Genomic DNA, 113,796 nt, shown 5'->3' on the forward strand with positions numbered 1-113,796 from the left:
TCGCAGTTGCGCTTCGCTTCGCTCGCTGTGATCAACTTACGGTGGGACTTGCACCCACAAGAGTGCGCCCATGCTGGGCGCACAAGCAAAAAGGGCGTCCTGGTGTGGACGCCCTTTTTGCATGCGCGTCACGCACCCCGCCTTGGGGCACGCGCCGGCTCAACGTACGGGCAGCGCTGTTGTTTCCTTGATCTTCTCGAGCGAGAAACTCGTCTTCACGTCGATCACCGATGGATGGTGCAGCAACTGGTCCTGCACGAACCGTGAGAAATGGGCCATGTCCTCAACCTGCACGCGCAGCAGGTAGTCCATCTCGCCGGTCATCGCATGACATGCGACCACTTCCGGCCACGTCTGCACCGCCGCGCGGAACAGGTCGGCGTGCGTGGCGCCAGGCCGCACCGTCGCCATTCCCTCGCCACGCGCGCCCACAATCGGGCTGCTGCGCTTTTCCAGCCGTACGTTGACGTACGCCAGCAAATCGAGCCCCAACTGCTGCGCATCGAGCAGCGCCACGTACCCGCGAATCACGCCGCTTTCCTCGAGCCGACGGATTCGCCGCAAACACGGACTCGGCGACAAATTTACCCGCTCCGCTATCTCGAGGTTCGACAACCGCCCGTTCTCCTGCAGGATCATCAGGATTCGCCGGTCGATTGCATCTATCTCAAATCCAGCCATCTTCTGCCGCCTTTTCCGCCTGATGAGGCAGTAAATAGCGCCAGCGTAGCCATACACGATTAAGTTCGCAAGTTTTCGCCGGCTTCCGGCCGATACACTGGTTCTCATTCATGGAAACACGCGCTTCCCCGCGATTCAGGAGACAGACATGCAGGTTTCAACCTGGGAGAACCCCGTCGGCACCGACGGCTTCGAGTTCATCGAATACACCGCGCCGGATCCGAGAGCGCTCGGCAAGTTGTTCGAACAGATGGGCTTCACCGCCGTCGCGCGACATCGTCACAAGGACGTGACGCTGTACCGTCAGGGCGATATCAACTTCATCGTCAACGCCGAGCCGGATTCGTTCGCCCAGCGCTTCGCGCGCCTGCACGGCCCGTCGATCTGCGCGATCGCGTTTCGCGTACAGGACGCGGCGAAGGCTTATCAGCATGCACTCGAGCGCGGCGCATGGGGCTTCGACAACAAGACCGGCCCAATGGAGTTGAACATTCCGGCGATCAAGGGCATCGGCGATTCACTGATCTATTTCGTCGATCGCTGGCGCGGCAAGAATGGCGCCGCGCCGAACAGTATCGGCGACATCAGCATCTACGACGTCGATTTCGTGCCGATCGAAGATGCGAACCCGAACCCGGCCGGCCACGGCCTGACGTACATCGATCACCTGACGCACAACGTCCATCGCGGCCGCATGCAGGAATGGGCGGAGTTCTACGAGCGGCTCTTCAATTTCCGCGAAGTGCGTTACTTCGACATCGAAGGCAAGGTGACGGGCGTGAAATCGAAAGCAATGACGTCCCCGTGCGGCAAGATCCGTATTCCGATCAACGAGGAAGGGTCGGAGACGGCCGGCCAGATCCAGGAATACCTCGACGCCTATCACGGCGAAGGCATTCAGCACATCGCGCTCGGCAGCGCGGACATCTACGCGACAGTCGACGGTCTGCGCGCCGCGCATATCGCGCTGCTCGACACGATCGACACGTATTACGAACTGGTCAATCGCCGTGTACCCAATCATGGCGAACCGCTCGATGAATTGCGCAAGCGCAAGATCCTGATCGACGGCGCGCCGGACGACCTGCTGCTGCAGATCTTCACCGAAAACCAGATCGGACCGATCTTCTTCGAGATCATCCAGCGCAAGGGCAATCAGGGCTTTGGCGAAGGCAACTTCAAGGCGCTGTTCGAATCGATCGAGCTCGACCAGATTCGTCGCGGTGTGGTGCAGGACAGGACGTAGCCACACGCCCTTTCTGCATCGCGATGCAGAAAGGGCGAGGATCCCGTGATGGATCCTCGCCCTTCCGTGTTGATGCGGCCGCCGTATGGAGGCAACCGCGCGAGTTCAATGTCAGCCGGCCAGTGGGCCGGCAGCGATCTGACCGGTCAGGAACGCCGGTTGGGTTGCGTGGCTTGCGAGGCCTGCGGCCGATCCGCGTCACGCGATGCGAACGCGACATGGATAGTGCGGCCGGCGGCGGTCGCGAGGGTGCTCGCGCTGTTCGGGTGAGCCGGCGCGCTCACGGCAAAGAATGCTGCCGAGACCATCATAAAGGTCTGAATATTACGTGTAATCATGCGTACTCCTTTTTCTGACTGCCTGTCCGTCCTGAAGCTCAACCGTATGCAGAGCGCTGCCAGACTTTGAACAGGTGGGCTATTAGACACGTATCGGCTGCCCGGTTCCAGTTAATCGGGCCGCTTTTACAGCCTGTTACAGCACGAGATCAAACGTTACGATCGAGCTCACATAACCGTCACATTTGTGCCGCACGCATCCGCTTCCATAGCCATCTGGACGGACTGCGGCGGGTTTGTACCAGTGCTACCATCACAAAAAAGCCGTCAATATGGCGACCCTGGCCGATGCATCCACAAGATGCGGACGCGCAGAAGTTTTGGTGATCCCAAACTGGGTGGAGGAGTACACATAATGAATGCCCCGCTAGACGCCGGACAGCGAGCCTCGCTCGAAGCCGCACTATCTTCCGTCACGCTCGACGACAAATACACGCTTGAACGCGGCCGCGCGTACATGAGCGGCATCCAGGCGCTGGTGCGTCTGCCGATGCTGCAGCAGGAACGCGACAAGGCCGCCGGGCTCAACACGGCCGGCTTCATCTCCGGTTATCGCGGCTCTCCTCTGGGCGGACTCGACCTGTCGTTGTGGAAGGCGAAGCAGCATCTCGCCGGGCACCGGATCGTGTTCCAGCCGGGCGTCAACGAAGACCTCGCCGCCACCGCCGTCTGGGGTTCGCAGCAGGTCAACCTGTACCCGAGCGCGAAATACGACGGCGTGTTTTCGATGTGGTACGGCAAGGGCCCGGGCGTCGACCGTACCGGCGACGTCTTCAAGCACGCGAACTCGGCTGGATCGGCGAAACACGGCGGCGTTCTCGTTCTCGCCGGCGACGACCACGCGGCGAAATCCTCCACGCTGGCTCATCAGTCTGAACACATCTTCAAGGCGTGCGGCATTCCGGTGCTGTTTCCGTCGAACGTTCAGGAATATCTCGACTTCGGTCTGCACGGCTGGGCCATGAGCCGTTATTCCGGCCTGTGGGTTGCGCTCAAGTGCGTGACCGACGTGGTCGAATCGTCGGCTTCCGTCGACATCGATCCGCACCGCACGCAGGTCGTGCTGCCGACCGATTTCACGATGCCCGATGGCGGCCTCAACATCCGCTGGCCCGATCCGCCGCTCGTGCAGGAAGCGCGTCTGCTCGACTACAAGTGGTACGCCGCGCTGGCTTATGTGCGTGCCAACAAACTGGATCGCATCGAGATCGATTCGCCGCAGGCGCGCTTCGGCATCATGACCGGCGGCAAGGCGTATCTCGACGTGCGTCAGGCGCTCACCGACCTCGGCCTCGACGACGAAACCTGCTCGCGCATCGGTATTCGTCTGTACAAGGTCGGCTGCGTGTGGCCGCTCGAGGCGCAGGGCGCGCATGCGTTCGCGCGCGGGCTGGAAGAAATTCTCGTGGTCGAGGAAAAGCGGCAGATTCTCGAATACGCGATCAAGGAAGAGCTGTACAACTGGCCGGACGCACAGCGTCCCCGCGTGTACGGCAAGTTCGACGAGAAAGACGGCGCCGGCGGCGAATGGTCGGTGCCGATGGGCAACTGGCTGCTGCCCGCGCACTACGAGCTGTCGCCCGCCATCATCGCGAAAGCCATCGCCACGCGACTCGACAAGTTCGACCTGCCGCCGGACGTGCGCGCGCGAATCGCCGCGCGCATCACCGTGATCGAAGCGAAGGAACGCGCGCTGGCGAAGCCGCGCGTCGAGGCGGAACGCAAGCCGTGGTTCTGCTCGGGTTGTCCGCACAACACGTCGACGAACGTGCCGGAAGGCTCGCGCGCGATGGCCGGCATTGGCTGCCATTACATGACCGTGTGGATGGACCGCAGTACCAGCACGTTCAGCCAGATGGGTGGCGAAGGCGTCGCGTGGGTCGGCCAGGCGCCTTTCACGAACGACAAGCACGTGTTCGCCAATCTCGGCGACGGCACGTACTTTCACTCCGGGCTGCTCGCCATTCGCGCGGCGATCGCGTCGAAGGCGAACATCACCTACAAGATTCTCTATAACGACGCAGTCGCGATGACCGGCGGCCAGCCGGTCGACGGCGTGCTGACCGTGCCGCAGATCACGCATCAGCTCGCCGCCGAAGGCGCGACGAAGATCGTCATCGTTACCGACGAGCCGGAGAAATACGACAACGCAAAACAGAAGCTCGCGCCCGGCATCACGATTCATCATCGCGACCAGCTCGACGCCGTGCAGCGCGAACTGCGCGAAATCAGCGGCACGTCGATCCTGATCTACGACCAGACCTGCGCGACGGAAAAGCGTCGTCGCCGCAAACGCGGCACGTACCCCGATCCGGCGAAACGCATCGTGATCAACGAAGCCGTGTGCGAAGGCTGCGGCGACTGCTCGGTGAAGTCGAACTGTCTGTCGGTCGAACCGCTGGAAACCGAATACGGCACGAAGCGCCAGATCAACCAGTCGACGTGCAACAAGGACTTTTCGTGCGTGAACGGCTTCTGCCCGAGCTTCGTCTCGGTCGAAGGCGGACAGTTGCGCAAGCCGAAAGCGGTCTCCGGCGTCGGCAGCGATGCCATGCCGCCGGTGCCGGAGCCGGACCTGCCGTCCATCGAAAAGCCGTACGGCGTGCTGGTGACGGGCGTCGGCGGCACGGGCGTCGTCACGATCGGCGCGCTGCTCGGCATGGCCGCGCATCTGGAGAACAAGGGCGTCACGGTGCTCGACGTCACGGGGCTCGCGCAGAAAGGTGGCGCGGTGATGAGCCACGTGCAGATCGCGAACCGTCCGGCCGACATTCACGCAACGCGCATCGCAATGGGCGAAGCGAGCCTCGTGATCGGTTGCGATGCGATCGTCACGGCCAGCGACGAATGCCTGTCGCGGATGCAGGCTGGCCAGACGCGGGTCGTGCTGAACAGCGCGGCGACGCCGACCGCCGAGTTCATCAAGAACCCGAACTGGCGTTTCCCGGGTTCGAACACGGAAGCCGACGTGCGCGCGGCAGCGGGCGATGACGGCGTCGACGCGGTCGATGCGAATCACTTCGCGCTCGCGCTGCTGGGCGACGCGATCTACACGAACCCGTTCGTGCTGGGTTACGCATGGCAGCGCGGCTGGGTGCCGCTGACGTATCAGTCGCTCAAGCGCGCAATCGAGCTGAACGCGGTGCAGGTCGAAAAGAATCTGTCGGCGTTCGAATGGGGTCGCCGCGCGGCGCACGATCTGGCTGGCGTGCGCAAACTCGTGAAGTCGCAGGCGCGCGGTGAAGCGGGCACGAGCGCGGGTGCCGCTGATGAACCGGCGACAGGTGGCAAGATCATCACGCTGCATACGCCGAAGGCGCTCGACACGCTGATCGACAAACGCGCGGCGTACCTCGCGGCGTATCAGAACGATGCGTATGCGACGCGCTATCGCAGCCGCGTGGCCGAGGTTCGCGCGAAAGAGGCATCGCTCGATACCGGCGACGGTCAATTCCCGCTGACTGAAGCGGTCGCGAAAAACCTGCACAAGCTGATGGCGTACAAGGACGAATACGAAGTCGCGCGGCTGTATGCCGACCCGGCGTTCGTCGAGAAACTGAAGGCAAGCTTCGAAGGCGACTGGAAGCTCAACCTGTATCTCGCGCCGCCCGCGTTCTCGAAGAAAGACGCGCAGGGACACCTGATCAAGAAAAAGTACGGCCCGTGGGTGTTCACGGCGATGAACGTGCTCGCGAAGCTGAAGTTCCTGCGTGGCACGGCGCTCGATCCGTTTGGAAAAACGGATGAACGTCGCACGGAACGTGAGCTGATCGGTGAATACGAGGCGCTCGTACAGGAACTTTGCGCGGGGCTGACCGCCGGGAATCGCGCGCTGGCTGTCGAACTGGCGAGCCTGCCGGACGGCATCCGGGGCTACGGTCACGTGAAGGAGAACAACCTGAAAGGCGTGCGCGTGAAGTGGAACGATCTGCTGGCCCGCTGGCGCGCGCCAGAACCGGGTAGCGTGCAGCACGTGGCCTGAGCATGCCGCCCGTCACGGCGGGTTACACGAAACGCATGGCGTAGTAAGGTGAAGTAAAACGAAAGGCGGTTGTCCTTCACGGGCAACCGCCTTTTTTTACCGGACGACAGAGGTTGAATCGACCGGACCCGCGAAACGCCATCACAGGCGTCCTGCGCTCCATCGGTCAATCAACATCGCCCCACATCAAGCTCACATCAGCCCGCCGAACGCACCCGCGCATTCGCCGAAGCCACCGCCGTCATATTGATGATCCGGCGCACCGTCGCGGCCGGGGTCAGGATATGCACCGGTTTTTCCGCACCGAGCAGGAACGGACCGACCGTCACGCCTTCGCCGCCGATCATCTTCAGCAGGTTGTATGTGATGTTCGCCGCTTCGACGTTCGGCATGATCAGCAGGTTCGCCTCGCCGGTCAGCGTGGTGCCCGGGAACGCGGCCTTGCGCACCGCTTCTGACAACGCCGCGTCGCCGTGCATTTCACCGTCGATTTCGAGCGTCGGTGCGCGTTGTGCGATCAGCTTGCGGGCCGCCGCCATCCGCGCCGACGACGAGGACGGCGCACTGCCGAAGTTCGAGTTCGACAGTAGCGCGACCTTCGGCGCGATGCCGAATTTCTCGATCTCGCGGGCCGCCAGCATCGTCATGTCGGCGAGTTGCTCCGGCGTCGGCGTTTCGTTCACGTACGTGTCGCAGATGAACAGATTGCGGCCCGGCAGCATCAGCAGGTTCATCGCGGCGAAGTTCTGCACGTTCTCGGCTTTACCCAGCACCTGTTCGATGAAATTCAGGTGCGTGTGATACTGCCCGATCATCCCGCAGATCATGCCGTCCGCCTCGCCAAGGCGCACGAGAATCGCGCCGATCAGCGTGTTGAACTTGCGCATCGCCGCCTTCGCGACGTCCGGCGTGATGCCTTCGCGCGCACCGATTTCGTGATACGCCTGCCAGCACTGCTGATAGCGCGGATCGTCTTCCGGATCGACGATCTCGACGTCTTCGTTGCACTTCAGCTTCGAGCCCATCTTCTTCAGACGCATCTCGATCACCGACGGCCGCCCGACGAGAATCGGCTTCGCGATCTTCTCCAGCAGCACGAACTGCGCGGCGCGCAGCACGCGCTCGTCCTCGCCTTCCGCGAACACGATGCGCGCCGGCGCCGACTTCGCCGCCGCGAACACCGGACGCATCACCATGCCCGTGCGATAGACGGTGGTGCCGAGTTCTTCGCGATACGCATCCATGTCCTTGATCGGACGGGTCGCGACGCCCGAATCCATCGCCGCCTGCGCCACCGCCGGCGCGATCTTGATGATGAGACGCGGATCGAACGGCTTCGGAATCAGATACTCGGGACCGAATTCGAGCGAGTGGCCTTCGTACGCTTTCGCGACTTCATCGCCCTGGTCGGTTTCCTCGGCCAGCTCGGCGATCGCGCGCACGCACGCGAGCTTCATTTCCTCGGTGATCGTGGTCGCGCCGACGTCCAGCGCGCCGCGGAAGATGAACGGGAAGCACAACACGTTGTTCACCTGGTTCGGATAGTCCGAACGGCCCGTCGCGATGATGCAGTCCGGGCGAACCTTCTTCGCGTCTTCCGGACGGATTTCCGGGTCCGGGTTCGCAAGCGCGAGAATCAGCGGCTGCGTACCCATTTCCATCACCATTTCCGGCTTCAGCACGCCCGCGCTCGAACAGCCGAGGAACACGTCGGCGCCGCGAATCGCATCGGCGAGCGTGCGGTCTTCGGTATGCGCCGCGTAACGCTCCTTCGAAGGATCCAGATTGCCGCGACCTTCGTAGATCACGCCTTTCGAGTCCACGACCAGAATGTTCTTCTTCGACAGCCCGAGGTTCACGAGCAGATCCAGACACGCAATCGCCGCCGCGCCCGCGCCGGAACACACGAACTTCACTTCGGCGAGCTGCTTGCCGACCACTTTCAGGCCGTTCAGGATCGCCGCCGAAGCGATGATCGCCGTGCCGTGCTGGTCGTCGTGGAAGACCGGAATCTTCATGCGCTCGCGCAGCTTCTTCTCGATGTAGAAGCACTCTGGCGCCTTGATGTCTTCGAGGTTGATGCCGCCGAGCGTGGGCTCGAGCATGGCGATCGCTTCGACGAGCTTGTCCGGATCGGACTCGTTCAACTCGATGTCGAACACGTCGATGCCGGCGAATTTCTTGAAGAGACAGCCCTTGCCTTCCATCACCGGCTTCGCGGCGAGCGGGCCGATGTTGCCCAGACCGAGCACGGCCGTGCCGTTCGTGATCACGCCGACAAGATTGCCGCGCGACGTGTACTTCTGCGCGTCGAGCGGCTCATCGAAGATCGCCATGCAGGCTGCGGCGACGCCCGGCGAATACGCGAGCGAAAGATCGAGCTGGTTCGACAGCGGTTTGGTCGGCGTGACCGAAATCTTGCCGGGCTTCGGAAACTGGTGGTATGCGAGAGCGCTTTGCTTAAGTTGTTCGTCCATTTTCTGACCTGCGAGACGTTAGTGATGGGCCCGGCACGTTGCATCGCGGACGGCGCCTGCGCGTATCGAATGGGTGATCGACAGCGACGGTTTTCGCCTGCACCGGTTAGGCGCGGCGTCAAACCTGGACGTCGGACAAAACAATACGGAACGTTTGGCGGGTCGATCAGTGTACACCCCGCACTCACCGTTACGCCTCGGGTTTACGGCGGCAGACAGGACGAGAGGCGGGATGGACACATGTTGCGGCGCGTCATGATGGACGGTCACGACATACGTGAACACACGGCTTATTCGAGCAATGCGCCGCGTCGCTCCGGAATGAGGAATAACGTCGCGAGAATGTCGAGCAGATAGATCGACGCGAGCAGCGCAAGCGCGGCAGCGAACGAAAACCGCGCCGCCAGCGCGCCGACCACGACGGGCCCGAAGCCGCCCACCGCGCGCCCGATGTTGAAGAGAACGTTCTGCGCCGTGGCGCGCGCTTCGGTCGGATACAGCTCCGAAATCAGCGCGCCATAGCCACCGATCATGCCGTTCACGAACACACCCATCACCGCGCCGCCGATGAGCAACGCAAACGGTGTGGACAGATGCGCATACACAAACACCATCACCACGGCGCCCGCCTGGTAGAACAGAAACGTCGGCTTGCGGCCGAAGCGGTCGGCGGCCATGCCGAACAGCCAGATGCCCGCGCCCATGCCGATCACCGTCGCCGCTGTCCATAACCCGATTTCGTGAGTGAGTAGCCGAATGTCTTCGAGAGATAGCTGGGCAGCCAGATCATGAGCCCGTAGTAACCGAAGTTCTGCACGGAACAGAGAATCGTGACGCCGATGCTGATGCGCAGCGTGCGCGCATCAGCGACGAGCAGCTTGAGCGGCAACCTGCGACGCTCGCCGCGTGCCGCACGTTCAGCGCGAAGGGTGAAAAGCGCCGGCTCCTCGACGCGCCTGCGCACGGCAAACGACACGACTGCCGGCAGAAGACCGATCGCGAACATGCCGCGCCAGCCGATCACCGGCAGCAGAAGCGGCGTGACCAGCGCCGCGGCCAGCACGCCCAGTTGCCAGCCGAGCCCGACGTACGACGAAACACGCGCCCGCTGCGAAGCCGGCCACGCTTCAGCCACCAGCGTCATGCCGATGCCGAACTCACCGCCCAGACCGATGCCAGCGATCGTCCGGTACGCGAGCAGATCGGCATAGCCCCGCGCGAGCGCGCACAGGCCGGTGAAAACGGCAAAGATCAGGATCGTCCACGTCAGCATGCGCACGCGGCCGAACCAGTCGCTGAGCACGCCGAACACGATACCGCCCAGGACCGCACCGATCAGCGTCCATGTAACGAGCGACCCGGCTTGCGCCGACGACAGATGAAGATCGAGCGCGATCACCGGCAGCATGAAGCCGAGGATCAGCAGATCGAAGCCGTCCATCGCGTAGCCAAGCATTGACGCAACCAGCGCGCGGCCGGCATAGCCACGGCGCCCATGCCTGCCAGATGTGGGGGAAGCGGATGAAGAGGGAGCGGTGTTCATGGAGCCATTGGAGATGCACTGGAAAGTCGCGTGAGTGTAAAGGCACGACTGGGCGCTCACAACCTGGCCAAAAAGTCAGCGATCAGAGCCGCTGGGCGCCGCGCAGCCGGCCGTTACGGCAAATCCGGCGTGCCAGGGCTCCTCGGAACGGCCCCGATCGGGTAAAATAACGGGCTACGCGCGTAGCAAACCGGCCGGTCAACTGCCCGGCCGCGCGTTTTACCTGCACTGGGCCATGGGCTGTCCCTGACGCCTCACCCACTGCGCAGTAAAACGCCGCACTCGCTACGCCACCGGGCTTCGCGCCCGCCTTCCCCGCTGACACCCAAGGATCCGCCCATGACAGGCTTCGATCGCCAGACGATCTCCGACACGACCGCCAAGATGCTGCTCGAAGTGCAGGCCGTACACTTCAACGCGGAAAAACCGTACATTTTCACGTCCGGCTGGGCGAGCCCGGTCTATATCGACTGCCGCAAGCTGATCTCGTATCCGCGCGTGCGCCGCGGCCTGATGGAAATGGCTGAAGCCACAATCCTGCGCGATGTCGGCTACGAGCAGATCGACGCGGTCGCCGGCGGCGAAACCGCCGGCATCCCGTTCGCGGCATGGCTGTCCGACCGCCTGATGGTGCCGATGCAATACGTGCGCAAGAAGCCGAAGGGTTTCGGCCGCAACGCGCAGATCGAAGGCCTGCTGACCGAAGGTCAACGCGTGCTGCTGGTCGAAGACCTGACCACCGACAGCCGCAGCAAGATCAACTTCATCAACGCGCTGCGCACGGCCGGCGCGCAGGTGAACCACTGCTTCGTGCTGTTCCACTACAACATCTTCAAGGAAAGCGTGTCGGTGCTGAAAGACATCGACGTCGATCTGCACGCACTCGCCACCTGGTGGGACGTGTTGCGCGTCGCCAAGCAGTCGGGCTACTTCGAAACGAAGACGCTCGACGAAGTCGAGAAATTCCTGCACGCACCGGCTGAATGGTCGGCAGCGCACGGCGGCGCGACGGCTTCGCCGCAGTAAGCTATGGTGCCTGGCCGGAGCGGCTTCCGGCCGATACAAAAAACCGCCTGATCTTTCTGGATCAGGCGGTTTTTTTATGCACAACAGATACTGCGTTCATTCACGCGTGGCGGTTCAACCGCTCTCGCCCGGTGTGTACGACGACAGGTTCAGCAAGCCGTTGCTCTGTGCGTACTGAAACAGTTCCGAATCGCGTTCGAGGCCGAGCTTGCGCATCGCCGTGTTCTTCTGTGTGCTGATGGTCTTGATGCTGCGGTTCAACTGCTCGGAGATTTCCTTGATCGTCATGCCGGACACGAACAGACGCACCACCTCGAGTTCACGCCGCGACAGGATCACTTCGCTCGTCTTGCCGCCCGCATTCATGCGCAATGTATCAAGCGATGCACGCACCGAAGGGCTCATGTATTCCATCTTGCGGCTCACGTGCTGCACCGCGAGCCCGATGTGGCTCAGATCGTCGGACTTGTTGACGACCGATTCGACGCCCAGGTCGCTCAGGCGCTTGAGCAGTGCGGCGTTCTCGAGCATCGTCAACACGACGATGCCGAGCGTCGGAAAGTTGCGCCGCAGATAGCTGATCAGCGGCAGGCCGTCGCCGTACTGGCCGCCCGGCATGGCGAGATCGGTCACCAGCACGTCGCAGGGAATGGTCTGGAGAATGTGGATGAGTTCGGTGGACTGCTTCGCTCGCGCGACGACCTCGATGCCGGCGAACTTCAGCAACGCGTTCTCGGCACCGAACAGAATGACCGGATGGTCGTCGGCCACCACGACTCTGATGTTCTCCTGCATGCACGCCCTCGACGAAAGCTAAACGACGGTCTGCCTGTCATCTAACGTATTCTGGATTTATTAGTCTTGCTTGCGGTTTTGGCCACATCGCGATTCATCCGAATATAGCCGATTTCCCTGCAGGCCGGCCTGTTCGGGGAAGGGAATCGCCTCAAACCTACACCTCGATGAACCGGAATCGACGCGTGAGCGCAAAATAGGGACAATAATCTTCGTGACGATAGCCACGTCATGGCCCTGACAGTAACCATCTCGCATGGGATCGGAGTAGCGCGCATGGGGCCGGCGTAAGCGCTGAAGCGCCAACTCCGGTCGACAGCTAAAGCGCTAACTCTGGTCGACCGCAACAACTTGCATGGGACCTGAGTAAGCGCTAAAGCGCTAACTCAGGTCGACCGCAACAACTTGCATGGGACCTGAGTAAGCGCTAAAGCGCTAACTCAGGTCGACCGCAACAACTTGCATGGGACCTGAGTAAGCGCTAAAGCGCTAACTCAGGTCGACAGGAGAACCGGAACATGCGTTCGCGTTGCCTCGTGGTTTCGCCTGCTTCGCTCCGCTTTCATCTGCCTTCCCTCGTGCTGGCGATATCCAGTCTGGCACTCGCCGCCGCCCAGGGTCCGCACGCGCTGGCGCAGGGCACGTTCGGGCTCTCGAGCACGAGTTTTCATGCTGGCGGTCCTGTAGGCATCGCCCAGGTCTTCGACCAGGAAGACTGCAAGGGCGGCAACCGTTCGCCACAGTTGTCGTGGCACGACGCGCCGGCCGGTACGCGCGGCTTCGCGGTCAGCATCGTCGACCCGGATGCGCCCGGCCGCGGCTGGTGGCACTGGGCGGTGGCCGGTATTCCGCCGGGCGTCGACCAGCTGCCGGAAAATGCCAGCGCCTCCGGTTATATCCAGAAGCTCGGGGCCGTCGAGGCGCGCAACGACTTCGACACCGACGGCTACGGCGGCCCATGTCCGCCCGCCGGCAAGCCGCATCACTACGTGGTCACCGTGTACGCGCTCAACACGTCGAACCTGCGGGTGGCGCAGGGCCGGCCCGCACTGATGTTCGAGCACGAGATCGACACCGCGACGCTCGGCTTCGCGCGGATGATCGTAACCTACGGCCGTTAATGCCCGGCCGGCGGCGTCCCCTGGCAGCACGCCGCCTCCAGACATGATGCCGGCGTGCGCGCACCGTCGATCGTCCACGCTTTGCTCAACCTGCTCAGGAGATTGCTCATGTCGAAGATCGTCATCGTGTATCACAGCGGTTATGGCCATACGAAGAAGGTTGCCGAAGCCGTCCTCGCCGGCACGCTCGACGCCGGTGCCGAGGCGAAACTGGTTGCGGTGGGCGAGCTCGACGAAGCGGCGTGGGCCGAACTCGATGCCGCCGACGGCATCATCTTCGGCGCGCCGACCTACATGGGCGGCGCATCCGCCGACTTCAAGAAATTCGCCGACGCCAGCTCGAAGCCATGGCTCACGCAAAGCTGGAAGGACAAGATTGCAGCCGGCTTCACGAATTCCGCGACGATGAACGGCGACAAGTTCTCGACGATCCAGTACTTCATCTCGCTCGCGATGCAGCACGGCATGATCTGGGCGGGCATGGGCATCATGCCGTCGAACACGAAGGCGGCGACGCGCAACGATCTGAACTACGTCGGCGGTTACGCAGGGCTGCTGACGCAGTCGCCAGCGGATGCGTCCGCCGAGGAAGCGCCGCCGCAAGGCGATCTCGATACCGCGAAAGCGTTCGGTGCGCGGGTCGCGGCCGTCACGGCGCGCTGGAGCGGCAACCGGCAAGGCTAGGCGCCAGGCGCGCGGCGGCAACACGGCGAGGCAAGGACGCGCGGCGAAGGCCTTGTGTCGTAACGCTACCCATTTGCCGCATTCTGTCGCCAATCTCCCGGCGATCCGCCCGCAACGCACTGCATCTACCGTTTAACATCGTCATTTCGATGTCATTTTCGTGGCGCACCGTCTTTTTTCGCCGACGCTTTCGTACGCGCGCCGCCATACGGTCTTAAAATGGCGTTCCGGCGCCGCACGGCGTCCACGCATTCCAGCACCCGCAAGCCAGTGAGATCGAGATGAGCACGAAAGTTTTTGTCGACGGACAGGAAGGCACGACCGGCCTGAAGATTTTTGAATACCTGTCGCAGCGCGCCGACGTGGAAATCCTGCGTATCGAGGAAGCAAAGCGCAAAGACCTCGACGAGCGCCGCCGTCTCATCAACGCATCGGACGTGACATTCCTGTGCCTGCCGGATGTGGCGTCGCGCGAATCCGCCTCGCTGGTTGAAAACGATCGCACTGTGCTGATCGACGCGAGCACCGCGTTTCGCACCAGTGCCGACTGGGCGTACGGCCTGCCGGAACTGGCCCGCTCGCAGCGCGAGCGCCTGCGCTCGGCGAAGCGGATCGCCGTGCCCGGCTGCCACGCGTCGGCGTTCGTGCTGGCCATGCGCCCGCTCGTCGAAGCCGGCCTTGTCACGCCGGATTTCGCGGCGCACAGCTATTCGATCACCGGCTATAGCGGCGGCGGCAAGAAAATGATCGCGGATTACGAAGCCGGCGGCGACGCGAAACTGGCGAGCCCACGCCCGTACGCGCTGGGCCTCACGCACAAGCACCTGCCGGAAATGGCGGCGCACACGGGGCTGAAGTCGGTGCCGGTGTTTACGCCGATCGTCGGCAACTTCTATAAGGGTCTGGCAGTGACGACGTACTTCTCGCCATCGCAGCTCGCGCGCAAGGCCGCGCCGCAAGACGTGCAGGCGCTCTTCGCCGAATACTATGCAGGCGAAGCGTTCGTGCGCGTCGCGCCGTTCAATGCGGACGAGAATCTGGACGGCGGCTTTCTCGACGTACAGGCGAACAACGACACCAACCGGGTCGACCTGTTCGTGTTCGGCAACGAAGAACGTTTCGTGACGGTGGCACGGCTCGATAACCTCGGCAAAGGCGCATCGGGCGCCGCGATCCAGTGCATGAATCTCGCGATCGGCGCCGGCGAAGAAACCGGCCTTAAACGCTGATTTCTCAAATCGTGGGCAGAATTGCCTGATTCATACAGGCAGATTAAAGCCGGCTTTCGATAAAGCCGGCTTTTTATTTAGCACATGCGATCCCTGATTTTAAAAAAATTCATTAATCAGTAATCGCCCGAATTACCGCAGAATTCATTTTTATGGTTGCCAGATCTGATCGGTAATTAATTCTGCATAACGATTATGTGGCACACCTTACCGTATAGGGAATTTCCCGATTTTTCTTCGAACGCCCGTTCGATGAAGATGGGCGCATTTTGCTCAAATGCTTGTCCCGCAAGGACGAGCGCGAAAACAACGACGACGCTCTGGCAGTAAAAAAATCTGTTTTGTTTAAAAGTCTCGCGAACCGCACTACGGTCGTCGCCGGGCCATCTGCGTGCTGTTTGAATCGCCTTTTTTAGACGGTTCTTTCAATTGACAGCGTATAAATGCGCGGCGAAATTACAACGCAAATTAAACAGAAGGGAGACGCAGCATGTCACATGCCATTATTAGAGGCATGGCTCTGGCCATGGCCACTGCTCCATTGCTCGTCGCATGTGGCGGCGGAAAAGCCGACGATCCCGGTCCAATCAATTCACCGCAATGTTCTGGCACAAGCTGCGGCGTGCAAGGTCCGCCGAACCAGGGTGCGGGTGCGGCACCGCTGTGTCCGGCGGATGCGGATATCGTCAAAAGCACGTATCTGGGTGGCGCGGGTAGCGGCGAGGTCGTGCGTCTGAACATCGATGCGACGGCGATGACTTACACGCTGAGCTGACTGGAGTCGCCGATTCCGCTGGTCACCGGCGGCGATCCCTCGGTGACGCGTGCCGGCGTGACCATCACCGGCCACGTCATCCATCCGCCCACCGGCACGCTGCCGACCGCCGGGCAGACGCGCTGTGCGTTCATCCTCGCGCCGGGCAGCGGCACCGCGCCCAACGGCACGACCTACACCACGCCCGATTTCACGCAGGACGCGACGCCGAATCCGCCGATGGTGTTCGTCGGGCAAGGCGTGGCGGGCGGCGGCATTCCCGGCGCCACCGTGGAGTACGACGGCTACCTCGGACTTATCGGGCCTGTGCCCAATCGTCACTTCGATTTCTACCCGTTCCTCGGCTTCGCCAGCACGACGACCAGTCTGTCCGCACTTCCGGGCACCTACAACAGCCTGCTTTATCACCTGTCGCCGACCGCGAAATACCTGACGGTCGCGACGAACTCCGTCGAGACGTTCGATGCGAACGGTGCGTGCACGTCGAGCTCCGGCTGCCTGACGACCGGCGACGCCCTGACCGTCAACAGCAACGGCTATCTGGACAGCACGCATCCGCCCGTCATCGTCAACGGCTCGGGAAGCCAGACACCGCTTCGAATCGGCAACGACGCCGTCGCTCACATGATCATCGGTCAGCTGAACGGCGCGACCGTGCCGCTCGTCGTGCGCACCGGCCACGTGAGCCCGCCGCTGTCGGTCGACGACGAATCCGGCATCGCGCTGCTCGCGAAATCGACAACGGTCTCATCGGGCGACATCGACGGCGGTTACGTCGGCGCGGACTCGAACTTCCGGTACACCGCGACGCTGCTGAAAGGACCGATCGGCACCTTCATCAATCCGACCACCGCCGCCGCCGAAAGCGGGTTCGGTCTCAGCTACGGATTGCCCTCGCCGGGTCTGGTCGGCGTCGGTGACACGCAGCACAACACGGGCTTCGCGATCGCTTCCGGCGGCCTGTTCGCGATCTTCATCAACGGCACGGAAAACGGTGGCGTCGTCGCGAGTTCGTCCAACGCCGACACCACGGGCGCGCCCTACTTCGGCATCGGCGCGCAGATCAGCAAGTAATGCGGCGAACCGCAGCATCACCGCGGGCAGCAGGACCGCGCATCACCGTATCGAACGAGACAGGAGATGGCTGGACCGGGAGCCGGCCATCCACGACTGGAACATCAAGGAGGCGCTGCATGAACTGGAAATTCCTCACGACGCTGGCACTCGTCGCGCCGATGCTCGGCGCATGCGGCGGCGGCGGCGGTGACGACCCGCCGGCCCCGGCCCCGGTGAGACTCTGCCCGGCATCGCTCGACTACAACACGGTTTTCACCGGCGGCGGCGGCGACGGCGAACTCGTCAAGCTGCAACTCGACACCACGAAAATGACGTGGCAAATCAGCTATCTCGAATCGCCGATCCCGCTGACGAAGGGCACGGTTTCGCCAACCCGCAAAGGCCAGTCGGCGAACGGCACGCTCACGATGGAAACGCTGCTGCCGACGCAGAAGCTCAACCAGTGCGCGTTCCGCCTGAACGGCGCGAGCCTCGATCCGAACCGGCCGGCGCGGATCTTCGTGGGTGAAGGTGTGGCCGGCGGCACGATTCCGGGCGCGGAAATCCAGTTCGACGGCATTCTCGGCCAGGGCGCGGTGCCCGACACGACGTTCCCGTACTACCCGTTCATCGGTTTTTCGACGATTGAAACGGACATTGCCAACGTGGCCGGCACGTACAACCAGCTCGGCTACCACCAGATTCCGTCGCAAAGTTTCGCGCCGGTCACCGTCGACTCGAAGATCACGATCAACGCCGACGGCAGCTGGACCGAATGCGACAACGTGGGCATCAACGCCGGCAAATGCCAGCAGCCGGGCACGAACCTCGTGCAGTCGGCGGACGGCAGCGGCGCGTTCGAAACGGACAACTTCCCCGGTCAGGCTAAACCGACGCTCGCGCCCACGCCGGTCGCGAAGGGCTACATGATCGTCGGCAAGCTGCGCGGCCAGAACGTGCCGATTCTCGTGCGCACGGGGGCGGCGAGCGCACAGCCGGGTCTCGATCCACAGACCGGGCTCACCGGCCCCGTCGCCGACGACGAATCCGGCATCTCGATTCTCTCGCCGCAATCGGCGATCACGCAGGGCTCGCAGGACGGCGAATACATCGGCGTCGACAGTCAGTTCGACTATCGCACGACCGCGCTGGCCGGCGCGCAGGCAACGCTGCTTGACCCGTTCCAGCCTTCGCAGGCGTCGCTCGCCACCGCACTCGACCTCGACTTCACGCAAGGCACACCGGGTGTCGTGACGTCGATTCACACGGGCGCGGCGGCAGGAAGCGCGTCGACCGGCAAGTTCGTCTTCACGGGCGGCGTGTTTGGTTTCCTCGACCTGACGACGCCTCAATCGCCGTACTTCACGATCGGCGCTTTCGTCCAGTAACGACGAAAGCGTCCCAGGCAAAACGAAACGAGGCGACCGCTTGCCGGTTGCGGTCCACGCCAGTGGCGCCGCAGCCGGCGTCCGGCAGGAACGCCCGCATCAGGAGGAACAGAATGAAAAAAATCATTATCGCGGCACTGGCCGCGGGCATATCGCTGAGCGCTCACGCGCAGCATGCGGGCGACAACGTCGTTTCGCTCGGCTGGTTTCACGTGATGCCGCAGGACTCGAGCACGCCGCTCACCACGACCGTCGCGCCGACTCCGATCAACACGCCGCTGCGTCTGCCGAATTCGTTCACGTCGGAGGGCACGAGCCTGTCGACCAACAACGCCGACACGGCGGGCCTCGTCATCAGCCACTTCTTCACCACTCATTTTGCGGTGACGTCGGTGGCGGGCATTCCGCCGACCTTCAAGATTTACGGCCACGGCACGATCAAGCCGCCGGGCCCGGCCGGCGCGCTCGGCACCCAGGATCTGGGCGATCCAGCGGCGAACCCGATCGTGAAGAGCGTGCGCCAGTGGAGTCCGGCGGTGATTTTCCAGTATTACTTCGGTGCACCGGAGGCGAAGTTCAGGCCGTTCCTCGGGATCGGCGTGTCGTACAACTGGTTCTCGGACATCCAGCTGAACAACAACTTCGTCACCTCGACGCAGGAGAACCTCGGCGCCGTACTCGCTGCGGGCGCGGGCAAGCCCGGCAAGACGACGGTCGAAGGGAAGGCCTCTTCATCGTGGCAGCCGGTGTTCAACGCGGGCGCGATGTACAGCATCACCGACCACTGGGGCCTGACGTTCTCGGTCACCTACATTCCGTTGAAGACGACGTCATCGGTCATCATCAAGGCAGCTGACGGCACGGAGCTGGGGGTATCGAAGGCTGAGCTGAAGGCCGATCCGATCATCACCTACCTCGCGGTGGCATACAAATTCTGAGCGGATTGCACATCGCATGAGAATGGCAACGAAATGCCGGAAGATTGGGGCCGGCCGGATTTCAGGTAAAAAAAAGCCCGCCAACTGGGGCGGGCTGAATCCATATCGAGGAGACATGGAGGAGACAGGAGTAACTATAGCAAACCATTTGGTGCATTGCAACATAAGTACTAGAGCGCGCGCTCTGGATTGCGGGCAGGCGACACGCACCACGTCGCTCAGGCATCGATCATCGAGAGAATCAAGCGGAGCTGGTCGACGTCGACAGGCTTGACCAGATGGACGTCATAACCCGCGACGAATAGCGCGTCGCCCTGCTGCGGGCAGCGCCATCCAGTGAGCGCGACCAGCAGCGTGGTGTGGCAGGGATTGCGGGCACGCAGCACGCCGGTCACACCGTGCCGGTCCATACCAGGCATCCCGCAGTCGACGATCACCACATTGGGTTGAAAATCCCGCACCGCCTGCAGCAGTTCGTCACGGGAGCGGGCCGACGCCGTCTCGTAGCCCATGCCTTCGAGCAGAGTGGCGAGACACAACAGCGCGTCGTTATCGTGATCGGCAAGCAGGATACGGCCACACATGGCTGTCTCCGGACGGACTTTATTTTATCGACGTATCGCAGTTACTACGGCGTGTGCGACCACACATGGCGGCGGGGTGCTGCATCCTGCCTCGCGCCCACTATGTGGTACGTAAAGGCAAGATTCCCACAGTAACGCCTACGTCTATGTGCTTTGATCCGCATAGCCATACGTAAATTTCATTTATTTGCGGGTCCACCGGCTAATTGCGCGTCGCACAAAACGATCCTTCGCATAACTAGCCAAGCCCAACGTACGTTGGGCTCGGATGGTTAGCGCCCCGCCGCCCATACAATCACCCTGTATTCGGACAAAATCACTCACGAATCACATGGATTCTGGACAAAACGTGCGTCAGGAGCGATCGAATCAAGTAATTTCCGGCAAACATCGAAGGGCCACATTCAAATCAAATAATCTATATTTCGGACAATATATTTCAGTGTTTTCCGGACAAACCGGCTGCCATAGAGAGCACAATGACGCAAAATTCGGACAGGGATACTGCAGAAGTCCTCTTTTCCGTGGAAGACGATGCACATGCGCGCGCGTTGCGCCGCCTCGTCGGAACGGGTGCGCTTCGACGCATTTATGGGGGCGTCTACACGCGCAACCTGGACAGTCCTGTCGAAGCAGTCGTTCTTCGCAACTGGGCAGCGATTGTCAGCCACCTGCTCCCGGGTGCGGTGCTGGCTTATCGGTCCGCACTGGAGCACCGACCTGTCGATGGAGTCCTTCATGTTCGCCGCGGCCGAACGCGCCGCAAACTCGAGTTGCCCGGGCTCACCATCGAGGTGTTTTCTGGAGCCAGTGCGAAGCCATTGCTCGAACCGCCGACGCCCGATTTGCCACACAGGAACATCTATATGCCGAGCGAGGCCCGCGGCTTTCTTGAGAACATGGGGACCGCTCGCGGCGCAGCTGCACGGGTGCTTCCGCAGGAAGATATCGAGGCTCGTCTCGACAAGATTCTGACCATCCGGGGAGACCTCAAGCTCAACGACCTGCGGGACCAGGCGAGAGCCATCGCTGACAAGCTCGACATGGCTTCCGGGAGCAGGCGCCTCGACGGACTCATCGGCGCACTGCTCGGCACGCACGAAGAAAAAAAGCTTCGCAGCAAGCTGGCGCTCGCGCGCGCCGCAGGCAAACCATACGACCCTGACCGGCTGGAACTGTTTGACGTATTGCACGCCGCGCTCGCCGACGCAGTGTTCGCGCATCCAGCCGACCCTGCAACCCGGGGCACAGCGCTAGAGAATTTTGCTTTCTTCGAAGGCTACTTTTCGAATTTCATCGAGGGCACTACGTTCGAGGTTGAAGAAGCGGAGCAGATTGTCTTCGACGGGACCATCATTCCGAACCGCTCGGAGGACTCCCACGACATTCTCGGTACCTTTCGGGCGGCCAGCACGACGCCATGGCGAAACCGGCCTGCATCAACGGCGGACGACTTTCTCGACTGGCTCAAGAGCGTGAATGCGCTTGTGATGCAGGCGCGTCCGGACAAGGGGCCCGGGCAATGGAAGGAGAAGCGCAATATGGCCGGCAACACACTCTTCGTGCTGCCGGAGCAGGTTCCGGCAACCCTGGCCGAAGGCTTCGAGCGCATCCGGTCGCTGGCTGACCCAGTCGCACGCGCATTGATGACGATGTTCGTCATCTCGGAGGTCCATCCTTTCCAGGATGGTAACGGCCGCTCGGCGCGGCTTGCGATGAACTGCGTACTCAGCGAAGCAGGCGTGTGCCGGATCATCGTTCCGACGGTGTACCGCGAGGACTATCTGCTGCCACTACAGCGGCTGACCAATGACCGCGATGCAGCCCCGTACATCCGCAGCATGACGCGTATCCACGACTGGACTTCGCGCTTCGACTACGGTCAGCCGCGACACGATGTGCAGAACCAGCTTGGCCGCTGCCATGCCTTCAAGGAAGACCTGAAGAATTACCGGTTGATATTCCCGGAGAATGCGATTAATGGGGGCTGATGGCTAATGCTTTGTCAAACCACATGTTCTGGATACCCGACAAGACAAAGCCCTGGGATCATCAGGCGCTTTTCGATACGCTGCACGCGCAGGCGCGGTGGTTCAAGCTCAGTGCCGCACCAGCGCCATCATCGCGCCGAAGCCGACAAACACGCCGCCAGTCAGCCGGTTAAACAACCGTGCGACATTGCGGCTCTTCAGCTTCGCGCCGATGCGTGTGCCAAAACCGGCGTAGACGAGATACCAGCTCACTTCGATCACCGCGAATGTCGCGACGAGCACGCCGAACTGCGGCAGCGTCGGGCGGCTTGCGTCGATGAACTGCGGCAACAACGCGGCTGCAAACAGGATGGCCTTCGGATTGCTGCTTGCCACGAGAAAGCCGTTGCGGAACATCGACCACGTGGCACGCGGACGGTCCGCGGTCACTTCGGGCGCATCGGCATTCGCGATCGCGGCTTCGTCGACAGGCGCGCGCCACGCCTTGATGCCAAGCCAGACGAGATACGCCGCGCCGATCAGACGCAACGCGTTGAACATCATCGGCCAGGCTTCGAGGAACACGCCGAGGCCGGCTGCGGATACCGACAGCATCAGCACCAGCGCGGACAGACAACCCGCCATGGTCGCGCCCGAGCGGCGCAGGCCGTGTCGCGCGCCGTGCGTCATGACGAGCAGCATGTTCGGGCCGGGAATGGCTGAAATAACAAAAACGGTGGCGGCAAACAGCCACCAGATGTGCAGACTCATGACAGCCACCAGACAGGAAAACTGGAACGGACGGCCATTATGCCTGCGCACGCACGCCACAACGCAGCCGCGGCACAACGTTAGCCATCCGGACAAGGCCCCACGGCAGCGTCACCGCCCGGCGCGGCGTGCCGACACCTGACCCAGCACGGCGAAGTCCATTTCGCCTTCGCCATGCGCGACCGCGTCGAGCAGGCTGTCGCGCACAACGCTCGCAATCGGCATAGCCGTGGAAATCGTGTCGGCGGCCGCCAGTGCAAGCCGCACGTCCTTCAATCCGAGACGTGCCTTGAAGAGCGCCGGCTCATACCGCTGCTCGGCGATCATCTTCCCGTAGCCCTGGTAGACCGGCCCCGGAAACACGCTGCTCGTGATCACGTCAAGGAAATCCTGCATCGCGACGCCGTGACCGGTGAGGAGCGTCGACGCTTCGCCGAGCGTTTCCACGGCCGAGGCCAGCATGAAATTCACCGCCAGCTTCATGACATTCGCCTGCTGCGGCAGCGAGCCGATGCGCCAGGTTTTCTGGCCGATCGCGTCGAACACCGGCTGCACGAGATCGATCGCCTCGGCGGGGCCGGCCGCGACAATCGTCAGCTTGCCCGCCGCCGCGACGTCCGGCCGGCCGAGCACCGGCGCCGCGACGTAATTCAGGCCGCGCTCCGCGTGCGCATGCGCGAGCGAATCGGCCAATGCGACGGAAATCGTCGCCATGTTGACGTGAATCAGCCCGCGCGGCGCGTTTTCCAGTAACTGGCTGTCGATGACATCGCGCAGCGCGGCATCGTCGGCGAGCATCGAGAACACGGCGTCGCCCGTAAAGGCTTCAGCCGGGGTGGCAACGACCTGGGCGCCCGCGGCGCTCAACGTCCGCGCGCGTTCCGGCGAGCGGTTCCACACGCGCACGGTATGCCCGGCTTTCAGAATATTTGTCACCATCACGGCGCCCATCTCGCCGAGACCGATAAATCCTATGTCCATGCTGAAGCTCCTCCTTCGAACGAAACGGAAGTAGACCACACCCGCGTGACACATGCATCCACGCGCTGCCGACAGCCCAGTGCCATACTGGTGAAATGGTCACGGCGACATTCCGGTTTTATGAGGAACTGAACGACTTCATCGCCCGTCCGTTGCGGCGGCGCTCGTTCAGTTGCCCCTGTGCGCGCGGCGCTACCGCAAAGCACATGATCGAGGCGATCGGCGTGCCGCACACCGAAGTCGAGCTGATTCTGGTGAACGGCGAATCGGTGGGTTTCGAGCATCCGCTGGCCGACGGCGATCGTGTCGCTGTCTATCCGAAGTTCGAGGCGTTCGACATCCAGCCGCTCCTGCGCGTGCGCGAGCGGCCGCTGCGGGTGGTGCGCTTCGTCGCCGATGCGCATCTCGGCGGTCTTGCGCAACTGCTGCGTCTGGCGGGCTTCGACACGCTGTACGACAACCACTATCCCGACGAAGACATCGAAGCCATCGCCTCGCGCGACCACCGTATCGTGCTCACGCGCGACCGCGAACTGCTGAAGCGGCGCACGATCATGCACGGCTGCTACGTGCGCGCGCTGAAGCCGAAAATCCAGCTGCGCGAGATTTTCGACCGGCTCGACCTCGCGGGCAGCACGCAACCGTTTCGCCTTTGTCTTGCGTGCAACGCGCCGCTGCGGCGCATCGCGAAAGAGGACGTGGTGGGACGCGCACCTGAGGGCGTGCTGGAACGGCATGCGCGCTTCGTGACCTGCGACGTGTGTCGGCGCGTGTTCTGGGAAGGCACGCACTGGCAGCGCATGCGCGCGCTGATGGACAGCCTCGCCGGCGAGCGCGACGGCGCGACCGGCATGCCGCCCGTTAGCGTGGAAAACCCGACGTAGCCCGCGATAAAACGTCCGCGTTGAGACCGGTGCCGATGGCACATCGGGCGCGGTGCGTACAATGCAGGATTGTTCACATTCACTTATTCCGCAGGGGCATCCGGCATGGCAATGAAAAAATTCGACCTTGAGAAGAACAAGGCGCTCAAGCTGGCCAACGATCTGAAGCAATCGAAGGCTGGCCGCTTTGGCAACACCGCGACACAAGCCGCGCCCGATCGTCGCGCGCAGCGCAAACTCGACCAGGAGCTGGGGCTGGTGCCGTTCGCGTGCAAGCTGAACGCGGATCTCGTCGCGCAACTGCAGGAACGCGCGGCGACGCATCCCGAAGGCATGACTGGCCTGCTGACCGAGGTGCTGCAACGCGGTCTCGCGGCCGACGCGAAATAAGCCGCCAGGCGGACACCGCCGCCGGATCGCCTCAAGCACGACAGGCGCCGCCAGCCATAAAGAAAGGCCAGGGTAAAAAAAACCTGGCCTTTCTTTTTTCGCTGACGGAACGGGGTTTAAGACCCGGACCGCCCGAACGGGAGACACTTTACTGCGGCGTGCCCTTGTCGCTCGTGCCGGCAGCCGATGCAGCTTCCGAAACCTTGGCGCGCTTGCCGTGCGTCTTCAGTTGCTTGTGCGTGTGCGCCGGCTTGGCTGCGGTGGCAGCGGCCGGTGCGGATGCGTCTTGAGCGAAAGCCTGGAACGACACGAGTGCGAACGAGGCTGCGATAAGCGAGGCGATGATCTTCTTCATAGTGTTTTTTCCCAAACCTGAGCGACTTGATCAATGTGAATGAGTAAGCACGGCACGGTGAAGCGCACCCGGTGACGGTGTCGCCAGGCGGCTCCCCGCGGGGAGTATCACTTAGCGTAGGCGGTTTGTCATCTCATAAAAGCCACTCTGTATTTTCCGGGAGACACGTTTCTTTCTTTCAGCTTTCAACCGCTTTTGCGCGGTGCCAGCGGTGCTTTCAGAGCGATGGAAAATGCCGCTTTTGTCTGAATGATCGGCCGCGATCTGGCCGGTTCCAGACCGTTCTATCCAGACGCGTATCATGTGCGCTCCGCCCCGAAATCCGCACGCATTTCCGTCGTGAACACCAACAGTCGCAAACACCTTCGCGCGAACCTGCTGATGCTGGTCGCCGCCCTGATCTGGGGCTCCGCCTTTGTTGCGCAACGGCTCAGCCTCGACGCAATCGGGCCGTTCCTCTTCACCGGCCTGCGCTTCCTGCTGGGCGCGACCGTCGTGTTCGGCCTGCTGATGTATCTGCGGCACGCCCGCCCGGGCGGCGAAACGGTCACGACAGCGCGGCCAGTTTCGCGTGAGTTGCTCGCTTCGGGCGCCTTGCTTGGCCTGCTGCTTTCGGTGGCGATCTCGATGCAGCAGATCGGGCTGCAATACACGAAGGTCGCGAACGCCGGGTTTATCAGTTCGCTCTATGTCGTCATCGTGCCGTTGATGGGCGTACTCGCGCGTCACGAAACGGCGGTCGGCACCTGGCTCGGCGCGCTGCTCGCCGCCATCGGCATGTATTTTCTGAGCGTCAGCGAGCACTTCTCGATTCTCCGCGGCGACTGGTACCAGCTTGCCGGCGCATTCGTGATCGCGGCGCAGGTGATGCTCGTCGGACGGTTCGCGCGCCGCCACGATCCGCTGATGCTCGCGCTTGTGCAGTTCGTCACCTGCGGCGCCGTGTGCCTTGCGATCGGGCTCGTGTTCGAGCCGCTCAGGCTCGCCGATCTCGTGCGCGCCGCGCCGACCATCCTCTATGGTGGCGCGCTATCGGTCGGCGTCGCGTACACGATTCAGGTGGTCGCGCAGAAGGACGCCGCACCCGCGCACGCCGCCGTGATCTTCAGCATGGAAGGCGTGTTCGCGGCGCTCGCCGGCTGGCTGGTGCTCGGGGAAACGCTGCCCGGACGCGCGCTCTTCGGCTGCGTGCTGATGCTCGCCGGGCTGATCGTGTGTCAGGTGATGCCGGCGTGGGAAAGCCGGCGGCAGGCTGCGGCTTCATCGATCGGGCAGGGTTGACGCGCGTCAGGCGATAGTCCTGCCGCCGTGATTGACGTTGAGCACGCCGGGTTCGCGGCGAAGGGCAAAACAGTCCGCGCGCGGTCCGACATCAATCTGCCCGGCGTCCGCTCAAAAGACCGTTATGCTGCGGGTTATTCCTGCACCCGACAGAACCTACGGGAGAACACACACATGACATCATCCAGTGACACGCCCAGCATGGCGCTCTTCTGCGACTTCGAGAACGTCGCGCTTGGCGTGCGCGACGCGAAATTCGAAAAGTTCGACATCAAGCTCGTGCTCGAACGCCTGCTGCTGAAGGGCAGCATCGTCGTCAAGAAGGCGTATTGCGACTGGGAACGCTACAAGGGCTTCAAAGCCGCAATGCACGAAGCGAACTTCGAACTGATCGAGATTCCGCACGTGCGCCAGTCGGGCAAGAACTCCGCCGATATCCGGCTCGTCGTCGATGCGCTCGATCTCTGCTACACGAAATCGCACGTCAATACGTTCGTCATCATCAGCGGCGACTCGGATTTTTCACCGCTGGTTTCCAAGCTGCGCGAGAACGCGAAGCAGGTGATCGGCGTCGGCGTGAAGCAGTCGACCTCCGACCTGCTGATCGCCAATTGCGACGAATTCATTTTCTACGACGACCTCGCCCGCGAAAGCCTGCGCGCCGCCGCAAAGCGCGTGAAAGAGCCGCAGCCTGCCCCGAAGCGCTCGCCCGATGAAGAGAAGCGTCGCCGTGACGATCTCGAATCGCGTCGCAGCGAAGCCATCGAAATCGCCGTGCAGACGTTCGATGCGCTCGTGACCGAGCGGGGCGACAGCGGCAAGGTATGGGCGTCGGCGTTAAAGGATGCGATCAAGCGCCGCAAACCGGACTTCAGCGAGTCTTACTACGGGTTTCGTGCGTTCGGCAATCTGCTCGAGGAAGCGCAGATGCGTGGTCTGTTCGAAGTCGGCCGCGACGAAAAATCGGGCACGTTCGTGTTTCGCGGCAATGGCGGTGCGGTGCGCAGCGAGCCGGCGGCGCCGCGTGAAAGCAGATCGAAACGGGGTGCGCGCAGAAAAGGCGCGCAGGAACCCGCCGCGGCTGCGATTGCCGAACTGGAATTGCCCGTCGCGCAGGATCTGTTCACCGCATCGGAAGTGCATGACGTGCCCGCCGTGACGGAATACGCGACGCAAGACGCAACGCCGGCGGAACCCGCCGCCGCACGTCGCAAAGGACGCGGAAGCCGCAAGACGTCTTCGAGGAAAGCCGAAGCAGCCGATGCCGCGGAAGCGCCAGCTTCTACCGCCACCGCAACGGATCAGCCCTCGCAGGCAACGGAAGCGCAACCGGCACAAACCGCACAACCGGAAGAGCTCGCGCCGAAAGCAGGGAAGACCGCTCGCAAGACTGCACCGCGGGCACATCGTCCGCGCAAGGCTGCCGCGGCGACCGAATAGAGGGGAAGGGGAAATATTCCCGGTTGAAACACGCGCCGGTGGGTCCGGTGCGTCCTGAAGCCTGACACCGCTTTAGCGCATCACGGTGTCAGCGACTGCAAAAGCGGTGCGAGGGCATCGCTCGCCGGCGTGGGCGCGACTGCCGGTCCGGCTGTCTGCGCCACTGCCTGCGCTGCTGCCTGGGCGGCGACGTCGACCGCGGGGTCCGGCGGAATCTCACGGGTGACAACCGCATCCGGCACCACCGGTGACGTACGCACGACCGTATGCAGATAATGCTCGACGAGCGCGAAGAAGCGGTCGTAGAACTTGCCCGACGGGATCGTCTCACTCGAAATTTTCACCATCGCGTCGCTGTTCGAGCGGATCGGCAGCGACAGTGAACCGAGGATGCTCAAACCCACACTCGCCGACGTATCGCTCTTCTTCAGCGCAAAGCCATTCTGCACGGCGTTCACATACGCGATGCTGGTGTCGCTCGCCTCCTCACCCGGCGTGCACACGACGTGAAACTCCACGACTACGTGCGAATCGCCGCTCGGCTGGAAATTCTTGGTGCCGTCGACCGTATCGCCGCGCGTCATGGTCGTCATGTAACCCTGGCTGAGCAGCGCGCGACGCGCCGCTTCACAGGTGTCCGTGCTGCTCGCGTTGAAGTTGCGCGCGTACGGGCTCACACCCGTATCGAACAGTTCCTGCTGGAATTTCGGCTGCGACGATGTCGAGCAGCCTGCGAGCGCGAGGAGCGCAAGCACGGTGACGGTGGTTCTGACAAAGACTTCATGCATGATCGAAAAAAACCGGAGCGACGCGACGTCGAATGGCATGCATTGTAGAGCGCCTTTTTGGGACACGCACCCGGAACAGGCGAGTAATAATAGTGCCAGCAACATGTACCCTTACCACCCCGATCTTTCGGGAATTCATTCGCGTGGAGGTTTCGTGAGCAAGAAGATGACAATCAAACAAAGTGTTGCCTGGTGCCTCGTCACATTGTGCGCATCGGCGTTCGTGCCGGCAGACGCCGCTTCGACCGCGTTGAAGATGACTACGCCGATTCCGCCCGAAATCACGACACCCAATACCGTCGACACGCGCATCGGCCAGCTCAAGTACTTCGACGGCATCCCGACGCCCGAAACAGCACAGAAGGTCTATGACAACCTCGACTTCATGCGTGGCGTCGAAGTGTTCCTGAACGGCATTCCGGGTGCATCGCTGGTTGCGATCCGGACTGGTCTGCGCGAAGCGGGTGCCACGGGCAGCAAGATCGGCATCTTCGAATCGCTGATGGATTCGAAGTCGCTGTTCCTGACGGCGAATACTGAAACCGTCTACTTCTGGAACTGGATGGATCTGAAGAACGGACCGGTGGTTGTCGAAACGCCGCCGAACATCCTCGGTGTCGTCGACGACTTCTGGTTCCGCTATGTCACCGACCTCGGCAACGCAGGCCCGGACAAGGGCAAAGGCGGCAAGTACCTGTTCGTGCCGCCGGGCTATACCGGCGCGCTGCCGAAGAGCGGCTACATCATCGTGAAGTCGCCGACGTTCGGCAACCTGCTGTTCGGCCGCGCGTTCATGAAGAACGGCGACCCGAAACCCGGTGTGGCAAGCCTCAAGGCGCATCTGCGTGTCTATCCGCTGTCGCAGGCAGGCTCACCGCCTGCGACGACGTTCGTCGACATGTCCGGCAAGGTCATGAATACGGTGCATGCCAATACGATCAAGTTCTACGAGGAGATGAACGAGATCGTCCAGGAAGAACCTGCCGGCGTCTACGGCCCTGACATGACCGGCCTCTTCGCATCGATCGGCATTGTGAAAGGCAAGCCGTTCGCGCCCGATGCACGCATGACGAAGATCCTGACCGATGCCGTCGCGGTCGGCAACGCAAGCGCACGCACGATCGACTTCGCCAACCGCGACAAGGCCGTCCTGATCTATCCGGATCGCCACTGGAACACGCCGTTCGTCGGCGGCAGCTACCAATGGCTGAACGACGGCGCACGCAACTTCGACGCGCGAACGATGTTCTTCTACGCCGCGACCGTCGATACGCCCGCGATGGCGATCGCAATGCCGGGCATCGGCTCGCAGTACGCCGCGGAGAATTACGACGCGGCGGGCAAACCATTCGACGGCGCGAAAGACTACACGCTGCACGTTCCGCCCAACGTGCCGGTGAAGGACTTCTGGTCGGTCGTGCTGTACGACCCGCAGACCCGCTCGATGCTGCAGACCGACCAGCAGTTCCCGAGTCTCTCCAGCGAAAAGGGTCTTGTGAAAAACGCGGACGGCTCGGTCGATCTGTATTTCGGACCGAAAGCGCCGGCGGGCAAGGAAAGCAACTGGATTCAAACCATTCCGGGCAAGAGCTGGTTCACGATTTTCCGGCTGTATGGCCCGCTTGCGCCGTGGTTCGACAAGAGCTGGAAACTCGAGGATATCCAGCAGGCGTCGTGATGACGCTGCTTCAGACGGCCCGCTGACGCGGCCGTCGCGATCATCCGCCGCGTGCGGAGCGTGAATGGCCGTCGCCAGCGACGGCCATTACGCGCAAGGCCCCGTTCAGGCGGTACGCCCTGCCGCGCGGCAGGGGTAGCACGGCGCGCCGCGCCGTGGCACGAGGATCGCGCTATTCGGAACCCGAAAGCATCGCGATATAAAGAATCGTCGAAACGACGATGATCGCGACACCGACCGCGACTTTCACGTTGTTGAATTCGAGCAGGCCATTCACGGAGACCGCAATGCCTGCGACGGCGGTCAGGGTGCCGATCGCCGCAAGCAGCACGCGAAGCTTCGTCCAGATAAGCTTGCGACGCTCCGGACCTGCACCTTCTCTCCAGCGGCTGAGTTTCATGATTGGCCCTTGCCCGAACCCGGGCTGCAACGAAAACGATGGTTGACGTTGATTGCGTGTCCGCAAACACGTGCAGCGGCATCTCACCCCATTATAAAGTCGCGCGCCGGTTTGTCAGCATGACTGACTGCCCGGAAACGGGTTCGGGCGGCTTACGTCAAGGCACCTGAACGCGATCGACCGCTTTTATGTCGATGACTGGAGCCCGCCGACAACGCGCGGATGCGGTCTTGTCATCTGTTTCAAGACTAGTCGCGGTTGCCAATAACCTTGCCCGCAGGTGCGATTATTTTGAGGCGTCTGCGAGCGTTTAAATACGATGCTATGGTTTGCTCCGCAAATAGGGGCTATTTCCACGCGCCTCCTGCTTCAGATTAGATATTTCGGACGCGATTAGTCAGCGTGACCGATCCAGTTCAAATCACTATTTAGTAACCTGCAAACAAAACCATGTTATTGGAAAAAAATCTGCCGGCTGGCAGTGCTTCGCCGGAGAGCGGCGATGCATCATCGCTGCGCGCCTGGCTTGCCGTCATCGCCGTGGCCATCGGCGCGTTTGCGTTCGTGACAACCGAGTTCCTGCCGGTGGGACTGTTGCCACGCGTTGCAAAAGAGCTGGGTGTCTCGCCTGGAACGGCCGGCCTGATGGTGACCGTCCCCGGCATCATCGCCGCCATTTCCGCGCCGGGGCTGATGCTCGTGGCTGGAACCATGGACCGTCGGCGTGTGTTCCTGCTGCTGACGACCTTGCTGCTCGCGTCGAACCTGATCTCCGCGTTCGCGCCCAGTTTCCTGATCATGCTGCTGGGGCGTGCGTTGCTGGGGGCGTCGCTCGGCGGCTTCTGGACGCTGGCGACAGCAGCCTCCGGACGCCTCGTCGCGCCGCGCGATTCCGCGCGTGCGATGGCGACGATCCTGACCGGCGTGACGTGCGCAACCGTGATCGGCGTGCCGCTCGGCACATTTATCGCGAGCTTCGCGTCATGGCGGGCTTCGTTCATGGCGACGGGCGTACTCGTCGCGATTGCGCTGGTTGCGCAGTTCTTCCTGGTGCCTTCCCTGCCCTCGACGACCGCATTGCGCATGAAAGACCTGGTCGGCCTGATGCGCCGGCCGCATCCGCGCCGCAGCATGTTGATGGTGGCGCTCGTGTTCGGCGCGCACTTTTCGTCCTACACGTACATCACGCCGTTCCTGCTGCGTAACGCGAATCTCTCGATGGCGACCATCACGTGGCTGCTGCTCGGCTTCGGGATGATCGGGTTTTTCTCGAACTTCGCGATTTCATCGACGATCGTGCGCGGTCTGAAGACATCGGTAGCCGCGATGATTTCGCTCCTGATGTTTGCGCTGCTGTCGCTACCTTTGCTGCAACACTCGTCATATGGCGTCGCCGCCGTCGTGATGGCGTGGGGCATTGCGTTCGGTGCGCTACCGCTCTGTTTCAGCGTCTGGATTCAGCGCGCGACGCCAGATGCACCGGAAGCGGGCTCTGCGTTGTTCGTCGGCATCATTCAGGTGGCGATCGCGTCCGGTTCGCTGGTTGGCGGTTTGATCGTCGATCACATCGGTATTCGAGCTGACTTCCTTTTCGGCAGCGGGCTGGCGCTGCTCGGGCTGGCCGCGCTGGCCAGTTTCGGTGCGCGAGAAGAAACGCGCGAAACGGAGGCGGTCGCGTGTCAGGTGAATCCGGATTAGCAGGAAGCGGGAGAAACGCTTTGCAGGGATACGATTGCCTGCAAAGCGGAATGGCGGATGACGATGTCGGGCGAAGCGGGGCGTATCAGCACACCCCGCCCGATCACTCAACCGTCACGGATTTAGCAAGGTTACGCGGCTTGTCGACATCCGTGCCCCGCGAGCACGCCGTGTGATACGCGAGCAACTGCAGCGGCACGACGTGCAGGATCGGCGACAGCAGCCCATAGTGCTCCGGCATCCGGATCACATGCAGGCCCTCTTCGCTGACGATGCGCGTGTCCGAGTCGGCGAAGACATACAGCTCGCCGCCGCGCGCACGCACTTCCTGCATGTTCGACTTCAGCTTCTCAAGCAGCGTATCGTTCGGCGCGACCGTCACGACGGGCATTGCTTCGGTCACCAGCGCGAGCGGCCCGTGCTTGAGCTCCCCCGCCGGATACGCTTCCGCGTGGATGTACGAAATTTCCTTGAGCTTCAGCGCGCCTTCCAGTGCGATCGGGTAATGCAGGCCACGCCCGAGGAACAGCGCGTTTTCCTTGCGCGAGAAATCTTCCGACCACGCGATGATCTGCGGCTCCAGCGCCAGCACACTGTTGAGTGCTGCCGGCAGATGGCGCAACTGGCGCACGTATTGCGCTTCAAGCGAGGCATCGACATGCCCGCGCAGCTTGCCGAGCGTCGCGGCCAGCACGAACAGCGCGACGAGCTGCGTCGTGAACGCCTTGGTCGACGCCACGCCAATCTCGCGCCCCGCATGCGTCAAAAACGACAGTTCGGTCAGGCGCACCATCGCGCTCGTGCCGACGTTGCATATCGAGAGCGTGTGCTTGTGCCCAAGCGACTGCGCGTGCTTGAGCGCGGCGAGCGTATCGGCCGTCTCGCCTGACTGCGAGATCACCACCACCAGCGACTTCGGATTCGGCACCGAATCGCGATAGCGGTATTCGCTCGCGATCTCGACCTGCGTCGGAATCTTCGCGATCGATTCGAGCCAGTATTTCGCCGTCAGCCCCGAGTAATAGCTCGTGCCGCACGCGAGGATCAGCAGGTTGTCGATCTCGCCGAATGCCGTGGCCGCTGCGTCGCCAAAGAGCGATGCATCGAACGAATCGGCCTGCGGAATCGTGTCGCCGATCGCGCGCGGCTGCTCGAAAATTTCCTTCTGCATGAAGTGACGATAGGGCCCGAGCTCGACCGCACCGCCATACGCCGCGACGGTACGCACTTCGCGCTCCACGTCGTTGCCGTCGCGATCGGCAACGCGCACGCGCTCCAGCGTCAGCTCACAGACGTCGCCTTCTTCGAGGAAGATGAAATGCTCGGTGCTGCCCGCCAGCGCGAGCGCGTCTGAAGCAAGGAAGTTTTCGCCTTCGCCAAGACCGACGACAAGCGGCGAGCCCTGACGTGCACCGACCACCGTGTCCGGCTGGTCCTTGTGTTCCACCGCGATCGCATACGCGCCGTGCAGTTGCTGCACGGCCTCGCGCACGGCCGCGAACAGGTCGCCGCGATAGAGGCTGTGGATCAGATGCGCGATCACTTCGGTGTCGGTCTGCGAGACGAACTCGTAGCCCTTGCCGCGCAGCATGTCCCGCAGCGACTCATAGTTCTCGATGATCCCGTTGTGTACGAGCGCCAGCGCATTGCGCGAGAAAATCGGATGCGCGTTGTTCGTGACGGGCGCGCCGTGCGTCGCCCAGCGCGTGTGCGCGATACCCGTGAAGCCTTCGAGATGCGTCTCGCGCACCTGCTCGTCGAGATCGGCGACGCGCGCCACGCTGCGCGCGCGATGCGGCTCGCCGCCCGCGAGCACGGCAACGCCGCAGGAATCGTAGCCGCGATATTCGAGGCGCCGCAGTCCTTCGATCAGAACCGGGACGATGTTACGTTGCGCAACCGCGCCGACAATGCCGCACATAAATATCAGTTCCTTTGCAGGGGTTGGGTGCCGCGATGGGTAAAAACGCGGCGCGCCGTCAGCTTTTCTTCTTGACCGGACGAACGTAGCCGGTCTTGCCGACCTGCGTCTTCTCGTTCAGCACGAGGAGATTCTCCTCGACGTCTTTCCATACCGTCGTGCCCGCCGCGATCGTGACGCCGCGTCCGACGCGCACCGGCGCGACGAGCTGCGTGTCGGAGCCGACGAACACGTCGTCTTCGATGATCGTGCGGGACTTGTTCGCACCGTCGTAATTGCACGTGATCGTGCCCGCGCCGATATTCACGCGCGCGCCGATATCGGCGTCGCCGATATACGTGAGGTGATTCGCTTTCGAGCCGTGACCGAGCACCGCGTTCTTCACTTCGACAAAGTTGCCGACGTGTGATTCGTCCTTCAGCGTCGCGCCCGGGCGCAGCCGCGCGTACGGTCCGAGCATGACGTTCGCGCCGACGTCCGCACCTTCGATATGCGTGAATGCGTCGACGCGCGTGCCCGCGCCAATCGTCGCGTTACGGATCACGCAGTTCGCCGCGACCGTCACGTTATCGCCCAGCGTGACGGTGCCTTCGAACACGCAGTTCACGTCGATCGAAACGTCGCGGCCGCATTCCAGCGTGCCGCGCACATCGATACGCGCCGGATCGGCCAGCGTGACGCCCGCCACGAGCAGCGCTTCGGCCACGTTGCCCTGATGAATGCGTTCGAGCTGTGCAAGTTGCTGCTTGCTGTTGACGCCGAGCGTTTCCCACTCTTCGTCCGGCTGCGCGGTCACCACGTCGAGACCGCTTTCGATCGCGAGTTCGACCACGTCGGTGAGGTAGTACTCGCCCTGCGCGTTGTCGTTCTTCAGCGATGCAAGCCAGCGCGTGAGTTGCTGCGTCGGCGTGACGATGATGCCGGTGTTGATTTCCGCGATTTCCAACTGCCCGGGTGTCGCGTCTTTCTGTTCGACGATGCGCAGCACCCTGCCGTTCGCATCGCGCACGATGCGGCCGTAGCCGGTGGGATCGTCGAGCGTCACGGTGAGCACGCCGTAGCCGCCCTGACCCGCGCGGTCAGTCAGGCGCTTTAGCGTGCTCGCGCGCGTGAGCGGCACATCGCCGTATAGCACAAGCGTGGGCACGGAAGGATCGAGCAGCGGCAGCGCCTGCTGCACGGCATGCCCCGTGCCGAGCTGCTGCTCCTGCACCGCGAACTGCACGTCGGGCGCCGCGACGGCGCTGCGCACGGCCTCCGCGCCATGACCGATCACGACGACGAGGCGGGTCGGGTCAAGCGTGCGGGCAGTATCGATGACGTGGGACAGAAGCGGCCGGCCGGCCAGTGGATGCAGTACCTTGGGCAGCGCGGAACGCATGCGCTTACCGGTGCCTGCCGCCAAAATGACTATATTCATGGCGCCGACGAGGGATCGAGTTGGAAGCCGTCAATGTTAGCACGCGCATCCCGCTATCGAAGACGCCCCCTGCCCGGCGCGGCCACCGCCGTTGCGCAAAACCCACCGATGCGACGCACCGGGTGATTTCCCTGGCCGGCCAGGTGAATACCGGCTGGCTTTCCGCCATTCACGCATTTCCTTCGGCCGGCATGGCGCACGCACGCCAAGTGCTTGATTTGTATTTGGATGTATCATCTGGGGCTCTGCCCGGTACCGCTTTTCGACGCCTTTTCCCTGCGTCCACGCACCACCGGCAATCTTCACTCTGTTGCGTGCCTGCCATGAAAGCCTCAAACAATTTTTTCCGCCTCGAAACCCGGTTGCAGTCGCAGGTCGGCAAGGCGATCGCCGACTTCAACATGATCGAGGACGGCGACAAAATCCTGACGTGCATGAGCGGCGGCAAAGACTCGTACACGATGCTCTCCGTTCTGCTCGCGCTGCAAAAGCGCGCGCCGATCGACTTCGAGATCATCGCGATGAATCTCGACCAGAAGCATCCCGGCTTTCCCGAGGAAATCCTGCCGCGGTATTTCGAGTCGATCGGCGTGAAATACCGGATCGTCGAAGCGGACACGCATTCGATCGTCAAGGAGAAGGTGCCCGAAGGCAAGACCACCTGCTCGCTGTGCTCGCGTCTGCGTCGCGGCGTGATTTACCGCACGGCGAAAGAGCTGGGCGCCAACAAGATCGCGCTTGGGCACCATCGCGACGACATCGTCGAGACGTTTTTCCTGAACCTGTTCTTTGGTGGAAAGATGAAGGCGATGCCGCCGAAGCTCGCCACCGACGACGGCGCGCACATCGTGATCCGGCCGCTCGCGTACTGCAAGGAATCGGATATCGCGACGTACGCGCGTGCGATGGAATACCCGATCATTCCGTGCGACCTGTGCGGTTCGCAGGAAAATCTTCAGCGCAAGAAAGTGAAGGACATGCTGACGCAATGGGAACGCGACACGCCAGGCCGCGTCGACAACGTGTTCCGCGCGCTGTCCGATGTCGTGCCGTCGCATCTCGCCGACACCAGCCTGTTCGATTTCCGCGCGCTCGCATCGGGTCTCGCGAAGATCGACGAAGCCTCGCTCTTCGGCGATACGTCCTACACGCAGACGGCGCTCGTGTTCTCGCATTCAAGCGAGAACCGCATCGAGTTCGTGCGTCCCGCGGCGCGCGCCGCTGTCCCTGACGTTAGCGCAGCGGCTGGCAATGCAGCCGGCGCTTAATCTTCCCTGATCCGAAAGACTTCGACGCCGACGGCATCGCAGTCCGGATACACATCCGGCTTTTCTGTCGAAATGCGTGCCGCGCGCACCTGCGGATGCGCGAGCATGGTCTTGACGAGATCATCGCAGAGCGTTTCCTGCAGATGAATGTGGCCCTGTTCGACGCGACGTGCGATGGTCGAGCGCATGAAGTCATAGTCGACGACTTCGCTCAATCTGTCCGCTACGGGCGTGGACAGTGCGAGCGGCACGTATAACTCCACGTTGATCACGACGCGCTGCTCGCCGCGCTTCTCGAAGTCATGCACGCCGATGTTGATATGCACTTCGTAATTGCGCAGAAAGAGCCGGCGACAGTCGGCGAGACGGGGATGCGAGAGAGCGTCGAGCATGATCGTTCCAGTGTCGATAGAAGCGTGCGGACACGCAAGGAGCGCTTCGTACGGCGAAGGTCTGAAAGCCTTCGCGTGCGTTCAGGCGCCCGTCAAAAACATTACGTCGCGCGGCAGCGGCACGAGATGCTGGCCGCCGTCGACGACCAGCGTCGAACCCGTCACACCCTGCGCATCCGCGAGATACAGCGCAGCCGCGACCAGATCCTCCGGACGCGAAGCCCGGCCAAGCGGTGTGACCGCATGCGACTCGGCGAAACCCTGCGGCGTTTGATCGGCGGATTGCAGCGTAAGCCCTGGCGCGAGCCCGACCACGCGCAGCTTCGGCGCGAGCGCCTGCGCGAGCGCGACGGTTGCTGTCTGCAGCGCCGCCTTCAGCACCGTATATGAAAGATAGTCCGGATTCATGTTGTACAGCTTCTGGTCCAGCACGTTGATGACGCAGCCGCGCAGCGATTCGTCGCTGCACGCGGCTTGCGGCGTCGCTTCATGCAACATGCGCGCCAGCACGAGCGGCGCCGCCAGGTTGATCGCCGTGAGGTGCAGCAACCGTTCATAGCCGACGTCGTTCGCCGCGTCTTCAACAAAGAGCGACGCGTTGTTGATCACACACGCGGGACGCCCGAGCGTGGCAATGCAATCCGGTACCAGCTTCAGGACCTGTGCTTCGTCGGCGAAATCCGCGTGGAGCGCGACCGCACGACGGCCGAGCGCGACGATCTCCTCGACCACTTCATCCGCTTCCTCGCGGGACGCGCCGTAATGCACGGCCACGTCCCAGCCTTTCGACGCGAAGCCGATGGCGAGCGCGCGGCCGATCCGACGGGCGGCGCCGGTGATCAGGACGACGCGCGCGGGGATGCCGTGGGCGCTGCCGACGTGTGAAGTGCTGGAAGAGTCGGTCATTTACAATATGCGGATGAATCCGAAAGCTCACGAACACGATAGTTTACCTGCTCCTGGCCCGGCTGCGCTTGCGCAATCGGAGGCGCTGGTCGCGCAGATCCGCGCGGAGATCGACGCGAACGGCGGCTGGCTGCCGTTTCAGCGCTACATGGAGCGTGCGCTGTACGCACCGGGTCTTGGCTATTACAGCGGCGGCGCGATGAAGTTTGGGCGCCGCGCAGAGGACGGCAGCGATTTCGTCACCGCGCCCGAACTGTCACCGCTTTTCGCCGCGACGCTCGCACGACCCGTGGCGGAGACGCTGGCCGCAAGCGGCACGCGTGCCGTGATGGAATTCGGCGCCGGCACCGGCAAACTCGCGGCAGGGCTTCTAAATGAACTTGCGGCACAGGACGTCGAATTCGATACGTATTCGATCGTCGATCTGTCGGGCGAGTTGCGTGAGCGTCAGCGCGCGACGATCGAAGCGGAAGCGCCCGCGCTGGCTGCGAAGGTGCGCTGGCTGGATGCATTGCCCGAGCGCTTCGAGGGTGTCGTGATGGGCAACGAAGTGCTCGACGCGATGCCGGTGCGGCTCTTTGCCCGTACCGATGGCGTGTGGCATGAGCGCGGCGTGACCTGGCGCGATGGTGCGTTGACGTTCGAGGACCGGCCGGTTGGCGCGACTGCCGACATGGCCTTTCTCGATTCTCTCGAAGTGGAAGGCGACTACGTTGCTGAAACGCACGAGGCCGCGCTGGCCTTTACGCGGACGATCTGCATGATGCTTGAGCGTGGCGCCGCGTTTTTTATCGACTACGGTTTTCCGCGCCACGAGTATTACCATGCGCAGCGCGCGCAGGGGACGTTGATGTGTCACTACCGGCATCGTGCGCATGGTGATCCGTTTTTGTATCCCGGGTTGCAGGACATTACCGCGCACGTCGAGTTTTCTGGCATCGCTGAAGCGGGTGTCGATACGGGGGCCGATCTGCTTGGGTATACGTCACAGGCGAGGTTTCTGCTGAATGCCGGCATTACCGATGCGCTTGGCGATCTCGATCCTTCGGATATCAAGCGGTATCTGCCTGCGGCGAATGCAGTGCAGAAGCTGCTCTCTGAAGCCGAGATGGGAGAGCTTTTCAAGGTGATCGCGTTTTCGCGCGGCATCGATGAAGGGATTGCCGCGTTTGCGGGCGGCGACCGGTCACATTCGCTTTGAGCGCGATGCCATGATCCGCTGGTTACTCACGACTTTTATTGCTGTGGCCGTTTTGTCCAGGTGCTGGCCGTGGCTCAGGAAGGTTGGCATCGGGAGATTGCCAGGGGATGTCACCCTCAGGTTTGCTGGGAAAGAGTACCCTTTTCCCTTCATGTCTACTTTGGTCCTGAGTCTGGTTTTGTCTTTTATCGTTCGGATGGTTTGAGGTTTTTTTTTGCCCCTTTGGCGGGGCGGCATTTCCGCTTTTTCGTGCCGAAGCTGTGTGTTTGCTTTGGCCTTTCCTTGTATTCATGTCGGTCTATTAGCGTCGCCCCTGTGCGGGGCGGCACATACTTTTCTTTGGCTTGCCAAAGAAAAGTAGGCAAAAGAAAGGCGCTCCGACAACTCATCTTTTCCTGGTGTGTCATCGCCGGGGAATGGCAACCCACGAAGTGTCGCCCCCACACTTCACACGGCATCGGTCCCCGCGCGATTCCGTCCCGCGCGCGGTCCATGTCCGTGACAAAGCAGTCATCCACCCGACTCCGCGCTACGCGCATCGCCGACCGGCATAACGCTCTCCGGGCGTTCGCGCTGGCGCCGGCATCCGCACTCGCACTCGCACGCGTGCACACATTTGCAAACGCACTCACATCTGCAATCGCAATCGCGCGCTCAATCGCAATCGGCGATCGCCGGCCCCTGATGCCGGCGCCATCGAGCGGCCACTCCGCGACGCGCGTAGCGCGGAGTGGGATGAATGAGCCCTGTGTCACGGGCGGTGCTGTGCGGGAGATCAGATCGTGCGCGGACCAGCGCGGCCTGGAGCTCGAGGGCGACGCCTCACGGGGTGCCATTCCCGACGAATGACGCACCAGGAAAAGGTGAGTTTTCGAAGCGCCTTTCTTTTGCCTACTTTTCTTTGGCAAGACAAAGAAAAGTAGGTGCCGCCCCGCACAGGGGCAACACTAATAGACCGACACGAATGCAAGGAAAGGCCAAAGCAAACACACAGCTTCGGCACGAAAAACCCAAAATGCCGCCCCGCCAAAGGGGCAAAAGCAAACCCCTAAACAGATTCACCGAGAGCCAAAGCAACCCCCCGAACCCTCTCCTGCCGAACGGCATCTTTAATCAGAGAAGGCCGGTCAGCAAACCGGCTGGCAACCGCCCCTCCATCCACAGCTCGCGCAGCAACAAGCGCGATACGCAGCCGCTCAGCCTGCGGATACTCCCGCGTCTCAAACCCCAGCCGACCACGCGCATCGGCTTCACATGCCTGCAACGCCTCGGCAAACCGCGCGGGTTTCCTCAACGCATCGCATCGCTCGAACAACCGCACAAGCCCGGCCGGCCCGGTCTCCATCACGCGATGAATATTCCCATGCTCACGCGCCACCAGCACCGCCAGATCGCGACACTCATTCGGCACCCGCAACCGCTCGCACAAAGGCTTCAGCAAATCGACACTACGCCCCTCGTGCCCAATATGCCGCGGCAACACATCCTCAGGCGTCGTCGCCTTGCCAAGATCATGCGTCAACGCAGCAAACCGGACCGTCAACGCGTAACCCTGCGCGGCAGCATGATCCAGAACCATCATCACATGCACGCCCGTATCGACCTCGGGGTGGTAATCCGCGCGCTGCGGCACGCCAAACAGCGCATCGATCTCCGGCAACACGCGCGCCAGCGCGCCGCATTCCCGCAACAGTTCAATCATCCGCGAGGGCTTCTGCTCCATCAATCCGCGTGACACTTCCTGCCACACGCGCTCCGGTACCAGTGCATCCACCTCGCCCGCCACCACCATCCTCTGCATCAGCGCCATCGTCTCCGGCGCAACAGTGAAACCGGCAAAGCGCGCCGCAAACCGCGCAATGCGCAAGATCCGCACCGGGTCCTCAAGAAACGCATCGCTGACATGCCGGAACACGCGATTGCGCACATCAGCCTGTCCGTTGAACGGATCGATCACGGGACCGGCAAGCTCGCCGTCAGGACGCACCTCGCGCGCCATCGCATTGATCGTCAGATCGCGTCGCGCCAGATCCTCCTCAAGCGTCACATCCGGCGCGTAGAAAAACTGGAAGCCGTGGTAACCCGCCGCTGTCTTGCGCTCGGTGCGCGCAAGCGCATATTCCTCATGCGTCTGCGGATGCAGGAACACAGGAAAATCCTTGCCGACAGGTCGAAAACCCTGTGCCACCATCTGCTCGGGCGTCGCGCCAACCACCACGTAATCGCGGTCCTTGACGGGCACGCCCAGCAATTCGTCGCGAATCGCGCCGCCCACGGCGTAGATATTCATGCGCAAACGTCGTAGTGCGGCACGCGATGTGTCTCACGCAACGCGTCATCGATCCACGCGCGTACGGCCGGATGCTCTGTCACGCGGCGCGCGTAAGCAGCGGCACCCGCGGAAAGCGCAGGCTGCCATGTGTTGAAGCGCATCACGACCGGTGCGTACATCGCGTCCGCAATGCTGAAGTCGCCAAACAGGAACGGGCCGCCATGCTGCGCGATGCAGTCGCACCACAGGGCGTCGACGCGTGCGATATCCGCAAGCGCTTCCGGCGTCGCGCCCTTGCCCGGAAACGACGCGCGGATGTTCATCCACATCGACGAACGCAGCCCGACAAAACCGGAGTGCATCTCGGCGCTCACGCTGCGCGCCTGCGCACGCGTGGCCGGGTCGCGCGGCCACATCGCATGCTGCGCAAACTGCTCGGCAAGCGTCTCGCAGATGGCAAGCGAATCCCACACGTGTACGTTGTCGTCGGTGATCAGGCACGGCACCTTGCCCGACGGCGAAAGCGCAAGAATCGACGTCGTCGAATCCGCCTCCTGCAATTCGATCGTGCGCTCCTCGAAGGGAACGCCGAAATGCTTCAGCACCAGCCACGGCCGCATCGACCACGACGAATAGTTCTTGTCGCCAATAACGAGTTTCATGCGTCTATCGATAAGTAAAAGTGAGAATCACCGTCCCGCGCTCGCGCGGAACGCATTGAAGCGCGAACGCATCGAGGCGCCCGTCAGATACACCGGTGCAATCGTTTCGATACTCGCGGGCTCGATGTCGAGTTCGGGCGCAAGCGGCCCGCTCAGCACGCTGTCCACTTTCATCGAATCAAGATTGTCGCGCGTGATCACGGGCTCGCCAGGCGCCATTTCGAACGTCATCGCCTGAAGCCGCGCGAGCGCTTCCGGCAAACGGATGATGCGCGCGTGACGCCCAATCACGTCGCCGCAGAATTTCACGAGCGCCTCCAGCGTGTATACGGTCGGCCCGCCAAGCTCGTACGTGCGGCCCGTGGCGGCATCGAGATCGAGCACGTTCGCGATCGCCTTCGCGACGTCGCCGACAAACACGGGCTGAAACTTCGCGTCGGGCATCGCAAGCGGAATCATCGGGAAAACACGCTGCAGGAATGCAAACTTGTTCAGAAACGCATCCTCGGGTCCGAACACGACGGATGGCCGGAACACCGTGGTCGCCAGCGTCGACTGGCGCACGGCCTTCTCGCCGTCGCCCTTCGAGCGCAGATACATGCTCGGCCCTTTCGGGTCGGCGCCGATCGCGCTCATGTGGATCAGGCGATGCACGCCCTTGCCTTCGCAGGCAGTCACGATCTTTGCAGGCAGTTCGACATGCGCTTTCGCGAACGCTTCGCCGTACGGATTCGCGCGGCTCGCGTGCAGGGTGCCCACGAGGTTGATCACGGCGTCGGCGTTTTCAACGAAGCTGGCAAGCTGCACCGGGTCGAATACGTCGACTTCGAGCACATCGACGGGCAACAGCGTGAGATGGCGGGCGTGATTTCGCCGGCGGGTGGCGATGCGCACGTCCTTGCCGAGCTCGACGAGCGCGTTGACGAGGTGGCTGCCGATGAATCCGGAACCGCCGATGATCGCGATGGCTTGATGGCGCATTTTCGACTCCCTGGGTGGAAGCCGCGGCAACGGCTGGTGAAGCGGCCGCCGCGCAGCGAAGCGCGGCGGCGTGGCGCTGGCGTTTTATGGTGCGATGTAGCCCAGACGCACTTTCAGCGATTGCGGACGGCCTTCGAACAGTGCCGCATAGTAGACCGTGTTGGACAGCACATTCTTCACGTAGTCGCGGGTTTCCTGGAACGGGATCGTCTCCGCGAAAATCGCGCCTTCAACGCCCCGTGGCAGATTCTGCTTCCACGCGCGCGGACGTCCTGGACCGGCGTTGTAACCGGCCGTGGCCAGCACGGCGGACCCGTCGAACTGATTGTAGATCATCGACAGATAGTTGGTGCCGAGCAGGATGTTCGTGTCGATATCGTTCATCTGCGCGCGCGAAATCGTGCCAAGCCCGATCTTCTTCGCAACCAGTTGCGCGGTGCCCGGCATCAGTTGCATCAGGCCGCTCGCGCCGACCTCGGAGCGCGCGTTCATGATGAAACGCGATTCCTGGCGGATCAGCCCGTACGCCCATTCGACGTCGAGCCCCGTGGACTGCGCGTCGCGCTCGACGATATCGCGGAACGGCGACAGGTAACGCAGCGAGAAGTCGTGCTCTGTCTTCGTGCGGTCGGCGGTGTTCACCGCGCGGTCGTACAGTTCGATGCGCCGGGCGTATTCCGCCGCCGCGATGAGCTGGCGGTCGGTCATGGTGCGCAGCGGCCAGTTCCATTCGCGATTGCCTTCAAGACGCAGGTTCAGCGCGTAAAAACGTTGTGCGAGCGCGAAACCCGGCGTCTTGCCGGCCTGCTCGACTTCGGCGTCGGTCACGGTGGTTTTCGGCGGCACGGTGATCTTCTGGCCGAGTTCCTCGGCAGCGAGCTGACCGTAGAAGTTATAGCCCGCCGCGATCTGCTCGAATTCCTGGTTCGCCGCGACCGTGTCGCCGCCCTGCTTCAGCGCGCGCGCGTGCCAGTAGATCCACGAAGGTTGCGCGCGCAGCGAAGCCGGCATCTGCTCGATCGACCAGCGCACCATCGTCCAGTCGCCCGCGAGCAACGCCATGCGGGTGCGCCATTCGTACGCCGGGTTCGAAAGCGGTGCATTCGCCGAGAGCCGGTACCAGTCGACCGCGGCCGGCATCTGCTTCGCTGCCGCCTGATAGGCGATCGTGCCCCAGCCGATCGCGCGCTCGGGCGTGGTGAGCGACGGCGCCACCGTGGCAAACGTCGAAGCCGCCATCGCCGGATCGTTGCGCGCCATGCGCGTGATCGCGAGCAGCGCCAGCTGGTGCGACTGCGGATCCGGCCCGACGCCGCGCGCGAGCAGCAGCGGCGGCGTGCTGGCCGCCTGGCCGAACAGCACCGGATCGGGACGCTGGTTGCCGAGCGCGTCGACGAGCTTCGCGCCCGTGTTCGTGTAGTTCTGCTCGTAGGCGAGACGGATCTGCTGCCACACGTCGTCGGTGGAGAACTGCTGGCTGATCGCAAGCGAGGTGATCAGGTCGACGCAGCCGTCGCCGTACTGTTTCGGATCGACGAGCAGCGCGCGTGCCGCATCGGCGACGTTTTCGCCGCGCGCCGCGCGCGATTCGAGCGCGTAGCACTTCACCTGCGTATCGTCGTTCAGCACGAAACGCGCGTACTGCTGGTCGAAATCGCGCCAGTCGTGACGCGCGCCGAGCACGACGAGATAGTCGTTGCGCATGCGATCGGCAATCGCCTGACCATCGTACTTCTGCAGGAACGACAGCACCGGCGCGTCCGGCGCGTCGATGCGCGCGTGGCCGGACCCGTCGAAGAGCTGCGGCTTCAGCGTGAAGTACTCGAGATACGACGGCGCGGGATAGTCGGGAATCATGCTCGCCAGTTGCGCGGCGCGCGGCGCATCGTTATTGCGCGCTGCTTCGCGAAGCTGGATGAAGGTCTGATCGTCCGGTGTGAGCTGGGTGAAGGCGACAGGTCGGACGGCGGACGCCGTGCCACACGCGACGAGTGCCGCGGCAGCCAGCGCAGAACCGGCCGCGCGATATACTCGAAAGAGGCGTTTGGACATCGTTGTTTCTGGAGCGGAAATTGAAGCCAAGCATAGCACGCAACCCCCACGCGAAATCGAAAAAGGAACTGCGCGCAACACTGCTCAAAGCCCGTCTCGATGCGGCTCGCGAACCCGCGCACGCACTCGCGTTAAAGCATCGGGTGCTGCAGACACTGGAACGATATTCGCCTGCATGTGTGGGGTTCTACTGGCCGCTCGCGGGCGAGTTCGATGCGCGCGAAGCGATCGCCGAATGGCTCGCCGCCGATGCAAAACGCGAGGCCGGCCTGCCCGTGATTCACAGCGTGTATTCGCCGCTCGCGTTTCACGCGTGGACGCCGGACATGGCGATGAAAACGGGCCATCACCGTATTCCCGAGCCGGAGTCGGGCCGCGACGTCACGCCCGACCTGCTGCTGATTCCCTGTGTGGGTTTCGACGAAGACGCGTTCCGGCTCGGCTACGGCGGCGGCTATTACGACCGCACGCTGGCGGCGTGGGCGGGCGCGGTGCGGCCGGTGACGGTCGGCATCGCGTACGAAGCCTGCCGCACGGACACGATCCCGCGCGAGGCGCACGACATCCCGCTCGACGCGGTCATCACGGAGCGCGCCCGCTATCCGGAGCGAACCGCCGCGGACTGATCGCCGCGCGTCAAAGCGAAGCCGCCGCGCGCGCCGCCGTGTCGTAGAGGCCCGATGCATTGCGCAGCAGCTGCGCCGCCTCGCCGATCTGCTCATTCGTCAGACCGCTTTCCTTCAACGTCGAGATCAGGCAGCTCTCGCGCACCTCGCGGTAGTGGAGGCACAGCGCGCGGCCGGCTTCGGTCGCCTCGAAAAACACTTCCTTGCCGGTCTTTTCGCTTTTTACATACCCTCTAGCTACGAGCTTCTTCAGCGCATAGGTCGCGACGTGCGTGTCCTCGATGTTCAGCACGAAGCAGATGTCGGCCAGTTTCTTGCGACGCTCGCGATGGCTCACGTGGTGCAGCAGCGAGACTTCGATGGCGGTCATGTCCTTGTCGCCCGCCGCCGACATGCAGCGCACCATCCAGCGGTTGAACGCGTTGCCCGCCATGATCAGTGCGTATTCGAGCTCGGATAGCTCCGCGCTCGATTCGGAAACGAGGTGTTCCGAGGAGACGATCTTGGTGGGATGACGCGACATGAGGCGATCTCGATACACGCTGGGAAGGTGCCGGAAGTGTACGACGCCCACCTGAAAAAGTGAGCCTGGCACAAACGCTTATTGATAAATTGTAGATAAATTATTGATAATGTACGCTACTCAACGTGCCGCGCGCCCTCGCGATCAGGTCGGTCGACCTGGTCACGGCGCTCGTGCAGGGGGGAGCACCCGAATCGAACCAGGTCATTCATGAACCAGCCACGCATCTATTCGTTGGGCGATAACGCACTTGTCTGCGAATCCGCGCCGCCGGCCACGCTCGCCTGCCAGCAGCGCGTCTGGGCAGCCGCCGGGGCCGCGCGCAGCTGGCCGCACGTACTCGAAGTCGTGCCGGGGATGAACAATCTGACGCTCGTCATCAACCCGCTCGACGCCGACCGCGACGCCCTCACCGACCTGCTGCGGAGCGCCTGGGACAGCGCGGCAAACGCGGCGTCCACGGGCCGCGAAATCAAAATCCCGGTGATGTACGGCGGCGAGGCGGGCCCGGATCTGGGCGCCGTCGCGAAGCACACGGGGTTATCGGCGGATGAAGTCGTGAAGCGTCACGCCGCGGGCGACTATGTCGTGTTCTTTCTGGGCTTCCAGCCGGGTTTCGCCTATATGGGCGGTCTCGACGAGAAGCTGCACACGCCGCGCCGCGCCGCGCCGCGGCTCGGCGTGCCGGCCGGCACGGTGGGCATCGGCGGCGAGCAAACCGGGATTTATCCGGCCGTTTCGCCGGGCGGCTGGCAACTGATCGGCCGCACCGGGCTGCCGCTCTTCGATCCGGCGCAAACGCCGCCCACGCTGCTGCAACCGGGCGATCGCGTGCGCTTCACCATCGCGGGGATCGACGCATGATCGACGTCGTCCGCGCAGGTCTTTTGACCACCGTCCAGGATCTCGGCCGTCACGGCCACCGGCATCTCGGCGTCGCGATGGGCGGCGCGCTCGACCGTCTGTCGCTGGAAGTCGGCAACCGGCTCGTCGGTAACCGGCCCGATGCGGCCGGCCTCGAAATCACGTTCGGCCCGACCGTGCTGCGCTTTTCGCGCGCGACGCGCGTGGCGATCACCGGCACGGAGTTCGGCGCGACGCTCGACGGCCGGCCGGTGTATTCGTGGTGGAGCCTGCCGGTGCGGGCCGGCCAGGAACTCACGCTCAACGCGGCGAAGCGCGGCATGCGCGGCTACGTCGCCGTGGCCGGCGGCATCGATGTCCTGCCGATGCTCGGCTCGCGCAGCACCGATCTGGCCGGTGGCTTCGGCGGACTCGGCGGCCGCGCGCTGCGTGACGGCGACCGCTTGCCGCTCGGCGTGCCGTCCGCGCGCCCCGGCTCGTGGTTCAGCCCCGAGGCGCCGGAATTCGGCGTGAAGGCGCCCGCCTGGTGCAAGTTCGTGCTGGTAGACGAACCCGTGCGGCGCGGACGTCATCTGTCGAACGTACCGTGGGCCGTGCCGATCCGCGTGCTGCCCGGGCCGGAATACGAGAGCTTCACCGCCAGCGCGCAGAGCGCGTTCTGGGACGACGAATGGCTCGTCACGCCGAACAGCAACCGGATGGGTTATCGGCTCTCCGGCACGGCGCTCGAACGCCGGCAAAAGGCCGATCTGCTCTCGCACGCGGTGCTGCCGGGCACGATCCAGGTACCGCCGAACGGCCAGCCGATCATTCTGATGGGCGACGCGCAGACCACGGGCGGCTATCCGAAGATCGGCGCCGTGATCCAGGCCGACATATGGAAGCTCGCGCAGGTGCGCCTGAACGGCGCGATCCGCTTTCTGCCCACGACACTCGAAGAAGCACGCCGCGCGCTGCTCGAAGAACGCACGTATCTGCGGCAGATCGATGCCGCGATCGCCATGCATGAAGAACGCTGCGCGCGCCAGCCGGCGCTGGCGGCCTTGCAGCACAAGTAGGAGAGAACCATGGAAATCGACCTGAACGCCGACCTCGGCGAAGGCTGCAACACCGACGAAGCGTTACTCGATCTCGTCAGCTCGGCCAACATCGCGTGCGGCTGGCACGCTGGCGGCGCCACCGCGATGCACGACTGCGTGCGCTGGGCCGTGCGCAAAGGCGTGTCGATCGGCGCGCATCCGAGCTTCAACGATCCCGGGAACTTCGGTCGCAAGGAGATGGACCTGCCCGCCGGCGATATCTACGCAGGCGTGCTGTATCAACTCGGCGCACTCTCGGCGATCGCGCAGGCGGAAGGCGGGCGCATCGCGCACGTGAAGCCGCACGGCGCGCTCTACAACCAGGCCGCGCGCGATCCGAAAATCGCCGACGCCATCGCTTCCGCGGTGCATGACTTCGATCCTTCCGTCGCGGTATTCGCGCTTGCGAACAGCGGATTCGTGACTGCGGTGCGCGAAGCGGGGTTGACCGCCATCGAAGAAGTGTTCGCCGACCGGGGCTATCGCGCGGACGGCTCGCTCGTGCCGCGCTCGCAGCCGGGCGCACTGCTCGACGACGAGGAGATCGTGCTCGAACGCACGCTCGCGATGGTGCGCGACCAGCGCGTGCAGGCCGTCGACGGCCAGTGGGTGCCGCTCAACGTCCAGACGATCTGCCTGCACGGCGACGGTCCACATGCGCTGGCGTTCGCGCAGCGCATCCGCGCGGCACTCGCGGAGGCCGGCATCGATGTGCATGCGGCCAGCAGCGCGCGAGCCTGACACCAGCCAACGAGACCCACCGACGCCCCGCCTGTTCGCGGGGCGTTTGCCAGATACCGCTGAAACAGCAGTCGCATCACCGTTAGCCACAGCACCAGCAATACCCGCAAGCCAGCAACAACGACGCAATCGACGCGGCCATCAAGAGTCGCGCAGGGCAGGACGGCGCACGGCACGCCCGCACGCCGCCCGTTATGAGCCGCCACCGGCGGCACCCGGGTTCATTCACACACAACGAACCCAGTTTGGAGATCCAGATGCAGACAACAGTCAGTTTATGGCCGCTCATTGGCGTGGCCGTCATCATCATCGGGTTTGTGCTGCGCTTCAATCCGATGCTGATCGTGGCGGCCGCCGCGATCGCCACGGGGCTCGCCGCGCATTTCCCGCCGGAGAAGATCCTCGCGGCCATCGGTACCGGTTTCATCAAGACCCGCAACATTCCGCTCATCATCCTGCTGCCGCTCGCGGTGATCGGGCTGCTCGAACGACACGGCCTGCGCGAACGCGCGCAGATCTGGATCAGTGGCATCAAGGCGGCGACCGCCGGACGTCTGCTGATCGTCTATCTGCTGGTGCGCGAACTGACCGCCGCGGTCGGCCTGACCGGGCTCGGCGGACATCCGCAGATGGTGCGCCCGCTCCTCGCGCCGATGGCCGAAGGCGCGACCGAAACCCGCTTCGGCAAGCTGAGCGACGCGGTCCGCTATCGCCTGCGCGCGTATTCGGCGGCGACGGACAACGTCGGCCTCTTCTTCGGCGAAGACATCTTCGTCGCGTTCGGCGCGATCGTGCTGATGGTGACGTTCCTGAAGGAAGCGGGCATCGTCGTCGAGCCGATGCATGTGGCGGTGTGGGGTATGCCGACCGCGCTCTGCGCGTTCATCATCCACGGCTTCCGGCTGTGGCTGCTCGATCGCAAGCTCGAGCGCGAACTGCGCGGCAACGCGCCGGAAGGCACGGACGCGGCAACCGCGTCGCCCACACAGACGCACTCGCAGACGGCTTCGGGAGACAACGCATGATCACCATCGACTATCTGTTCTGGCTGCTCGGCATCGTGCTGCTAGTGGTGGGCGGCATGATCATGTCGGACCGGGAACATCCGCGCCGTTTTCTCGCGGGCGGCTTCTGGATTCTCTATGCGCTGATCTTCCTCGTCGGCGATCGCCTGCCGGCCGATGTGGTCGGCGTGCTGGTGATCGCGATGGCGCTGATCGCGGGCTTCGGCGGCGTCACCGCGGCGAAGCCGAAAGTGCTGTCGGAGGAAACACGGCTTGCCAGCGCGCGGCGCCTCGGCAACAAGCTCTTCATTCCAGCGCTGACGATTCCCGTCGTCACCGTGATCGTGACGCTTACCGCAAAGTATTTCATCGTCGGCGGCATGCCGCTTGTCGAGCTGAAGAACGTCACGCTGATCGGCTTTGGCATCGGTTGCGTGATCGCGCTCGCCGTCGCGTGCGTGATGACGCGCGACACCGTCGGGCAGTCGATGAAGGAAACGCGCCGCCTCGTCGACGCGCTTTCGTGGGCCGCCGTCCTGCCGCAGATGCTGGGCATGCTGGGCCTCGTGTTCTCGGACGCGGGCGTCGGCAAGGCGGTCGCGCATCTGACGATCGCGTACGTGAACCTCGATTACCGGCTCGTCGCGGTGGCCGTGTACTGCATCGGCATGGCGCTCTTCACGATGGTAATGGGCAACGGCTTCGCCGCGTTCCCGGTCATGACGGGCGGCGTGGGTGTGCCGATTCTGGTCGGCGTGTTCCACGGCAATCCGGCTGTGATGGTGGCGATCGGGATGTTCTCGGGCTACTGCGGCACGCTGATGACGCCGATGGCGGCAAACTTCAACATGGTGCCGGCGGCGCTGCTGGAACTGCCGGACAAGAACGCGGTGATCAAGGTGCAGGTGCCGACCGCGCTGGTGCTGCTGGTCGCGAACATCTTCCTGCTGAACACCCTGATGTTTCTTTGAGGCCTGAGCGCACGCCTGGGTGCACGCCTGTTCGCCGCGTCACGTTCGACGCGACGGGCAGGCGTCCGGCGCCCGCGTTGCCGCTCAATTCGCGTCGACGATGAAACCGCGCTGGCGCAGCAATGCCAGCACGCCTTTGGGTCCACCCAGATGCAGCGCGCCGATCGCGACGAATACCGGTTTGTTCGGCGCGGCAATCGCCACCATCCGCGTGACGAAGCGCCGGTTGCGCTCATAAAGGATCTTGTTGTCGATCGACGCGGACAGGCGCGGGTTGCGCGCCAGTTTCTCCGACTTCGCGGTACTCCACGCGGCGATCGCGTCCGCGTCGCCCACGCGCCAGAGCCGATGCAACATACGCACATCGGCGACGTTTTCCTCGGGCGTCTGCACGAGATCCTGCGCGAGCATTTCGCGCTGCTGCGCGAGCGTGAGCCCGGTGAACGCGCGCATCTGCCCGGACAACGTTTCCAGTCCGACGATCTTGCCGCGTGTCTTCAGATAAACGTTCTGCAACTGCGCCTCGGTGCCATATTCGGTCTGCAGGCCGGCGCTCAACGAATCGTAGGTTTCGACCAGCAGCGCCGCGAGCCACGGACGCATTTTCTTGATCTCATCGAGCGCCGCCGGATTGCCGCGCAGACGCTGCGCAAGCCGGCGCCACAGCGGATCCGGCAACAGGCGCGGCAGACATTCGCGCGAACACACGCCGAACTTCGAGACGTCGTCCTGCGATACGAGCAGATCGTCGGGCGACAGTTCGAGCGCGAGCGTCGGCGATGCGGCGAGCGCGGCAAGGATCGGCTTGCGAAACGGCTGATCCGGTGGATAGTCGACAGGGTCGCCGACGTGCAGCGTGCCGAGCACGTAAATCGTCGTGGTGCCGCGCGTCGCGGTATAGAACGGCATGCGCGCGGGCTGCACGCGCACCGCGCCGCTCGCGGAATTGTTCGACGGTGGCGGCGGATTGAAACCTGGCAGGGTTGCACGCGGCGGTGCCGGAAGTAAAGCAGGCGCAGGCGAAACAGGCGCCCCGGAGTGCACCGGCGTATTCGCCGAAGCACCCGCGCCGTACGCTACCGGCGACATTGCCGCGACGACACACGCGCACAGAAACGCACGGGCCAGCGCGGTCCGGCCGGGCACGCCAGATGGCCGCCCGCGTCGCGTCAAAACGCGTGCGGTGACGGTGCGTGGGAGTCGAAGCCGCTGCCAGAGCAACGCATCACGCAACGCACCGACGCAGCCACGAATGCAACCGCAAGCGCACGCAGCGATTGACGTAACAAGAAGCGCGAAGGCGACGCGCAAGCCGCCCTCACGCAGGCGGCGCGCAGCACGACGCGCCGCCGACGGATCAGGCATCCGCCTCCCCTACCTCCTCGGCACGGTGGCACGATACCTGACGGCCATCCACTTCGCGCAGCTTCGGCTCTTCGGTCCGGCACCGGTCGATTGCGTACGGGCAGCGCTGATGGAACGTGCAGCCCGACGGCGGATTGAGCGGTGACGGCATTTCGCCCTGCAGCCTGATCTGGATGCGCCGGTCGGCTTCGAAGATCGACGGTGTCGCGGACATCAGCGCCCGTGTGTACGGATGCCGCGGCCTGCTGAAAACCGTCTTCTTGTCGCCGAGTTCGGCGACGCCGCCGAAGTACATCACCATCACGTCATCCGCGATGTGCTCGACCACCGACAGGTTGTGCGAGATGAACACATAGCTCGTCTTGAACTCTTCCTGGAGGTCCATGAACAGGTTCAGGATCTGCGCCTGGATCGACACATCGAGCGCGGAAACCGGCTCGTCGGCCACGACGATCTGCGGATCGAGAATCATCGCGCGCGCGATCGCGACACGCTGACGCTGCCCGCCCGAGAACATATGCGGATAACGCTTCGCATGCTCGGGGCGCAGGCCGACCGTGCGCATCATCTGCGCGATGCGTTCGGCGCGTTCGCCGGCGGAGAGCTGCGTGTTGATCGCGAGCGGCTCGCCGAGCGTCTGCTCGACTGTCTTGCGCGGATTCAGCGAGGCGAACGGGTTCTGGAACACCATCTGCACACGCCGGCGCAACGCCGCGATTTTCGTGTGATCCGCGCCCGCGACATCTTCACCGTCGATCAAAAGACGCCCGGACGTGGGCGCCTCGATCATCGTGAGCTGGCGCGCGAGCGTCGACTTGCCGCAACCGGATTCACCGACCACGGCAAGCGTCCTGCCGCGTTCCAGCGAAAACGACACGCCGTTGAGCGCCTTCACCGTGCCCTGGCCGAACATGCCGCGCTTCACGGCGTAGTGACGCGCGAGCTGGTCGGCGATCAGCACCTTGTCGCCTGCAGGACGCGCCGGTTGCATGCGGCGCGTTTCGGGTACTGCGTTCATCGTGCGCCTCCGCGAGTGTGAATGTTGGCATCGCCAGTCAGGTTCAGCGGCTTGATGCAGCGCACCTGCGCCCCCTCGCCATGCGAGGGCAGCGGTGCAAGCGCCGGGCGTGCCTTCATGCAGTCGTCGACCACATACTTGCAGCGCGGCGCGAAGAGGCACCCGCGCGGCCGGTCGTCGCGCCCCGGTACCATGCCGGGCAACGCGGCGAGCCGCACCGCGCCGACGTTGTGCTCGGGAATCGCCGCCAGCAACGCTTCCGTGTACGGATGATGCGGCGCGGCGAAGATATCGGGCACCTTGTTGGTCTCGATGACCTCGCCCGCGTACATCACGGCCACACGCTGCGCGACTTCCGACACCACGGCGAGATCGTGCGAAATCAGCACGAGCGCCATGCCGCGTTCCTTCTGCAGCTTCACCAGCAGTTCCATGATCTGCGCCTGGATCGTGACGTCGAGCGCGGTGGTCGGCTCGTCGGCGATCAGCAGTTTCGGGTTGCACGCCACCGCCATCGCGATCATCACACGCTGGTTCATGCCGCCCGACATCTGGTGCGGGAACGACGTGATACGGTTTTTCGCGTCCGGAATGCCGACCTGGTCGAGCAGTTCCAGCGCGCGCCGGTGCAACGCATCGCCGCGCAGGCCTTCGTGCAGTTTCAGCACTTCCTTGATCTGGTAGCCGACGGTGTAGCTCGGATTCAGGCTCGTCAGCGCGTCCTGAAAGACCATCGCGATGTCCTTGCCGATGATCTTGCGGCGCGCGCTCGCCGAGGCCTTCAGCAGATTCGTGCCGTTGAAGGTGATCTCGTCGGCCGTCACCTTGCCGGGGGCGTCGATGAGGCCCATCAGCGCCATCATCGTCACGCTTTTACCCGAACCCGATTCGCCGACGACACCGACCACTTCGCCGGGTTTCACGTCCAGGTTAATCCGGTCGACAGCGGGCGCGCCGCTGAAGTTCACCGCGAGATTGCGGATGGTCAGGAGATTGCTCTGATTGCTCATGTCACGCCATCCGTTTCAGTTTGGGATCGAGCGCATCGCGCAGCCCGTCGCCGAGCAGGTTGATTGCGAGCACCGAAACCAGGATGGAAAGACCGGGCATCGTGACAATCCACCAGGCGCTGTCGATATAGTCGCGCGCCGATGCGAGCATCGCGCCCCACTCCGCCGAAGGCGGCTGCACGCCGAGGCCGAGAAAGCCGAGCGCGGCCGCATCGAGAATCGCCGACGAAAAACCGAGCGTGGCCTGCACGATCAGCGGCGCGGTGCAGTTCGGCAGCACCTGCGAGAACATCAGACGCAGCGTGCTCGCCCCGGCGACGCGCGAAGCCGTCACGTATTCCTTCTGCAGTTCGCCTTGCGCCGACGCGCGCGTCAGGCGCACATAACCCGGCAGCGCGACGATCGCGATCGCGAGCATCGTGTTGATGAGGCCCGGGCCGATGATCGCGACCACGGCGACGGCGAGCAGCAGCGACGGCAGCGCGAGCAGCACGTCCATGATGCGCATGATCGGCGTATCGGCCCACTTTTCGAAGAACGCGGCGATGAGCCCGAGCACGATGCCGGGAATCAGCGCCAGCACCACCGAAACGAAGCCGATCCAGAACGACAGCCGCGCGCCGTACATCAGACGCGAAAGGATGTCGCGGCCCGCCTCGTCGGTACCGAGGATGAACTTCCAGTTGCCGCCCTCGAGCCACGCCGGCGGAATCTTCACGAAGTCGCGGTACTGCTCGATCGGGCTGTGCGGCGAGATCAGCGGCGCGAAAATCGCGATGAAGATCAACACGAGCACGATCGTGCCCGCCACGACCGCGCCGCGATTGCGCGAGAAGTTGGCCCAGAATTCGCGGGCGGCTAACGTGCGGCCGCTCGCGGGGGTGACCGCCGTGGGGACGGTGTTTTGTATGTCTGCCATAGCTCTCTTTACCTCGTATGGCGAATGCGTGGATTCAGCACGCCGTACAACAGATCGACGATCAGGTTCACGAAGATCACCAGTGTGGCGATCATCAGGATGCCACCCTGCACGACCGGATAGTCGCGCCGGCTGATCGCATCGATGAGCCATTTGCCGATGCCCGGCCACGAGAACAACGTCTCGGTGAGCACCGCGCCCGCGAGCAGCGTGCCGACCTGCAGGCCGATCACGGTCACCACGGGAATCAGCGCGTTGCGCAGCGCATGCACGACGATCACGCGTACGGGCGACAAACCCTTCGCGCGCGCGGTGCGAATGTAATCCTCGCGCAGCACTTCGAGCATCGACGAACGCGTCATGCGCGCGACGACCGCAAGCGGAATCGTGCCGAGCACGATCGAAGGCAGGATCAGATGGCTGACGGCCGAGCGGAACGCGCCTTCGTCGGTGGAGAGCAGCGCGTCGACCAGCATGAAGCCGGTGACGTGCGGAATGTCGTATTCCACTGCGATGCGGCCGGAAACCGGCGTCCAGCCGAGGCTGACCGAGAACACCATGATGAGGATCAGCCCCCACCAGAAGATCGGCATCGAGTAACCGGTGAGCGCCGTGCCCATCACGCCATGATCGACCACCGTGCCGCGTTTGAGCGCGGCGAACACGCCGGCGGGCAGACCGATGATGAGCGCGAACAGCATCGCGCAGACCGACAGTTCGATCGTCGCCGGAAAGCGTGCGAGGAATTCATCCATCACGCTCGTATTGGTGATGATCGACATGCCGAGGTCGCCATGCAACGCGCGGCCAACGTAATGGACGTACTGCAGGGGAAGGGACTCGTCGAGCCCGAGGCGGTGCATCGCGGCAGCGTGCATCGCTGGATCGACCCCGCGTTCGCCCATCATGACTTCGATCGGGTCGCCGGGGATCAGGTGAATCAGCGCGAACGCCAGAATGGTGATGCCGATGAACGTCGGTATCACCATGCCGATGCGGCGCAAAACGAATCGGAACATGGTTCGTCCCTATATGCTTGGTGCTTGATGAACAGAAAAAATGCAACCGGCGACGAGGGCTCGTGGCCCCGGTCGCCGGTATATTTTCGACCCGTTTTCCTGTTGTTTTTGAACGTGCTGAAAACCCGGTACGCGAGTTTTACTTCACGCTCACGCCGTCGAAGCGGGCATAACCCAGCGGCTCGATGCGCATGTCCTCAACCTTCTTGCTGACCGGTTGATACACCGTCGAGTGAGCGATCGGCGAGAACGGCAACTGCTGCGCGAAAATCTGCTGCGCTTCCGTGTACGCCTTCGTCCGTGCCGCGATATCCGACGTTTCGCGACCCTTCCTGATCAGGTCGTCGAACGGCTTGTCGCACCACTTCGAGAAGTTGTTGCCGTTCACGGCGTCGCAACCGAGCAGCGTACCGAGCCAGTTGTCCGGATCGCCGTTGTCGCCGGTCCAGCCGATCAGCATCGTGTCGTCTTCGCCTGCGTGGGCGCGCTTGATGTACTCACCCCATTCGTACGTGACAATCTTCGCCTTCACGCCGATCTTCGCCCAGTCAGACTGGATCATTTCGGCCATCAGCTTGCCGTTCGGGTTGTACGGACGTTGCACCGGCATCGCCCACAGCGTGATGTCGAAGCCGTTCGGGTAGCCGGCCTTCGCCAGCAGCGCCTTCGCCTTCTCCGGATCGTACGTCTGCGACTTCAGGTTCTTGTCGTACGACCATTGCGTCGGCGGCATCGGGTTCGTCGCCGCCTGGCCCGCGCCCTGGTACACGGATTCGACGATCGCCTTCTTGTTGATCGCCATGTCGAGCGCCTGACGCACTTCGAGCTTGTCGACCGGCTTGTGCGTCACGTTGTACGCGAGATAGCCCAGGTTGAAGCCCGCCTGCGACGGCATCGAGATGTTCGGTTCCGCCTTCAGCGGCGCGATGTCGGCCGGACGCGGATAGCTCATCACCTGGCATTCGTCGCGCTTCAACTTCTGCACGCGCACGCCGGCGTCCGGCGTGATCGAGAAGATCAGCTTCGAAATCTTGACCGCACCCGGCTTCCAGTAATCCGGATTGCCGTCGAAACGGATCGTCGCGTCTTTCGTGTAGCTGCGGAAAATGAACGGACCCGTGCCCACCGGCTTCTGGTTGATGTCGGCGGCCTTGCCTTCCTTCAGCAGTTGATCCGCATATTCGCCCGACAGGATCGACGCGTATTCCATCGCCAGATTCTGGATAAACGGCGCGTTGACTTCCTTCAGCGTGAACTTGACGGTGTACGGATCGACCTTTTCGACCTTGTCGATCAGCTTGTCGAGGCCCATGTCCGTGAAGTACGGGAACTGGACCGGGTAAGCCTTGCGGAACGGCTGGTTCGTATCCAGCATGCGCTGGAACGTGAACACGACGTCGTCCGCGTTGAATTCGCGCGTCGGCTTGAAGTACGACGTGGTCTGGAACTTCACGCCATGACGCAGATGGAACGTATAGGTTTTGCCGTCAGCCGAGACATCCCACTTTTCGGCGAGGCCGGGTTCGACTTTCGTGCCGCCGCGTTCGAATTCGACGAGACGGTTGTAAACAGTGAATGTGTTCGCCGTGAAATCGACGCCCGTGGTGTACTGGGCCGGATCGAAGCCCGCGGGACTGCCTTCTGAGCAGTAAACGAGCGTCTTGTTCGGAATCCCGGCAGCGTCCGCGAGACTGGACACCACCATCGACGCCGCTGCGGCTGCGACGAGCGTGGTCAGACGCGCGGCGCGCAACAGATTGTTTTGCTTCATGTTTCCTCCAGGTTCGGAACCGGCTTGCGCCGGCGTAGCGCGATATTACTGACCTTTGCCAGCCCGAACAAGCGGAGGAAATTCCCTTTGTTCACGATCGGAAACTTACTTGACGTGAACGGCCGCGACGCGGCAGGCGGGCGATGCTCTTCTTACAAAACGATTTCTAAAATATCGTCCGCCATTGTTCCAGTTCTGCCGGTTAATGCGGCGAAACGCAGGGACATCCGGATCGGCGAGACCAGTCGGGTCGATCTTAAACCCTCCTGGACCCAATCGCGTGTCCGTATCGTGGCAGGGTTCGCCGCGGTGCGCGGACGCGCTCCGCGGCGAACCACCTATCGCGCGCCGAGACGCTCGCAAATGCTTCTGGTCGCTGCCGCACCGTTCAACGTATAAAAGTGCAGCCCCGGCACTTTCGCATCGACGAGCCGCCGGCACAGGTCGGTCACCACATCGAGGCCGAACGCGCGAATCGATTCGCGATCGTCGCCGAAGCTTTCGAGACGCCGCGCGACCCAGCGCGGCACTTCGGCGCCGCACATATCGGAGAAGCGCATCAGCTGCGAGAAGTTCGTGATCGGCATGATGCCCGGCACGATCGGCACGTCGACGCCGAGCTTCCTCGCATCGTCGACGAAACGGAAATACGCGTCCGCGTTGAAGAAATACTGCGTGATCGCCGAGTTCGCGCCGGCTTTCACCTTGCGCGCGAAGTTTTCCAGATCGGCGCTGGGCGAGCGCGATTGCGGGTGATATTCCGGGTACGCGGCAACTTCGATATTGAACCAGTCGCCGGTTTCGGCACGAATGAACGCGACCAGTTCCGACGCATAACGCAGTTCGCCGACAGAGCCCATGCCCGAAGGCAGATCGCCGCGCAGCGCGACGATGTGACGGATACCGTGCGAGCGGTATTGATTGAGTATCGCGCGCAGGCTTTCCTTCGACGACCCGATGCACGACAGATGAGGCGCGGCTTCGATGCCGTCCTTCGCGATGTCGAGCACGGTATCGAGCGTGCCTTGCTGCGTCGAGCCGCCCGCGCCGAACGTGCAGGACACGAACTTGGGTTTGAGCGGCGCGAGCTGCGCACGCGTGGCGCGCAGCTTGTCGATACCTTCCTGCGTTTTAGGCGGGAAGAATTCGAATGAGAGTTCGATCGGGTTCATGATTCACCATGCTTCGCCCTGACGGGCGCGAGCAGTGCGGCGAGGCGTCAGCCGAAGCTGCGATTGCCGAAAATGAGTGCGGACAGCAGCCACGAAACGATGCTGTACAGGATCGAGCCGAAGAACGCCGACCAGAAACCCGACACTTCGAAACCCTTCAGCAGCGACGCGCACAGCCAGAAGCACAGCGCATTGACCACCAGAATGAAGAGCCCGAGCGTGAGAATCGTGACAGGCAGCGTGAGCAGGATCAGCACTGGCCGCAACACGGCGTTGATGAGCCCGAGTACCAGCGCGACGATCAGTGCGGTGCCGAAGCTGCGGATGTGAATCGACGGCACCAGATACGTGATGATCAGCAGGGCAAGCGCATTAACGAACCAGGTCAGCAGCACAGTCATGTAAAGCTCCTTGTGGGCGTGAAGTCCGGGAATGAGGCCACGCGGGCAACGCAGTGCATGGAAGCGGCGCGATGCAGAAGCTGCACCGCGCCGCCCGCATTCATCTGCATCGCCGCATGAGGATCGGCACCTTCGCCCGCGCATTGCATGGGGACCATGCAGGCACGCGGACGAAGGCGACCGCCTTAATAACGGTAGTGGTTCGGCTTGAACGGACCGTTCTTGTCGACGCCGATGTAGCCAGCCTGATCGTCCGACAGCACGGTCAGGTTCGCGCCGATGCGCGCCAGATGCAGGCGTGCGACCTTTTCGTCGAGCTGTTTCGGCAGCACGTACACCTTGTTTTCGTACTTGGCGCCGTCGACGAACAGTTCGATCTGCGCGAGCGTCTGGTTCGTGAACGAGTTCGACATCACGAACGACGGATGGCCCGTTGCGCAACCGAGATTCACGAGGCGGCCTTCAGCCAGCAGGATGACGCGCTTGCCGTCCGGGAAAATGATGTGGTCGACCTGCGGCTTGATGTTGTCCCACTGGTACTGGCGCGTGGACGCGACGTCGATTTCCGAATCGAAGTGACCGATGTTGCAGACGATCGCGTTGTGACGCATCGCCTTCATGTGGTCGTGGCCGATCACATGGAAGTTGCCGGTGGCCGTCACGAAGATGTCGGCCTTGTCGGCGGCGTATTCCATCGTCACGACGCGGTAGCCTTCCATCGCCGCCTGCAGTGCGCAGATCGGATCGATTTCGGTAACCCACACGGTTGCGCCCAGGCCGCGCAGCGACTGCGCGCAGCCCTTGCCCACGTCGCCGTAACCGGCAACCACGGCGATCTTGCCCGCGATCATCACGTCGGTCGCGCGCTTGATGCCGTCGACGAGCGACTCGCGGCAGCCGTACAGGTTGTCGAACTTCGACTTCGTGACCGAATCGTTCACGTTGATGGCCGGGAACGGCAGACGCCCTTCCTTTTCCATCTGATACAGGCGGTGCACGCCGGTCGTGGTTTCTTCGGTCACGCCCTTGATGTGCACGAGGCGCTTCGAGTACCACGTCGGGTCCACGTCCAGATGCGCGGCGATCGACTTGTAGAGCGCGGTTTCTTCTTCGTTGGTCGGCTTCGAGATGACCGAGCGGTCCTTCTCGGCCTTCGAACCGAGGATCAGCAGCAGCGTTGCGTCGCCGCCGTCGTCGAGGATCATGTTGGCGAATTCGCCGTTCGGCCATTCGAAGATGCGGTGCGAGTATTCCCAGTATTCGTCGAGCGACTCGCCCTTGTACGCGAACACCGGCGTGCCGCCCTTCGCGATGGCGGCGGCTGCGTGATCCTGCGTCGAGAAGATGTTGCACGATGCCCAGCGCACGTCGGCGCCCAGCGCCGTCAGCGTTTCGATCAGCACGCCGGTCTGGATCGTCATGTGCAGCGAGCCGGCGATGCGCGCGCCCTTCAGCGGCTGCGTGGCCTTGTATTCTTCGCGCGTCTGCACGAGGCCCGGCATTTCCGTTTCGGCGATGTTGAGTTCCTTGCGGCCCCAGTCGGCCAGCGACAGGTCGGCAACAACGTAATCTTTTGAATCTTTGGAATCGTAAACTGCGGCGTTCATCACGCCCTCCTTTCTAAAAATTGACTAGAAATTTGACGTGAGCGCGGTTCGATGCGGTGGGTAAAAGGCGCGTGGCGCATTCTAGCCGTCCGATTGAAGCCTCCGAGCCTGGCGGGCAGCGCGCGAATGAAAATTCACGGTACCCGTCGCAACGCTCCTCGAAGACGAACGGCGATTGTAGCAAATCGAGATGAATTAGGGACCAACGAAATACGCCCGAATCCGGGCGTTTCCTGCTCAGTTGCGCAACCACCGGGCAATGTACCCGTGCCTCGGGTGCGCAATACAACGCTCCGTCATGACGGAGACACTGTCAGAAAGGCAGAACGCCCAGCGCCGGCGCCAGCAGCACCATGACGACGCCCGCGATCATCATCGTCAGGCTCGCGACGACGCCCTCTTCGCTGCCGAGTTCGCGCGCCTTTGCCGTGCCGACGCCGTGCGCGGCCGCGCCGAACAGCGCGCCGCGCGCGAGGCGCGTGCGCAGCGGCACGAGCGCCAGCACGATTTCACCGAACAGCATGCCGCACACGCCCGTGGCGATCACGAAGAGCGCGGTCAGGTCTTTGGGCGCGCCGATCCTGTCGGAGACCGCGAGCGCGAACGGCGTGGAAACGGAGCGGGTCATCAGGCTGCGCTGCAGTTCCGGGGACAGATGCAGCAGCTTCGCGAGCACCAGCGAGCCGCCCACCGCGACGATGATTCCAACCGTCACGCCGACGGTGAGCGAAATCCAGTGACGCTTCAGCAGATCGCGGTATTCGTAGATCGGCACCGCGAACGCGACGGTCGCCGGGCCGAGCAGCCACATCAGCCAGCGCGTGTCCTGAAAGTAGACCGGATACGGAATATGCGCGACCAGCACGAGGAGGCCCAGCACGACGGGTACCGAGACAAGCGGCGTGAGCCACGGGCTCCTGAAGCGCGCGTACAGATACTTCGACGCGAAATACAGCGCGACGGTCGTCACGAAACAGCCGGCGGCGATGAGCCGTGCGGCGTCGTCGGCGAACAGGGATGCGTAGAAGGCGTTCATGGCTTCAGCTTCGTTTTCGACATGGTTTTCGCGACGCTTCGCGCGGCTTCAGCGATGTGAGCGCGCGACGCTGGGTTCACACACGCGCGGCGTGACGCGTCATCCGCACGCGGCGCAGCGCGAGACGCCGTTCGAGGCGCGCGGCCCGTTCCACTGCGAAGGCGACCGCCACCATCACCATCAACGTGCCAGCGACAACGACGAGCGCGAGGCGCCAGCCGTCTTCCCTGAAAAGGCCGCCGTACTGGACGGCCGCGACGGCCGCCGGGATGAAGAACAGCAGCATGTCGGACAGAAGCCAGTCGGCACCGGACTTGATCCAGCGCGCCGGCAGGCCGCCGCTGAACAGCAGCGCCAGCATCGCGACGAGGCCAACCACGCCGCCCGGCACCGGCAATCCGAGGCGACGCACGATGAAATCGGCCACATACCATACGGCGGCCAGCGCAGCGCTTTGCACGACAATCCGGGCGAACCGCGCGACAGGGCGGGCGCTGGCCGGCAGCGCCTGCATGGATAAAGAGGGTGTTGTCATGGCAATCCCTGGGTGACTTCCGGATGAAAGTCAGTATAGGGACCCTGATTTCATAAATATAATGACTTAACATCATCAACTTCATTCCAATCTGGAATCCGGAGACCCAAAACGTGGAATTGCGCGCGCTTCGCTACTTCGTCGAGGTGGTCCGCCAGCAGAGCTTCACCGTCGCGGCCGAACAGATGTTCGTCACGCAGCCGACGATCAGCAAGATGGTGAAGGCGCTGGAAGACGAAACCGGCTCGCCGCTTCTGCTGCGCGACGGCCGTCAGATGGTGCTCACCGACGCCGGCCGCATCGTCTATCAGCGCGGTCAGGATGTGCTCGCCGCGCACGCCCAGTTACAGGCGGAGCTGAAGGATCTCGACACGCTCGGCAGCGGCGAGCTGACCATCGGCATTCCGCCGATGGGCGGTTCGCTCTTCACACCGGCCATCGCCGCGTTCCGGCAGCGCTATCCGAAGATCGACCTGAAGCTCTTCGAACAGGGCTCACGCGGGATCGAATCGGCGCTGATCTCGGGCGAACTCGAACTGGGCGGCGTGCTGCTGCCCGTCGACCCGGAAATGATCGAAGTACTGCCCATGACGCGCCAGCTGTTGTGGCTCGTCACGCGTCGCGGCTCACGTTGGGACGACGTCCAGCAGGTGGCGCTCACCGATCTCACAGCAGAGCCGTTCGTGTTCTACGGCGAAAGCCTCGCCTTGAACGACGTCGTGCTGAACGCGTGCCGGGAAGCGGGTTTCTCGCCGACGATCGTCGGGCGCAGCGGCCATTGGGATTTCATGGCGGCGCTGGTGCTGGCCGGCGTCGGCATCGCGCTGCTGCCGGAGCCGTATTGCCGGCGGCTCGATTCGACGCAGTTCAGCTGCCGGCCCGTGGTGGCGCCGGAGATTCCATGGGAAATGGCGATCGGCTGGCGACGCAACGGTTATCTGTCGCACGCGGCGCGCGCCTGGCTGGAAGTCGCGCGCGAAAATCTGCCCGGCCAGGACGGCGACGATTTCATGCACGTGCCCACGCCCGGGATCACGCGCACACCACCTTCGAAATAAGACTTCACGCGGCGGTGACGGTGGCGGCCTCCCCTTGCCCGCCACGCCGCGTGGCCGCGATGAAACCGGCGGCGCGCTCGCCGATCATCACGGTCGGCGCGTTCGTATTGCCGCCAATCAGCGCCGGCATCACCGATGCGTCCACCACGCGCAAACCCGTCACGCCCCGCACCCGCAGTTGCGCATCGACGACCGAGCGCGCGTCGCCGCCCATCCGGCAGGTTCCGACCGGATGATAGATCGTGTCGGCATGCTCGACGATGGTCGCGCGCAGTTCTGCTTCGCTGTGTCCGGGATGCGTGTACAGCTCGTGGCCGCCGAAGATCGCGAGCGATGGCGCATCGAGAATGCGGCGCGAAATGCGCGCGCCTTCGACGAGCAGATCGAGATCGCGTGAATCGTCCAGAAACCGCGGATCGATTGCCGGCGCGACGCGCGCATCGCTGCCCGCCAGCGTGACGCTGCCACGGCTATGCGGACGCAGCACGCACGCATGCAGTGAATAGCCGTGCCCCCAGTGCATGTGGCGGTTGTGATCGTCGACGAGCGCCGCGCAGAAGTGCAATTGCAGATCCGGCCGGTCGAGCGTCGGCCGGCTCTTGATAAAGCCGCCCGCCTCCGCGATGTTGCTCGACAGCATGCCCCGCCCGTGCCGCATGAAGTCGACGAACTGCGGCCCCATCCGCGCGATGCCGCGTAGCGAGAAGCCGGTCGGCTCGATCGAGCGCGTGCGCTTGCTGATCGTGAAATCGATGTGATCGATCAGGTTCTGGCCGACGTCCGGCGCATCGTGCACGACCCGCACGCCCACCGATTGCAGATGCGCCGCCGGTCCGACGCCGGAGCACATCAGCAGTTGCGGCGAATTGAACGCGCCCGCTGCGAGCACGACTTCGGCGCGCGCTTCGAGCATTTCGGTGCGGCCGCCGCGCACCACTTCGACGCCGCTCGCCCGCTTGCCGGCGAACGTCACGCGCAGCACGGTGGCATCAGCAATCGTGTGGAGATTGAAGCGCGGCCGGTCGTACACGTACGCGCGCGCGACGCTGCAGCGACGGCCGTCGCGCTGCGTCACCTGGTAAAAGCCGACGCCTTCCTGCTCGGGGCCGTTGAAGTCGTCGTCAGGGCGGAAACCCGCTTCGATCGCCGCGCGTACGAAGCGCTCCGAAAATGGATTGCGAAAGCGCAGATCGGAGACGGTGAGCGGGCCATCGGCGCCATGCCATGCATCGGCGCCGTGTTCGTTGCCTTCGGCGCGCCGGAAATACGGCAGCACGTCCTGCCACGACCAGCCGTCGCAGCCCATGTGCGCCCATTCGTCGTAATCGAGCGGATGGCCGCGCGTGTAGACCATCGCGTTGATGGCACTCGATCCGCCGAAGCCTCGCCCACGCGGTTGATAGCCGCGCCGCCCGCCGAGGCCCGGTTGCGGCGCCGTCTCGTAGCCGTAGTTGGTTTTCAGCTTGTGCGGCACGATGGCCGCGACGCCGACCGGCATGTTGACGAGCAGGTTGCGTGCCGTGTGAGGGCCGGCTTCGATGAGCGCGATCGACGCGTCCGGACAGCTATCCGCAAGCCGGCCCGCGAGTGCGCAACCGCCAGAGCCCGCACCGACGATGATGTAGTCGTATTGCATCGGTTCCTCCTGATGGGCCGCGTTGCCCGCGGCACCTGTCTCGTGCACACTTGTCCACGTGTGTTTCCGCGCATTGTAGGGAGGCTGCCGGGCGAGCGGCGCGCTCGTGTCAGAGCGATCCCTCTAAACGAAACGCCGCCCGCGCCCCTATGATGAAAAGCTGCCGCCGGCGCGGGTCACCACGGCGGCGCGGCATTCAAACGCGTCAGGCAACGCGCCGCCTCTCGCGATGCAGCACTGCACGCATCGATCGAACGTCGATCCAGAAACGGACCCGGGCATGCATCCGGTGAACGGAGACAGCAGATGGAACTGCACAGCCTCGGCAAGACCCACGACGTGACCAATCAGGTCCCGCCGCTCGCAAACTACAACCTCTTCGAAAGCGACGCCGCGCTCACGGCCGCCGTCGATCGCGAAGGCGCGGCGTGGCATCGCGATTCGCTGCGGCGTCACGGCGCCGCGTTGTCCGCGCCCGAGGTGCTCGCGCTCGCTGAAGTCGCGAACCGTCATACGCCCGAACTCTTTACGTTTTCGCCGCGCGGCGAGCGCATCGACGCGCTGGAATTTCATCCGTCGTGGCACAGCCTGCTCGCCCTGCTGCGTCGCGAAGGCCTGCACGCGCTGCCGTTTTCCGATCCACAAAAAGGCGCGATGGTCGCGCGCTGCGCCGGTTATTTCCTGCACGCGCAGCTCGAATCCGGCTCGCTGTGTCCGCTGACGATGACGTTCGCCAGCATCCCCGTGCTGCAACGCGAACCTGCGCTGTTCGACACGCTGCGCGAGCAGTTGTACACCCGCGAGCACGATCCGCGCGACATCCCGCTCGCGCAGAAGAAGTCGATGATGATCGGCATGGGCATGACCGAGAAACAGGGCGGCTCGGATGTGCGCAGCAACCAGACACGCGCGTTCGCGCAGCCGGGCGGTGCGGGCCGCGGCGCCGCTTACCGGCTCGTCGGACACAAATGGTTTTTCTCCGCGCCGCAGTGCGATGCGCATCTCGTGCTCGCGCGCACAGGCGATCACGCGGGCCTGTCGTGCTTCTACGTGCCGCGTTTCGCCCCCGACGGCAGCAAGAACGCCGTGCAGATCCAGCGCCTGAAAGACAAGCTCGGCAACCGCTCGAACGCGAGCAGCGAAGTCGAATTCGTCGACGCATACGGCGTCATGATCGGCGACGAAGGACGCGGCGTGCCGACCATCATCGAAATGGCGAACTACACGCGGCTCGACTGCGTGATCGGCAGCGCCGCATTGATGCGCGCCGCGCTCGTGCAGGCGATTCACCACGCGCGGCATCGCAGCGCGTTCGGCAAACACCTCGTCGACCAGCCGCTGATGCGCAACGTGCTCGCCGATCTCGCGCTCGAATCCGAAGCGGCGACGGTGCTGTTCATGCGCCTCGCGCGCGCGTTCGAGGACACCGACAACACGCCGGAGGAACGCGCGTGGCGACGCATCGTCACGCCGGCGGCGAAGTTCTGGGTCTGCAAGCGCGCACTCGAATTCACCGGCGAGGCGATGGAAGTCTGGGGCGGCAACGGTTATGTCGAAGAAGGCCCGATGGCGCGCTTTTATCGCGAAGCGCCGGTCAATTCGATCTGGGAAGGCTCGGGCAACGTGATGTGCCTCGACGTGCTGCGCGCGCTGGAGCGCGAGCCGGAAGCCGCGCAGGCGCTGCTGGCCGCATGGCGCGCGACGGCGCAGCACGGTCATCCCGCGCTCGGGGCGGCGCTGGAGCGGCTCGTCGCGACGCTGGGCGCGGCGCCGGAACGACGCGAAGCCAGTGCACGCCGGATCGCGCAGCAGATCGTGCTCGCCGCGCAGGCGACGCTGCTCGTACAGCACGCGCCCGCCGCGCTCGCCGACGCGTTCATCGCCACACGTCTGGCCGACGGTTGCGGCGACAGCGGACGCGTCTACGGCACGTTGCCTGCGGACGTGGATCACGCAGCGATCATCGGACGCGCATTTCAGATCTAGCGGATAGCCGGATTCATCCCGCTTCAGTACATAAAAAGGGACGGCCACACGTGGACCGTCTCACGGAAATCCAGGGAGAAACACCATGAAAAACGATCTGCCCGACGTCGCGGCGCTCGAAGCGCTGCTGCGCGAACAGCGTCACGCGTATTTGCGCGCGCCGTACCCGTCGTGGGAAACGCGGGCGACGCATCTGAAGACGCTACGCGCGATGCTGCTGGACAATCGCGACGCGCTCGCCGGAGCGATGAGCGCCGACTTCGGCAATCGCGCGAAACAGGAAGTGCTGCTCGCGGAATTCCTGCTCCTGAAAGGTGAAATCGACGGCGCGCTGCGACACGGCAGGCGCTGGATGAAAGCGCGGCGGCGCAGCACGAACAAATGGCTGCTGCCCGCGCGCGTGAAGGTCGTGCCGCAGCCGCTCGGGGTCGTCGGGATCATCGCGCCGTGGAACTATCCGGTCCTGCTGGCGGCCGGGCCGCTCATCAGCGCGTTGTGCGCCGGCAACCGCGCGATCATCAAGATGTCCGAGGTGACGCCGCGTACGTCGGCGCTCTTCGAGCAGCTGATCGCGCAGACGTTCCAGCGCGACCACGTGGCCGTCGTAAACGGCGACGCCGCGTTCGCCGCAGCGTTCAGCGCGCAGCCATTCGATCACCTGCTGTTCACCGGTTCGACGCAGGTCGGCCGTCACGTGATGCGCGCCGCCGCCGGCAACCTCACGCCTGTCACGCTGGAACTCGGCGGCAAGTCGCCCGCGATCGTCGGTCCGCACGCGCGTTTCGACTATGCGGTCGACAGCCTCGTCGCCGGCAAGACGCTCAATGCCGGGCAAACCTGCGTCGCGCCCGATTACGTGCTGGTGCCGCGCGGCAGCGAGGCGGCGTTCGTCGCCCGCGCCCGCGTGCGGATGGCGAAGCTCTACCCCGACTTCGCGCGCAACCGCGACTACACGACGATCATCTCAGCGCGTCATTTCGAGCGTCTGCAACGCTTCGCCGACGAAGCAGCGGCAGGCGGCGCGCAATTGCACGAACTCACCGACACGCCCGGCGACGCTGCGTCACGCCGTTTTCCGCTCGTCGCGGTCACGAACGCGCCGGATGAATCCGCGCTGATGCAGGAAGAGATTTTCGGACCGCTGCTGCCCATCGTCCCGTACGACACGCTCGACGACGCCATCGCGTACATCAACGCACGTCCACGGCCGCTTTCGCTGTATCTCTACGATGACGATGCCGCGACAATCGAACGCGTCACGCATGAAACGATCGCGGGCGGGATGGCGGTGAACGAAACGCTGATGCATCTGGCGTGCGAGAGCCTGCCGTTTGGCGGCGTCGGGGCGAGCGGCATGGGCGCGTATCACGGCTACGAAGGTTTCGTGACCTTCTCGAAGATGAAGCCGGTGTTGCAGCAGGCGCGGCTGAACGCGCGCGCCCTCGTCGCGCCGCCCTACGGACGGCTCTTCAACATGCTGATGAGCGTGATGATGCGGTTCTAGCGCGAAGGCGTGAACGGCGTGAACGGCGCGGCCGGGTCCGCGGGCGAAGACGGCGCGATGGCGGTGCCGGGCGCGTCGTCGGCGGCGCCGCTCTCGAGCCGGTGCAGCCACGCGAGCAGTTCCGCGACGGCCTGGTACAGCTGCGGCGGAATGCGCGTGTCGAGGTCGACCTGCATGAGCAGCGACACCATTTCGGGTGCCTCGTGTACATACAGACCGGCTTCCTTCGCGCGCTGCACGATCATCTCGGCGACGAGACCGTATCCCTTCGCGATCACGCGCGGCGATGCGTCGCCGCTGTTGGCGTCATAACGGAGCGCCGCCGCGCTCCTGCGATGCGTGCGGCTCATGCGAGATCCCAGTCGTAGTCCGCATCCGGTGGCGCGGCGCGTGCGTTCGTGCCCGCACCCGAAGCGGGACTGGCCCCGGCGGCACGCGCCGCCGCGCCGGCTTCCTCGCCGGCTGCCGCGGCCGAGCGCGCGTACGCGCTCGTTGCCTGCGCGGCACTCGCGGCATCGCTACCGCTGTTCACCCCGCCCACTGCCGCGCCGCCGATCTCACGGATCGACAGCGCGCTGAGATCGATACCGGCCGCCGCGAGGCGCTGGCGAAACAGCTCACCCTGCGCGGCAAGACGCGCGGCGCCGTTCGGGCTCGCCTGAACCCGCACCATCAGTTGCGTGCCGTTCAACGTCAGATCGGCATCGATGGTGCCAAGCGAAGGCAGCGACAGCGTGAGTCGCGTGCGCCACGGATACGGCTCGTCGCCTTCCGCGCCGCCGCCGCTGCGTTGCCATTCGTCGCCGTCCTGTTCGATAGTCCAGTCGAGCCGCGCGCCCGGCCATGCCTCGCCGGTCCAGCGAAACTGCCCGGTCGCCAGCAGATCGAGTTGCTGGCGCACGAGTGGAATCGTCGCGGGATGAATCGATGCGGCGAGTTGCTGCGATGTAGTGGCTGAATTCGCGCTGGACGCCGCGTCGCCCGGCGACGTATGCAGCAGCGAGCGCAGCGACTGCGAGGAATCCGGGAACGCGTCGTCGGCGGCGAGTTCGAGCGCGACAAAGCGGGCCGCCTGCATCTGCGAAGCGTCGGGCCCGCCGCGTGACGTGGCCGCGCTGCCGTTCGGGTTCAGCGTGGCGGCCGTCGCGCGGGCCTGGGCTGCGGCGCCAGACGCCCACGGCTGCGCTGCAGCATTGGCGTCCGTGCTCCAGTCGAGCGGAAGCTGGGCGGCCGCGTCGGCGAGCCGGTTCTGCGGTTCGCCGGCAAGCGACGCGGGCGTGCGCTGCCCCGAGAGCCACTGCGCAAGATGCGATTCGTAGAAAAGACCGCTTTCGGCGACCGTGCGCTGAAGCGCCGCGACGAGCGCGGCAACCGGCAACGGTGATGCGACCACGCTCGCCGCGGCTGCGCCCGTCGCGGCGGCGGCGCCTGTATTCGCCGCGGCCCCGCCGGCCGCAGCCGATCCCGAGCCCGTCGCTGCCGGCGTATCGAACAGCGGCAAGAGCATGCCTTCGATGGCGACGTCGATCGCGGGCGCGGCGGCCCACACCGGCATCTGGCCGACGACAGCGGGTGTCGCGTCGCCGCCCGAGCGGGCGATCGCGTCGAGCGTGAGGGCGACAGCGGATAGCGCGGTCTGCGCGGAAGCTTGAGGAGTAGCGGGTGCGGCGGGCAACGCGCCGCCAGGCGTAACCGGTGTCTCGACGGTAAGCGCGGAGGCGCCCGTCTGCGATGTGGCGGCGTCGGCCCGCGAGCCGATCGAAAGGAGGCTGTCGACGCGGCTTGCCAGCAGCGAAGCCACAGCCGTGTCGATTCCGTTCATGCCGGTTCCTCTCGCGCGCCCCTGGCGCGTGGTCATCGGCGGCCATGCGCCCCGACGACGGTACGGGTCGATAAAAGCGCGCTCAGCGCGCCTGGTAAAGTTCCTTCAGCACGCTGGCCGGGCAGGTCGCGGCGAACAGCGCCGACAGTTTTGCCATGCGCGGGTTCGCGAGATCGCGGATCGTGGCGTCGTCGGCGAGGATGCGGCGGATCAGCTCGAATTTACGCGAGCGCTCAGCATCGTCGAGCTTCACGCCTTCTTCTGCGTGCTTCAGCCCGTCAACAAGCCGACGATATTCTTCCTGCAACACCACGAGGTCATTCCAGAGCGCGTGGCGCGCCGCCGTCAACATCCGGTTGGAAATCGCTGCGATCGCCTCGTAGCGGGCGAAATATTCTGCGTTCGATGTCATCTCATGCTTTCAGCGGACGACTGTGTCGCCATCCGCGCGATCTCCGGGGCAATCCCGATCCAGGCTTCTTCGAGCGTGGCCAGCAAGCCGTCGACTTCGACGAGCATGGCTTCGCTCTGCTTGATATTCGCGTCGAGTAAACGTCGCGCCATGTACGTGTACAGCCCGTCGAGCCGCTCCGCGATTTCGCCGCCGGCTTCCAGATTGAGCGACTGCTGCAATCCGCTGCCGATGATCTCGATCGCCTTGCCGATCGCCTCCCCACGCGCCGCGACATTGCCCTGCTGCAGGTACATGCGGGCCTGCGCGATTGCCTGGCGCGCCCCCTGGTACAGCATGACGATCAGGCGGTGCGGGCTCGCGCCCATCACCCCCGTTTCGACGCCGACACGCGCATAGGCATTGGCTCCAGCCTGTCCTGGGGAAAACATCGGCGCTCCTCCTGTGTGATGCAGATTGCGGATAGCTGGCGGATTGTCACGAAGCGTCGCCGCCCGCAATCCGTCATCCCTGTAACCGGGTTATCGGATTACACGCGTAAAGCTTTAGCCCACAGGGGACCGGGAGATGGCTCAAACAGCGGTTTGCATGATGTCGTTGTAGGCCGAAACCAGCTTGTTACGGACCTGCAGGCCGAACTGGAAGCCCAGATTGGCTTTTTGCATGTCGACCATCACATCGTTCAGCGAAACGTTCGGCGCACCGATTTCGAAGGCATGCGCCTCGCTGATCGAGCTCTGCTGGTCGCTGCTGATCTTGTCGATCGACGCCTTCAGCGCCGCGGCGAAGTTACCGGGCGTGGCCGCGCCGGACCCGGAAGCAGCCGGGGCGGTGCCACCGGCTGCCTGCGCGGCCATCGACTGCATCTGCTGTAGCGCCGACAAAAGTGGGCTCACGGGCAATGTCATGTTCTCTCCAGAAGAAGGAAAACCGGCGTGCCTGGGCGTGCCGATCTGGAATGAAGCATAGCAGCGGCCCTTTTGCCACAGACGCGAAAGTAGGGGGGAAACCCGGCTCTATTCGGCCAATCAGGTTGCATGCCGGTGGGGATAATCCCTAACGTGAAAGTGTCTGCCCCTGCGCCCGTCAAGCCCGACGCGGCGGGCCGGAGCAGGACTCAAGGCATCCCGGAGATACCCGACGCATGGATTCGTCAGCCAACTCTTTGATCAACCCCGACGCCCGCATGGGCCTCGCTGGCGCACAGGCCGGAGCCGGCGGCGCGGGCCAGGCAGGCGCCGCGGACCTCGGTGGCGGTCTGGGCGGCAATTTTTCGCAGCGCCTGCCGTTCCCGACCTCGCTCTCGCAGATGCGCGGCAATCCGCGCGCGCCGCTGATCTTCGCGGTCGCGCTGCTGATCGCCATCGTCGCGGGCCTCGTGATGTGGTCGCAGGCGCCGGACTACAAGGTGCTCTACAGCAATCTGTCCGACCGCGACGGCGGCGCGATCATCAACGCGCTCCAGACGGCGAACATCCCCTACAAGTTCAGCGAAACCGGCGGCGCGATCCTCGTGCCGGCCGAGCAGGTCCACGAAATGCGCCTGCGCCTCGCCTCGCAGGGCCTGCCGAAGGGCGGCTCGGTGGGCTTCGAACTGATGGACAACCAGAAATTCGGCATCAGCCAGTTCGCCGAACAGGTCAATTACCAGCGCGCCCTTGAAGGCGAGCTTGAGCAGACCATCGAATCGATCTCGTCGGTGAAGTCTTCACGGGTGCATCTGGCGATTCCGAAACCTTCCGTGTTCGTGCGCGATCACGAGGCGCCATCGGCTTCGGTGCTCGTCAACCTGTATCCGGGTCGCATGCTCGACGAAGGTCAGGTCGTGGCGATCACGCATATGGTGTCGTCGGCGGTGCCGGACCTGCCGGTGCGCAACGTGACGATTGTCGACCAGGACGGCAACCTGCTCACGCAGCCCGCCTCCGGCACCGGCCTCGACGCGACGCAGCTCAAGTACGTCCAGCAGATCGAGCGCAACACGCAGCAGCGCATCGACGCGATCCTCGCGCCGCTGTTCGGCTCCGGCAACGCGCATTCGCAGGTCAGCGCCGACGTCGACTTCTCGAAGGTCGAACAGACCTCCGAGAACTACGGCCCGAACGGCAACCCGCAGCAGGCCGCCGTGCGCAGCCAGCAGTCGAGCACGGCGACGGAAATGACCCAGAGCGGCGCGTCGGGCGTGCCGGGGGCGCTGTCGAACCAGCCGCCGCAGCCGGCGTCCGCGCCGATCACCGCGAGCGCGAACGCCGCAAGCGGCGTGACGACGACACCGATCAGCGATCACAAGGACACCACGACCAACTACGAGCTCGACAAGACCGTGCGCCACTACGAGCAGCCGATGGGCAGCGTGAAGCGCCTGTCGGTGGCGGTGGTGGTCAACTATCTGCGCAGCGTCGACGCGAAGGGCCACGTCACGATGCAGCCGCTAACCGCCGACAGGCTCGATCAGGTGAACCAGCTGGTGAAGGACGCGATGGGTTACGACGCGAAGCGCGGCGACTCGGTGAACGTCGTGAACAGCGCGTTCCTGACGGAAATCGATCCGAACGCGAACCTGCCGTGGTGGCGTACGCCGGACATGATCGCGCTCGCGAAGCAGATCGCGACGTACGCAGGAATCGGTCTGGTGGCACTCGTGCTGTACTTCATGATGGTGCGTCCGGCGCTGCGCCGCGCGTTCCCACCGCCGGAGCCGGTCGTCGCCTCTCTGCCCTCGCAGGACGAGCCGATGCTGCTCGACGGCCTGCCGGTGCAGGAAAAGACCGTCGTGACCGAAGAGGACGAGGAATCCAGCATGCTCACGTCCGAACACGAGAAACGCAGATATGAACGCCACCTGGATTACGCTCGCAACATCGCGCGCCAGGACCCGAAAATCGTAGCAACCGTTGTCAAGAGCTGGGTGTCCGATGAGCGCTGAAGGCGTAGTGAAGAGCGCCCTCCTGCTGATGTCGATCGGCGAGGAAGAGGCTGCGCAGGTGTTCAGGTTCCTCGGACCGCGCGAGGTGCAAAAGATTGGCGTCGCGATGGCGTCGCTGAAAAACATCACGCGCGAACAGATCGACGAGGTGCTGCAGGAGTTCGCCAAAGAAGCAGAACAGCACACCGCGCTGTCGCTCGATTCGAGCGAGTACATCCGCTCGGTGCTGACCAAGGCGCTCGGCGACGACAAGGCCGGCGCGATCATCGACCGGATCCTGCAGGGCAGCGACACGAGCGGTATCGAAGGCCTCAAATGGATGGATTCGTCCGCCGTGGCCGAACTCATCAAGAACGAGCATCCGCAGATCATCGCGACGATCCTCGTCCACCTGGACCGCGATCAGGCGTCGGAAATCGTCGCGTGCTTCACGGAGCGCCTGCGCAACGACGTGCTGCTGCGGATCGCGACGCTCGACGGCATCCAGCCGACCGCGCTGCGCGAACTCGACGACGTGCTGACGGGCCTGCTCTCGGGCAGCGACAACCTGAAGCGCAGCCCGATGGGCGGCATCCGCACGGCGGCGGAAATTCTCAACTTCATGTCGGCCAACCACGAGGAAGGCGTGCTGGAAAACGTGCGCCAGTACGACGCGGAGCTCGCGGAGAAGATCATCGACCAGATGTTCGTCTTCGAAAACCTGCTCGACCTCGAAGACCGCGCGATCCAGCTGCTGCTCAAGGAAGTCGAGTCCGAATCGCTCATCATCTCGCTCAAGGGCGCGCCGCCCGCGCTGCGCCAGAAGTTCCTGTCGAACATGTCGCAACGTGCCGCGGAACTGCTCGCGGAAGACCTCGATGCACGCGGTCCGGTGCGCGTCTCGGACGTCGAAACGCAGCAGCGCCGCATCCTGCAGGTCGTGCGCAACCTGGCGGAAAGCGGTCAGATCGTGATAGGCGGCAAGGCGGAAGATGCTTATGTCTGATCAGGATCCCATGCGCAAGGAAAGCCTCTCGGCCTACCAGCGCTGGGAGATGGCCTCGTTCGACCCGGTGCCGGAACCGGAACCGGTCGACGACGGCGCCTTCGAAGCCGAACTGCAGCGCCTGCGCGACGCCGCCCATGCACACGGCGTCGCATCGGGCCATGTCGCCGGCCAGGCGCTCGGCTATCAGGCCGGCTACGAACAGGGCTATGCGCAGGGTCTCGAACAGGGCCGCGTCGAATCGCACGCGGAAGCCGTGCGCCTCACGGCAATCGCCGACACGTTCAACGCCGCCCTCGCCGGCGCGCGCGGCGAAATCGCCGATACCCTCGTCGCGCTTGCGCTCGACATCGCGCAGCAAGTCGTGCGCCAGCACGTGCAACACGACCCGGCCGCGCTGATCGCCGCCGCCCGCGAAGTGCTGGCGATGGAACCCGCGCTCGTCGGCGCGCCGAGCCTGATCGTGAGCCCGGCGGATCTGCCGGTGGTCGAGGCGTATCTGCTCGAGGAACTTCAGACGCGCGGCTGGACCGTGCGCACCGATCCTTCGGTGGAACGCGGCGGCTGCCGTGCGCACGCGAACACGGGCGAAGTCGATGCCGGTATCGGCACCCGCTGGGAACGCGTCGCGGCGGCGTTGGGCAAGGTCAGCACATGGTAAAGCCGACGCTCGCCGAGATCGAATCCAGCGATCTGACGGAGCTCGAACGCGAGCTCGCGCTGGCGTCGTTCGGCGCGCCCGAATCGAAACGCGCCGCGGTGACTGCGCCCGCTGCGGGCGCCAGGACCGCGGCGAGCCGCGCTCCGCGTGCCGCCGCTCCGGCCGCGCCCGCGTTCGTGCCGGACCCGGCGCTTGCGGAGAACCCGCATTTCCAGGCCTGGCGCGCCCAGCTCGACAGCCTGCGCGCCCGCAACGCGATCGCGCGACCGCTGCGCGCCTGCGGTCGTCTTACCCGCGCCGCCGGTCTCGTGCTCGAAGCAGTCGGATTGCGCCTGTCGGTGGGTTCGGAAGTGATGATCGAGCTGCCTGCCGGCAGCCCGATCGCGTTCGCCGAAGCGGAAGTTGTCGGTTTTGCCGCCGACAAGCTGTTCCTGATGCCGACCACCGAAGTCCACGGCCTGTTGCCCGGCGCGCGCGTCTATCCGCTCGAAAGCGCGCCGATCGCCGATCCGATGGCGGGCGCGAAGCGTCTGCCGGTCGGCTGGGAGCTGCTCGGGCGGGTCGTCGATGCGTCGGGCCGTCCGCTCGACAGTCTCGGCCCGCTTGGCGCGGCGAACGACGCGCCGCTGTCCGCGCCGTCGATCAACCCGCTGAATCGCGAGCCGATTCACAAGGTGCTGGACGTCGGCGTGCGCGCGATCAATGCGCTCCTGACCGTCGGACGCGGCCAGCGCATGGGGCTCTTCGCCGGCTCGGGCGTCGGTAAATCGGTGCTGCTCGGCCAGATGGCGCGCTACACGAGCGCCGAAGTGATCGTGATCGGCCTGATCGGCGAACGCGGCCGCGAAGTGAAGGAATTCATCGAACAGATTCTCGGCGACGAAGGGCGCGCGCGTTCCGTCGTCGTCGCCGCACCGGCCGACGTTTCGCCGCTGCTGCGGATGCAGGGCGCCGCCTACGCGACCTCGCTCGCCGAATATTTCCGCGATCAGGGCAAGCACGTGCTGCTGCTGATGGATTCGCTCACCCGTTACGCGATGGCGCAGCGCGAGATCGCGCTGGCGGTCGGCGAACCGCCGGCGACCAAGGGTTATCCGCCTTCGGTGTTCGCGAAGCTGCCGTCGCTCGTCGAGCGCACCGGCAACGGCCCGGAAGGCGGCGGTTCGATTACCGCGTTCTATACCGTGCTGACCGAAGGCGACGACCAGCAGGACCCGATCGCCGATTCCGCGCGCGCGATTCTCGACGGCCACATCGTGCTGTCGCGCCAGCTCGCCGAGTCCGGCCACTATCCGGCGATCGATATCGAAGCGTCGATCAGCCGCGCGATGACGGCGCTGATCGATGACGCGCATCTCGACCGGACCCGTCTTTTCAAGCAGATGCTTTCGCGCTACCAGCGCAACCGCGATCTGATCAACGTCGGCGCTTATTCGAGCGGGCGCGACCAGGTCCTCGACCGGGCCATCGCGCTGTATCCGCGCATGGAAGCGTTTCTGCAACAGGGTTATCGCGAAAGCGCCGGCTTCGAGCCGAGTCTTGCGATGCTCGACGCACTGTTCGAATAGGGAGAACGTCGATGTCGAAACATTTTCCGATCAAGACGCTGATTGGTCTCGCGCAGGACGACGTCGACGCCGCCGCGCAACGGCTTGGCCGCGTGCAGCGCGAACGCGGCGAGGTCGAGGCGCAGCTCGACTCACTCGTGCAGTATCGCGACGAATATCACCGTCGTTTCACAGCGACGGCGCAATCTGGCATGCCTGCCGGCAACATGCGCAATTTTCAGGCGTTCATCGACACGCTCGACGCCGCGATCGCGCAGCAGCGCGGGCTGCTCGCCACCGCGACCGCACGCGTCGAGGCGGCGAAGCCCGACTGGCAGCGCCAGAAGCAGAAACTCGGTTCCTACGAAGTCCTGAAGGCGCGCGGCGACGCCGCCGAGGCAACGCAGAGCGCGCGCCGCGAACAACGCGACGCCGACGAACACGCAGCACGCATTCGCCGGATGCGCGTGGAAGGCGCCTGACGCCCACGCACCCTGACTGACACGAACACACGGGATCACGCATGACGTCACTTTCACTCCTCAATTCGTTGATCGGCGCGACCACCGGCGCGACATCGGGCGGATCGTCGTCCACGTCGGGCGGCAGCACGCCGCCGTTCTCGCAGACGCTGCAGCAGAGCATCGACTCGCAGAACAGCGCGGCGAAGGCGCCGGTCAGCCAGCCGTCATCGCAATCGTCCCAGTCATCGCAATCGTCGTCATCGTCGGGTTCGACGACGGCTTCGGCGGGTTCGTCATCGTCCGCATCGTCTTCGACGTCGGGCGTGCATGACACGTCGACGCCGGCGAATGCATCGAAGGACAGCAGCACGAGCGCGACCGACGGCAAGCAGGACACGGACAGCACGACGAAGGCCGACGCCTCTTCGACGGACCACCAGACCACGGCGGCCAGCGGGAAGGGCAAGACCACCGGCGCGGGCACGAAGTCGCACCAGCACGCGGGCGCATCGGACACACCGGCAACGGCCGCCGCCCTGGCGGCAGCAGCCGCTGCGGCAGCGGCGGACGCGCAGGCACAGGCGAGCGCCGCGATGGACGCAGCGGCGTCGAAAGCTGCCGATGCGCTTCCGGCCGATGGCACTGCTGCGACGACGACTGCTGCTGCGAGCACGCTGGCGTCGAGCGTGACGACCATTGGCAAGAAGCTCGCATCGCTCGATCCCAAGTCCGTGCAGGACGCATTGCAGGCGGCGCTTTCCGCGCTGGCCAACGGTCAGGGTGCGATTGCCGCGCCGGCCACGAAGACGGGCGCGGGCGCGGCTGGCAAGGGTTCGGCCACCGACGCCGATGCTGGCACGCGTGGCGTGGGCAAGGGTCTGGCGGCGGGGGCATCGTTTGCCGGCGGCGGCAAGGGCGCGAAGGGCGAAGGCGCGAAACAGGGTGTGGCGAACGCTGCGACGGCTGCGACGCCGGACGCGCTGGCGGCGCGCAATGCCGCTGACGCGACGGCGGCTGCGGGCGCGGGGAACGCACAGGACAGCTTTGCCGCGCTGAAGAGTACGGCTGACGCGGCGAGTGCGGGCCTGGCGGCGACCCAGGCTGCGACGGCCGCTGCGGCTTCGGGCGCGGCGACGCAGACCCTGAATCCGAACGCCGTGGCGGCGGCGGGCGCCGCGCTGGCGCCGCAGGTTGGGACGCCTGACTGGGAGGACGCGTTGGGGCAGAAGGTGGTGTTCCTGTCGAATGCTCACCAGCAGAGTGCGGAGCTCACGCTCAACCCGAAAGATCTGGGACCGCTTCAGGTCGTGCTGCAGGTTGCCGATAACCATGCACATGCGTTGTTTGTTTCACAGCACCAGCAGGTTCGGGAAGCGGTGGAAGCCGCGCTGCCTAAATTGCGCGAGGCGATGGAGCAAGGGGGGATCGGGCTGGGCAGTGCGAGTGTGAGTGATGGGTTCGGGTTTGCGGGGCAACAGCAGCAGCAGGGGCAAGAGGGTTCTCGTGGGCGTGGCTCGTCCTCTGGTGGTTCTTTTGCCTCCGGCGGTAGTGGCGAGGTTCAGGTTTCTTCTGTCGCTGCTTCGCCTGTCCGGCGGAGTGTGGGGATTGTGGATACGTTTGTCTGATTTTTTTGTTTTTTTCTGGCTTTTTGGCCTTTCCTTGTTGCTTTGGCCTTTCCTTGAATTCATGTCGGTCTATTGGCGTTGCCCCTGTGCGGGGCGGCACCTACTTTTCTTTGTCCCCCAAGGGGACTTCCTTCGGGGCGTCTTGCCAAAGAAAAGTAGGCAAAAGAAAGGCGCTTCGACAACTCATTTGCTCAAAGGTGCATCATCCGCCGCGAATGGCGACCCATGAGGTGTCGCCCTCGCACTTCACCCGGCATCGGTCCCCGCGCGATTCCGTCCCTCGCACAGTAGCGCCCGTGACAAAGCAGTCATTCACCCCACTCCGCACTTCGTACGTCGCGGTGAGGTCATAAACCGCGCGTACGCGCGCCGCCCGCGATAGCCGGTCGGCGACGCGAAGCGGAGCCGGATGGATGAGCCCTTTGTCACTGAGTGCGCTGTGCGAGGGACGGTCTCGTGCGCGGACCATTGTTGTGGGGGCTGCGAAGACGACATCTCACGGGGTGCCATTCCCCGGGGATGATGCACCTCGAAAAGATGGCATTTCGAAGCGCCTTTCTTTTGCCTACTTTTCTTTGGCAAGGACAAAGAAAAGTAGGTGCCGCCCCGCACAGGGGCAACGCCAATAGACCGACATGAACACAAGGAAAGGCCAAAAAGCCAGGGAACAACAAAAAAACCTATACAGAAGAAAACCAGAAAAAGCCCGAACGGGCAAACTCCCGAGCTAACCCCGATTCCCCCTTCTTTTCGACCCATCGCAAGCCTGGAAGAAACCCGAAAATCCAACCTACAGTATTGAGGCTATCCGAAACCCCATGGCAACCACGACCGCAAACCAGCAAGCTATCGCACCGTCCTCCAAGGGAACGATAAAACGCATTCTCGTGATCCTGCTGATCGTACTGGTCGCGGCTGGCGCCGCCGGTGCGGGCACCTGGTTCTTCATGTCGAAACGCGCCCCGGCCGCCGCATCGTCGGCAATGCCGGCCCCGGCGCCCATTCCCGTGTTCTTCCCGCTCGAACCGCTCACCGTGAACCTGCAGTCGGATGACGGCCAGCAACACTTCCTGCGCATCGGCCTCACGCTCAAGCTCACCGACCAGGCCACCCAGGAACACCTCACCCAGCACATGCCGGAAATCCGCAGCCGCGTTCTCCTCGCACTGTCGAACAAACATCCGGAAGAACTCCAAACCCTCGACGGAAAACACGCACTCGCGAAAGAACTCGCAGCGCTCATCGAACAGCCAACCGATACCGGCGGCCAGCCGGCCCACGTCTCCGACGTGCTGTTCACCGAATTCGTCGTGCAGTAACGCAGTGCCGCGTAACTGCCAACAATAACCGTCACGGGACGCACGAGGAACAGGATGGGCCACGAAGAGTTCATGTCCCAGGAGGAGGTCGATGCCCTCCTCAAGGGCGTCACCGGCGAATCCGACACGGAATCCGATTCCACGGACCGTACCGGCGTTCGCCCGTACAACATCGCCACGCAGGAACGTATCGTTCGCGGCCGGATGCCCGGTCTCGAAATCATCAATGACCGTTTCGCGCGCCTCCTGCGCATCGGCATTTTCAACTTCATGCGACGCACGGCGGAAATCTCCGTCGGCCCGGTGAAGGTCCAGAAGTACAGCGAATTCACCCGCAATCTGCCGATCCCGACGAACCTGAACCTCGTCCACGTGAAGCCGCTGCGCGGCACGTCGCTGTTCGTGTTCGATCCGAATCTGGTGTTCTTCGTCGTCGACAACCTGTTCGGCGGCGATGGCCGCTTCCATACACGCGTCGAAGGCCGCGATTTCACGGCCACCGAACAGCGCATCATCGGCAAGCTGCTGAACCTCGTGTTCGAGCACTACACGGCTTCGTGGAAGAACGTGCGCCCGCTGCAGTTCGAATTCGTGCGCTCGGAAATGCACACGCAGTTCGCCAACGTCGCCACGCCGAACGAAATCGTCATCGTCACGCAGTTCTCGATCGAGTTCGGCTCGACCGGCGGCACGCTGCACATCTGCATGCCGTACTCGATGATCGAACCGATCCGCGACACGCTGTCGTCGCCGATCCAGGGCGAAGCGATGGACATCGACCGCCGCTGGGTACGCGTGCTCTCGCAACAGGTGCAAACGGCCGAAGTGGAACTGACGGCGGATCTCGCCAGCATGCCCGTGACGTTCCAGCAGATCCTGAACATGCGCAAGGGCGACGTGCTGCCGGTCAACATCCCCGAGACCCTCACGGCGAAAGTGGATGGCGTACCGGTGATGGAATGCGGCTACGGAATTTTCAATGGTCAGTACGCGTTGCGGGTCCAGAAAATGATCAGCGCAGCCGACACGATGAAGGAAGGTGGATATGAGTGAGCTGAACCCCACGCCGGAGAGCGAGCTGCCCGTCGGCGAGCCGCAACTGGCCGCAGCAGCAGCCGCGGCCGCCACAACCGAAGAAGACGATATCGCAATGGATGACTGGGCAAGCGCGCTCGCCGAGCAGAACAGCAACCCGGAACCGGAACCGGCCGCAGCAGGCGTGTTCCAGCCGCTGTCGAAAGTAGAACCGACGACGACGCGTAACGACATCGACATGATTCTGGACATCCCCGTCCAGATGACTGTCGAGCTCGGCCGCACGAAAATCGCGATCCGCAACCTGCTGCAACTCGCGCAGGGCTCGGTCGTGGAACTCGACGGCCTCGCCGGCGAACCGATGGACGTGCTCGTCAACGGTTGCCTGATCGCGCAGGGCGAAGTGGTCGTCGTGAACGACAAGTTCGGGATCCGTCTGACGGACATCATCACGCCGTCCGAGCGTATCCGGAAGCTGAACCGATGAAACGCCTCACCCGCCGGGCTGCGTTCGCAATGGGCGGCTTGCCGCTCGCCGCGCGCGCCCGGTTCGCCTCGCTGATGGCAGCCTGCGTCGCTGCCGGCGCCTGGATAGCGCTGCCGGCTCACGCCGCCGACATGAACGCGGTCAACAACGCCGCGAAAATCGCGTCGGGCGTGGGTGCGGGAACGGCCGTGCCGTCGCTCGGCGTCGGTGCGGTGCTGCAGACGGTCGTCGGCCTGGCGGTGGTGATCGGACTGGTATTCGGCTGTGCGTGGCTCGCGCGCCGCCTCGGCCTGCAACCGTCGCAACGCGGCGGTCTCGTGAAGACGATCGGCGGCGTATCGCTCGGCGGCAAGGAGCGTGTCGCGGTCGTCGAAATCGGCGATACGTGGCTCGTGCTCGGCACGGCGCCTGGCAACGTCCGGCTGCTGCACACCATGCCGGCAGGTTCGGCTGAGGCCGGTTTCGTGACGCCCGGCGCACCCGCTGCGTCCGGCACCCTCCCCGGCTCCTTCGGACAACGCTTTCGCGACGCGCTGAAACAGGAAGCAGGCAAACGTTTCCAGCGAAGCGTCAGCGGAGAACAGTAAATGCAGTTCAATCATCGTGAAGCGCAGGACGTCTGCGCGCCGACCCGCCACGTCCCGACAAAGACCCGAACCGTGCTGAAGCGCATCGCCACGCTCGCACTGCCGGCCTTGCTGCTGACGCTGCCGGCGCTCTCGTTCGCGCAGACAGCCGGGCTGCCCGCCTTCAACACGAGCCCCGGCCCGAACGGCGGCACGACGTACTCGCTGAGCGTGCAGACAATGCTGCTGCTCACGATGCTGACGTTCCTGCCGGCGATGGTGCTGATGATGACGAGCTTCACGCGCATCATCATCGTGCTCTCGCTGCTGCGCCAGGCGCTCGGCACGAACTCGACGCCGCCCAACCAGGTGCTGGTCGGCCTCGCGCTCTTCCTGACGCTCTTCATCATGTCGCCGGTGCTCGACAAGGCCTACACCGACGGCTACAAGCCGTTCGCCGACGGCACGATACAGATGGATCAGGCCGTGGCGCGCGGCGTGCTGCCGTTCAAGACGTTCATGCTGCGCCAGACCCGCGAAGGCGATCTCGCGCTCTTCGCGCGAATTTCTCACGCCCCGCCGATGCAGGGACCGGAAGACGTGCCGCTGTCGCTGCTGGTGCCGTCGTTCATCACGAGCGAGCTGAAAACCGGCTTCCAGATCGGCTTCACGATCTTCATTCCGTTTCTCATCATCGATATGGTGGTGGCGAGCGTGCTGATGTCGATGGGCATGATGATGATCTCGCCCGCGACGATCTCACTGCCGTTCAAGCTGATGCTGTTCGTGCTCGTCGACGGCTGGCAGTTGCTGCTCGGCTCGCTCGCGCAGAGCTTCATCGGAACGTGAACGGCGCACAGGAAGGAGACCGGCCATGACGCCAGAAACAGTCACCACGCTCGCCCACCAGGCGATGTACGTTTCGATGGTGCTGGCCGCGCCGCTGCTGCTCGTCGCACTCGTCGTCGGGCTGCTCGTCAGCCTGTTCCAGGCCGCGACGCAGATCAATGAAACCACGCTGTCGTTCATCCCGAAGCTGATCGCGATTCTCATCACGCTCGTCATCGCCGGCCCGTGGATGCTCACGACGATGCTCGACTACATGCGTCACATGTTCACGAGCATTCCGTCGCTCGCCAGCTGACCGCTTTCCGGCTACACGTCCCGCCATGTTCTCCGTCACCTACGCGCAGCTGAACACCTGGCTTACCGCGTTCCTCTGGCCGTTCGTGCGGATTCTCGCGCTCGTGGCGGTTGCGCCCGCGTTCGGCGACACGTCTGTACCCGTGCGCGTGAAAGTGAGTCTCGCCGCCTTCGTCACGCTCATCGTCGCGCCGACGCTCGGTGCGCTGCCGCAGGCCACGGTGTTTTCGGCCGAAGGCGTGTGGATCATCGTCAACCAGTTCCTGATCGGCATTGCGCTCGGCTTCACGATGCAGATCGTGTTCGCCGCTATCGAGGCAACCGGCGACATCATCGGTCTCAGCATGGGTCTCGGCTTCGCGACGTTCTTCGACGTGCATGCGAGCGGCTCGAGCGCGGTGCTGTCGCGCTTCATGTGGACGATCGCGATGCTGACGTTCCTCGCGTTCGACGGCCATCTGCAGATGCTGAGCGCGCTCATTGCGACGTTCCAGTCGATTCCGGTTTCGGCGAACATGCTGGGAGCGAACGGCTGGCGCGTGCTGGCCGCCTACGGCAGCACGGTGCTGACTTCGGGATTGCTGCTGGCGATGCCGGTCGTGACGGCACTGTTGATCACCAACCTGGCGCTCGGTATTCTCAACCGCGCGGCGCCGCAGATCGGCGTGTTCCAGGTCGGCCTGCCGCTGACGATGCTGGTCGGCCTGCTGCTCGTGCAGCTCATGCTGCCGAACATGATTCCGTATTTTTCGCGGCTTTTCGACAGTGGTATCGAAGAGATGGGACGCGTGGCGGCGGGATTTAGATAGCGGCCGCGCGTTGCGCATGCGACCTTTTGCGGCGATTTGACCTCCGGTCTTCTTGCATCAAACCGGCGCCGTATCCTTGCGTTACGCTGCGCGGGCCCGTTCCAGCAACCTGCGCGAAAACCGGCTCGGCGCCTGCGCCGGCAGACCGAGAAACTTCAGCACCGTCTGCTCGACGAGATGACTGTCGTTGTCGATACAGATCATGTGATAGCTGTTCTCCAGCACCACGGTACGCGCGTCGGCGATCCTGCTTTCGAGGAACGTCGCCGAACGCAGGCTCGTGAGCTCATCCGCGCGCGCGTGAGCGATGACCGTCGGGCACGCAATGCGGTCGGCGCAACGCTTGACCCGCCGACGCAACCGGTCGACCTGCCTCACCGACGCGAGCGGCACCCATCGATAGTGAAGATTGTGCCCGCGCTCCATCCGCGACCGGACGATCCCACGCATTAGCGGATTCTTGATGCCGAACGGCTCCGCTTCACGCACTTTCATCCGGCGCGCGAGCCCGGGGATGCGATAGAGCAGATGGCGTATCGCGCCGTACCAGGGAACCTTCCATCCATCGATATGAACGGGCGGCGAGAGCAGCACCAGACGGCCCTTCGTATGCGCGACGGCGTCGCACAGCGCAATGCTCACCAACGCGCCCATGCACATGCCGATGATGTGAAACTCGTCGTATTGCGCGGCGAGTTCTTTGTATCGTGCAAGCGCGGCGGCGAGCCAGTCTTCGGCACGAATCGTCGCGAGACGTTCGGGCGTGTCGCCGTGGCCCGGCAGCAGGATCGCATGTGCGTCGATCCCGGCTTTGCCGAGCATCTTTTTCAAACCGCCGAGATCGTATTCAGTGCCGCCGAGGCCGTGTATCAGCAGCGCCCCTGTTTTCGTCGTCATGACATGCTCTTGCGATCAGAAGGGGTAACGAAGAGCGGATCACGCCGCACGCTGATGAAGCGGCAACGGAAATCCACGATGGGCAGTACGGCAGGCATAAAGCGGACTTCTTTCATGGTTAGCAGGACTGTTCGACGCACGCCCGCGACTGCCTGTTAAGCGCATCCGGAAACGGCGTCGCGGGTTTAGATGAAACAGAAACGCCGGCGCACAAAAGCCGCCGGCGTAAGGATCAACAGCGCGACAGTTACTGAGTAATGAGCTGGAACGTCCCGTTCGTTTCGAGGTTCGTGCGGCCAGCCACCTTCGCGTTGGCGGCAGGCACACGCGGATCAACTTCGACCTGCGCGGAGAAACTCGTCCCCTTCGCGGGCCGGCCGTCGACGACCGGCACGATCACCTGACCCGGCGCAAACTGCGCGACAGCCGCGGGGCTCGCCGGCAGCATGCCCACGCCGGCGGCGCTACCGATCATCGCGGGCCGACCGTCGACCTGCGCATTCGCCATCCTCACCGCGACGGTGCCACCGTTGCCGAAGCTGTAGTCCGCACCGTTAGCGCCGCTGCGGAAAGCCACCGACATCGTCACCGGCATCCGGCAGTTCACGTTCAGCGTCAGCTGACGCTTGCCGAGACTCAGCGTCGGAGCCTGCGGGTTGTCGCCCTGAAGCTGGTAGCGGGTGAACACGCCATAGTCGACCGAGCTTTCGTTCACGGTCATCTGGCATTCGCCCGGACCTTGCGCCTGTGCGGCGGTACACGCGCCCATCGCAAGCAAAGCGGCGGCTGTAACGTGCATCACGGCATTGCCCAGCACGCGCATCGGATAAAGTTTGATTTTCATGACGTTTCTCCTGTGTGAAGGCGCGGCCTTACTGGCACACTGCCTCTGCATTTTCAAAGTAGCTCTTCAGGTCCGGCTTCTCGGCCAGCTTGTAGTCGAGCGAGCAGCGGTTGCCATCCAGATCCACGACCTTCAGGTTTTCACCCTCGTTCCCATTCAGGAAGATGTTGCCGTCGTCGAGCACAGTGGTGAGGTAGTTGTCGTCCTTGTCGAGCACTGACCCGTTCTTCGGCAGAACCTGACCGCGCTTGTCGATGGCGCGCAGCAGGATGCGGCGCACCTTGACGATGTCGAAGTTCACGTAGTTCACCGAGCCGCGACCCGGGTTCACCTGCGCGAAACCGTTGCCGATATCGACGTTGCGGGGCAGCGTCTTGCCCGACACTTCGATACGGCTCGTCGAATACGCCGCTTCCGTGGGGATCACTGCCTGGCCCCAGAAGTCCGTCCATACCGGACCTTGCGGCGTCGAAATCTTGACGCCCGCCACATCGCTCGTCTTTGCGATGCCGAACGTGTCGCTCACCGGATACGGCGAGAACGTCACGCCATGCTTGTGCGCCACGACACCGCCACGCAGTTCCGCGTTGTAAGACGTCGAGTTCGTGCCGTTTTGCGTCACGCCCACGTTCATCTGCGTGTAGTGTGGCGTAATCGACGCAGTTGCGCTGCTCGAAGCGGTGCCGCTGTTCGGCTGCAATTCGCCGTTCAGCGTGTAGTTGAGTTCGTCACTGACCACTTCGCTATACGTTGCGCCGACACGTGCATTGCCATCCGTCGAATTCACGTACGTCTTCACGCTGCGCTTGCCGAACGGAATCGTCGCCGTCAGGTAGACCGAGTTACCGCTGTTGCCTGTCGCGCCGCCGCCCACCGCGTGCTCAATGTTCAGATTGACCGTCGCGTACTTGAACGTGCGCCCCCACGAGCCGGTCACGCGTTGTGAAGTCTGGCCGTTGAACAGGTTCGAGCGCGTATAGCCGGCGGTAAAGCCGCCAAGCCACGGATGCAACCACGCCGCCGATGCTGTGTACTGCGCGCGATAGTGGTTGTCGTTCCAGTTCTGGGTCGTGTCCTGCGTCGTATCGGTCAGCGTACGGTAGCCCGGCGTTTGCAGGCTGGCGGATGCATTGAGCGAAAGCGACTCCGTAATCGGCGTGCTGATCGATGCCGTTGCCTGACCGCCGCGCAAGCCTTCACGGGTCGCGTTCGACCACGTGCTCTGCGCGCTGATCGCTGTGCGATCGAAAATCGTCGTCTGACCGCCGAAGCCGATCGATTGATAGTCTGTCGCGCCCAGCACGCCGGCCGTCACGCTGGAGTTCTTGCCGATTGACCACGTACCCGTGCCCGTTGCCATCCACGGTTTGGACGCCGGATCGGTGCCAAGGTCACGCAGTTTGCCTACCGCGAACGAATAACCCGGCGCGATACCCAGTGAACCGGCCGACAGCGAAGCCGCCGGCACGATGAACTTGCGGGAAGAGCCATCCGCTTCGATAACCGTCACTTCGAGATCGTTCGTGCCGTTGAGCAGCGGCAGATTGCTGAGCGAAAACGGGCCCGGCGGCACGACCGTCGAGTAAATCAGCGCGGCAGCCTGGCGTACTTCCACACGCGCCGTCGATTGCGCGATTCCTGTTACCTGCGCGGCTGCGTTGGTGCCAGTACGCGTGAGCGCAGCTTCCGGCACCCATTGCGCGCCATAAATCGACATGCCCGAGAAGATCGAATTGCTGACATTGACCTCGCCCGTCTGGAATACCGATTTGTAGTCGGCGAACGTGCGTTGTGCGTAGGCATACAGGTGTTCGAACTGCGAGTGCTTCCCATCGTTCGTGTACATGCTGCGGTTGCGCACGATCCAGTCGCCGGCGTTAAAGCCGAGTTCCGTTGCACCGGAGAAATACTGTGAGCTGGTTCCGCTGCCGTGATTGCCGATAGCAAGCAGGTCATAGTTCAGCAACGCTGCCGTGCCACCGGTCGTGTAGTTCGTGTCAGTCAGTGCCTCCGGACGCAGCGCGTCGGTCGGCACCACAAGCTCAACCGTCGAGGTATTCGGATACGGTTTCACGATGGCCTGCGGCCATGCGGCAAGAAAGTCCACGCACAGGGCGGCGGCGGAGTCATCGCTCTGCGCGCCTTTCTTGCCGGTTGCGTTAACTTCCTTTTCCTCAGCGGAGCCCTTAGGCATTTGCAGGCCAGCACGCGCCATGAACTTCGGATCGAAACACAGGTTGCCCTGTTCGTCGAAGCGCGCTGCGACCGTGCCCTTCTTGCTGCCATTCACCAGCAACGTGACGTTGCTGATACCCGGACGGTAACGGGGGGCATCCTTGAAGTATTCGGCGACCTTCGGATCGATGCCACGGGACTTCAGCATTTCCATGTCGAAGCCAGCGTTGGCTTCGACGATGGTTGCTTCGTTGTTCGCTTCTGCTGCGAACGTATTGCCTGTAGCGACGCCGACCATCATCAACGTCACGGCCACTGCGATTGGAGCGAGCTTGAGGGTGGTCTTTCCTCCTTGCCTGCTTTGCCTGCTGGAGGCATGTGGGTTGAGCTTCATGATGTCGAACGTCCCTAAACCGATTACTTCGAGACCGATACTTGCGAGGCCGGTACTGTTGCTTGCGTCTGCGTTGCCGCTGCAGAAGCCGAGGTAACAGGCGCGTCATACGGATCAACCGAGTAGCCGTATGTCGTGGCCGGGAACAGGCGCGCGATGGTCGCTGCTGCGCTTGCGCCCTTCAGCGGCACGGTCACCTTCGTCTTCGGCAGCACGTAAGGACGCGGCAGTTCGACGTTCTTCTGTTGCGGCTGCAACTGCACCGTCTGTGCGAGACGCACGACATAGGCGCTCGGATTTTCGATCGTCAGCTCGTCGCCAGTGATCGAAACCTTCAGTTCCTTCCACGGTTCGCGATTGACTGCGAGGCCCTTCGGATGGATCACGAGCGGCAGATCCTGGCGGACGGTCATCGTCACGCGGGCGCCTGCCTTCGGATCACGCGGGGGAATGCCTTCGAAGACAGCGCGTTCGAGGCGTTCAACAGTCAACGGCGTCTTGTTCTGCAACACGAAACGCACCGTTTGCGTCTGGTTGCCTTCAACACGTGCAACAGGCGGCGTCACGACGACGAGGTTTTCCTGGTCTTCCTCAATGTGTGTAACCGACGTGTAGAGAAGCTGCGGCGTGCTTTCGCTGTTCTTCACGTTCATGGTTGCTTCGCCATCTGCTTCGTTGACGAGGACCACCGACGTTTCCGGCACCATGCCGGTTGCCATTGCAACGTTCGCGAAGCCCGCGAGCATGGCTGCAGCAACAACCACGTTGCGGAGTTTGAAGTTGATCGATTTCATGATTGAGGCTCCTTAGGTTCGGTCGCGGCTTGATTGCAACGACGCTTGTCTCGATGCATTGAGTTTGGAAGAACCAGGGAGTCTTCTGAATCGCAGAATCTTTAAATCTCGAATTAGTGCTTTAGAAAAGCGCTTTTCTGTTTTGGAGTTACGCGTTATAGGGCGAACACGTCGGAAATTCGTAAACCTACGATGGCGAAAGCCTTTGCAACTCCGTATGGTCAACGGTCAAACGCACACCTGCCGGGGCCTTCTCGTTGTTTAATCCACCTACATCCGATCCTGACGAACGACGTCAAACAATCCTTCATGCCGCATACGCCGAAGCGTCCGCACTTGACGGCATGCATCGCGACGCACTGAAAGATTTCTTCCGCGCGCCATCCGCCATTCCGCTCCCAAGCGCAGCGCGGCCGCTTTACTGGCTAGGACGATTGCGTCAGTGGCGCGGTATCGATCTAAACGGCGCAGAGAACACGCCTGAACCCGACTGGCATGCTTTGAGGAAGGGCGTTCTCGAAGCGCTCGCGGGCACCTATGCCCTTGCGATTTACGAAGATGTCTGGCGAGGCCCGCGTCGCCGCCAGATCTACGATCGCGATATGGCGTTGCTGATCGCAATGCTGGTGACGCTCGGCTGGTCTGATCTTGCCGCGCATGTGCTCGAATGCTGGTTTGGCAGCGACGTCGATCACGCAGGACGCCCGGTGCCGGGCGGGATTACAGGGATGATCGTTAGCGTGGCGGGTAAGGGGCTGAACGTGCCCGTCGTACCGTGCACGTTCCAGAAAGGCGAGGAATTGCTCGTCGACATCATCGACCTGTGGAATGCGACCGAATCCACGTTCATGCCACTTGCTGTGCAGCTCGCGGACCGACATCTGTCGCATTGCCGCCTCGACTCCGGGCAGATGCGGTTCGATTTCGACCACCCTGTTGAACAGGCGATGCCGATCGAGCTTCTGATGCTGCTGCGCCTGCGCGGTGAGACTGCCATTCCGGAAGCGCTGCTTGACCACGCAGCGCTTCAACACCCGGCCGCTACGCTCGTCGAACCGCAGGCGCCTTTACTCTCGTCGCGTTGCAGGACGTTTATCGACTGCGTGAGCCGCGTATTGCCCGATTGCCAGACGCTGGACGCCGCAATCAGAGCTCAAGCAAACCTGTTCAAGTCGCGGTAACACATCAAAAAAAAGGCCGTCGCGAACATCCACGACGGCCTTCTCAATAGCGACCCGCTGCTTACCAGACGTAACGCATCCCGCCCGACAGCGCCCACGGCTTCTCGATCTTGTCGCCTTTCGAGTAGCTGTATTCGGCGAACAGATGGAACCACTTCTTGACCTGCGCCGTAACGCCGACTGCCAGTTCGCCACGCGGCCCCGCGAGATCGGTAGAGAACTCAATGCCGTTCACGTACGCGGGGTTGCTGTGCGCGAACTCGTTGATGAACGCGACCTTCGCGTAAGGCTGGATCACGCTGCCTTCATCGAGCTTGAAATCCTTGCCCGCCGCCACGCCGATCTTTGCCTGCAGTGAGGCGTTACGGCCGTTAGTGGCCTGCATGCCGTTATCAAGCGCGAAGCTACTGCCGCTCGAGAACAGGCCTGCGAGCTGCACGTACGGCTCGACGAACCAGTTGTCCTGCACGCCGATATGACGGCCCACTTCCAGCGAACTTCCAAGGCCGTAGTTCACGTTGCTACCGTGTGTGCGAACGCCGTCGCTCATCGTTGCGTTGCCGCGGTTCTCGAAGCGGCTCGCCTGCAGCACTGCATCGGCGTAGTAGCCGTCGTCGCGCAGCCACGTGACGTAGCCGCCCAGCGTCTGGCTTTCCACGACGCCATCCGCGCCCGGCGCGAACGTCAGGTTTGCGTTCGTGTATCCAAAACTGCCGCCGACGAGCACCTTGCCGCCCGTCACTGCAATCTTGCGATCGCCGCCGATCGCGACACCGCTTTGGTCCTGCGTGAACGGCTGGCCCGCTGCGCTTGAAACACGATAGCGTGAGCCATAGCCGCGCGCCCATGCACCGCTGCCCTGTTCGTCGCGACGAAGCTCACCCATGCGCGTGCGCAGTACGTCCATCTGCTCGTAAGCAACCGTGGCGGGTGCAGTGAAGAGACCCAGGATCGTCGCAGCGGATGGCGTGATCACGGGCTTGTTGTCCGGCGTGTTCGACGAGGGCGTATCAGGCGTGTTGTCCGACGGATCAACCGGGTTGACCGGATCAACGGGGGTAACGGGATTCACTGCCGTGTTCTGCAGATACCAGTCGTTGCCCTGCTGCGCGAGGCGATACTCGTAGACACCTGCATCGACCTTGTCGCCCTTAAGCGAGAACGCGGCCGGCCCGCCTGCAGTCTGCACGACCATCAGCTTGCCGCCCGGCGCGTCGGGTTCACGCCCGGTATTGCGCACCTGCAGTTGATGTTGACCCGATGCGGAGCCATGCACGTCGATCAGATCGCCGTGCACGTTGCCGAGATCCGTGTGGATTGCGAATGTCCCTTGCCCGCTGAGGTTACCTGCGATGGTGAGTGTCTTGTCGACGCCGGTATCGAGGACAACCGTGCCGCCGCTCAGGCTCAAACTGCCAATCGTGTTGCTCTGTGTGAGGTTCCACGCGGCGCCGTTGCTGACAGAAACGTCTCCGACCCGAATCAGGTTACCCGTGAGCGTCGCGCCGTTCGTGAGCGAAATATTGGCGCCCAGGCGATCGTCGGAAGTCACATTGCCCTGAAGGTTCGAAGCGATGACATTGAAATTCGCTGTGCTGCCGGGTCCGACGTGCAATACGTTTCCGTCCGAGCCGTTCAGCACGCTCGATCCCGCAACCGTGATGTCGGTGTGACTTGCCGACGAAGCAAAGATCGCGGAACCATTCGCGCCATTGACGGATGTGTCCGTGAGGTTAATCGTGTTATTGCCGGGCGTCGCACCTGGAATCAACGCCGCGACGATGCCGTGCGTTGCGCCCTGAACTGATGAACCGCTGTCGAGCACGACCGACGCGTCGCCGACCATCGTCACGCCAGCTCCGGTCGTCGCGGTAATCGCGGTGTTGTGGCCGGTAAAGCTCGAATTCTGCTGACGCACTTCGACCCCTTTCGGGCCGGTGATGCTGCTATCGGTGGCAGTCATCTGTGCGCCGGCACTGATGAACGCGCCGGTGTTCGCGCCAGCTTCGACTGTCACGCGTTGCAGGTCGATCTGCGCGCCCGTCCCGTCCAGCACGCCCCATCCGGCGCTGCGGATGATGCCGTCGCTGACCAATACCGTCGAATTCGTTTCTGCCTGAAGGCCGGCGTAACTATTGCCCGCCGTGCTTTCCAGCAGCACGTTTCGCAGCGTTCCCGTGCTGCCGTTTTTCAGGCGGACCGCGTCGCCCAGATCGCTGGCCGTACCGTCGTTGCGAATGATCGTCTGGACGCCGGGGGCCGATGCTGTAGCGACATCGACCGATCCGCTGTTGACCAGTAGACCGTGGGTGGAAATCTGCGCGCCCGAGTCCAGCATGACTTGTGCACCGGCGCCGGTATAGCCGGTGCGAACACCGTACACCGTCGCGCCTGACTGCACTTCCAGCGAGGCAGCGTTCTGGAGTTCGTAGTCATCGGGAGCAGTCTGGGTGGTGACGATACGTGTACCGCTGGGTACGAGAACATAGGCGTGCGCAGATGTACCGGCAGCCAGTAATGAAACGGCGATCGCGAGGGGCGCGCGCCTGAGAGGGAGAGAAAACATGAGAGTCCGTTCCGGTTGAGCGCTGATGCCTGCTCAAAACGGAAGGCACGCGCGGAACGCGGATTCTGGACAAACTACATATCAAGATACATCGTCGTTTTATGAATTTTCATTCGCGCGTCCGGTTGTTTTATTTTCGTCAAGCAACCAGGTTCGCTACCAACGACGTTATGCACATTTCGGATAACTACGATTCATAATCGTTAAGCAAGCACTGAGAATCCGCCGCGAGGACATGACGAGCACCTCGCTGCGTCCTCTTTTCTATTTTCTTTGAACGGATTCTCATGAAACTTATTTCGAAGTCGACTCTTCTGGCTGCCATGCTCGCAACGATATCGGTTGGCGCGTTTGCCGCTGATTCGGTTGACCTGAAGGTCATCGGCACGATTGTTCCGGCATCGTGCACACCCACTCTCGCAGGCGGCGGCGTGATCGACTACGGCAACATCCCTGCTGCTTCGCTCAGCGATACCGGTTTCACCACCCTTGCAGACAAAACGTCATCGCTGACGATCACCTGCGATCAACCGGCCAAGGTTTCGGTGAAGGTTATCGATGATCGTAGCGGCACGGCACCGGCGGGTGCTATTGCAACGGGCGATCAGTATGCGTACGGTCTGGGCGCTGTGAATTCGAAGAACGTCGGCGCTTACTCGATCACGTTCCCCCATGCCACCGCGACTGCAGACGGTACAACTCCGGATGGCGTTTATTCGGACAACGGCGGTTCGACGTGGGGCACGCTTGGTGTCACGGATGCGCATATCAATGCCGGTGGCAATAACCAGATTGCGTGGACGGTGAGCGGCGGCACGGCTCCGCAAGCGTACAGCGTAATCACGCAGGGTATCGTGGTTTCGACGAAGCTGAACAGCCGGCCCAACCAGCCTGACCTGACGAACGATGTGCCGCTTGACGGTCTCGCTACGTTCTCGCTGGTTTATCTGTGATTCGTTTTCGGTGACGGCGATGAGCAGCCGGGGTTCTCAAAACCGGGCCGCTTCCGCATTTGCGAACTCGAACTGATCGAACGCGCCGCAATTCGCTGGTTCGCCTGCTGAAAGAGGCTGCAGCCTTGGTCGGGGCACGATGCCCCGTTCTGGATATCGCCCGATTTCATTTAGCTCGGCGGCCCCGCCTTGTGCGACTGCGCGCCGAATGCAGCTTGAGCAACACTTGCTTTCAGAACTTCCTGCATGTAAAGGAACTGCTATTCAGCGAAGCAAGGCAAACGCTCAGAATTCAACTCAAGGATTCGGCGCAAACACAACCAGTCGGGTTCTGCTTCCTCATCAACCTTGAAAGAGCTAAACATGAAACTCGTTTCGAAAAACACCCTTCTGGCCGCCCTGCTGGCCGCAACTTCGGTTGGCGCATTCGCCGCTGATTCGGTTGACCTGAAGGTTATTGGTACGATCGTGCCGGCTTCGTGCACGCCGACGATTTCGGGCGGCGGTATCGTTGACTTTGGTCGCATCCCGGCTTCATCGCTCAGCGCCACCGCTGCTACGTTGCTGCCCGCGAAAAATGCGACGCTCACCGTGACCTGCGATGCGCCGGTCGCAGTAGGCATTACAACCGTCGACAATCGCAGCGGCACAAGTGGATCGGCAAGCTCGGTGCTTCCCCTCTCGACAGCCCCAAGCCAGGTCTTGGGCGTTGGTTCGGTTGGTGGAAAGACCGTGGGCGCCTATAACGTCGGATTCCTGAAAACCGGCATCACCGCAGACGGTAACGCTGCTGACGGAATTTACTCTCAGGATGGCGGCACGACCTGGTCGGCATTCGTCCACCCGTTTGGCACGATGATTCAACCCGGTGTCCGTACCCACTCGTGGGCCGCCCCCGGTCAAACGGTCCCGGCTGCGTTCACCACGATTACGCAACCGCTTGAAATCGATCTCGCGTTGAACAAGACGGCTGACATGCCGCCGCTGAACACGGAAGTGCCTATCGACGGTCTGGCCACCTTCTCGCTGGTCTACCTGTAATCGATTAGCAGCAACGTAAAACAAAGCGGCCCGGGTCTTCACAAACCCGGGCCGTTCTCACATCCAGATCAGAAAAACCGCAGAATCAATTCCCGATGTAATTAAACAGCGACATCTTCTGAATCATCGAGAACCCCTGCTGCGCCGCCTGCAGCGAAAACTGCACCATCGTGTACTTGCTGATCACCTGCGTCAGGTTCGTCTGCGTCAGATCCGCCAGGTTACTCTGGGTCTGCAGGTTGTTGCTCTGCGTGACCGTCTGCAACGCCGTCAGTTCATTTTCCCGTCCGCCCACCGATGCCTGAACCGTGATCACGTTGTTCAACGTATTCGCCAGCTTGCCCATCGCCGTCGAAAGCGCATTCGTCAGGTTCGCCGTGCCCGCGCCCGGTGTGACGGGCGTCTGCAATGCCGCCACCGCCGCATCGATGTTCGCGAACACATCCGTGCCCGACTGCGTGGCCGGCGTCACCGAGAACGAATCGCCCGCTGCCGGGGCGCCGGAAATCGCCACAGTCTGACCGCCCAGCGTGATCGCCGTGCCCGACGTGAACGTCTGCGCCGCGGTTGTCGATCCAGCCGTCACGTCCGTCACCGTGTACGTGGTCGGGCTCGTGAAGTTGATCGTGTATTTGTCGGCGTTGGTCGGATCGGCCGGATTCGTCGTGCTCACCGTGCCGATCGTGCCTGACCCAGTGTTGGTCGTACTGCCAGCCGGAATCGAGTTCGTGCCGGTCGGCGAAACGCCGAGGAACACTGTCGCGCCGTTGTCGCCGGCTGCGATCTGACGGGTGCCCGTGACCTGCACGTACTGCACGCCGCTGTCGCCGTTGTATTGCACCGCGCCCGACGCGTTCGTACCGAACGGCTGCGACGTCGTCTGGTAACCCGCGAACAGGAAGCTGCCCGAGCCGTCGGTGGCGTTCGCCTGCGACAGCAGCTGGCTGCGCAGACCCTGCAACTGGGTCGCGAGCGCGCTACGGTCGCCGTCGTTCAGCGAACCGTCGCCGGCACGCACGAGCAGCGTGTTGATGTTCGTCAGGATGCCGTTGACCGTACCAAGCGTCGTATCTTCCGACTGCAGCGACGAAAGCGCCGCGTTCTGGTTGCTCGAGTACTGCGACAGCGTCGCAGCCTGCATGCTCAGCTGCACGGCCTGCGCCGCGCCCACCGGATTGTCCGACGGCGTCGCAAGGCTCACGCCGCTCGACAGTTGCTGATACAGCTGCGTGAGCTGGCTTTGCTGATCGTCCATCGTCTGGACGTTCATGCCGAAATACTGGGTCGTGGAAATGCGCATATGCGTTCAACGCCTCAATTGAAAATGCCGAGGATGGTCTGGAACAGCGTGTCAGCAGTCTGGATCACCTTGCTGTTCGCCTGATACGCCTGCTGGTACTGCAGCAGGTTCGCGGCTTCCTCGTTGATGTTCACACCCGAAACCGATTGCTGGGCTGTCGTGATCTGCGTGACGAGCGAGGCCTGCGCCGTGCTCTGCGCGTCGACGTTGTTCGTCTGGTTACCGATGTCGTTGACGTAGTTCGCGTATGCGTTCGTCAACGTCACCGTACCGCCGTTCAGCTGCTTTGCCGTGACCAGCGCGGACAGCAACTGTGCGTTACGGCCGTCGTTGGCGCCACCGGTGTTCGCCGCGATCGTGAACGTGTCGTTGTTCGAAGGCGCGCCGCTCAGGCTTACCGTCACGCCGTTCATCCAGCCGCCCGCCGGCGGAGCGCCCGTGCCGGCGTTGATCGTCAGCGTCGCACCCGTCGCCGGGTCGTACGGCACGCCCGTGCCGGCCGTGGTGATCGTGACCGTCGAAGGCGGCGTGCCGCCCACCGTGACGACCGACCCCACCGGGAAACCGGTCAGCTCGCCCGTGCCCGAGTTGTACGTGAGCGTCGTGCTCGAGCTCGGCAGCGTGTAGCCCGCCGACACCGAACCCTGCGTGATCTGGCCGGAGCCGCTGTTGGTCGACGTCGCCGACGCCAGCACCGGCGCCGAAGCGGCAATCGCGGAGCCAACCGAGGTCGTCAGCGCGAAGTTGTTCAGCGCGCCGCGCGTGGGCTCGATGGAGAACTTGTCGCCCGCGTTCATCGTGCCGGACACCGAAAGCTGCAGGCCGCCGATCGGCGACGCAAGGCTCGTCGACTGGCCGACGACGGTGCCCGTCGCGGAATCCGTCAGCGTGTAGTTCGTGCCGTCGAAGGAAAGCGTGTAGTCGCTCGTCGTCGGCTGCGCGGCGTTCGCGAACGATGCGCTTAGCGTAGCCGTGCTCGTGTTCTTCGAACTGGCGTAGACGGTCGGCGAGCCGACTGTGAACAGCGCGCCGCCCGGGTTGCCAGACAGGTCGATACCGAGCGCGTTCTGCGCGTTCACCTGGGCGGCAAAACTCGTCGCGATCGCGCCGAGTTGCGCTTCGGCCGGATCGAGCGACTGGCTGCGGAACGTGAGCAGACCGCCAAGCTGGCCGCCAATGTCTGCCGAATCCGACAGAACCTGCGGCGTCGGCGCCGGGTTCGCACCCACGAGGCCGGCGTACGCCACTGACAGTTCGGTCGGATCGCCCGGCGACGTCTGCGTCGTGAGGTTGAAGCTCTTGTCGCTCATCACGAGCGGCTGGCCGTTACCCATGAACACGCTGTAACCGCTGCTGTTCTGCACGACCTGCACGCCGACGAGCGACGACAGGTTCGACACGGCGAGGTCGCGCTGGTCCATCAACTGGTTCGGCGGCTGGCCCGAGGTGCTTTGCGCGGCGATCTGCGCGTTCAGCGACGCGATCTGCGCGGTGTACGTGTTGACCTGCGCGACGGTATCAGTCAGCTGCGTGTTCACGCTCGTGCGCAACTGGTCGTACTGTTCGCCGGTGGCGTTGATCTGATCGGCAAGCGCTTGCGCATTGCTCATCGCGGTCTGGCGCATCGCGTTGTCGGACGCACTGTTCGCGACATTCTGCAGACCGGTGAAGTAGCTCGTGATCGCCGTCGAAATACCCGAAGTCGGACTGCCGACCAGGTTGTTCAACTGCGAAATCATGCTGTAGTAGGTAGACAGCGAACCGGCGCCCGACTGCGCGGTGTTCAGCTGGGTCGCCAGGTACTGGCTCCACTGACGCTGGACGGTCGTCGTCGACACGCCTTGCGGCAGATATCCGGAACCGGTGTACTGTCCGCTCGTTTCCGAGTAGACAGGACGCTCGATCGAATAGCCGGGCGTTGCCTGGTTGGCGATGTTCTGGCCCGTCGTCGTCAGCCCCCACTGGGCTGCGTTGAGTCCGCTGAGGCCGATGCTGAAAAGGTTACTGGACATGCGTCATCCTGAGAGGCGACGCTGATGCGCCGCCGAGTTGACTGAACACCATGTATATCGGCCCGGCCGCGAAAACATTGAGGGCCAATTGCGTCGGGCGAAGAGCTTTTCGCGCGCGCCGCGCGGGTCGTTCCGGGCACGCGGCGCGTGCCCGTCAAGCCTTCAGGCGCGCACCAGCGAGCGCCGCTTCATTTCGAGCTGCGTGATAAGGCGTTGAAGCGTGTTCTCCGCATTGCCCGGCAGCGTGACGAAACGGAAACCAAGCTGATAGCACGCCGCGCCGTTCGGCTGCGTGATCGCGCGATGGGAAACCAGTTCGAGGTCGAGATACAGCGTGCCGAGTGCGCCGAGAATCAGCTCGCAATCGGAGAGCACCGCGCCCATCGGAAGGTCGGCGATGCGCTCGTCGTTCGTGCGTATGCCGACGCCACCCAGCGACAGGTCGTGTACTTCAAAACGGAACGCGCCGCCGTCCGCGAGCTGGCCCTTGCAGAGATAGGGATTGAGCACGGGCGCATCGACGCGGAAATATTCACGACGCTGCACATAGAACAGCACTTCGGGGAATTCGGCCACGAAGGCCGGACGGCCTTCGTATTCTGTTTCACGCGGCGTGGCGGTCGAAAACTCGACACGAACGCCATCCGGCGACGCATGAAAGCGGCCGCGCGGCGCGGCAAGCAAACCCTCGTTCTGCTCGGGAAGACCACCCCAGTCGAAGGTGAACGTCCGCGCGCGCACATCCACATCGAGGATCTTCGTGACGAGCTGGCCACTCTTGTACTGCACGGTCAGAAAATCGCCACGGATGGCGAGGTTGCGTAGCTGGACGCCGATTTCCAGCGGGTTCCGGCGACCGAAATCGTTACCGCTCCCGGCGTCTTCTGCCTGAGTTTTATCGCCGTTCGACTGGTTGGTATCCATGTTCTTGCCAGTGTGCCTGTTCTTGCGGGCGGTCTACCGGGCAGGAAGGGCGGCTTTTGAAGCCGTCGTCCTTCGCCTGTCAACGCGCGTTCAACCGGAATACTTTCACTTCTTTCCCGTATCGGGTGTAACTGATTAGCGGCAGCGCGCACCCAAAGTTTAGGGCACCACCGTTAATTTTTCCCGGCAAACGTTTAATTCCTGCCCGCGCGAGGCGCTGGCCCGCCGCGATGTGAACCTGCGCACCGCTCATCCGCAAGCCCTGCTTCACCCCATTTTCTGCATGATCGAGATGAGCTTTCTCGCGTAATGCGGGTCGGTCGCGTAGCCGGCGCGCTGCATGCCGGTCGCGAAACCGTTCACGTCGTGCGAGCTGTTGAGCACCTGCGCGTAGCGCGGATTCGACTTCAGCATGCTCGCGTAATCGGTCATCGCGTCTTCGTACGAATCGTAGGCGCGGAATTTCTCGACCACGCGTTGCGGCTTGCCGTGTACGTATTCCGTCGTGACGGTCGACACCGTCTTGCCGGTCCAGTCCTTCGTCGCCTTGATGCCGAAGACGTTGTGGCTCGTCGAGCCGTCCACCTTCTTGATCTCGCTCTTGCCCCAGCCCGATTCGAGCGCGGCCTGGCCGATGATGAAGCGCGCCGGAATACCGGTCGCTTCGCTCGCCGCCTGCGCCGGTGCCGCGAGCCGGTCGACGAACGCATCGACTTTCGGCGAGCTGCCGTCGCCCTTCACCGGTGGCGTCAGCGCGCTGTTCGCCGAATAACCGCGGCCGGATTGCAGCGCGCCGTTGTTCGCCGGATTCGCGTAGGCCTTCGCGAGCGCGTTGAGCGCGGCGTTGTTGCCCGCGTTCGCGTCACCGGTCTGCATGCCGGAATTGCGCATTAACTGCTTGAGCATCGCGTCCGCCACGCCGATGCCCTTGTTCGACAGTTGCTGCGCGAGCTGCTGGTCCATCATCGACGTGAACGTGGCCGTGTCGTGCGAATCGAACGGACCGTCCTGCGGCGTCGCATCGCGCATGCTCTTCAGCATCATCTGCGTGAACACGGCATCGAACTGCTTCGCCGCCGATTTCATCGCTTCCTGCGGCGAGTTCTTCGCCTGGGCGCGCAGTGCGTCGAAGCCCTGGACGTCGAGCGCGAAGCGTTGCGACAGGTCGTTTGCCGCGCTGGTGGGATCTGAATTCATCACGGTTCCTTAGATGATTTCGAGGTCGGCGCGCAACGATCCGGCCGCCTTCATCGCCTGCAGGATCGACATCAGATCTGCTGGCGTGGCGCCAAGCGCGTTGAGCGCCTTGACGACGTCGGCGAGATTCGCGCCGGCGTTCACGTACTTGAGCGCGCCGTTATCCTGCTTGAGCTGGATCTGCGACTGCCGCGCGACCACCGTCTGGCCGTTCGAGAATGCGCCCGGCTGGCTCACCACCGGCTGCGTATTGACGACCACCGAAAGATTGCCATGCGCGACCGCGCAGTTTTGCAGCGTCACCATCTGGTTCATCACGATCGAACCGGTGCGTGCGTTCAGGATCACCTTCGCGGCGGCCTGCGCCGGTTTCACATCGAGGTTCTGCAACTGCGCCATGAACGACACCTGTTGCGCGGGATCGGTCGGCGCGCGCAGCTGGACCGTGCGGCCATCCAGCGCGACCGCCGTGCCGAAACCGAATGCGTTGTTCACGGCCGCGGTGATGCGCTGCGTCGTGTCGTAATCCATGTCGTTGAGTTCGAGCTGGACCGTGCCCGACTGCGAGATCGTGGTCTGCACCGCACGTTCGACAATCCCGCCGTTCGTGATGCGGCCGGCCGCGAGCTGGTTGACCTGAACCCGGCTGCCGTTCGCGCTCGCCCCCGCGCCGCCGACGGCCATGTTGCCCTGCGCGAGCGCATAGACCTGGCCGTCCGCGCCCTTCAGCGGCGTGAGCAGCAGCGTGCCGCCACGCAGGCTCTTCGCGTTACCGAGCGACGACACCGTCACGTCGATCGCTTCGCCCGGCCGCGCGAAAGGCGGGAGGGTCGCCGTCACCATCACGGCGGCGACGTTCTTCAACTGCATGCTGGTAAGCGCCGACGTACCGGTATTGCTCGATCCGGCGGACTGGTTGTTGATCGAGATGCCGAGGTTCGCGAGCATGTTCGCGAGCGTCTGCGTCGTGAACGGCGTTTGCGTCGTCTGGTCGCCGGTGCCGTCGAGGCCGACCACGAGGCCATAACCGATCAGCGGGTTGTCGCGCACGCCCTGGATCGATACGAGATCTTTCAGGCGCTCGGCATGCGCGACGGACGTGCTGAGCGGCAGCACCACGCATGCCAGCGCGCAGAGTGCGAGCGTGCGGCAGACGTTGCGAAGGCGCGCGGCGCCTGATGCGCCCGAGGTGCCTGACGTGCGCGCGGAGCCCATGCGGCTAAAAAGTGCGAAGCTCATGATCACCACGGCGCGAGATTGAGGAAGAAGCGTTGCAGCCAGCCCATGTTCTCGGCCTCGTTGATATAGCCCTTCGCGGAATATTCGATCTTCGCGTCGGCGACCTGGGTCGAGTACACGGAATTCAGGCCGGAGATCGTGTTCGGATTGACGACGCCCGAAAAGCGCACGAACTCGTTACCCTGGTTGATCAGCATCTGCTTTTCGCCGCTCACGTTCAGGTTGCCGTTCGGCATCACGCCCGTCACGGTCACCGTGATCGTGCCGTTGAACGTGTTCGACGCGTTCGCGCCGCCTGCCGCCTGGAACGTGTTGGTGCCGCTCGCGTCGAGGTTCACCTTGCCGAACAGGCCGGAGAGGAACCCCGCGGTCGGCACGCCGAACTTGGTCGCGCCGTCGCGGTTCGCGTTCGCGCCCGAGGACTTCGTCGCGTTGATGTTTTCCGCGATCACGATGGTCAGGATATCGCCGACGTTGCGCGGCCGCTGGTCTTCGAAGAGCGGCCGACCCGCGTAACCCGGATTGAAAATCGAGCCGGGCGACTGCTGCGAGGGCGGCAGGGGCGGGGCGGCCGTCATCGGCTGCTGGACGATCGGCTGCGTCGGCACGAGTGCGCAGCCGCCGAGGGCGGCGGCGAACGTTCCGGCGAGCGCGAGCAGCCGCGCCGCGCGCGCGCCGCGTGTGATTGCCGGGATACCTGTGAAATGCGACATCGTGATTACCGTTTCTGTTAACCCTGTCATTTACCGACCGGTCAGACCGGCATCTGGCTCAGGGTCTGCAGCATCTGGTCGGAGGTCGTCACGGCCTTGCTGTTGATTTCGTACGCGCGCTGGGTCTGGATCATGTTGACCAGTTCCTGCACGACGTTCACGTTCGACGCTTCCACGTAGCCCTGATTGAGCGAGCCCGAGCCATTCAGGCCCGGTTGCGACACGATCGGCGCACCCGACGACGACGTTTCCGCGAACAGGTTTTCGCCCTTCGCGTCGAGGCCGGTCGGGTTGATGAACGTGGCGATCTGCATCGAGCCGATCTGCGTGCTCGTGCTCGACCCTGCCTGCGTGATCGACACCACGCCGTCGCTGCCGATCGTGAGCGACGTGGCGTTCTGCGGAATCGTGATAGCCGGAATGACCTGATAGCCGCTCGACGTCACGAGCTGGCCCTGCGAGTTGGTCTGGAACGAGCCGTCACGCGTGTAGGCGTTCGAGCCGTCCGGCATCAGGACCTGGAAGAAGCCCGCGCCGTTGATCGCGACGTCCTTCGAATTGCCGGTCTGCTGCAGGTTGCCCTGCGTGTACAGACGTTCCGTCGCGACCTGCTGCACGCCCGTGCCGACCTGAATGCCGGACGGCAGTTCGGTCTGCTGCGTGGAGTTCGCGCCCGGCTGGCGGGTGGTCTGATACAGCAGATCCTCGAACACCGCGCGCGAGCCCTTGAAGCCGTTCGTGCTGACGTTCGCGAGATTGTTCGAGATCACGTCCATCTGCGCCTGCTGCGCATTCATGCCGGTTGCAGCGATATAGAGTGAGCGGTTCACGGTGATTCTTCTCCTGAGTGCAGGCGGGCCCGCAGTCTGTATTAACTGAAGTCGAGCAGCTTGTTGGCCGACTGGTCATTCTGGTCGGCGGACTCGATCATCTTCGTCTGCATCTGGAACTGACGCGCGTTGGTGATCATCGAGACCATTGCTGCAACCGGGTTCACGTTGCTGCCTTCGAGCGAGCCTGCCGCGACCACCACGTTCGGATCGGCGTCGGCGGGGTTGCCGTCGGTGGTATGAAAGAGGCCGTCATCGCCGCGCGTGAGCGTGCCCGGCTCCGGGTTCACGAGCTTCAGCTGGTCGATGAGCGCGATCGACGTCGGCGGATCCCCCGGGGTCAGCGCGGAGATCGTGCCGTCCTTGCCGATGGTCACCTCCGAACCCGGCGGCACCGACAGCGGGCCGCCGTTGCCGACCACCGGCAGGTTGGTCGCGGTCACGATCTGGCCGTTCTCGTCGACGTGCAGGTTGCCTGCGCGCGTGTACGCCTCGTTGCCGTCGGGCGTCAGCACCGACAGCCAGCCCGGACCCTGAATCGCGACGTCGAGCGGGTTGCCGGTCTGCTGGATCGGGCCGGGCGTGTAATCCGCGCCCGGCGTCGACGACAGCACGAAGGTGCGGGTCGTATCGTTGTTGACGGTGCTGCCGTCGCCGAACGCCATCGGCACGGCCCGGAAGGTCGCGAGCTGCGCGCGAAAACCCGTTGTCGACGTGTTCGCGAGGTTGTTCGCGACCAGTGCCTGCTGTTCGAGCGCCTGGGTGGCGCCCGACATCGCGGTATATATGAGCCGGTCCATGATGGTGTCGGTGCGTGCTGCGCTTACAGGTTGATCAACGTGTTATCGACGGCCTGCTGGGTCTTGATCGTCTGCGCGTTCGCCTGGTAGTTGCGCTGCGCCGTGATCAGGTCCACCAGCTCGCTTGTCAGATCGACGTTCGAGTTTTCCACCGCGCCGCCCTGCAGCGTGCCGTGATTCGTGCTGCCCGGCGTCGAGATCTGCGCGACGCCCGAAGCGGCCGTCGCTCCGTACTGGTTGTTGCCGAGATCGACGAGACCGTTCTGGTTCGCGAAGTTCGCGAGCACGATCTGGCCGAGCGCGGCCGTCTGGCCGTTCGAGTAGTTACCCGTCAGCGTGCCGTCCTGGCCGATCGTGAAATTGGTCAGCGTGCCGGCGGCGAAACCGTCCTGGTCGAGCGAGTTCGTGCCGTCCTTGCTGCCGAACTGCGTGGTGCCGCCGATACGCAGCTGCAGGCTTTGCGGTGTGGCTGAACCGTCGGTGGTCGGGATCGAGAAATCGAATGCCAGCGGCGTGGCAGTCGGGTTGCCCGCATTGTCGGTGGTGCTCACCAGATTGCCCGAGCTGTCGAAGGTCGCCGTGCCGATCTTGCTCGCCGTGCCGGTCGACACGCCCGCGTATACGTCCCACGAGCCTGCTGCCGTCTTCACGAAGTACATGTTGACCTGCTGCGCGCCGCCGAGCGAGTCGTACACCGGCACCGACGTCGGATAGCTGTAGGTCGTGCTGTCGGTCTGGTCGAACGGGACGGACGTCGGCGACACGGTAACCGTGTCATTGACTGCCGGGACACCCGCGAGCGTCACCGTCTCACCGGTCCCGAGCGTGATCGGCGAGCCGTCCGTGTAAGTTGCGCCCGTGACCGAAGGCGTCGCGCTGCCATTGACGTAGACGTCATACGTCGTCGCGCTCGTGAACGTGATCTGATAGGTGTTGGCGTTCGTGCCGGCGGCGGTATTGGTGATCGCCGCGCCGCTGCTGGTCACCGTACCCGTGTTGGTGCCGCCGAGCGCCACGCCTGGCGTACCGAGCACCAGCGGATCCTGCGCGTTCAGATTGAGGCCAGCCGTGATGGTGCTGGTCGTCGTCGGCGGGATGTTCGCGGTCGGCACCTTCAGCGGCACCGTGTTCGCCGAGTTGATGATGCCGTTCGCGTTGGCCGCGTAACCCATCAGCTGCAGGCCGTCGGCGTTGATGATGAAGCCGTTCTTGTCGAGCTGGAACACGCCGTTACGCGAATACGTCAGCGAGCCGTTGTTCGACATCTGGAAGAAGCCGTTGCCGTTGATCGCGACGTCGAGCGCCTGATTCGTCGTGTTGATCGTGCCTTGCGAAAACTGTTGCTGCACCGAGGCGAGACGCGAACCGATACCGATCTGCGTGTTCACCGCGGTTGCCACCGAATTCGCGTACATGTCGGCGAACTGCGCAGAGCCCTGCTTGAAACCCACCGTGTTCGCGTTGGCGATATTGTTGCCGATCACATCGAGGTCGCTCGACGCGCCAGCCAGCCCGCTCAAGCCTTGCTGATAACCCATGACATTCTCCGTATCTGAAGTATCTGGATGCAGTTAGATGATGGCGGCGATGTCGGTCAGTCCGACCGTGCTGCCCGTCGACAGCACGAGGCCCGCCGTGCCGTCCGTCTGTTTGATCACGCCTTGAACCGTGCCGGCGGACAGCGTCGTCGCCGTCGCGGCCTTGCCGCCGACCGTGCCGGTCGCGGTAATCGTGTAGGTGCCGTCCGGCAGCGCGTTGCCTGACTTGTCGACCGGTGTCCAGCCCACCGGCACCGTGCCCGCCGACTGCTTGCCGAGGTCGAGCGTGTTGACGATCGTGCCGGCCGAGTTCTTGACGACGATCTGCAGGTCGGACGCGTCGTTCGCGAGCGTGACGCCGAAGCCGGTCGCCTTGCCGCTTGCCACCTGGAACGTGTTGCCCGGGGCGAGCACCGTCGAGCCGATCAGGTTCGCGGCCTGCGTCTGCTGGCCCGCGGTCAGTTGCGTCGAGAGCGACGTGAGCGACGTGTTCAGCTGGCTGATGCCCGTCACCGTGTTGATCTGGGCCAGCTGCGAAGTCATCTGCGAGCTGTCCATCGGATTCGTCGGGTCCTGGTTCTTCATCTGCGCGATGAGCAGTTGCAGGAACGTGTTCTGCAGATCCGAGCCGCTTGTCGCGCTCGAGGTCGAGCTGGAGCTGGAGGACGAACTGGCCGTGCCGTTCATCGTATCGAGCAACGTCTGCGATATGGCCGGGCCGTTGTTACCGATAGAGGTGTTGGTGGTCAAGGAAATGCTCCTCAGGTTCCGATCGTTAGCGTTTTCAGCATCAGCTGCTTCGCGGTATTCAGTGTTTCGACGTTGGCCTGATACGAGCGCGAGGCCGAAATCATGTTGACCATTTCCTGCACCGGATCGACGTTCGGCAACGTGACGTAGCCGTCTGCATTCGCGGCCGGGTTACCCGGTTCGTACGACGTTTTCATCGGCGTCGGATCGTCGATGACGCCCGTCACCTGGACGCCGCCGATCTGCTGGCCGGAGCTCGTGCGTGCGCCGCCCGCGATCGGGCTGACGCCGAACACGACCTGCTTGGCCTTGTACGGCTGGCCGTCGGGACCGGTGGTGCTGTCCGCGTTCGCCAGGTTCGACGCCGTGACGTTGAGCCGCTGCGACTGCGCGGACATCGCCGAACCGGCGACATTGAAAATATTCATCAGGGAAGGCATGGCTTCTCGACCTCTCTTGCCGGTGTCCGGCTATTAATCCCGTAGCGTGTGGTTTCTGGCGGTACTCAAATCAGATGCGGTGATGCGTGATATTCCTGCGTGCCTGCTTACGAACCCGACGTGATCGCCGAGAGCATGGTCTTGATCTGTTGCGACAACACGGTCATGCCCGACTCGAAGTGCAGCGAGTTGTCGGCGAAGTTCACGCGCTCCGTGTCGAGATCGACGGTATTGCCATCGAGCGACGGTTGCGCCGGAATGCGGTATGCGACCGTGCCGAAGTCGTCGGTCGGGCCGCCGGTGGCCTGAAGGGTCTGCTTGCCCGGCAGGTGTCCTGGCTGCGTCGACACCATCGACATGCCGCTCGTCACACCGGCGGGTTGCGTCATGGCGAGCGTCGAACTGTTCGACGCGCCCTGAACGGCGCCGCCGCTCTTTTTCAGCGCGCCGGCAAGCGCCGACGAAAAATCGACATCGCGTGCCTTGTAGCCGGGCGTGTCGGAGTTGGCGATATTCGAAGACAGCAGCTCCTGACGGTAGGCGCGCACATCGAGCGCCTGGCGGCCAAAAGCGAATTCGGCATCGAGTTTGTCCAGCATTGATCTTTCCCCATGACGGTCCGGGGCTTCCTGATCGGCCGATGTGCGCTTTGCGCGAGGCGCAGCGAACGATGATGGCGACCATGAAGGCCTTTTTGCATGTGATGCATCTTAGGGGCCGGCGCCAGGCGGCAATCGGACGAATAACCGGGGAAGGGGGCCTCTATTCAACGTTTGCCAGAGAGGGCCGCTCTCTAGAATGCGATTCGTACCAGTGCATTCCGATGGAGAAACACCATGTCCCTGTCCGCTTCCGCTCTCCCGCACACCGCGCGCCGCGCCAGTGCGGGCACCGTACGGACGCTGGCGGCGTGGCTCGCGCTCGCCGTCGGCGCGGCCGGCGCGGCGCTGCCTTCGTCCGCCTACGCGGAGGACGCCGGCGGACCGATCGTGATCGCGGGACCCGCCGAGACGAATCCGGGCGCGCTCGCGGCAATGGCCGGGCGCATGAATGCGCCGGCGCCAACGGCTGCCATGCAGCGCGCGGCGATGGACACAGCCGGCCGCGCGTCGCCGAACGATCGCAACAACATCGACCGGTTCGCCAACGCAGCCCACGCGGATGGTGCGATCGTCATTCCCGGCGCGGGCGAGGCGCCGGCTCCGGGCATGATGCGCGTCAGCATGCAGCCTGCCGAACGCCAGGTGATGCCGGTGATCATCGCGCCCTCGCAACCGGCCGTGCGCATGGCCGAGCCGGTGCGGCCGGTCGCGGCGAACCCGCCCGCCAGCGATGCCGCGGCACAATTCGACACGCTCGCATCGCGCGGCGAGCCGCCGCAACTGGGCACCAGTGCCGGCAACACGACGCGCGCGATGGGCACTCATGCAGCGGCTCGCAGCGTGCCCGCTTCGCAACCGACAGTGCTGTCCGCTGCGCTGCAGACCGTCGCTGCACAGCCCACGCAGGCGGCGACTCAGGCCGTACAAGCCGCGCCACCCGTTCCCGCCGGCCAGCAGGACGGCGAAGCGGTCCGCCGCGCCGCGCTCGCGTTCCTGCAGCAGCAGGTCGTCGGCCTGCCGGGCAAGGTCGAGATCACGATTGCGCCGGTGTTTCCGCGCGGGCTCGCCGCCTGCGCGACGTTCGAGCCGTTCATGCCGACCGGCACGCGCCTCTGGGGCCGCACGACTGTCGGTGTGCGCTGTGCTGGCGAGCGTCCGTGGACGATGTACATGCAGGCGCGCATTACCGTGCACGCCACCTATTACGTGGCCTCGCGCCCGATGAATCCCGGCGAGACGCTTTCCGCCGCCGACCTCGTCGCCCGTGAAGGCGATCTGACGATGTTGCCGCAATCGATCGTGACCGATCCGTCGCAGGCCATCGGCTCGGCCACCACGATGCGTGTGTCCGCCGGCCTGCCGCTGCGCCTGGACATGCTGAAGAGCGCGTCGTCGGTGACGATCGGCCAGACCGTGAAAGTGGTCGCGCAAGGGCAGGGTTTTGCGATTTCGGCGGAAGGCAGCGCGATGAACAACGCGGCGCCCGGCCAGTCGGTGCGGGTGAAGACGGCCAGTGGCCAGGTGATCCAGGGAATTGTGAAGAACGGTGGCACCGTCGAGATCCAGCTCTAGTTTGCTGGGGCGGGATGACGGAACACCGGGGCGCCGCGAGCACTGTGCGCACAGGAAGAAGACCGGAAGCGGGCGGTATCGATTGAGCTAAAGTTTCGATTCGTGAATGCCGTTATTAGACTCAAATCGTTCAGGAAGCCAATCGTGAAAGTCGATTCCACATCCAATTCAGGTCTGCCGACGTTGAAAGACGCCGCGCAGCGTGCGCAGCAAGGCGGCGACGCCGCTCCGGCGAGCGCGGGCGCAACGGCTGCCGGTGCAGCAGCCAGCAGCAGTGCGGCAGGCAGCGCGTCGGGCGACGCGAGCGTCAGCCTGTCGGGACTGGCCGCGCATCTGCACAGCCTCGCCTCCACTGGCTCGGCCGACATCGATACGGCAAGCGTCGAATCGATCCGTCAGGCGATCAAGGACGGTTCGCTGAAGATCGATACCGGCAAGATTGCTGATGGCGTGCTGGAAACGGCGCGCAACCTGTTGCAGAAGAAGAGCCCGTCGACCGGCAACTGATTGACGCACCGGTGCATGGTGCGCCTCGTGCCGGGCGGCATTTGTCAAACTGGGTCCGCATGCAACGCGCGGGCCAGCGTGTCTAGCGAGTTGTGATGAAAGACGCCCTGCTTTCTACTGTCATCGACGAATATTCGACCGTCGAAGCCTTTGCCTCGGTTCTCGCCCTGGAAGAAAAGGCGCTCACTGCCGTTGAGCCGCTCGAAACGCTCCCGCCGATCGTCGAAAAGAAAACCGAACTGGTCGGCAAACTCTCCACGCTGGAACAATTGCGCGATGCGCAACTGGCTGAGCTCGGCTATCCGGCCGGCTGGCCGGGGATGGAGCTGGCCGCGGACGGCGATGCGCGACTGGCCGCGCAATGGTCGCTGCTGCAAAAAGCCGCCGAACGCGCGCGCCGCTCGAACACCCTGAACGGTTCGCTGATTCGCACGCGGATGGACTACAACCAGCGCGCGCTCGAAGCGCTCAACGTCGCGGTCACCACCGAACGCGTCGGGTTCTACGGCCCGGACGGACGGATTCCGGCGAATAACGGGCTTTAAGCCCGGTCACGCGGACCGTTTCGCTTCCTGAATCCCTGACACAAAAAGCAACGCGGCGCCTGGTGCGCCGCGTTGCTTTTTCTGCGATGGGTGGAGATATCGCGAAACCGGCTGATATCAGCCCGCCTCCGCTCCCGCCCACGCCATTTCCCGCAACCGCGTGCGCAGCCGCGCAACCGCCTGGCTGTGCAACTGGCACACGCGCGATTCGCTGACTTCCATCACCGCGCCAATCTCCCGCAGGTTCAGCCCGCGCTCGTAATACAGCGACATCAGCAGCTTCTCGCGTTCCGGCAGGCGGTCGATCGCTTCGACCAGCGCCGAGCGCAGACTGTCGTCGAGCAGCGCCGACAGCGGGTCCGAATGGTCGACGCAGTAACGGTCGAGAAACGGCTCATCGTCGGCGGAACGGTCGAAATCTTCGTAGTAGATCAGCTGGCTGCCATGCAGGTCCTGCAGCATCGACTGATATTCGTCGAGTGGCATTTTCAGGTGATCGGCGATCTCGGTCTCGCTCGCCGAGCGGCCCAGATGCTGTTCCACCTTGTGCACCGCCGTTTCCACCTCGCGTGAAGTGCGGCGCAGGCTGCGCGGCAGCCAGTCGTTGCTGCGCAGCTCGTCGAGCATCGCGCCGCGAATCCGCTGGCTTGCGTACGTTTCGAACTGCGCGCCCTGATCTTCCTTGTACCGGCTCGCCGCATCCAGCAGGCCGATCATGCCGGCCTGGATCAGGTCGTCGAGATCCACGCTCGCCGGCATCTTGGCGACGAGCTGCAGGCCGAGGCGCCGCACCAGCGGTGCGTATTTTGCCAGGACGTCGGCCTGGGAGATCTTTCCCTGAGCGTTGTACATCGTGCTCCCCTTGTCTCCGCGCTTCGCCTCTCAGGCGTGCTGCGCAGACGGTTGGTCGGCGTGTTTCGCCGCTGTTACTGTCGCGGAAGCCATCCCGGGCGTCCGTGACGACATCGCTGGCCGCATCGGCCAGTACTGCAGTTCTCCGGCGACCTGCCGGAAGTCGCGCGCAGCCGGTGTCGACGGAAACGCATCGACGACGCAGCGCGACAACTCCACGGCCCGCGTCATGCGCGGGTCAGCCGTCACACATCCTGCTTCTTCCAGCGCGACAGTCAGATACCGCCCCGCGACGCCCGCCAGATTTTCAAACGCACTGTGCGCATCCGCCGCGCTCTGGACGCGATTCACCAGCACGCGGAACTGCGGGATCGCGTGCGCGAAATGCAGACGCTTCATGCACGCATACGCGTCGGTGATCGCCTGGGCGTCGATGCGCGTGACGATCAGCACGTCGTTGGCCTGCATCGCGAGCGACGACAGCGCCCCGTCGTGGTCGAGTTCCGCGTCGATCAGCACGATGTCAGCCGGTCCGGCGAGCAGCAGCGCCAGCTGTTCCGGCGTGCAGCCCTCGCGATTGCCGCGCGAAGCGACGAGTACGCCAAAGCCAAGCTCGTGGCGGCCGACGGCCTGCGCGAGCGCCATCTCGCCGCGCACGACCGCCGTGAAGTTGCCCGCGCCGCGCACGCCGCCGAGCATGCCGTTTACCGAGTTCTTGCCAAAACGCTCGTCGATCACCAGCACGTCGCGGCCAAGCTCCGCGAGCGCGGCCGCGAGATTCACCACCGCGGTCGTGCAACCGACGCCGGACGAGCCGCCCGTAACAGCGACCACGCGCGAACCGGACCGGTTGAGCAGACGACGCAAGCCTTCCGCCTGATCGAGCACGAACTTATCCAAAGCGAACCTCGTGCAGATCGGCCGTCGAACGCGCCGACAGTGCCGAGAGCAGCGCGGGGATATCGTCGTCCTGCGGCACGAACGGCGAGCCGTCGCGCGGAATGCAGAACGCACTTTTGATCAGGAATTTCTTCGTCGCGACGTAGAGGTTCTCCGGCACCTTCTGGCCGGTCGACACGTAGTGCACCGGCAGCTTGTAGCGAATCACCGTGTCGAGCACGCTGCCGAGATTCGTCGCTTCATCGAGCTTCGTGAGGATGCAGCCGGCGAGCGCCTGGTTATCCGGCGACTTCTGGTAGGCCTGCACCACTTCGTTGAGTGTGTCGCCGTGGCTCGTTGCGTTCAGCAGCAGCAAACGTTGCACCGGCTGGCCCGTGCCGCACAGCATCGCGATCTGGTCCGACACCGAGCGGTCGCGCTGGCTCATGCCGATCGTGTCGATCAGCACGATGTGCTTGTTGCGCAGTTCGCTCAGCGCGAGTTGCAGGTCCGCGCCGTCTTTCACCGCATGTACCGAGACGCCGAGGATCTTGCCGAAAATGCGCAGTTGCTCGTGGCCGCCGATCCGGTAGCTGTCGGTCGTCAGCAGCGCCACCTTGCTTGCGCCGAAGCGCATCACGCAGCGCGCCGCGAGCTTCGCCGTCGTGGTCGTCTTGCCGACGCCCGTCGGCCCCGTCAGCGCGAACACGCCGCCGCGCTCCATCAGCGCGTCTTCGTTTTCGATCACGGGCAGGTTCGCCCCGAGCACCGAATGCACCCATTCCATGCCCGCGTCCATGTTTTCGACCGCCGGCAGGTTCTCGACCATCATCTTCACGAGCTGCGCCGAGAAACCGGCTGCGAACAGATGCCGGGTCAGCGCGGCATGCGTCGGGCTGCGACGCTGACGGTCGGCCCACAAGAGGCCGGTGAACTGCTCTTCCATCATGCCGCGCAGCGATGCGAGCTCGCTCATCACGGTTTCGTTGACGATCTGCTCCATGCGCGCCTTGATGCCGTCGGTCACGGCC

At 63.6% G+C, this 113,796-nt stretch carries 102 protein-coding genes, 2 pseudogenes and 1 riboswitch (1 of these 105 only partly in view); of the genes and pseudogenes, 47 read left to right on the plus strand and 57 right to left on the minus strand.

Features of this window, described 5'->3' with window-relative positions; all coding sequences use genetic code 11:
• Positions 1-159: 159 nt before the first annotated feature.
• Positions 160-681, minus strand: coding sequence for an Lrp/AsnC family transcriptional regulator (locus LPA34_RS15840; protein ID WP_228980007.1), 522 nt, complete (start codon positions 679-681; stop codon positions 160-162).
• A 148-nt stretch (positions 682-829) separates the two neighbouring features.
• Here LPA34_RS15840 and hppD point away from each other — a divergent pair, with 148 nt between their 5' ends.
• On the plus strand, positions 830-1,927 hold the full coding sequence (hppD, locus tag LPA34_RS15845) for a 4-hydroxyphenylpyruvate dioxygenase (protein ID WP_228979751.1): 1,098 nt from the start codon (positions 830-832) through the stop codon (positions 1,925-1,927).
• A gap of 146 nt (positions 1,928-2,073) precedes the next feature.
• On the opposite strand, the gene LPA34_RS27085 is transcribed toward hppD, so the two are convergent.
• Positions 2,074-2,265, minus strand: coding sequence for a hypothetical protein (locus tag LPA34_RS27085; RefSeq protein WP_228979753.1), 192 nt, complete (start codon positions 2,263-2,265; stop codon positions 2,074-2,076).
• A 355-nt stretch (positions 2,266-2,620) separates the two neighbouring features.
• Between LPA34_RS27085 and LPA34_RS15855 the strand changes: the two genes are divergently transcribed.
• Positions 2,621-6,247, plus strand: coding sequence for an indolepyruvate ferredoxin oxidoreductase family protein (locus LPA34_RS15855; RefSeq protein ID WP_228979754.1), 3,627 nt, complete (start codon positions 2,621-2,623; stop codon positions 6,245-6,247).
• Positions 6,248-6,444: 197 nt separating this feature from the next.
• Here LPA34_RS15855 and LPA34_RS15860 read toward each other — a convergent pair whose 3' ends face one another.
• Together LPA34_RS15860 and LPA34_RS15865 are read right to left on the minus strand one after the other, a co-directional pair.
• Positions 6,445-8,724, minus strand: coding sequence for an NADP-dependent malic enzyme (locus tag LPA34_RS15860; protein WP_228979756.1), 2,280 nt, complete (start codon positions 8,722-8,724; stop codon positions 6,445-6,447).
• 290 nt (positions 8,725-9,014) lie between these two features.
• A pseudogene (locus tag LPA34_RS15865) lies at positions 9,015-10,267 on the minus strand (MFS transporter).
• 339 nt (positions 10,268-10,606) lie between these two features.
• Between LPA34_RS15865 and LPA34_RS15870 the strand changes: the two are divergent.
• Positions 10,607-11,293: an orotate phosphoribosyltransferase gene (locus LPA34_RS15870; protein WP_090535260.1), complete on the plus strand. Its 687-nt coding sequence runs from the start codon at positions 10,607-10,609 to the stop codon at positions 11,291-11,293.
• A gap of 114 nt (positions 11,294-11,407) precedes the next feature.
• On the opposite strand, the gene LPA34_RS15875 is transcribed toward LPA34_RS15870, so the two are convergent.
• The gene (locus LPA34_RS15875; protein WP_090535259.1) at positions 11,408-12,088 is read right to left on the minus strand and encodes a response regulator; all 681 of its coding nucleotides are present in this window, start codon (positions 12,086-12,088) and stop codon (positions 11,408-11,410) included.
• Positions 12,089-12,606: 518 nt separating this feature from the next.
• Between LPA34_RS15875 and LPA34_RS15880 the strand changes: the two genes are divergently transcribed.
• From LPA34_RS15880 to LPA34_RS15905, 6 genes and pseudogenes are all read left to right on the plus strand, one after another.
• The gene (locus LPA34_RS15880; protein WP_228979757.1) at positions 12,607-13,209 is read left to right on the plus strand and encodes a YbhB/YbcL family Raf kinase inhibitor-like protein; all 603 of its coding nucleotides are present in this window, start codon (positions 12,607-12,609) and stop codon (positions 13,207-13,209) included.
• 108 nt (positions 13,210-13,317) lie between these two features.
• Positions 13,318-13,893 (plus strand): flavodoxin family protein, encoded by a 576-nt coding sequence (locus LPA34_RS15885; protein WP_228979759.1) that lies wholly within the window; start codon positions 13,318-13,320, stop codon positions 13,891-13,893.
• Between the two features lie 281 nt (positions 13,894-14,174).
• Positions 14,175-15,122 carry an N-acetyl-gamma-glutamyl-phosphate reductase gene (gene argC / locus LPA34_RS15890; protein WP_228979761.1) on the plus strand — a complete coding sequence of 316 codons (948 nt, stop codon included), beginning with the start codon at positions 14,175-14,177 and terminating at the stop codon, positions 15,120-15,122.
• Positions 15,123-15,612: 490 nt separating this feature from the next.
• Positions 15,613-16,971: pseudogene (locus LPA34_RS15895) on the plus strand (DUF2957 domain-containing protein).
• A 119-nt stretch (positions 16,972-17,090) separates the two neighbouring features.
• The gene (locus LPA34_RS15900; RefSeq protein ID WP_228979764.1) at positions 17,091-18,341 is read left to right on the plus strand and encodes a DUF2957 domain-containing protein; all 1,251 of its coding nucleotides are present in this window, start codon (positions 17,091-17,093) and stop codon (positions 18,339-18,341) included.
• 113 nt (positions 18,342-18,454) lie between these two features.
• On the plus strand, positions 18,455-19,279 hold the full coding sequence (locus LPA34_RS15905; RefSeq protein WP_228979765.1) for an OmpW/AlkL family protein: 825 nt from the start codon (positions 18,455-18,457) through the stop codon (positions 19,277-19,279).
• Between the two features lie 218 nt (positions 19,280-19,497).
• On the opposite strand, the gene LPA34_RS15910 is transcribed toward LPA34_RS15905, so the two are convergent.
• A complete protein-coding gene (locus tag LPA34_RS15910) occupies positions 19,498-19,863 on the minus strand; it encodes a response regulator (RefSeq protein WP_228979766.1) in 366 nt (121 codons plus the stop codon).
• Between the two features lie 479 nt (positions 19,864-20,342).
• Between LPA34_RS15910 and LPA34_RS15915 the strand changes: the two genes are divergently transcribed.
• On the plus strand, positions 20,343-21,854 hold the full coding sequence (locus tag LPA34_RS15915; RefSeq protein ID WP_228979768.1) for a Fic family protein: 1,512 nt from the start codon (positions 20,343-20,345) through the stop codon (positions 21,852-21,854).
• A gap of 108 nt (positions 21,855-21,962) precedes the next feature.
• Here the strand turns inward: LPA34_RS15915 and LPA34_RS15920 are convergent, their stop codons facing one another.
• Both LPA34_RS15920 and LPA34_RS15925 read right to left on the minus strand, forming a co-directional pair.
• Positions 21,963-22,604: a LysE family translocator gene (locus tag LPA34_RS15920; protein WP_228979770.1), complete on the minus strand. Its 642-nt coding sequence runs from the start codon at positions 22,602-22,604 to the stop codon at positions 21,963-21,965.
• A gap of 111 nt (positions 22,605-22,715) precedes the next feature.
• Positions 22,716-23,585: an NAD(P)-dependent oxidoreductase gene (locus tag LPA34_RS15925; protein WP_228979772.1), complete on the minus strand. Its 870-nt coding sequence runs from the start codon at positions 23,583-23,585 to the stop codon at positions 22,716-22,718.
• Between the two features lie 95 nt (positions 23,586-23,680).
• Between LPA34_RS15925 and LPA34_RS15930 the strand changes: the two genes are divergently transcribed.
• Positions 23,681-24,469, plus strand: a complete 789-nt coding sequence (locus LPA34_RS15930; RefSeq protein ID WP_228979774.1) for a Mut7-C RNAse domain-containing protein — start codon at positions 23,681-23,683, stop codon at positions 24,467-24,469.
• A 105-nt stretch (positions 24,470-24,574) separates the two neighbouring features.
• Positions 24,575-24,859: a hypothetical protein gene (locus LPA34_RS15935; RefSeq protein ID WP_228979776.1), complete on the plus strand. Its 285-nt coding sequence runs from the start codon at positions 24,575-24,577 to the stop codon at positions 24,857-24,859.
• Positions 24,860-25,007: 148 nt separating this feature from the next.
• Here the strand turns inward: LPA34_RS15935 and LPA34_RS15940 are convergent, their stop codons facing one another.
• Positions 25,008-25,214: a hypothetical protein gene (locus LPA34_RS15940; protein WP_228979777.1), complete on the minus strand. Its 207-nt coding sequence runs from the start codon at positions 25,212-25,214 to the stop codon at positions 25,008-25,010.
• A gap of 381 nt (positions 25,215-25,595) precedes the next feature.
• Here LPA34_RS15940 and LPA34_RS15945 point away from each other — a divergent pair, with 381 nt between their 5' ends.
• Together LPA34_RS15945 and LPA34_RS15950 are read left to right on the plus strand one after the other, a co-directional pair.
• Complete coding sequence (locus tag LPA34_RS15945; RefSeq protein WP_411179000.1) at positions 25,596-26,495, plus strand: DMT family transporter; 900 nt, start codon at positions 25,596-25,598, stop codon at positions 26,493-26,495.
• A 174-nt stretch (positions 26,496-26,669) separates the two neighbouring features.
• Positions 26,670-27,935, plus strand: a complete 1,266-nt coding sequence (locus LPA34_RS15950) for an NYN domain-containing protein (protein WP_228979782.1) — start codon at positions 26,670-26,672, stop codon at positions 27,933-27,935.
• Positions 27,936-28,015: 80 nt separating this feature from the next.
• Here LPA34_RS15950 and LPA34_RS15955 read toward each other — a convergent pair whose 3' ends face one another.
• Positions 28,016-28,723, minus strand: a complete 708-nt coding sequence (locus tag LPA34_RS15955) for a DUF2242 domain-containing protein (protein WP_228980009.1) — start codon at positions 28,721-28,723, stop codon at positions 28,016-28,018.
• 166 nt (positions 28,724-28,889) lie between these two features.
• Between LPA34_RS15955 and LPA34_RS15960 the strand changes: the two genes are divergently transcribed.
• Positions 28,890-30,401 carry a DUF1254 domain-containing protein gene (locus tag LPA34_RS15960; RefSeq protein ID WP_228979784.1) on the plus strand — a complete coding sequence of 504 codons (1,512 nt, stop codon included), beginning with the start codon at positions 28,890-28,892 and terminating at the stop codon, positions 30,399-30,401.
• A gap of 172 nt (positions 30,402-30,573) precedes the next feature.
• On the opposite strand, the gene LPA34_RS15965 is transcribed toward LPA34_RS15960, so the two are convergent.
• Entirely contained in the window at positions 30,574-30,801 is a 228-nt protein-coding gene (locus tag LPA34_RS15965) for a DUF2964 family protein (RefSeq protein ID WP_228979785.1), read from the minus strand.
• Positions 30,802-31,251: 450 nt separating this feature from the next.
• Between LPA34_RS15965 and LPA34_RS15970 the strand changes: the two genes are divergently transcribed.
• Positions 31,252-32,499 (plus strand): MFS transporter, encoded by a 1,248-nt coding sequence (locus LPA34_RS15970; protein WP_228979788.1) that lies wholly within the window; start codon positions 31,252-31,254, stop codon positions 32,497-32,499.
• Between the two features lie 103 nt (positions 32,500-32,602).
• On the opposite strand, the gene glmS is transcribed toward LPA34_RS15970, so the two are convergent.
• Both glmS and glmU read right to left on the minus strand, forming a co-directional pair.
• Entirely contained in the window at positions 32,603-34,420 is a 1,818-nt protein-coding gene (gene glmS / locus LPA34_RS15975) for a glutamine--fructose-6-phosphate transaminase (isomerizing) (RefSeq protein WP_228979792.1), read from the minus strand.
• A 58-nt stretch (positions 34,421-34,478) separates the two neighbouring features.
• Complete coding sequence (gene glmU, locus LPA34_RS15980; protein WP_228979795.1) at positions 34,479-35,840, minus strand: bifunctional UDP-N-acetylglucosamine diphosphorylase/glucosamine-1-phosphate N-acetyltransferase GlmU; 1,362 nt, start codon at positions 35,838-35,840, stop codon at positions 34,479-34,481.
• Between the two features lie 323 nt (positions 35,841-36,163).
• Between glmU and ttcA the strand changes: the two genes are divergently transcribed.
• On the plus strand, positions 36,164-37,108 hold the full coding sequence (gene ttcA, locus LPA34_RS15985) for a tRNA 2-thiocytidine(32) synthetase TtcA (protein WP_228979797.1): 945 nt from the start codon (positions 36,164-36,166) through the stop codon (positions 37,106-37,108).
• On the opposite strand, the gene LPA34_RS15990 is transcribed toward ttcA, so the two are convergent.
• Both LPA34_RS15990 and LPA34_RS15995 read right to left on the minus strand, forming a co-directional pair.
• Positions 37,105-37,500, minus strand: coding sequence for a dihydroneopterin aldolase (locus tag LPA34_RS15990; protein ID WP_228979799.1), 396 nt, complete (start codon positions 37,498-37,500; stop codon positions 37,105-37,107). The two genes, ttcA and LPA34_RS15990, sit on opposite strands and share 4 nt — an antisense overlap.
• 81 nt (positions 37,501-37,581) lie before the next feature.
• Positions 37,582-38,406 carry an SDR family oxidoreductase gene (locus tag LPA34_RS15995; RefSeq protein WP_228979801.1) on the minus strand — a complete coding sequence of 275 codons (825 nt, stop codon included), beginning with the start codon at positions 38,404-38,406 and terminating at the stop codon, positions 37,582-37,584.
• Positions 38,407-38,419: 13 nt separating this feature from the next.
• Between LPA34_RS15995 and LPA34_RS16000 the strand changes: the two genes are divergently transcribed.
• Together LPA34_RS16000 and LPA34_RS16005 are read left to right on the plus strand one after the other, a co-directional pair.
• The gene (locus LPA34_RS16000) at positions 38,420-39,607 is read left to right on the plus strand and encodes a class I SAM-dependent methyltransferase (protein WP_228979804.1); all 1,188 of its coding nucleotides are present in this window, start codon (positions 38,420-38,422) and stop codon (positions 39,605-39,607) included.
• Between the two features lie 10 nt (positions 39,608-39,617).
• Positions 39,618-39,812: a DUF2905 domain-containing protein gene (locus tag LPA34_RS16005; RefSeq protein WP_228979811.1), complete on the plus strand. Its 195-nt coding sequence runs from the start codon at positions 39,618-39,620 to the stop codon at positions 39,810-39,812.
• Between the two features lie 843 nt (positions 39,813-40,655).
• Here LPA34_RS16005 and LPA34_RS16010 read toward each other — a convergent pair.
• The 4 genes from LPA34_RS16010 to LPA34_RS16025 all read right to left on the minus strand — a co-directional run bounded on the left by LPA34_RS16010 (position 40,656) and on the right by LPA34_RS16025 (position 45,574).
• The gene (locus LPA34_RS16010) at positions 40,656-41,897 is read right to left on the minus strand and encodes a multifunctional CCA addition/repair protein (RefSeq protein ID WP_228979813.1); all 1,242 of its coding nucleotides are present in this window, start codon (positions 41,895-41,897) and stop codon (positions 40,656-40,658) included.
• Positions 41,894-42,541, minus strand: coding sequence for a glutathione S-transferase family protein (locus LPA34_RS16015; RefSeq protein WP_228979815.1), 648 nt, complete (start codon positions 42,539-42,541; stop codon positions 41,894-41,896). The genes LPA34_RS16010 and LPA34_RS16015 overlap by 4 nt, the downstream gene beginning before the upstream one ends.
• A gap of 27 nt (positions 42,542-42,568) precedes the next feature.
• Positions 42,569-43,522, minus strand: a complete 954-nt coding sequence (locus LPA34_RS16020; protein WP_228979817.1) for a complex I NDUFA9 subunit family protein — start codon at positions 43,520-43,522, stop codon at positions 42,569-42,571.
• An 84-nt stretch (positions 43,523-43,606) separates the two neighbouring features.
• Positions 43,607-45,574, minus strand: coding sequence for a lytic transglycosylase domain-containing protein (locus tag LPA34_RS16025; protein WP_228979819.1), 1,968 nt, complete (start codon positions 45,572-45,574; stop codon positions 43,607-43,609).
• Between the two features lie 20 nt (positions 45,575-45,594).
• Between LPA34_RS16025 and LPA34_RS16030 the strand changes: the two genes are divergently transcribed.
• Positions 45,595-46,200 (plus strand): 5-formyltetrahydrofolate cyclo-ligase, encoded by a 606-nt coding sequence (locus LPA34_RS16030; protein ID WP_228979821.1) that lies wholly within the window; start codon positions 45,595-45,597, stop codon positions 46,198-46,200.
• Positions 46,201-46,210: 10 nt separating this feature from the next.
• Here the strand turns inward: LPA34_RS16030 and LPA34_RS16035 are convergent, their stop codons facing one another.
• Positions 46,211-46,723 carry a winged helix DNA-binding protein gene (locus LPA34_RS16035; RefSeq protein ID WP_228979823.1) on the minus strand — a complete coding sequence of 171 codons (513 nt, stop codon included), beginning with the start codon at positions 46,721-46,723 and terminating at the stop codon, positions 46,211-46,213.
• Between the two features lie 210 nt (positions 46,724-46,933).
• Between LPA34_RS16035 and pxpB the strand changes: the two genes are divergently transcribed.
• From pxpB to LPA34_RS16060, 5 genes are all read left to right on the plus strand, one after another.
• Positions 46,934-47,587 (plus strand): 5-oxoprolinase subunit PxpB, encoded by a 654-nt coding sequence (gene pxpB / locus LPA34_RS16040; RefSeq protein WP_228979825.1) that lies wholly within the window; start codon positions 46,934-46,936, stop codon positions 47,585-47,587.
• A complete protein-coding gene (locus tag LPA34_RS16045; RefSeq protein ID WP_228979826.1) occupies positions 47,584-48,645 on the plus strand; it encodes a 5-oxoprolinase subunit C family protein in 1,062 nt (353 codons plus the stop codon). Before pxpB ends, LPA34_RS16045 begins: the two co-directional genes overlap by 4 nt.
• 9 nt (positions 48,646-48,654) lie before the next feature.
• The gene (pxpA, locus tag LPA34_RS16050) at positions 48,655-49,407 is read left to right on the plus strand and encodes a 5-oxoprolinase subunit PxpA (protein ID WP_228979828.1); all 753 of its coding nucleotides are present in this window, start codon (positions 48,655-48,657) and stop codon (positions 49,405-49,407) included.
• A gap of 257 nt (positions 49,408-49,664) precedes the next feature.
• A complete protein-coding gene (locus tag LPA34_RS16055) occupies positions 49,665-50,432 on the plus strand; it encodes a DUF969 domain-containing protein (RefSeq protein ID WP_228979830.1) in 768 nt (255 codons plus the stop codon).
• Positions 50,429-51,382: a DUF979 domain-containing protein gene (locus LPA34_RS16060; protein WP_228979832.1), complete on the plus strand. Its 954-nt coding sequence runs from the start codon at positions 50,429-50,431 to the stop codon at positions 51,380-51,382. The genes LPA34_RS16055 and LPA34_RS16060 overlap by 4 nt, the downstream gene beginning before the upstream one ends.
• An 84-nt stretch (positions 51,383-51,466) precedes the next feature.
• Here LPA34_RS16060 and LPA34_RS16065 read toward each other — a convergent pair whose 3' ends face one another.
• The 11 genes from LPA34_RS16065 to LPA34_RS16115 form a co-directional block, all read right to left on the minus strand.
• Entirely contained in the window at positions 51,467-52,747 is a 1,281-nt protein-coding gene (locus LPA34_RS16065) for a TraB/GumN family protein (protein ID WP_228979834.1), read from the minus strand.
• Complete coding sequence (locus LPA34_RS16070) at positions 52,740-53,765, minus strand: peptide ABC transporter ATP-binding protein (RefSeq protein WP_228979836.1); 1,026 nt, start codon at positions 53,763-53,765, stop codon at positions 52,740-52,742. Before LPA34_RS16070 ends, LPA34_RS16065 begins: the two co-directional genes overlap by 8 nt.
• Positions 53,762-54,775 (minus strand): ABC transporter ATP-binding protein, encoded by a 1,014-nt coding sequence (locus tag LPA34_RS16075; protein WP_228979838.1) that lies wholly within the window; start codon positions 54,773-54,775, stop codon positions 53,762-53,764. The genes LPA34_RS16070 and LPA34_RS16075 overlap by 4 nt, the downstream gene beginning before the upstream one ends.
• Position 54,776: 1 nt before the next feature.
• The gene (locus LPA34_RS16080) at positions 54,777-55,694 is read right to left on the minus strand and encodes an ABC transporter permease subunit (RefSeq protein WP_228979844.1); all 918 of its coding nucleotides are present in this window, start codon (positions 55,692-55,694) and stop codon (positions 54,777-54,779) included.
• Positions 55,695-55,702: 8 nt separating this feature from the next.
• A complete protein-coding gene (locus LPA34_RS16085) occupies positions 55,703-56,713 on the minus strand; it encodes an ABC transporter permease subunit (RefSeq protein ID WP_228979847.1) in 1,011 nt (336 codons plus the stop codon).
• Positions 56,714-56,852: 139 nt separating this feature from the next.
• The gene (locus LPA34_RS16090) at positions 56,853-58,484 is read right to left on the minus strand and encodes an ABC transporter substrate-binding protein (protein WP_228979849.1); all 1,632 of its coding nucleotides are present in this window, start codon (positions 58,482-58,484) and stop codon (positions 56,853-56,855) included.
• 338 nt (positions 58,485-58,822) lie between these two features.
• Positions 58,823-59,656, minus strand: a complete 834-nt coding sequence (gene metF / locus LPA34_RS16095; protein ID WP_228979851.1) for a methylenetetrahydrofolate reductase [NAD(P)H] — start codon at positions 59,654-59,656, stop codon at positions 58,823-58,825.
• 47 nt (positions 59,657-59,703) lie between these two features.
• Entirely contained in the window at positions 59,704-60,057 is a 354-nt protein-coding gene (locus LPA34_RS16100) for a phage holin family protein (protein WP_090535209.1), read from the minus strand.
• Positions 60,058-60,242: 185 nt separating this feature from the next.
• Positions 60,243-61,664, minus strand: a complete 1,422-nt coding sequence (gene ahcY / locus LPA34_RS16105; RefSeq protein ID WP_228979854.1) for an adenosylhomocysteinase — start codon at positions 61,662-61,664, stop codon at positions 60,243-60,245.
• Positions 61,665-61,696: 32 nt separating this feature from the next.
• Positions 61,697-61,830, minus strand: a riboswitch (S-adenosyl-L-homocysteine riboswitch).
• A gap of 147 nt (positions 61,831-61,977) precedes the next feature.
• Positions 61,978-62,700 carry an LrgB family protein gene (locus LPA34_RS16110; RefSeq protein WP_228979856.1) on the minus strand — a complete coding sequence of 241 codons (723 nt, stop codon included), beginning with the start codon at positions 62,698-62,700 and terminating at the stop codon, positions 61,978-61,980.
• 76 nt (positions 62,701-62,776) lie between these two features.
• Positions 62,777-63,235, minus strand: a complete 459-nt coding sequence (locus tag LPA34_RS16115; RefSeq protein WP_228979858.1) for a CidA/LrgA family protein — start codon at positions 63,233-63,235, stop codon at positions 62,777-62,779.
• A gap of 113 nt (positions 63,236-63,348) precedes the next feature.
• Here LPA34_RS16115 and LPA34_RS16120 point away from each other — a divergent pair, with 113 nt between their 5' ends.
• Positions 63,349-64,293 (plus strand): LysR family transcriptional regulator, encoded by a 945-nt coding sequence (locus tag LPA34_RS16120; RefSeq protein WP_228979861.1) that lies wholly within the window; start codon positions 63,349-63,351, stop codon positions 64,291-64,293.
• Between the two features lie 4 nt (positions 64,294-64,297).
• Here the strand turns inward: LPA34_RS16120 and LPA34_RS16125 are convergent, their stop codons facing one another.
• Complete coding sequence (locus LPA34_RS16125) at positions 64,298-65,929, minus strand: GMC family oxidoreductase (RefSeq protein WP_228979864.1); 1,632 nt, start codon at positions 65,927-65,929, stop codon at positions 64,298-64,300.
• Between the two features lie 306 nt (positions 65,930-66,235).
• On the opposite strand from LPA34_RS16125, the gene LPA34_RS16130 reads away from it, so the two are divergent.
• Together LPA34_RS16130 and LPA34_RS16135 are read left to right on the plus strand one after the other, a co-directional pair.
• Positions 66,236-67,915 carry an isovaleryl-CoA dehydrogenase gene (locus LPA34_RS16130; protein WP_228979867.1) on the plus strand — a complete coding sequence of 560 codons (1,680 nt, stop codon included), beginning with the start codon at positions 66,236-66,238 and terminating at the stop codon, positions 67,913-67,915.
• 85 nt (positions 67,916-68,000) lie between these two features.
• A complete protein-coding gene (locus LPA34_RS16135; RefSeq protein WP_228979868.1) occupies positions 68,001-69,419 on the plus strand; it encodes a coniferyl aldehyde dehydrogenase in 1,419 nt (472 codons plus the stop codon).
• Here LPA34_RS16135 and LPA34_RS16140 read toward each other — a convergent pair.
• The 5 genes from LPA34_RS16140 to fliE all read right to left on the minus strand — a co-directional run bounded on the left by LPA34_RS16140 (position 69,416) and on the right by fliE (position 72,561).
• Complete coding sequence (locus LPA34_RS16140; RefSeq protein WP_228979869.1) at positions 69,416-69,769, minus strand: EscU/YscU/HrcU family type III secretion system export apparatus switch protein; 354 nt, start codon at positions 69,767-69,769, stop codon at positions 69,416-69,418. The two genes, LPA34_RS16135 and LPA34_RS16140, sit on opposite strands and share 4 nt — an antisense overlap.
• The gene (gene fliK / locus LPA34_RS16145; RefSeq protein WP_228979870.1) at positions 69,766-71,241 is read right to left on the minus strand and encodes a flagellar hook-length control protein FliK; all 1,476 of its coding nucleotides are present in this window, start codon (positions 71,239-71,241) and stop codon (positions 69,766-69,768) included. Before fliK ends, LPA34_RS16140 begins: the two co-directional genes overlap by 4 nt.
• 82 nt (positions 71,242-71,323) lie before the next feature.
• Positions 71,324-71,653, minus strand: coding sequence for a flagellar protein FliT (locus tag LPA34_RS16150; protein ID WP_228979872.1), 330 nt, complete (start codon positions 71,651-71,653; stop codon positions 71,324-71,326).
• Entirely contained in the window at positions 71,650-72,084 is a 435-nt protein-coding gene (gene fliS, locus LPA34_RS16155) for a flagellar export chaperone FliS (RefSeq protein ID WP_228979876.1), read from the minus strand. Before fliS ends, LPA34_RS16150 begins: the two co-directional genes overlap by 4 nt.
• A 141-nt stretch (positions 72,085-72,225) precedes the next feature.
• Entirely contained in the window at positions 72,226-72,561 is a 336-nt protein-coding gene (gene fliE, locus LPA34_RS16160; protein WP_228979878.1) for a flagellar hook-basal body complex protein FliE, read from the minus strand.
• A 236-nt stretch (positions 72,562-72,797) separates the two neighbouring features.
• Between fliE and fliF the strand changes: the two genes are divergently transcribed.
• The 13 genes from fliF to fliR all read left to right on the plus strand — a co-directional run bounded on the left by fliF (position 72,798) and on the right by fliR (position 85,220).
• Positions 72,798-74,579 carry a flagellar basal-body MS-ring/collar protein FliF gene (gene fliF / locus LPA34_RS16165; RefSeq protein WP_228979883.1) on the plus strand — a complete coding sequence of 594 codons (1,782 nt, stop codon included), beginning with the start codon at positions 72,798-72,800 and terminating at the stop codon, positions 74,577-74,579.
• Positions 74,569-75,564 carry a flagellar motor switch protein FliG gene (gene fliG / locus LPA34_RS16170; protein ID WP_228979885.1) on the plus strand — a complete coding sequence of 332 codons (996 nt, stop codon included), beginning with the start codon at positions 74,569-74,571 and terminating at the stop codon, positions 75,562-75,564. The genes fliF and fliG overlap by 11 nt, the downstream gene beginning before the upstream one ends.
• Complete coding sequence (fliH, locus tag LPA34_RS16175; protein WP_228979887.1) at positions 75,551-76,225, plus strand: flagellar assembly protein FliH; 675 nt, start codon at positions 75,551-75,553, stop codon at positions 76,223-76,225. The genes fliG and fliH overlap by 14 nt, the downstream gene beginning before the upstream one ends.
• Positions 76,219-77,793: a flagellar protein export ATPase FliI gene (gene fliI / locus LPA34_RS16180; protein ID WP_228979889.1), complete on the plus strand. Its 1,575-nt coding sequence runs from the start codon at positions 76,219-76,221 to the stop codon at positions 77,791-77,793. Before fliH ends, fliI begins: the two co-directional genes overlap by 7 nt.
• A gap of 11 nt (positions 77,794-77,804) precedes the next feature.
• Positions 77,805-78,254, plus strand: coding sequence for a flagellar export protein FliJ (fliJ, locus tag LPA34_RS16185; protein WP_228979893.1), 450 nt, complete (start codon positions 77,805-77,807; stop codon positions 78,252-78,254).
• A gap of 41 nt (positions 78,255-78,295) precedes the next feature.
• Positions 78,296-79,861 carry a flagellar hook-length control protein FliK gene (locus tag LPA34_RS16190; RefSeq protein ID WP_228979895.1) on the plus strand — a complete coding sequence of 522 codons (1,566 nt, stop codon included), beginning with the start codon at positions 78,296-78,298 and terminating at the stop codon, positions 79,859-79,861.
• An 818-nt stretch (positions 79,862-80,679) separates the two neighbouring features.
• Positions 80,680-81,180 (plus strand): flagellar basal body-associated protein FliL, encoded by a 501-nt coding sequence (fliL, locus tag LPA34_RS16195; RefSeq protein ID WP_228979896.1) that lies wholly within the window; start codon positions 80,680-80,682, stop codon positions 81,178-81,180.
• Between the two features lie 54 nt (positions 81,181-81,234).
• The gene (gene fliM, locus LPA34_RS16200; protein WP_228979898.1) at positions 81,235-82,233 is read left to right on the plus strand and encodes a flagellar motor switch protein FliM; all 999 of its coding nucleotides are present in this window, start codon (positions 81,235-81,237) and stop codon (positions 82,231-82,233) included.
• Positions 82,226-82,702: a flagellar motor switch protein FliN gene (gene fliN, locus LPA34_RS16205; RefSeq protein WP_228979900.1), complete on the plus strand. Its 477-nt coding sequence runs from the start codon at positions 82,226-82,228 to the stop codon at positions 82,700-82,702. Before fliM ends, fliN begins: the two co-directional genes overlap by 8 nt.
• Complete coding sequence (gene fliO, locus LPA34_RS16210; RefSeq protein ID WP_411178999.1) at positions 82,699-83,289, plus strand: flagellar biosynthetic protein FliO; 591 nt, start codon at positions 82,699-82,701, stop codon at positions 83,287-83,289. Before fliN ends, fliO begins: the two co-directional genes overlap by 4 nt.
• Complete coding sequence (fliP, locus tag LPA34_RS16215) at positions 83,290-84,117, plus strand: flagellar type III secretion system pore protein FliP (RefSeq protein WP_228979901.1); 828 nt, start codon at positions 83,290-83,292, stop codon at positions 84,115-84,117. It abuts the gene before it with no gap.
• 25 nt (positions 84,118-84,142) lie between these two features.
• Positions 84,143-84,412: a flagellar biosynthesis protein FliQ gene (fliQ, locus tag LPA34_RS16220; protein ID WP_228979902.1), complete on the plus strand. Its 270-nt coding sequence runs from the start codon at positions 84,143-84,145 to the stop codon at positions 84,410-84,412.
• A gap of 25 nt (positions 84,413-84,437) precedes the next feature.
• Positions 84,438-85,220 (plus strand): flagellar biosynthetic protein FliR, encoded by a 783-nt coding sequence (fliR, locus tag LPA34_RS16225; protein ID WP_228979904.1) that lies wholly within the window; start codon positions 84,438-84,440, stop codon positions 85,218-85,220.
• Positions 85,221-85,301: 81 nt separating this feature from the next.
• Here fliR and LPA34_RS16230 read toward each other — a convergent pair whose 3' ends face one another.
• The 4 genes from LPA34_RS16230 to LPA34_RS16245 all read right to left on the minus strand — a co-directional run bounded on the left by LPA34_RS16230 (position 85,302) and on the right by LPA34_RS16245 (position 90,324).
• The gene (locus LPA34_RS16230; protein WP_228979906.1) at positions 85,302-86,117 is read right to left on the minus strand and encodes an alpha/beta hydrolase; all 816 of its coding nucleotides are present in this window, start codon (positions 86,115-86,117) and stop codon (positions 85,302-85,304) included.
• Positions 86,118-86,364: 247 nt separating this feature from the next.
• Positions 86,365-86,961 (minus strand): DUF1120 domain-containing protein, encoded by a 597-nt coding sequence (locus LPA34_RS16235; protein ID WP_228979909.1) that lies wholly within the window; start codon positions 86,959-86,961, stop codon positions 86,365-86,367.
• Positions 86,962-86,989: 28 nt separating this feature from the next.
• Entirely contained in the window at positions 86,990-89,530 is a 2,541-nt protein-coding gene (locus LPA34_RS16240) for a fimbrial biogenesis usher protein (protein WP_228979914.1), read from the minus strand.
• A 23-nt stretch (positions 89,531-89,553) separates the two neighbouring features.
• Positions 89,554-90,324, minus strand: coding sequence for a fimbria/pilus chaperone family protein (locus LPA34_RS16245; protein WP_228979917.1), 771 nt, complete (start codon positions 90,322-90,324; stop codon positions 89,554-89,556).
• A gap of 344 nt (positions 90,325-90,668) precedes the next feature.
• Between LPA34_RS16245 and LPA34_RS16250 the strand changes: the two genes are divergently transcribed.
• Positions 90,669-91,505 carry a hypothetical protein gene (locus LPA34_RS16250; RefSeq protein ID WP_228979921.1) on the plus strand — a complete coding sequence of 279 codons (837 nt, stop codon included), beginning with the start codon at positions 90,669-90,671 and terminating at the stop codon, positions 91,503-91,505.
• Positions 91,506-91,566: 61 nt separating this feature from the next.
• Here the strand turns inward: LPA34_RS16250 and LPA34_RS16255 are convergent, their stop codons facing one another.
• On the minus strand, positions 91,567-94,071 hold the full coding sequence (locus tag LPA34_RS16255) for an autotransporter outer membrane beta-barrel domain-containing protein (RefSeq protein WP_228979924.1): 2,505 nt from the start codon (positions 94,069-94,071) through the stop codon (positions 91,567-91,569).
• A gap of 287 nt (positions 94,072-94,358) precedes the next feature.
• Between LPA34_RS16255 and LPA34_RS16260 the strand changes: the two genes are divergently transcribed.
• Positions 94,359-95,024, plus strand: a complete 666-nt coding sequence (locus tag LPA34_RS16260) for a DUF1120 domain-containing protein (protein ID WP_228979926.1) — start codon at positions 94,359-94,361, stop codon at positions 95,022-95,024.
• Positions 95,025-95,387: 363 nt separating this feature from the next.
• A complete protein-coding gene (locus LPA34_RS16265) occupies positions 95,388-96,065 on the plus strand; it encodes a DUF1120 domain-containing protein (protein WP_228979930.1) in 678 nt (225 codons plus the stop codon).
• Positions 96,066-96,150: 85 nt separating this feature from the next.
• On the opposite strand, the gene flgL is transcribed toward LPA34_RS16265, so the two are convergent.
• From flgL to flgB, 12 genes are all read right to left on the minus strand, one after another.
• On the minus strand, positions 96,151-97,365 hold the full coding sequence (flgL, locus tag LPA34_RS16270) for a flagellar hook-associated protein FlgL (protein WP_228979932.1): 1,215 nt from the start codon (positions 97,363-97,365) through the stop codon (positions 96,151-96,153).
• 14 nt (positions 97,366-97,379) lie between these two features.
• Positions 97,380-99,377 (minus strand): flagellar hook-associated protein FlgK, encoded by a 1,998-nt coding sequence (gene flgK, locus LPA34_RS16275; RefSeq protein ID WP_228979935.1) that lies wholly within the window; start codon positions 99,375-99,377, stop codon positions 97,380-97,382.
• A gap of 162 nt (positions 99,378-99,539) precedes the next feature.
• The gene (locus tag LPA34_RS16280; protein WP_228979938.1) at positions 99,540-100,301 is read right to left on the minus strand and encodes a flagellar brake protein; all 762 of its coding nucleotides are present in this window, start codon (positions 100,299-100,301) and stop codon (positions 99,540-99,542) included.
• A gap of 267 nt (positions 100,302-100,568) precedes the next feature.
• Complete coding sequence (flgJ, locus tag LPA34_RS16285; RefSeq protein WP_228979943.1) at positions 100,569-101,498, minus strand: flagellar assembly peptidoglycan hydrolase FlgJ; 930 nt, start codon at positions 101,496-101,498, stop codon at positions 100,569-100,571.
• A 9-nt stretch (positions 101,499-101,507) separates the two neighbouring features.
• Positions 101,508-102,737, minus strand: coding sequence for a flagellar basal body P-ring protein FlgI (locus tag LPA34_RS16290; RefSeq protein WP_407672606.1), 1,230 nt, complete (start codon positions 102,735-102,737; stop codon positions 101,508-101,510).
• A gap of 2 nt (positions 102,738-102,739) precedes the next feature.
• Positions 102,740-103,450 (minus strand): flagellar basal body L-ring protein FlgH, encoded by a 711-nt coding sequence (gene flgH / locus LPA34_RS16295; protein WP_228979946.1) that lies wholly within the window; start codon positions 103,448-103,450, stop codon positions 102,740-102,742.
• Positions 103,451-103,491: 41 nt separating this feature from the next.
• Positions 103,492-104,280 (minus strand): flagellar basal-body rod protein FlgG, encoded by a 789-nt coding sequence (flgG, locus tag LPA34_RS16300; RefSeq protein ID WP_228979948.1) that lies wholly within the window; start codon positions 104,278-104,280, stop codon positions 103,492-103,494.
• Positions 104,281-104,321: 41 nt separating this feature from the next.
• Positions 104,322-105,080 carry a flagellar basal-body rod protein FlgF gene (flgF, locus tag LPA34_RS16305; RefSeq protein WP_228979950.1) on the minus strand — a complete coding sequence of 253 codons (759 nt, stop codon included), beginning with the start codon at positions 105,078-105,080 and terminating at the stop codon, positions 104,322-104,324.
• 23 nt (positions 105,081-105,103) lie between these two features.
• A complete protein-coding gene (locus LPA34_RS16310) occupies positions 105,104-106,618 on the minus strand; it encodes a flagellar hook protein FlgE (protein ID WP_228979952.1) in 1,515 nt (504 codons plus the stop codon).
• 33 nt (positions 106,619-106,651) lie between these two features.
• Entirely contained in the window at positions 106,652-107,368 is a 717-nt protein-coding gene (gene flgD / locus LPA34_RS16315; protein WP_228979955.1) for a flagellar hook assembly protein FlgD, read from the minus strand.
• An 11-nt stretch (positions 107,369-107,379) separates the two neighbouring features.
• Complete coding sequence (gene flgC / locus LPA34_RS16320; RefSeq protein ID WP_228979957.1) at positions 107,380-107,808, minus strand: flagellar basal body rod protein FlgC; 429 nt, start codon at positions 107,806-107,808, stop codon at positions 107,380-107,382.
• A 107-nt stretch (positions 107,809-107,915) separates the two neighbouring features.
• Positions 107,916-108,407, minus strand: coding sequence for a flagellar basal body rod protein FlgB (flgB, locus tag LPA34_RS16325; protein WP_228979960.1), 492 nt, complete (start codon positions 108,405-108,407; stop codon positions 107,916-107,918).
• A 237-nt stretch (positions 108,408-108,644) separates the two neighbouring features.
• Here flgB and flgA point away from each other — a divergent pair, with 237 nt between their 5' ends.
• The 3 genes from flgA (at position 108,645) to LPA34_RS16340 (ending at position 111,034) form a co-directional block, all read left to right on the plus strand.
• A complete protein-coding gene (gene flgA, locus LPA34_RS16330; RefSeq protein WP_228979961.1) occupies positions 108,645-109,982 on the plus strand; it encodes a flagellar basal body P-ring formation chaperone FlgA in 1,338 nt (445 codons plus the stop codon).
• Between the two features lie 144 nt (positions 109,983-110,126).
• Entirely contained in the window at positions 110,127-110,489 is a 363-nt protein-coding gene (flgM, locus tag LPA34_RS16335; RefSeq protein ID WP_228979963.1) for a flagellar biosynthesis anti-sigma factor FlgM, read from the plus strand.
• 95 nt (positions 110,490-110,584) lie between these two features.
• Positions 110,585-111,034 carry a flagella synthesis protein FlgN gene (locus LPA34_RS16340; RefSeq protein WP_228979965.1) on the plus strand — a complete coding sequence of 150 codons (450 nt, stop codon included), beginning with the start codon at positions 110,585-110,587 and terminating at the stop codon, positions 111,032-111,034.
• A gap of 117 nt (positions 111,035-111,151) precedes the next feature.
• Here the strand turns inward: LPA34_RS16340 and LPA34_RS16345 are convergent, their stop codons facing one another.
• The 3 genes in view from LPA34_RS16345 to flhF are tightly spaced (at most 30 nt apart) and all read right to left on the minus strand, a layout consistent with a single transcriptional unit that may run on beyond the window.
• On the minus strand, positions 111,152-111,886 hold the full coding sequence (locus tag LPA34_RS16345; protein ID WP_228979967.1) for an RNA polymerase sigma factor FliA: 735 nt from the start codon (positions 111,884-111,886) through the stop codon (positions 111,152-111,154).
• 30 nt (positions 111,887-111,916) lie between these two features.
• Positions 111,917-112,786, minus strand: a complete 870-nt coding sequence (locus LPA34_RS16350; protein WP_228979972.1) for a MinD/ParA family ATP-binding protein — start codon at positions 112,784-112,786, stop codon at positions 111,917-111,919.
• Positions 112,779-113,796, minus strand: the 3' portion of a protein-coding gene (gene flhF / locus LPA34_RS16355) for a flagellar biosynthesis protein FlhF (protein WP_228979973.1). It continues 1,004 nt past the right edge of the window; the window shows 1,018 of its 2,022 coding nt (coding positions 1,005-2,022); its start codon lies beyond the right edge, outside the window; its stop codon occupies positions 112,779-112,781. The genes LPA34_RS16350 and flhF overlap by 8 nt, the downstream gene beginning before the upstream one ends.

Source organism: Paraburkholderia gardini (genome assembly GCF_907164575.1).
In the GTDB taxonomy this organism is placed as follows: domain Bacteria; phylum Pseudomonadota; class Gammaproteobacteria; order Burkholderiales; family Burkholderiaceae; genus Paraburkholderia; species Paraburkholderia gardini.

What these genes read in the sequence shown, in the direction of transcription:
- LPA34_RS15840 (WP_228980007.1), bottom strand. Translation starts at nt 681, where the DNA reads ATGGCTGGATTTGAGATAGATGCAATCGACCGGCGAATCCTGATGATC.
- hppD (WP_228979751.1), top strand. Translation starts at nt 830, where the DNA reads ATGCAGGTTTCAACCTGGGAGAACCCCGTCGGCACCGACGGCTTCGAG.
- LPA34_RS27085 (WP_228979753.1), bottom strand. Translation starts at nt 2,265, where the DNA reads ATGATTACACGTAATATTCAGACCTTTATGATGGTCTCGGCAGCATTC.
- LPA34_RS15855 (WP_228979754.1), top strand. Translation starts at nt 2,621, where the DNA reads ATGAATGCCCCGCTAGACGCCGGACAGCGAGCCTCGCTCGAAGCCGCA.
- LPA34_RS15860 (WP_228979756.1), bottom strand. Translation starts at nt 8,724, where the DNA reads ATGGACGAACAACTTAAGCAAAGCGCTCTCGCATACCACCAGTTTCCG.
- LPA34_RS15870 (WP_090535260.1), top strand. Translation starts at nt 10,607, where the DNA reads ATGACAGGCTTCGATCGCCAGACGATCTCCGACACGACCGCCAAGATG.
- LPA34_RS15875 (WP_090535259.1), bottom strand. Translation starts at nt 12,088, where the DNA reads ATGCAGGAGAACATCAGAGTCGTGGTGGCCGACGACCATCCGGTCATT.
- LPA34_RS15880 (WP_228979757.1), top strand. Translation starts at nt 12,607, where the DNA reads ATGCGTTCGCGTTGCCTCGTGGTTTCGCCTGCTTCGCTCCGCTTTCAT.
- LPA34_RS15885 (WP_228979759.1), top strand. Translation starts at nt 13,318, where the DNA reads ATGTCGAAGATCGTCATCGTGTATCACAGCGGTTATGGCCATACGAAG.
- argC (WP_228979761.1), top strand. Translation starts at nt 14,175, where the DNA reads ATGAGCACGAAAGTTTTTGTCGACGGACAGGAAGGCACGACCGGCCTG.
- LPA34_RS15900 (WP_228979764.1), top strand. Translation starts at nt 17,091, where the DNA reads ATGAACTGGAAATTCCTCACGACGCTGGCACTCGTCGCGCCGATGCTC.
- LPA34_RS15905 (WP_228979765.1), top strand. Translation starts at nt 18,455, where the DNA reads ATGAAAAAAATCATTATCGCGGCACTGGCCGCGGGCATATCGCTGAGC.
- LPA34_RS15910 (WP_228979766.1), bottom strand. Translation starts at nt 19,863, where the DNA reads ATGTGTGGCCGTATCCTGCTTGCCGATCACGATAACGACGCGCTGTTG.
- LPA34_RS15915 (WP_228979768.1), top strand. Translation starts at nt 20,343, where the DNA reads ATGACGCAAAATTCGGACAGGGATACTGCAGAAGTCCTCTTTTCCGTG.
- LPA34_RS15920 (WP_228979770.1), bottom strand. Translation starts at nt 22,604, where the DNA reads ATGAGTCTGCACATCTGGTGGCTGTTTGCCGCCACCGTTTTTGTTATT.
- LPA34_RS15925 (WP_228979772.1), bottom strand. Translation starts at nt 23,585, where the DNA reads ATGGACATAGGATTTATCGGTCTCGGCGAGATGGGCGCCGTGATGGTG.
- LPA34_RS15930 (WP_228979774.1), top strand. Translation starts at nt 23,681, where the DNA reads ATGGTCACGGCGACATTCCGGTTTTATGAGGAACTGAACGACTTCATC.
- LPA34_RS15935 (WP_228979776.1), top strand. Translation starts at nt 24,575, where the DNA reads ATGGCAATGAAAAAATTCGACCTTGAGAAGAACAAGGCGCTCAAGCTG.
- LPA34_RS15940 (WP_228979777.1), bottom strand. Translation starts at nt 25,214, where the DNA reads ATGAAGAAGATCATCGCCTCGCTTATCGCAGCCTCGTTCGCACTCGTG.
- LPA34_RS15945 (WP_411179000.1), top strand. Translation starts at nt 25,596, where the DNA reads ATGCTGGTCGCCGCCCTGATCTGGGGCTCCGCCTTTGTTGCGCAACGG.
- LPA34_RS15950 (WP_228979782.1), top strand. Translation starts at nt 26,670, where the DNA reads ATGACATCATCCAGTGACACGCCCAGCATGGCGCTCTTCTGCGACTTC.
- LPA34_RS15955 (WP_228980009.1), bottom strand. Translation starts at nt 28,723, where the DNA reads ATGCATGAAGTCTTTGTCAGAACCACCGTCACCGTGCTTGCGCTCCTC.
- LPA34_RS15960 (WP_228979784.1), top strand. Translation starts at nt 28,890, where the DNA reads ATGACAATCAAACAAAGTGTTGCCTGGTGCCTCGTCACATTGTGCGCA.
- LPA34_RS15965 (WP_228979785.1), bottom strand. Translation starts at nt 30,801, where the DNA reads ATGAAACTCAGCCGCTGGAGAGAAGGTGCAGGTCCGGAGCGTCGCAAG.
- LPA34_RS15970 (WP_228979788.1), top strand. Translation starts at nt 31,252, where the DNA reads ATGTTATTGGAAAAAAATCTGCCGGCTGGCAGTGCTTCGCCGGAGAGC.
- glmS (WP_228979792.1), bottom strand. Translation starts at nt 34,420, where the DNA reads ATGTGCGGCATTGTCGGCGCGGTTGCGCAACGTAACATCGTCCCGGTT.
- glmU (WP_228979795.1), bottom strand. Translation starts at nt 35,840, where the DNA reads ATGAATATAGTCATTTTGGCGGCAGGCACCGGTAAGCGCATGCGTTCC.
- ttcA (WP_228979797.1), top strand. Translation starts at nt 36,164, where the DNA reads ATGAAAGCCTCAAACAATTTTTTCCGCCTCGAAACCCGGTTGCAGTCG.
- LPA34_RS15990 (WP_228979799.1), bottom strand. Translation starts at nt 37,500, where the DNA reads ATGCTCGACGCTCTCTCGCATCCCCGTCTCGCCGACTGTCGCCGGCTC.
- LPA34_RS15995 (WP_228979801.1), bottom strand. Translation starts at nt 38,406, where the DNA reads ATGACCGACTCTTCCAGCACTTCACACGTCGGCAGCGCCCACGGCATC.
- LPA34_RS16000 (WP_228979804.1), top strand. Translation starts at nt 38,420, where the DNA reads ATGAATCCGAAAGCTCACGAACACGATAGTTTACCTGCTCCTGGCCCG.
- LPA34_RS16005 (WP_228979811.1), top strand. Translation starts at nt 39,618, where the DNA reads ATGATCCGCTGGTTACTCACGACTTTTATTGCTGTGGCCGTTTTGTCC.
- LPA34_RS16010 (WP_228979813.1), bottom strand. Translation starts at nt 41,897, where the DNA reads ATGAATATCTACGCCGTGGGCGGCGCGATTCGCGACGAATTGCTGGGC.
- LPA34_RS16015 (WP_228979815.1), bottom strand. Translation starts at nt 42,541, where the DNA reads ATGAAACTCGTTATTGGCGACAAGAACTATTCGTCGTGGTCGATGCGG.
- LPA34_RS16020 (WP_228979817.1), bottom strand. Translation starts at nt 43,522, where the DNA reads ATGCGCCATCAAGCCATCGCGATCATCGGCGGTTCCGGATTCATCGGC.
- LPA34_RS16025 (WP_228979819.1), bottom strand. Translation starts at nt 45,574, where the DNA reads ATGTCCAAACGCCTCTTTCGAGTATATCGCGCGGCCGGTTCTGCGCTG.
- LPA34_RS16035 (WP_228979823.1), bottom strand. Translation starts at nt 46,723, where the DNA reads ATGTCGCGTCATCCCACCAAGATCGTCTCCTCGGAACACCTCGTTTCC.
- pxpB (WP_228979825.1), top strand. Translation starts at nt 46,934, where the DNA reads ATGAACCAGCCACGCATCTATTCGTTGGGCGATAACGCACTTGTCTGC.
- LPA34_RS16045 (WP_228979826.1), top strand. Translation starts at nt 47,584, where the DNA reads ATGATCGACGTCGTCCGCGCAGGTCTTTTGACCACCGTCCAGGATCTC.
- pxpA (WP_228979828.1), top strand. Translation starts at nt 48,655, where the DNA reads ATGGAAATCGACCTGAACGCCGACCTCGGCGAAGGCTGCAACACCGAC.
- LPA34_RS16055 (WP_228979830.1), top strand. Translation starts at nt 49,665, where the DNA reads ATGCAGACAACAGTCAGTTTATGGCCGCTCATTGGCGTGGCCGTCATC.
- LPA34_RS16060 (WP_228979832.1), top strand. Translation starts at nt 50,429, where the DNA reads ATGATCACCATCGACTATCTGTTCTGGCTGCTCGGCATCGTGCTGCTA.
- LPA34_RS16065 (WP_228979834.1), bottom strand. Translation starts at nt 52,747, where the DNA reads ATGCCTGATCCGTCGGCGGCGCGTCGTGCTGCGCGCCGCCTGCGTGAG.
- LPA34_RS16070 (WP_228979836.1), bottom strand. Translation starts at nt 53,765, where the DNA reads ATGAACGCAGTACCCGAAACGCGCCGCATGCAACCGGCGCGTCCTGCA.
- LPA34_RS16075 (WP_228979838.1), bottom strand. Translation starts at nt 54,775, where the DNA reads ATGAGCAATCAGAGCAATCTCCTGACCATCCGCAATCTCGCGGTGAAC.
- LPA34_RS16080 (WP_228979844.1), bottom strand. Translation starts at nt 55,694, where the DNA reads ATGGCAGACATACAAAACACCGTCCCCACGGCGGTCACCCCCGCGAGC.
- LPA34_RS16085 (WP_228979847.1), bottom strand. Translation starts at nt 56,713, where the DNA reads ATGTTCCGATTCGTTTTGCGCCGCATCGGCATGGTGATACCGACGTTC.
- LPA34_RS16090 (WP_228979849.1), bottom strand. Translation starts at nt 58,484, where the DNA reads ATGAAGCAAAACAATCTGTTGCGCGCCGCGCGTCTGACCACGCTCGTC.
- metF (WP_228979851.1), bottom strand. Translation starts at nt 59,656, where the DNA reads ATGAACCCGATCGAACTCTCATTCGAATTCTTCCCGCCTAAAACGCAG.
- LPA34_RS16100 (WP_090535209.1), bottom strand. Translation starts at nt 60,057, where the DNA reads ATGACTGTGCTGCTGACCTGGTTCGTTAATGCGCTTGCCCTGCTGATC.
- ahcY (WP_228979854.1), bottom strand. Translation starts at nt 61,664, where the DNA reads ATGAACGCCGCAGTTTACGATTCCAAAGATTCAAAAGATTACGTTGTT.
- LPA34_RS16110 (WP_228979856.1), bottom strand. Translation starts at nt 62,700, where the DNA reads ATGAACGCCTTCTACGCATCCCTGTTCGCCGACGACGCCGCACGGCTC.
- LPA34_RS16115 (WP_228979858.1), bottom strand. Translation starts at nt 63,235, where the DNA reads ATGACAACACCCTCTTTATCCATGCAGGCGCTGCCGGCCAGCGCCCGC.
- LPA34_RS16125 (WP_228979864.1), bottom strand. Translation starts at nt 65,929, where the DNA reads ATGCAATACGACTACATCATCGTCGGTGCGGGCTCTGGCGGTTGCGCA.
- LPA34_RS16130 (WP_228979867.1), top strand. Translation starts at nt 66,236, where the DNA reads ATGGAACTGCACAGCCTCGGCAAGACCCACGACGTGACCAATCAGGTC.
- LPA34_RS16135 (WP_228979868.1), top strand. Translation starts at nt 68,001, where the DNA reads ATGAAAAACGATCTGCCCGACGTCGCGGCGCTCGAAGCGCTGCTGCGC.
- LPA34_RS16140 (WP_228979869.1), bottom strand. Translation starts at nt 69,769, where the DNA reads ATGAGCCGCACGCATCGCAGGAGCGCGGCGGCGCTCCGTTATGACGCC.
- fliK (WP_228979870.1), bottom strand. Translation starts at nt 71,241, where the DNA reads ATGAACGGAATCGACACGGCTGTGGCTTCGCTGCTGGCAAGCCGCGTC.
- LPA34_RS16150 (WP_228979872.1), bottom strand. Translation starts at nt 71,653, where the DNA reads ATGACATCGAACGCAGAATATTTCGCCCGCTACGAGGCGATCGCAGCG.
- fliS (WP_228979876.1), bottom strand. Translation starts at nt 72,084, where the DNA reads ATGTTTTCCCCAGGACAGGCTGGAGCCAATGCCTATGCGCGTGTCGGC.
- fliE (WP_228979878.1), bottom strand. Translation starts at nt 72,561, where the DNA reads ATGACATTGCCCGTGAGCCCACTTTTGTCGGCGCTACAGCAGATGCAG.
- fliF (WP_228979883.1), top strand. Translation starts at nt 72,798, where the DNA reads ATGGATTCGTCAGCCAACTCTTTGATCAACCCCGACGCCCGCATGGGC.
- fliG (WP_228979885.1), top strand. Translation starts at nt 74,569, where the DNA reads ATGAGCGCTGAAGGCGTAGTGAAGAGCGCCCTCCTGCTGATGTCGATC.
- fliH (WP_228979887.1), top strand. Translation starts at nt 75,551, where the DNA reads ATGCTTATGTCTGATCAGGATCCCATGCGCAAGGAAAGCCTCTCGGCC.
- fliI (WP_228979889.1), top strand. Translation starts at nt 76,219, where the DNA reads ATGGTAAAGCCGACGCTCGCCGAGATCGAATCCAGCGATCTGACGGAG.
- fliJ (WP_228979893.1), top strand. Translation starts at nt 77,805, where the DNA reads ATGTCGAAACATTTTCCGATCAAGACGCTGATTGGTCTCGCGCAGGAC.
- LPA34_RS16190 (WP_228979895.1), top strand. Translation starts at nt 78,296, where the DNA reads ATGACGTCACTTTCACTCCTCAATTCGTTGATCGGCGCGACCACCGGC.
- fliL (WP_228979896.1), top strand. Translation starts at nt 80,680, where the DNA reads ATGGCAACCACGACCGCAAACCAGCAAGCTATCGCACCGTCCTCCAAG.
- fliM (WP_228979898.1), top strand. Translation starts at nt 81,235, where the DNA reads ATGGGCCACGAAGAGTTCATGTCCCAGGAGGAGGTCGATGCCCTCCTC.
- fliN (WP_228979900.1), top strand. Translation starts at nt 82,226, where the DNA reads ATGAGTGAGCTGAACCCCACGCCGGAGAGCGAGCTGCCCGTCGGCGAG.
- fliO (WP_411178999.1), top strand. Translation starts at nt 82,699, where the DNA reads ATGAAACGCCTCACCCGCCGGGCTGCGTTCGCAATGGGCGGCTTGCCG.
- fliP (WP_228979901.1), top strand. Translation starts at nt 83,290, where the DNA reads ATGCAGTTCAATCATCGTGAAGCGCAGGACGTCTGCGCGCCGACCCGC.
- fliQ (WP_228979902.1), top strand. Translation starts at nt 84,143, where the DNA reads ATGACGCCAGAAACAGTCACCACGCTCGCCCACCAGGCGATGTACGTT.
- fliR (WP_228979904.1), top strand. Translation starts at nt 84,438, where the DNA reads ATGTTCTCCGTCACCTACGCGCAGCTGAACACCTGGCTTACCGCGTTC.
- LPA34_RS16230 (WP_228979906.1), bottom strand. Translation starts at nt 86,117, where the DNA reads ATGACGACGAAAACAGGGGCGCTGCTGATACACGGCCTCGGCGGCACT.
- LPA34_RS16235 (WP_228979909.1), bottom strand. Translation starts at nt 86,961, where the DNA reads ATGAAAATCAAACTTTATCCGATGCGCGTGCTGGGCAATGCCGTGATG.
- LPA34_RS16240 (WP_228979914.1), bottom strand. Translation starts at nt 89,530, where the DNA reads ATGAAGCTCAACCCACATGCCTCCAGCAGGCAAAGCAGGCAAGGAGGA.
- LPA34_RS16245 (WP_228979917.1), bottom strand. Translation starts at nt 90,324, where the DNA reads ATGAAATCGATCAACTTCAAACTCCGCAACGTGGTTGTTGCTGCAGCC.
- LPA34_RS16250 (WP_228979921.1), top strand. Translation starts at nt 90,669, where the DNA reads ATGCATCGCGACGCACTGAAAGATTTCTTCCGCGCGCCATCCGCCATT.
- LPA34_RS16255 (WP_228979924.1), bottom strand. Translation starts at nt 94,071, where the DNA reads ATGTTTTCTCTCCCTCTCAGGCGCGCGCCCCTCGCGATCGCCGTTTCA.
- LPA34_RS16260 (WP_228979926.1), top strand. Translation starts at nt 94,359, where the DNA reads ATGAAACTTATTTCGAAGTCGACTCTTCTGGCTGCCATGCTCGCAACG.
- LPA34_RS16265 (WP_228979930.1), top strand. Translation starts at nt 95,388, where the DNA reads ATGAAACTCGTTTCGAAAAACACCCTTCTGGCCGCCCTGCTGGCCGCA.
- flgL (WP_228979932.1), bottom strand. Translation starts at nt 97,365, where the DNA reads ATGCGCATTTCCACGACCCAGTATTTCGGCATGAACGTCCAGACGATG.
- flgK (WP_228979935.1), bottom strand. Translation starts at nt 99,377, where the DNA reads ATGTCCAGTAACCTTTTCAGCATCGGCCTCAGCGGACTCAACGCAGCC.
- LPA34_RS16280 (WP_228979938.1), bottom strand. Translation starts at nt 100,301, where the DNA reads ATGGATACCAACCAGTCGAACGGCGATAAAACTCAGGCAGAAGACGCC.
- flgJ (WP_228979943.1), bottom strand. Translation starts at nt 101,498, where the DNA reads ATGAATTCAGATCCCACCAGCGCGGCAAACGACCTGTCGCAACGCTTC.
- LPA34_RS16290 (WP_407672606.1), bottom strand. Translation starts at nt 102,737, where the DNA reads ATGAGCTTCGCACTTTTTAGCCGCATGGGCTCCGCGCGCACGTCAGGC.
- flgH (WP_228979946.1), bottom strand. Translation starts at nt 103,450, where the DNA reads ATGTCGCATTTCACAGGTATCCCGGCAATCACACGCGGCGCGCGCGCG.
- flgF (WP_228979950.1), bottom strand. Translation starts at nt 105,080, where the DNA reads ATGGACCGGCTCATATATACCGCGATGTCGGGCGCCACCCAGGCGCTC.
- LPA34_RS16310 (WP_228979952.1), bottom strand. Translation starts at nt 106,618, where the DNA reads ATGGGTTATCAGCAAGGCTTGAGCGGGCTGGCTGGCGCGTCGAGCGAC.
- flgC (WP_228979957.1), bottom strand. Translation starts at nt 107,808, where the DNA reads ATGCCTTCCCTGATGAATATTTTCAATGTCGCCGGTTCGGCGATGTCC.
- flgB (WP_228979960.1), bottom strand. Translation starts at nt 108,407, where the DNA reads ATGCTGGACAAACTCGATGCCGAATTCGCTTTTGGCCGCCAGGCGCTC.
- flgA (WP_228979961.1), top strand. Translation starts at nt 108,645, where the DNA reads ATGTCCCTGTCCGCTTCCGCTCTCCCGCACACCGCGCGCCGCGCCAGT.
- LPA34_RS16340 (WP_228979965.1), top strand. Translation starts at nt 110,585, where the DNA reads ATGAAAGACGCCCTGCTTTCTACTGTCATCGACGAATATTCGACCGTC.
- LPA34_RS16345 (WP_228979967.1), bottom strand. Translation starts at nt 111,886, where the DNA reads ATGTACAACGCTCAGGGAAAGATCTCCCAGGCCGACGTCCTGGCAAAA.